Raw genomic sequence first — 115,343 nt, forward strand, 5'->3', positions numbered from 1 at the left:
AATCAGGAGGACCCACTGGCAATAGCAACGGCAAACCGCCAGCAATTTGAACTGCTTTCACATAGCCACAAGGAGTATAACTAATAGGTAAATGATACAACCTGGCTCCCGCATCTTCAATTTCGTTCGCTGCAATTCCAATAATCGGCCGCCTCAATACACATCACTCCTTTTTACTTTCCGACAATAATTGTACATAGTTTATCAGATATATATGTGAAAGGATAGTATAAATAGAAACAGTGCGATAGTTTTTCGCTATCACCATTTACTTACTTTTTAATAGGAAATAACTATTTCCATTTTACCTCAACTTTGCTCAATCAGTTACTTTTATGCTTAAAATACGTTGTTTTCTGAATTTTCCAAACAAAGAGTTATTGACAAGTGGAAAAACTGGTGGTAAAGTTATAAAAAACAAAGAACAGAAGAGTACCTTTATTTTTTCTAAAAGAGAGTCTTTGGTTGGTGGAAAAAGACAGAATGATAAAGCGAACCACATCTGGGAGTTAACTTTTTGAATGGACTAGTAGGAAAGTTCGGGGATGCCCGTTATAGCATGAGAAGTCTATGACTTCATGAGGTTATCGTTGTGAAGCGATAATAAAAAAAGGTGGAACCACGATTTTACGTCCTTTGGCTTAGTTGCCAAAGGACTTTTTTTGTTCAAGATCCTACTCCGTTTCCTTCTGAGATTTGAAGGAATACGATTGAACTGATGATGAACAATTCCAGCACCTACGGAAGAAATCTTAATTAGCAACTTTAATAAAAAGCTAAACATAAATTTAAATAAAACTAACGCACATAATCAGAACAAGTAACCATTGACCACTTCCTGACAGAGACTTTTTCATCTGCTGAGAGAAAAAGCTGGAAACCATTGATGAACACATCTGATTCAGTCATTTTCTGAATCAAGTAAGAAAATGCGGTACTTCTCCGTTATCAGAAAAGAATCTTTAGTGTATCTAAAGATTCCATGAGGTTAATCCTGCGAAGGATCAACAAATTGAGGTGGAACCACGATTCTTTCGTCCTCTTGGCATACTTGCCAAGGGGACTTTTTTTACACTTACAACAAATTAAAAATTGGAGGAAAAAATATGGACTACATTTTAGAAATCATGCCAGCTTTATTAGATGGCGCAATCATGACATTGAAAGTATTTATTTTTACACTGTTAGGCTCGATTCCGCTTGGGATCTTAGTTGCCTTTGCTTTGCAAACAAATTTCAAACCTTTAAATTTTCTAATCAATATCTATATTTGGTTAATGCGGGGAACACCATTATTATTACAACTTATTTTTGTTTTCTATGGTTTGCCATTGATTGGAATCGTTTTTGAACGCTATGATGCAGCCTTGTTTGCTTTCATTTTAAATTACGCAGCCTACTTTGCAGAAATTTTCCGAGGCGGTATTCAGTCAATTCCAGAAGGTCAATATGAAGCAGCGAAAGTGTTACGTTTAACACGATTTCAAACTGTCTCACGAATTATTCTACCTCAAGTAATCAAAGTCGTGTTACCATCTATCGGCAATGAAGTGATTAATTTAGTCAAAGATACTTCCTTGATTTATGTACTTGGTTTAGGAGATTTACTACGAGCGGGAAAAATTGCGATGAGTCGCGATGTCAGTTTACTACCTTTAGTTTTAGTTGGCATTATTTATCTTTTATTAACTGCAGTTTTGACTCTGGCTTCAAAAAAATTAGAAAAACACTATCAATATTATAAGTAAGCTTAGACAGCTCCTATACTTTTACTTTGAAACAGACTAATTATTACGACGAATCAATGAATTGATAACGATTGATATAAAATGACTGTAAAGAGCATTGTTGTTATGTATCATTTAATATTGAAAAGTAGATGATAGCGCGAGACAAAACGTTATTATCCGGCTTTATGAGTGAGCACTTTTAAATTTAGGAGGAAAATCATGTTACTAATTAAAAACTTGACCAAAAGCTTCGATGGTCGTCGAATCATCGATCAATTGAATTTAGAAATTAAAGATGGCGAGATTCTAACAATCGTAGGACCCTCAGGTGGTGGAAAAACAACTTTATTACGCTGTTTAGCGGGTCTAGAGACGATTGATTCTGGGGAACTCACAATGGATGGCGTACCATTTAATCCTGTTGAAATGGATAACGCCGATCAAGTGGTTGGTATTGTTTTTCAAGATTTCCAATTATTTCCTCACCTTTCCGTACTGGATAATGTCACTTTAGCACCTATTCTTGCTTTAAAACAAACGAAAGAAGCTAGTGAGGCAGAAGCTAGTGATCTGCTGACAAAATTTGGATTAGGCGGAAAAGAAACACTTTACCCATATCAATTATCAGGAGGTCAAAAGCAACGCGTTGCGCTTGCTCGGGCTCTTGCTATGAAACCTAAAGTTCTAGGCTATGATGAACCGACCAGTGCTCTTGATCCTGAACTTCGTCAACAAGTCGAGGAAGTAATCCTATCCTTAAAAGCTCAAGGTATGACCCAAATCGTGGTCACTCACGATATGAATTTTGCTGAAAATATTGCCGATAACTTACTCACAGTGACCCCTGTTCAGTAGAAAGGATATATTATGAAGAAAAAAAACTATCTTATACTAACCCTAGTGACTTTACTTGCTATTTTGTCGATCGCTGCCTGTGGTAGAAAAAAGACAGACACAGATCAATGGTCACGAATCAATTCTGAAAAACGTGTAATTGTTGGGTTAGATGATTCCTTTGTTCCAATGGGATTTCAAAACAAGTCGGGGGAAATCATTGGTTTTGATATCGATTTAGCTAAAGCAGTTTTTGATTTATATGATATCAACGTCGACTTCCAATCTATCGACTGGTCTATGAAAGAAAATGAATTACAAAACCAGACAATTGATCTGATTTGGAATGGTTATTCCAAAAGTAATGAACGAGAAGAAAAAGTGCTTTTCAGTGATGAATACATGAAAAATGAACAAGTTGTCGTCTCTTTAAAAAAGAATAACATCAATAACTTTTCAGATATGAAAGGTAAAGTTTTAGGTGCTCAAAACGGTTCCTCCGGTTATACAAGTTTTGAAGCACAACCTGAGATTTTGAAAAATTTTGTGAAAGACCAGAATGCTATTTTGTATGATGGCTTCAATGAAGCATTTATGGATTTAAAATCTGGTCGAATCGATGGCCTATTGATTGATCGTGTTTACGCAAATTATTATTTGTCTCATGAAGATAATTTAGCCGACTACTCCATTATTAGCGGTGGTTTTGATAGCGAAGCTTTTGCTGTTGGTTTACGAAAAACTGACAAAATGCTGGCAGAAAAAATTAACCTTGCCTTTGAAGATCTCAGAAAATCCGGAAAATTAGCTGCTATTTCTAAAGAGTGGTTTGGAGAAGATGTGACTAAATGAACGTTCACCTTTATAAAATAAGTTTAAAAAAACCGTTAGACTAATCTAACGGTTTTTTGACTGTTCTACTCACTTAAATATTTACTTGCTACATCAACCAAACGTTTAGTTTGATCCTGAATCGCTGCTTTTACTTCATCTGCTTTCAGCATATTTCCTTCTCCGTCAATTGAAGCACTTGTTCCATACGGATTACCACCCGCTGCAAAAGTTGATGGATTTACATACCCAGCAGGTACGATGATTGCACCCCAATGTTGCATTACAGTATAAATACCTTGGATCACTTGTTCTTGTCCACCATTTGGATTTTGTGCAGAAGAGAATGCTGTGACAAATTTATTTGCTAATTTACCTTGTGCCCAAAGTCCGCCTTGTAAATCAAAGAATTGTTTTAATTGGCTAGCCATAACACCAAAACGTGAAGGAGAAGAGAAAATATAAGCATCAGCCCATAATAAATCATCGCTAGTCACTTCTGGAATCTCTTTACTTGCTTCAACGTTTTTACGCCATGCTGGATTTGAATCGATTGCTACATCAGGTGCTAATTCATGAACTTTTCTTAAACGAACTTCTGCACCATTTGCTTCTGCTGCTTCTTTGGCCCATTTCACCATTTGTGTACCTGTTCCTGTTGAACTGTAGTATGCAATTAATAATTTTGTTGTCATGATTTTTTCCTCCAATAACTGTTGTTTTCTTATCTACATTCCAATACTAACAAAAAGTAAGTAAACTCGCAAGAGTTTTTACTTACTAAAAATAAGTTTTTTAAAAAAAACAACTCAACTGGCTCTTTTCTTCAATACAAAAAGACTGGAACATAGTTCCAGTCTCGTAGAATTTAGATATACGGTAGGAGCTAAAGCAACTCCTTCCTATTTCAAGAAGTTAAATTCCTTTGCTTCAATCTCTTTTTTAATTATAATTATTTTCTTTGCCATCCCAAACTGACATACCTTCTGAAACAGAAACAACATTATAACCATAATTTTCAAGAAAAGAACATGCGTGTTCTGAGCGTACACCATGTTGACAAATGACATAATGTGGCTGTTCTCGATCAATCTCTGACATCGCTTCAGGCAGTGTGGATAAAGGATAGTTCTTTGCTGTAACGATATGTCCTGCCATAAACTCATCCACTTCTCGAACATCAATGATTGAAACTGGTTCATTGACTGTTAATTCAATTAATTCTTTTAATTCCTTGATTGATACTCTTTTCATCTTATTACTATTCCTCCTGCGGCTTTTTCAACCATCTGACTACTATTATTGAATTCTAGAATCAGCAAATTCGCCTCATTAGCAAGTATACCACTGTTCATTTTAACCACAACTTATTTTGTCTTTTTTGTGAATTTTATTAAAAAAGGCTTACTTCAAGTATGCTTTGAAGTAAGCCTCATTTTCACTACTCTTGTATGCCATTTGCTGCTATCAAATTTTTATACCAATAGAATGATTGTTTTCTAAAACGATCCAGTGTGCCATTTCCTTCATCGTCCATATCAACATAAATAAAGCCATAACGTTTTTTCATTTCACCCGTTCCAGATGAAACTAAATCAATGCATCCCCAAGGTGTATAACCGATCAAATCTACCCCATCTAATTCAACCGCATCTTTCATCGCAGCCACATGCTTACTGAAATAATCAATACGATAATCGTCTTGAATCGTCCCATCAGCTTCTATTTGGTCTACAGCCCCAAATCCATTTTCTACAACAAATAAAGGGACATTATAACGATCATACAATTTACACAAAGAAATACGTAACCCTAAAGGATCTACAGCCCACCCCCAATCTGATTCTTGTAAATATGGGTTCTTTACTGCTGGCATTTGATTGCCACCTACATATTTTACTTCATCTGGATTAGAAGCAGATACAGTTGACATATAGTAACTAAAGCCAATATAATCAACCGTTCCTTCTCTGATGATTTCGTCATCCCCGGCTTCTTTTTGGATCACAATATTTTCTCGTTCAAATTCTTTTATTTTATGAGCTGGATAGTACCCCTTAACTTGGACATCCATGTAAAATTCTTGCTCACGATTAAATTGAATTGCTTCCATTACGTCATCTGGATTACAACTCATTGGATAGCTCGGGACATAAGCGACCATCATTCCTATTTGGAAATCGGGATTGATCTCATGGCCTATTTTAACTGCTTTGGCACTCGCCACAAATAGATGATGCACCGCTTGATACTTCGCTTGTTTATCATTTTTATGAATACCTATTTGAGTCCAGCTTCGTAAAAAATTGATTTCGTTAAAGGTCATCCAATACTTCACTTTATCTTTGTATCGTTTAAATAATGTTTCACAGAAAAATAGGAAGTAATCGATTACTTTTCTACTTGACCAACCATCAAGTTTATCAGCTAAATACATTGGAATATCAAAATGATTGATCGTGACAATCGGTTCAATTCCATAGCTCAACAGTTCATCAAAAACTTTGTCATAAAAAGCTAATCCTTCTTCATTGATCTCCCTTGTCCCTTTCGGACAAATTCTAGACCAAGCAATTGAAAGTCTAAAACATTTAAAGCCCATCTCTGCAAATAAAGCAATATCTTCCTTATAATGATGATAAAAATCAGTTGCTACATGACTTGGGTAATATTGATTAGGATCAACGTATCCAACAGCTCCTTCTGGTAAAGCATCTCCTCTATCACACGTTTCAATTTTACCGTCTTTCGTTTTATACGTAATCATTCTTGGTGTTGTATGACTGCCTCCTGTAATAGCATCTAAAGTACTCAGTTCTTTCCCACCTGAAAGATAACCTCCCTCATATTGATTGGCAGCTGTTGCTCCGCCCCATAAAAAATTATCTGGAAATACAGATTTACTCATTGATCATTGCTCCTTACTCTATTTTTTTAGATAATCTTATTAACCTAGCCTACTCAATTTCATTGCTGAAACAAACGATTCATCGGCAATTTATATTTTCGTTTGTCGCTTAAAATAGAAAAACCATAATATAGGAAACATGACCAACTAATCGTCATCTTTACTATATTATGGTTATGCCTGAAAAAATCAGTTACATTCCGTTGTATTTAATTATAGCACAAAAGAAAGCGCTGTCAATCGTTCATCTGAGAAAGTTTAGTAGATTCTATATAAAAACCGAGCAATTCTGAATAGAAACATTGCCCGGTTTAAACCTATATTTATCTGAAAATAGACCATTTCTTTACTTTTGATTTTTTCTATGCGCTTTCCATCTGTTAAGCAATGCATAAAACAATAGCAGCACCAATCCAATCGGTGTTAGTTTTTCGATTATACTACCTGTATTGGGAAATTTCTTTAGTTCGATGTGCGTTTGTTTTGGTTGTGCTAATTTTGTATCTGTTGTTGATTCTAGTTCTTTTAACGGCGGTGTGTGTGCATCGTTTCCACCGATTTGCCCATAGATCTCTACATCAGTAGCAGCATAGGCAAAATCTTGATAAAAACTAAGACAGCTTGCTAAGAGAATGATCATGATAATGTGACAACCATATTGTTTCATTGTCCATCACAGCCTTTTATTAAATTATGGTGTTACACCCAGTGTTGTACCGTCTTTTTGGATAGAGGTAAATTTCAAGGTTAGTGTATAGTTTTCTGCTGCTGCATTTTCATTAACATCTGTAGGTAAACTAGCCACTGTTGTTCCTGTGTAGTTGAATTTAGCAGAATTAGCATATGCTGAAGCTGCATCGGTGTCTATGTTCAAACGTCCATCTTTATTTGCTAAACGCATCCAAACAGGAGCACTTGTCAAATCAACCAATGCGTTACTTTCTACTAAATTAGTCGCAGCAGGAGTTGCAACTAACCCATCTCCCTTAGCGTTGATCGTTAATTTGTCAACATATTTAGGTGTGCCATCCATTTTATTCAATGTCACTGCAACACCGCGACCTGAATTATTCACAATACTGTAGTCTGCTGACTCAATATTTTTGTGTGCACTGGCTGTTGTTGTGTGAAACGCCGTTGCAGTATCAACAGTAACATTAATCCACTCATCTGAACCTTCTGGAATATTCGTATCGGGTTCTGTATTGTCCAATTTACCGATCATTCCATTGATGATCACATCTGCCGAGTTTTCTCCATCGATTGTTTCAGCTGAAACTAGTTGTGTCAATCCTGATACGCTTAGACCTAGCATCATTGCAGTAAGTAAAAAGTTTGTTTTTTTCATATTGTTTCTCCCTCTATGTGTAAGATGATTTATTTTTAACAGAAAATCTGTCAAATACCGCTATTAGTTGTTGATACGAATTGTAATTCCAGCTTGAACTTGGCCACGTTTTTGGTTTGTCTTTGAATCATAAATATCAAATGTTGCCGTTGCTGGATGATCTCCTTGAGTAAGTTTTTTTTCTAGTTTAGCTCCATTTATCTCATATCCAGGTTGGATTGCTCCGGAGGAATAGATTTGTTCTTTGTTACTATCCAATCGAATGACTACATTGATAGGATAGCCGTTTTCGATTGGATTTTGAATGTATAAACTACCTTCACTATCACTCGTTTCAAATACAGCTTCTGATTTTATGACCATATTGAATTTGCTAGCATCCACTGCTTTTTGTTCGGCCTCTTTGACTTCTTTATCACTCATTTTTTTAGCACCTTTTGTATCTGGTAAATAATCACCCGATACAACTTGGACAGGTTCTGTTTTAGTCGAAAAATAATAATATAAACCACCTACTGATACAGCTAACAAAAACAACAATAGTAAAATCAGCAGTCGTTTCTTTTTCTCTTCGTTTGTTGGGTTTGTTTTATCCATTGAATTCCTCTCATTCTCCATTTTTTTCAACCTTGAAAGTTATTTTATATATTGGAAATACCGCTTGCTTTGTCGGATTGAAATATTTCCCTTTGAGACTTAGATTTTTTTGTTCATTAGCCTTTAAAATACCGATCGATAAAGGTTTGTTTGACAATTCACTAGTCAAAAAGTGCGGCGCTTCTTGGTCATTGTCTACAAGCATCTGCAAAGCAAGTTCATTTTGCCCAAAACTTCCAGAAAGAGTATCTAATAGTAACAATTGATTGGCAGCTGAATTTTCCTTTGTTAGATTAGTGATAGATATTTTGGTGGCTATGTTTCCTTTGTTTATGATTGGATAGTCCGTTGAAGATACCTCACCTTCTTGTAAAGTACCCAAGTCTTTATTTTGAGTCTGAAAAGCCATCTCGATAGGAACTTCCACTTTGATAATTTCTGTTACTGTTTGAAATTCGGTTAGAGGTGTCATTGCTAAAATAACTTCTTCTCCAGACGCCCCAGTAACTCTCACACGCACGTAATACGTAACATCTCCGTCAAGTCCTTTTAACTTTGTTGTAAATTGTTGATTCTTATCACCTGAAAGAGTTGCAGTTTGTGATTTTGTTGCGTCAACTGGGAAATCTTTATTCTTACTGTATTCCACTTTGACTTGTTGGTAATTTCCGCCATAATAGGCTTTTTGACCTGGTAACGAAGATTCTTCCCCATTAGAATAATCTGTCCACCTTCCTGTATCACTTGCTAATTCACCATTGATGATGGCTGAAGTCGTTGTGACCTCTGCTGCGATATTTTTCAGCTGTGGCTTTGTCGTAAATCTGGTAGCCTCAGAAAAATCACTTTCTCCTGCTTGATTTGTGACGACCATTTGAGCCCAGTAATCTGTATTGGGGTTTAAATCATCTAATTTTACTCTATAGATGGAATTCAGTACGGTATTATCTTGATCATCAAAATTATTTAATGTAACAATATGTTTCGCTTTTCTTAAATCGTTTGTATCTTCTTTAGTGGTAAATAGAAAGAATTTTACTTCGGTCGCTTGACTCCCATTATTGATGGATGATCCATACAGCGAAACAGATGTAGCTGACTCGCCAGTAGCAATCAATCCTAATTGGTCTGGAACATCTATAAATTCACTAAAAACAATTTTTGATGCACTTCTTAAGGCAAGTATTTCTTGTCCAGAAAATGGATCTGGTGAACCTACAATATTTGTAAAGTTTGTTCCTTGAACGCTTAAATCCGACGCTTCTTTAAAAATCTCTTGTGTGGGAGTGGTGTTTGTTTTATTTGAAAATGTCTCGATTTTTTGTAAATAGTTACTTGAAAATGATAAGTTATTTATGCCATTAGCACCATTTAGTCCTAATGTTCCAATGCTGACCGCAGCAAAAGAGACTCGCTTTGCTTTATTCATCTGAATTGCAAATGTGCTAGAAGCAGAGGTTGTAAAAATCCAACTATTGGCAACATCTATTGAAATATCAGCATTTTCAGCAATCGTCATGCCGCCTTTAGCGTTGTAAAGATTGATTGGCATGGGTAATTTGAAGTCCACTTGAGCATTTTCTCGAAAATCGAAGACTACTGGCTGCGTTTGATTGGAAGCAAAAAATTGATTTCTTGTGCCACCTGTGGCTAGCGTCACTTTGTCTAGATTGAAAACAGCATTTTTTTCGACAATATAACTGGGTGCTAAAGTACCATATGTCATATTACTGTTTGTCTGGATATCAAGTTGCGCATCTTCTCTAACTACGATTTGGGATTTACCTGCATAGGGATTTGCGGAAGAGCTACTTGTAGACCAAATAAATGCATCTGTTCTATTAGAAGAATGTTGGATTGAGGTGTGACCACTTTGAATTTCTACGTAATTGGTTTCTGCCCATTCTTGGGAGTATGTATTCGTTCCTCTTTGATCGATCCTGTTTTGCCCCCGCATAATGACCGACCCGTTTATGTTATAGATCATTTGACCATTTGTTGAATAATAATCGACACCATCAAAAATAAATGTCATATTAGCCGCCGAGCCGCCTGATAAAAAACCGTAATAGCCAACTGCTCCTGTACCATCAGTATTACCAAACTGCGTATTCCGAATTTCTATTACTGCATTTGTTTGATTCGCATAAAAACCACTAGTAGCCGAAGCCCCTTTATTATATGTAATAATGTGATTGGCCCCATCAATGATCATACGATCTTTAAGCTGGTAACCAGCTGAGCCTAAGTCAATATTATTCGTTAAACGAAATTTCAACTTTTGACTGTCTTTTAAATAGCCAGTCAAGGTAGTCGCTGAATCAACTAACCAAAAGCCATCTGCATCTTGTATCGAAGCTGCTTTTACCATGTTTTTTTCGTTTAGAGTATAATTATCTTCATCTATTAATTCATTTATATCATTATTATCTGTTATTTTTTCAACTTCAGCTACTTCATCTTCTGTAATGAATTCTTGACTAGATGAAGAGTCACTATCATGTATTTCTGACGAATCAGATACTAATGTTTCTTCCGTCGTCTCGGCTGTTGACGAGTTTTCTTCAATAGTTTGATCTATTCCAAAGGCATAGGACCAATCAATCGGAAAAATAATTAGAATGATAAAACTTATAAATATCAAGTGAATATTTTTTTTCATACCAGTCCTCCCTTACTTCTTCAAAAAAATAGAATGAAATTATTCCTTGTATTTATTATTGTATTGTAATTTCCAGTTAATTTCAATTTAATAACACAAGTTTTTTATATTTTATATATTTATTTTATATTTTACAATAAATGATTTTTGACTTTATATAGCTTTACTGGTGTTTCAGCAGATTTGTTTTGTTTTTCACAAATATTAAGTTTTCTTAAAGTTCTTCAAAATATCTCTATTTTTTGATAGTTTATAACCAAAACGTGCACTTTTTATTGAAATTAAAAGCCAGGAACAACAAGAACGAAATAAAAATGGCATGCATTTTTATTTCGTTCTTTAACTTTTTTATTAGTTTGGATTATTTAGAAGTGAGTACTTCCATATAGCTTCCTGTTTTTTTCTTGATTTTCTGCTGTTCAACAATTAAAAATGTATCAAACATTTTTTGTAAAAAGAATCGATCATGTGAAACAACTAACATTGTTCCTTTAAAATTTTCAAGTAGTTCTTCTATTTCCTCTCTCGTCTCGATATCTAAATGATTGGTCGGTTCATCTAACACTAAAAAATTGACTTCATTATGCATCAGCTTAGCCAATTCTAAGCGAATTTTTTCACCACCACTTAAAAATCGAACTTGTTGCTTCACGTCATCACTATAGAATGAATACTTGGCTAGCACACGACGGCTTTCTTGTTCAACTAGAGAACAAGCTTCTCCAAATGATTGTAAGATCGTTTGGTTGGGCTTTTCATAATGAATAATTTGAGGTAAATACCCTATTTTAAGATTTGTTCCTTGCTTGATTTCCCCACTGTCGAACTCTTCTAAAGCTAGAGCAAGTTTTAACAGTGTACTTTTTCCTACTCCATTTTCTCCTATTATTGCTGAACGTTCTTGCCAAAATAAAGAAAATTCTGCTTTATCAAATAACGTGCAATCAGCATATTTTTTACTAACCTCATTAAATTGGAGAACTTCTTTACCAGAACGATTCGTTTCTTTAAATTTCTTTCCGATTTTTGCTGTTTCATCTTTAGGTTTAGAAATCATCTGAATCTTTTCTAAGCGTTTCTCAAGTTGCTTCGCTTTTTTAAAGAACTTTTCATTATCACCTTCGTGCCCCCATTGTCTGAAACGGCGAATCGCCAGTTTTATTTTTTGTATTTCTTTTTGCTGTTGCTCAAAATCTTTCCTTAGTTTTTCAAGCTGCTCTTCTTTTTGCCGCTTGTACGCAGAATAATTTCCTTTGTACTCTTGCACACGACTATCTTCTAGTTCTACGATTTTTTCTACCGTGTTATCTAAAAATAAGCGGTCGTGAGAAACTATCAAATAAGCAGTTTTTTCATGAGTCAAATAGCCCTCTAGCCAGGTAATTCTTTTCGCATCTAGATGATTAGTTGGTTCATCTAGTAGTACAAGCTCATTTTCTTGAAGTAGTATTCTGGCTAAGGCAACAATCGTCTGCTCACCACCGCTTAACTCTGAAAACTTTTTCTCCAATAAATGATTGATCATTAAACCATTGGCAATCATTTCCAATCTATTTTCCATTTCGTAGCCGCCAGCTTGTTGAAATTCTTCTTGTTGTTGACCGTAACGAGTTAACAACTTGTCTAAGTCACAGTCTGGAATTGCCATCTGCTCTTCCAATCGCGTTAATTGTTTTTGAATCGAGTTCAATAGTGTAAATGTCTCTAATAAATACTCCCTTACTTGTTGGAGACTTACTTTCGGCATTTGAGCCAAGTAACCGATACGACTGTTCTTTTGGCACGTGACTGTTCCCGAATCAACCGTTTCAAATCCTGCTATGATTTTCAATATTGTCGATTTGCCTGAGCCATTTGTACCAATTAAACCTATTTTTTCCCCTTTATTGATTTGTAAATTTAATTCTTCAAACAGTGGTTCTGCTCCATAATTTTTAGTTATTTTTTGTAACTGTACTAACATCTTTTCCTCTTTCTGCCATTCAGACAGATCCACAATAACCAACATCTTCATCGTATATATTAATTTTAAAATAATTTTGGCATGCACAAAAAAGCTGAACATCTTTCCCGTCCAACCTTCAAATATTTACTATTAGCTATGGATTTCAACTACTCTGATTTGAGTTTAGAAATCAGTTCACTAATTTCTTGTTATTTTATGACTGACTGTTTTTAAGTAAATAAGTCTGAATGGTCTGTTTTATTTAATTTTTTATCCCTTTTTAGACACACTTGTCCCTTGAGATAAAAAATTGGAAATAATAACATGACAAAACGCTAGGTACGCTATGATATATGAACAGCTTGCTGTTATTTTTGACATGTTGACCATTGTACTTATTCACCACCTTCGTCATTTCTTAGATATATTGTAGCATGATGATTAAAATTGCGCAAAGTGAGTTTATTTCTTTCCCCTTTGATAGTACTCTAATCGTTCGTTTAAAGTTCCTGTATGCAGCTCAAATAAATGATTATCAAAATCATAGAAGTAAATAGAATTGGCTTCCCCTATTACTCGCGGACGTCCATTTTTTATTTCTAATCCTAAAGATCGAATTTTATTTAAGTAACTGTTATATTCACTTTCTTCGATTTTAAAAGCAATGTGATTATATGTCTTTGATGGTAATGACTCACCTTGCATAATCGCAATCCAAAGATCGTCGATCAAGAAAAATTTTTCTTGCGCTATTGAAAACGTATCAGCTCCGCTTGAATATACTTCATTAGCATCAAATATCGTTTCAAAAAATAGAGCTGCTCTTTCTAAATCTTGAACGATAAAGGTTAGATGACTAATCATTTTTTCCCTCCTATTTTAGAATAAACTGAAGAGGCTAGAACACAACTCTACGAGTCATATCCTAGCCTCAAGAAATCCGAGCAGAAACAACTACTCACTTCTCAGAGTTAACTACTTCTGTGCAACCGTCTCTTATAGTTTAATTCGCTACAATATTCACCAATTTATCTGGAACAACTATAACTTTACGTATTGTCTTTCCATCAATAAAGGATTGGATTTCTTCAGTTGCTAAAGCTTTTTCTTCCAATTCATCTTTACTCAATCCGCGAGCAACATTCAGCTTCGCACGAACTTTTCCGTTAACTTGAAAAACTACTTCAACTTCATCTTCAACTAATGCTGATTCATCATAAGCTGGCCAAGGAGCATTTGTTAGACTTTCTTCATTCCCAAGAATTGTCCATAGTTCTTCACCAATATGTGGTGCGATAGGTGCTAATAATTGAACAAATCCTTCAATGTATTCATACGGTAAAACATCGACCTTATTGGCTTCATTCACAAAGACCATCAATTGAGAAATAGCTGTGTTAAAGTGTAAGTTCTCCATATCTTCTGTCACTTTTTTGACTGTTTGGTTATATACTTTCGTCAAACGTCCATCATTGATAGTTGTGATGCGGTCACGCATTTTATTATTTTCATCTACAATCAAGCGCCATACACGATCCAAGAATTTACGGCTACCTTCAAGCCCGTTTTCACTCCAAGCAATGGATGCATCAAGCGGACCCATGAACATTTCGTACATTCTTAATGTATCAGCACCATATTTTTCTACAACATCATCAGGATTTACAACATTCTTCAATGATTTACTCATTTTAGCTGGTGATTCCTCTAGCTGTTCTCCTGTTTCAATATTGACCCAGACTCCGTCACGTTTTTCTACCATATTTGTAGGAACCAATACACCGCGGCTGTCACGGAAACTTTGACCTAAGATCATTCCTTGATTATATAGTTTTTGATACGGCTCTTTCGTCGGTACAACACCAATATCATAAAGGAATTTATGCCAGAAACGAGCATACAACAAGTGGAGTACTGCGTGTTCTGCTCCACCAATATAAATATCTACAGGTAGCCAACGTTCTAGTTTTTTATAGTTGGCAATTTCATTTTTATTATGGGGATCGATATAACGTAAATGATACCACGAACTTCCTGCCCATTGTGGCATTGTATTCGTTTCACGTTTACCTTTTTTACCAGTTTCAGGGTCAACTACATTGATCCACTCCGTGATATTTGCAAGTGGTGATTCTCCTGTTCCGCTTGGTTTGATATCATCTGTTTTTGGCAATCTCAGCGGTAATTCAGATTCTGGAACAGTGGTTGTCGTACCATCTTCCCAATGAATCACAGGAATTGGTTCACCCCAGTAACGTTGACGAGAAAACAACCAATCACGTAAGCGATAGCTAACTTCTTTTTTACCGACTTGTTTTTCTTCTAACCATTCATTTATTTTAATGATTGCTTCTTCCTTGTTCAAACCATCTAAAAACTCAGAATTGATGTGTACGCCATCACCTGTGAATGCTGACTCTTCAACATTTCCACCTGCTAGGACTGGAATGATATCGATATTGAATGTTTTCGCAAATTCGTAATCACGCTCATCATGAGCTGGAACGGCCATTATTGCACCAGTTCCATAAGAAGCCAGTACATAATCAGCGATCCAAATCGGAATTTCAGCCCCGTTAACCGGGTTTACTGCGTAAGCCCCTGTAAAGACACCCGTTTTTTCTTTAGCTAAATCAGTTCGGTTCAAATCAGATTTTTTAGAAGCTGCATCAATGTATGCTTCTACAGCATCTTTTTGTTCTGGGGTAGTAATTTTTTTCACCAATTCTAATTCAGGTGCTAAAACCGTATAGGTTGCACCAAATAATGTATCTGGACGAGTCGTAAATACAGTAAATTCATCTTCCAATCCTGCAACTTTAAACGTAACATTTGCGCCTTCAGAACGACCGATCCAATTACGTTGCATATCCTTTATACTTTCAGGCCAATCCACTAACTCCAAATCATCTAGTAAGCGATCTGCATATGCTGTGATTTTCAGCATCCATTGACGCATTGGTTTTCTGACAACATCATAACCACCACGTTCGCTTTTCCCATCGATAACTTCTTCATTTGAAATCACTGTTCCAAGTTCCGGTACCCAGTTAACCGCTACTTCTGCTTCATATGCTAATCCATGTTCATATAATTTAGTAAAAATCCATTGCGTCCACTTATAATATTCTGGATCAGTCGTATTGATTTCACGATTCCAGTCATAGCTAAAACCCAATGAATTGATTTGACGCTTGAATGTTTCAATATTTTTTTTAGTAAATTCTGCTGGATCATTTCCCGTGTCTAAAGCGTATTGCTCTGCTGGTAAGCCAAATGCATCCCACCCCATTGGATGTAAAACGCTATATCCTTGACTTCTTTTCATACGAGACAAAATATCTGTTGCTGTATAGCCTTCTGGATGCCCAACATGTAGTCCTTGTCCTGATGGATATGGGAACATATCTAGAGCATAAAATTTTTCTTTGCTTGGATCATCATGGGTAGTAAAGCTATTGTGCTTAGCCCAATATTTTTGCCATTTCTTCTCAATTTTTTTGTGATCGTAACTCACGATTTTCTCCTCCTATTTAAGTAACTTATTATTGTGATGTTTAATGGTGATTCACTAGTAATGAAACTTCTCTCCCGTTGGTCGCCAAGTATTGTTCATCATCCTACTCTGGCTAAGCCAATCGTAGTGATTCACAACAAAAAGTCCTACAGGAAAAAGTTCCTATAGGACGTGTGATCGACAACGTGGTACCACCTAAATTTACTTGTAGAATTACAAGCCTCAGCGTTGTAACGGCCGCCGCCGATCTCACTTAGTAAAGTGGAGATAATCATTTCATGATTACCTGTTACTTATTCAGTAAAATAACTCCAAGGCGAGTTCGAAAGCTTCTGTGTGTATTTTCACCAACCATACACTCTCTAAAACATGGTTCTTTCTACTATTCCTTTTCACTGTTTATATTTCTATCATGTGCTATCATACTACCAAACATTACAGTCAATATCAATTGTTTTATTTAACTTTCAATTTTTGACCAATATAAATCATATCGCTAGATAGACCGTTCATTTGTTTGATTTTTTGAACACTTGATCCATATTTTTGCGAAAGTCCCCATAAAGTATCCCCACTTTTCACAGTATGTGAACCTGAGGTTTGATTGCCACCTTGATTACCAGCTGAACTTGTTGAGCCGGTTGAGCTCCCTTGGCCTTTTTTCACAACCAAACGTTGACCTGGATAAATAATATCTCCGCTCAGACTGTTCCACTGTCGTAGATTAGCGATACTTATACCATTCGCATTCGCAATCGACCAAAGTGAATCTCCTGATTTTACAGTGTAATAAGAATTTGAGGTACCTGTGTTTCCAGAACCTCCTGTATTTCCTGTTGAGCCGCCAGTGCTGCCTCCCGTGTTGCCTCCACCTGCATTACCGGAGCCTTTTTTCACGATCAGTTTTTGACCTGGATAAATAATATCTCCACTCAAGTTATTCCACTGACGTAAATTAGCAATACTTGTGCCGTTTGCATTCGCAATCGCCCAAAGTGAATCTCCTGATTTTACAGTGTAATAAGAATTTGAGGTACCTGTGTTTCCAGAACCTCCTGTATTTCCTGTTGAGCCACTGTTGTTACCGCCAGTGTTGCCTCCACCTGCATTGCCAGAGCCTTTTTTCACGATCAGTTTTTGACCTGGATAAATAATATCTCCACTCAAGTTATTCCACTGACGTAAATTAGCAATACTTATGCCGTTTGCATTCGCAATCGCCCAAAGTGAATCTCCTGATTTTACAGTGTAATAAGAATTTGAGGTGCCTGCATTTCCAGAACCTCCTGTATTTCCTGTTGAGCCACCGTTACCGCCAGTGTTGCCTCCACCTGCATTACCGGAGCCTTTTTTCACGATTAGTTTTTGACCAACATAAATGACGTCACTAGAAAGATTATTCCAGCTCTTAATATTTGCAATAGACGTGCCATATTTAGCCGATAATGCCCATAAACTATCTCCAGCTTTTACAGTATGAGTGACATTTCCTGTGCTTGTCCCACCACCGGTATTGCCGCCTGTATTTCCACCTGTGTTGCCGCTACCTGTATTTCCGCCGTTATTTCCACCGCCTCCTGATGAAGGAGTATCATACTGAGTTAAGTTGTATGTTGTAATTATATTATTCAATTTTGTATTATAACCAGGATCAGTTGCATAACGTCCTGTTAGCCAAGCAGTTGCATCCTTGTATGAATTTGTGTTGCTCTTCCAAGCACCTGAATAATAATATACACCTGCTTGAAATGAAGTATTCCTTAAAACGTAGGCGTTATCTCCAAATGATTCTGAGTAAGACGGATATTTTCTAAATGCGGCATTTACTTGAACCCATTGTCCGTTAAGAACTTCCCAAGTCTTCATTGTGACAGATTGTCCTTGATAGCTTCCCTTTATTCCAAATAAATTATGGTTTGGAGCTGCTGATAATGTACTTCTTCCCCAATCACTTTCAAGAATTGCTTGAGCCATCATTACAGATGCATATAAATCATTCGCTGCTGCAACTGAACGGGCATGTCCAGCTATTTCAGCAATAAAGGTGCTCGGACTGATGCTTCTAGATTGCGCGGAAAATGCTGAACGCATCGCAAGATCTGGTGTTTTTGATTCATCCACTTCATCTGTTGAAGAGTTTGTCGTTTCTTCTGTAGATTCAGTAGTTTCAGTATTTTGTGTTGTTTCTGATGTATTTAATTCTGATGATTCTTGTGTTTCAGACGTTCCTTCACTTGAAGATGTTTCAGATTCTGTTGTCTGAGTTTCTTGTGTCATCGAATCGTTTGAGTCAGTCGTCGTTGTTTGTGTTTGAACGGCTTCTGTATGTGTAATAGTATCTGAGTAGCTTACTTGTTCACTTGGTGTTTTATCTTCTGTTGCTTCAGCTATTTTTGGTGCAGCAATAGGTGCAGCAATTGACGATACAACAATCGCAGAACTAAGCACAGTGGTTCCTTTTTTTAGCTGATCATAAGCAAGCTTGTTCTGTTCGGCTTTCCTCCGCTCTTTTCTTGATGTTTTGTACTTCTCCATAATATATCCTCCGAATTTTCTAAAAAAGTATTCTTTGAATTATAGTATACCTTTTTTCAAAGAAAATAGAAATATTTTTTTATTTTCTTTCATTAATGATAAAATAAAAACGTAATTTTTTTCTTTCTTTTTAATTATACAAAGTACCTGCTTTATTTTTCGATAGGACTAGGTCTCAAGTCTGATTCGTCTCTTTACCTTAGGCTGATTTTTTGATTAAGCACTTGTTATTACTTCAAAAAAAAATTATAGTGGAGAAGAAGTAGCAAGACTGTAAAATGAAATGGGGGAAAAAAATGAATAAAGAGCACTTTTTAATTGAATTAAAGATCTATTTAAAACCTTTGACTGCTCAACAACAAGCTTTTATCTTAAACAAATATGAAACAATTTTCGAGGAACGCTCAGCTGCTGGGGAGACAGAAGAAGAAATTGCCAAAAGTTTAGGGAAACCTCGAGGAATCGCTGAAGAAATCTTACAAGAGTTTGATATCACTGTTCCTGAGAAAAAACTTGAGCGAGATGGTTGGCAAGAAATTCAACCAGTTGTAAATAATGAATACTACTATGAAGAGGTACCAGAACATCCATATGATGATACATATCATTCCTATGAACGCCCTCGTCACAGCGGCCTTACACGATTTTTCCAAATCGCAGGCGTTCTTTCATTTAATTTTCTTTTAATGTTTTGGCTTATTTTTGCTTTTACTATGGTTTTATTTTCTTGTTGGTTAGTAGCTGGTGTTTTCTTGTTTTCGCCGATTTTAGGGGGTATTTCAGTCTTTTCAGGCTTTAATGATGGTACAATATTCCAATTATTCGTCAGTGTTTTCCTTTCGGGTTCTGGAATCATCGGGCTATTGATTCTAACGCCGTTAACCAAGTTTTTCGGAAAAGCATTGAGACGTTATTTACAATGGAATATTCGAGTTTTAAGAGGAGAGATTTAATATGAAAAAGACAACTGCTTTTTTTCTGTCCATTGGTATTTTAGCTATGATTATCGGTGGAATTGGTAGTGCGGTCTATTTTAGACGTGCTGAAAAATCTATGACAGATACAAAAAAACAAGTATATGAAATAAAAAATAAAAAAAGTACAGAAGAAATTCATCTTGACCTTTCAGGCAATGCCAGTTTCTATATTTTAACTGAAAATTCAAATAAGGTCGTAATGAATACTCGTAGTTCTATCCCTGTTTCACTCACTAGTTCCTTAGATGTTACGGAAAAAAATAATGAACTCGTTATTTCAGCAAGCAGTGAAAAGAAAAGACAAGAAGTAGACGGATTAAAATTGGACCTCTTCGATCGAGGTTCTGCTGTAACCTTAACGATTCCATCTAATACAAAACGTTTAGTCTTAGATGGAAAAGCAAATGGATCTATCAATCTTTCAGATGTTAAAACAAAGGCTCTATCCATTGAGTTAAGTAATGCTGAAATAAACGTTAACAATATCAATACTGAAAATTTAGCAATTGAAACAACAAACGGTGACCTTAACGTTTATACTGATGTTCGTACTGACGAAGCGGCATTCAAAACCACGAATGGCGAGATTCAGATCAATGATTTCACAGCTTCTAATTGGTCTGCAATTAGTACATCTGGCGATATTTACTTAAATACTGTCAAAGGGACAGCCAAAATAGAAACAAGCAATGGTGACGTTCAGGCAACTCATCTTAAAGGTGAAGCCGAAGTCAAAAATACCAATGGCGACTTTTCACTGTATGGAACAGAAATCCCTAAGAAATTGTCAGTTGAATCTCAATTAGGAAGCATTCAACTTCATACAGAAGAAATTTTATATGACGTAACGATCAAAGCCAAAACCAAGTTAGGTGATAGTACGATTTTTGGTAAAGAACGGACTTCTTATAAACGAGGAAAAGGGACAAAATCGTTCGACCTGCGAACTAATTCTGGTGATATCTCAGTTGAAGGACCATCAGATTATGAAGATGGAGAAAATGATTAACTCTCTTTTGATTGCAAAGCCTATACAAAAACTTTACAGTTTTTGTATAGGCTTTTTAATTGATTCCCAGATGTGTTCTTCATTATTTGATGTTATAATAAGCTTTATCTAGTTTGGAAAGGATCTTTTATGAAAAATAAATTATATTATCAATTTGCAGGTAGCTGCTTCTTGGTTGTCTTTATGTTTTTGGGATATGTGGTACGTTTTTATCCAGACTGGTTAAAAAGTTTTGATCAAACGATCACAGCAATCGTAAGAACCCCATATCCTTCAGCAAATCAATTTTTTATTTGGTATACAAAGTTTGCTGATCCACTGACTGTAGGAATTATCACTTTGGCTATTGCTTTTGTACTATTCAAAGGAAAATATTATGCTGAAACGCTTTGGCTTTTGATCAATACTGGGTTAATCGCTGGTATCGCAAATCCATTGGTCAAGTTAGTCTTTATGCGCCCACGTCCAACTTTAAATCATTTAGTAACGGAACATAGTTACAGCTTTCCTAGCGGACATTCTACTGGGAGTGTACTTTTGTATGGAACAATTATTTTATTGTTGCCACAATTTATTAAACAAAAAGAACTTTGTTTAATTTTACAAATCTTCTTGGGCTTAGGTATTTTACTAATTGGTATCAGCAGGATCTATGCTGGTGTTCATTTCACAAGCGACGTTGTCGGAGGTTTTTGTTTTGGTTTAGCTTGGTTGTTGATGAGCTATCCAATTTATTTAGAAAAACGCTTTGTTTGGCGTTTTAAAAGTAAACAACTATAGAAAGAAGAAAAACAATGTCTAAATTTATATATACTGAAGATCCTAATAAACGATATCACTCATGGAATTATGCTTTGCGTCAGCAGTTCGGCGGAAAAATTTTTAAGGTACCTTTAGACGGAGGATTTGATTGTCCTAATCGTGACGGAACGGTGGCAAAGGGCGGTTGTACTTTTTGCAGTGTTTCAGGATCAGGAGATATGATTGTAGCCCCAAAAGATCCTTTACCCATTCAGTTTCAAAAAGAAGTGCACATGATGCATAAAAAATGGCCTCAAGTCAACCAGTATATTGTCTATTTTCAAAATTTCACTAATACACACGCACCTGTCGAAGTAATTCGACATCGTTTTGAACAGGTTCTTAATGAAAAAGGTGTCGTGGGTATTTCGATCGGAACACGGCCTGATTGTCTTCCAAATGATATCGTCGAGTATTTAGCCGAGCTTAATCAGCGGTACTACTTGTGGGTAGAATTAGGCTTGCAAACAACTTACGAAGACACTAGTAATACAATCAACAGAGCCCATGACTATCAAACTTATTTGGATGGTGTAGCGAAATTACGTAAACATGGCATTCGGGTCTGTACTCATCTGATCAATGGTTTACCTGGTGAAAGTTTAGATATGATGAGAGAAAATGTACGTCGAACGATCCTTGATTCTGATATCCAAGGAATTAAGTTACATCTACTGCATTTGATGACAAATACGCGGATGTTGAGAGATTATCATGAAGGACGTTTGCAGTTGATGACGCAAAAAAACTATGTCAACATCATTTGTGATCAGTTAGAAATGATCCCTCCTGAAATTGTGATCCATCGTTTGACTGGTGATGCTCCAACCGATACCTTAGTTGGTCCCATGTGGAGCTTAAAAAAATGGGAAGTACTGAATGCAATTGATGATGAAATGAAACGTCGAAATAGTGTTCAAGGAATATATAATGTACGCACGTCTAAGGAGGCTCTTATTTAATGCTACAAACTGCACTGCACTTCAGCCATACACTTTTAAAAGAAGTGATTCAAGTTGGTGATACCGTTATTGATGCTACAATGGGTAACGGTAATGACACTGCTTTCTTGGCAAATCTAGTTGGCTCAGAAGGTTTAGTCTATGCATTTGATATTCAAGAACAAGCCCTGCTAAACACTGAAAAAAAACTGATTGAGTTAGGATTAAGTAAACAAGTACGATTATTCCATCAAGGCCATGAAACGATTGAAATCGTTGTTCCTAAAGAAAAATCATTAAGTGCTGCTATTTTTAATCTGGGATACCTTCCCAAGAGTAATAAACAGATCATTACCAAGCCCGACACAACAAAAAGAGCTTTAGATTCACTACTGACTAGACTGTGCCCTAAAGGACGTATTGTTTTAGTTGTTTACTACGGGCATGCTGGTGGGGAAGCCGAATTAAAACTAGTACAAGAGTATTCTCAACAGTTGTCACAAGAAGAATATAGTGTATTAACTTATCAGTTTATTAATCAAAAAAACAACCCGCCAATTTTGTTTTGTATTGAGAAAAAGAGCTAGTATTAAGCAAAAGTGTACGTAAACCAAAATAAAGTATAAAATCTTTTTCTGAGGATTTTATACTTTATTTACTTATTTTTTCCATTTTTATAAGATAAAATTTATTATTCCATTATACTTTCAACATATAACCTCTTGAACGAACGGTCTTTATAAATTCACTATTCTTATCATCTGCCTTATCAATTTTTTTCCTTAAATGATACATCAGATTAGTTATCCGATATTGACGATTTTCAGTAGTATCTCCATAAATATGTTCTTGAAGTTTTTCATAGGTAAATGTCACACCAGGCTTTTGAAATAAAAGATCTAATAACTGAAATTCTAGTCTAGTTAAAGGTACTTCTACACTTCCATTAATCATTACACTAAGATTCTCTGGCACTAAATAAATTTTTGTGCTTTTCCTTTCATTCAGTTGTCCATCAAACATATTAACCTCATGATTATCTATAAAATAATGACTTCGTTGTAATGCATTTTTGATAATTAATTCTTTTTCCATTTTATTAGAATTTTTATTGATAACATAATCTGCTCCTAATTGTAAATAAACCAGTTTGTCCATTTCTTTTTCTATTGATGAGATAATCCAAATAAAGCTGGGCGATTTTTTTTTGATGATCATGATCAATTCACAAACTTCACCCAATTTGTTTTTTTCTTCTTCAACAATGATTATGCCTTCTAACCGATCTAACTCTTTAAGAAGCTCTACACGGCTCTTTAATAAAAATAGTTCAGAATATTCTTCTAAAAAGTCTGTCCTCATTTCTTTTTCCTCGAATCCCAAATAAATCAAGCCAATATTACTCATGCTTTTGTTCACACCTTATGTTTATTTTTGCATTAAAACCTACTCTGAGATTCAATTAGCATAAAATTAGATTGTTCTATTTCCGTTTTGTACGCTAAAGATAGTTTATGTGTTGGAGACAAAATTGTCACTCACAGCATTATGACTCCATCATATCTTATACAAAGTCACTGCAAACAAATAGTTTTTTCTAACGTTATCTATGACCTTTGTTTTTACGTTTTTTGTTCTTTTTACTTTTTTGTATCTGTAACTGTTTATCTTTGGCTTTTTTCTTTTTAAATAACAAAATAATACATAGCACAATAATCAAAATAATTAAAATACCAATTATCAAGTATATCCAATTACTATTCTTCTTAATACTTACATCTGACTTATTAAGTTTTTTAGCAACATCAGCTTTTATTTCAAAATCTTTTGTAAAATGCCATTTCTGATTCATAGAACTAGCATTCATATCTAAAGTATATTTACCCGCCTTTAATTCTTCTCCGGCCAAGGAAACTGGATAGGCAAATGAACTATTGGGCGCCATCTGCATTCCTTCTTTTTTAGATGAATACAGTATATCTTTTTTACCTTTTTTAGTAATTTTTGTATCAATAGATAATTGGTTCATATATTTCGGTTGTGTATTTTGAATGGTTGCATTAATAACATTTCTAGCATTTACTTGTCCTGGTTCAACGCCAGTAAGTTTCAATTCAGAACTAACTTTTTTCTCTGACTCCTGTAATACAATAGCCACAACATAAGCGTATTTATTTTCAATTGCTAGTCCTTGGGCCTTATCTTTTTCATCTTTTTTTTCTATTTCCTTTTCTTCTAGTGTAATGCCACCGGCTAAAATACCTTCAAATTTTTCTGCTGGCATTTGAACATTCAGCTCTAAATCCGTTGCACCTTTTGCAGGAATTTTAACTTCTTTTTTGGTAGATTTTACAATATCTTCAATAGTATATTTTATGGTTTTATCAACTTTTGTATTGGACTCTCCGTATTCAACCACCCCATTGATATTGGTTGTCGCTGTATGAATCGAGGGTTTTACAACAACCTCATTTTCGGTGTCATTTCGCATATGGACTTTTAGTACTTGTTTTTGATTAGGTGTCATGTTCAAATCAAAATAGGTATGAGCTTGGCTTTTTTGATTTTCTGGAAGTACGGGTTCAACACTGAATTTCAATTCAGATGCTTCTACTTTTGGGATCATACCAACTAAACTAATAAATACTATTAAATAACACAACCATTTTATTTTATGTTTAAACATTATTATTTTCCTCCTAATTTTGCATATGTATAATTTGATGAAAAGAAATAAAAGCTCACTTTTTGCTTTGTCTACTCCAACAACTTTAGCAACTGACTTCTAGTGAGAAAATCATCCGTCGTAAATTTTCTCACCAGTAGTCTTGTGTAGTATCGTTGCTTATAAAATGAATCTATTTGCTCTTATCTCTTATTCTAAATGTATTGATCTTATGTTTACTCTACTGTATTTTCTGGAATATCTGTTAATGTCCAAGTCAAAGTTGTTTTATAGGTATCTGCTTCTTTTACTGTAGCCCCTGGTACATCTAGCTTGATACTTTCTTTCATCGTCTGTTCATCTCCAAAACGATACACCCATGTACCGAAACCTTCACCTGTTGATGCGGCCATCACATTTTCTACAACACCTCCACCATCTGTTCCTAAGATAAATGTATTTTTCACTGTGCTTGGCGCTTTTGAAGAAGACACTGTCGCTGCTTCACCATTTAAGAAAGTGATTTGAGCTCCTGTTAATTCTTTATTGTTTTTTAATGATTTAAATTGACCATTTTGTTTTACACTAAGTGCCCAACCTTTTTCTCCACCACGTTTATCTGTTACTTGAGCATAATTTGGTACTGGATTTACTTCATCAATATTTCCATCTTTATCTTTTAAATATTGAGGTTTAGCAAAATACGTTTGATTTTTGTTGGAAATCAATTGTGTACCAAAGTCTAAAATTGAAGCATAGTCCAAACTTAATGGACCGTTTGTTCCTGGTTCTACTGGTTTATCTGGATTTGTTGGATCAACTGGAACAACTGGTTTTTCTGGATCTGGATTTGTTGGATCTGTTGGGTCTGTTGGTGAATCATCTTCGATAAATTTCACTTGTGCATCTGTATCGCGGTTGGCTGGTAATTCGCCTGGTGCAGCCATTGCTTGTGTAGAAAATAAGATTGTGCTGAATAGTAACACGCTTGCTGTTGTTGCTAATTTGATTGATTTCATTTTGTTATTCTCCTCTATCTGTTTCATTATATTTTATGAATTATTCTACTTCGGTTGTATTTCCTGGTACGTCTGTTAATGACCAGATTAATTTTGTTTCGTATTTTACAGCATCTTTCGGTGTTGTCCCTGGTACAGATAATGTGATTGCTTTATTTTTCTTCACTGTTTGACCATTTATTTCAACATCTTCAAGTGTTCCAAAACGGTCTACCCATGTGCCCGCACCAGCCCCTTTATCTGCGGTCATCACGTTGGTTGCAGTCCCCGGTACTAACGTCATATCAACAGTTTTTGGCGCTACCACATTAGTACTATTTGAAGCTGCTGTACCTTGCGTAAATTTAATTTGTGAACCTGTCAGCTCTTTGTTTAACGTTTGATCATTTTTGAATTGAGTATCTTGTTTAACTGTTAGTGTCCAACCATCGTTCGTTCCACGTTTATCAGAAATTTGTACATAGTTAGGTTTTGCGGAAGAGGGGTCAAAGTCTGAGAGATCTTCATTCCATAAATATTGTGGTTCTGCGTAGTACACTTCATCTTTGTTTGTAATTTTATTTTTTCCAAAGTCAATACTTGAAGCGAAATCTATACTTAAGGGTCCTTCTGTTCCCGGGTTAGGTTTATGATCAGGTGTTGTTGGATCCCAAGGTTTAACTGGGTTGTTTGGATCTGGATCATTTGGATCTACAGGATCTGTTGGATCTGTATCTGGAACAAACTCAACAATTCCTCCACTTTGATAGTTTCTTTCATAGTTACCTTCCGCAAATGCATTCACGCTTGAAACAGTCATTGAACCTAGAATCATCAATACTGCTGCCGATTTAAAATTTACATATTTCATTATACGTTCTCCTCTTTACTTTTTTTTCTATTTATAAGGACAATCAATACCGCAACCACTACGATCAAAATACCAATCAATCCAAAATAACGATTCTTCATTTCTCCTGTATTAGGAAGTGTTCTTCCCGCAGGTTTACTAGTTAACTGATTCACATTGGTTTCATCTTGAACATTCTCTATTGGTTTATCTGGATGAGGCATCTCTGTTGATTCTTCAACCAACAAGTCATCCGGATGAGACTCTTTTTCGGGATATTCATAAGAACCATAAAATCCAACTCCTGCGGGCGATTCATACTCCTGATGCTCAGCCGCTTTTACATGACTGTTTCCAATCATTAGAAAGAAGAACCCACATAGTAACCACAAAACAACTAAAAATTGGCTTTTTTTCATTTGATTCTTCTCCTATTCATGATTATTCGCTGGAACATCTTGCAACGTCCACTTTATGGAGCCTGAATATTTTTCAGCACGTGGTTGACCGGCTTTTATATCTAAAAACGGACCGTTTTCTGTTCCTACCCAATCAGCTGAAATATCCACACTCTGTTCATCAATCGTCTCTTTTTCAATAATCGGAATTGCATTACCTAATGTAAAAATATATTCCTGCTCTTGTTTTTTATAGTGCAGGCTATTTATTAATTCATGTCCAGAAGTGCTACTCAATTCTTTTAATAAAGTAGCCGTCATTGACCAATGTTCTCCCGTACCGCGATGATCCTCTACCATCAGAGCATCATCTTTTGATGCGATTGAATACGTTTTATCTTTTGCAGAGATTTTTAACGCTTCTCCAAAATCAAGTACTTTTGGAGCTGAAACAAAAACTAAGTCTCCTCTTTTTTCCATAATTTCAGTCTGAACTTCGTTTGAAGTTGGTCTGTTTTTATCATCTAATGCTGTCCCATTTCTAAAGTCTGCCCAAAAATTAGCTTTTGCTTTTATCAGTGTACCGTCAGGTGCTTCTTGTTTAACTGTGGCTTTATACTCTACATATATATTTTGATTGATAGGAACGATTTCTCCTTCTTTAGTAAAGTTGGCAGAATAAACAACTGTATTAGCAATAGGGCTATAAACCACCTTTCCGATTGAACTACCTGACTGATCTTTTAGTATTCCCTCTGTCATATTCTCCAAGTTAGGATCAAATGGTATATATCCTTGAAAACTTCGATAATTTGTATTGCTCAAACTATTAGGGTTTAGAATGGTTGTTCGATATACTAAAGTCTCTCCTTGAACTGCTTTATCGGCAATTGTGCCATCTTCATGAAAAACTTCTTCAGTTAGCTTAAAGTCTAATTTTTCACTAACAGGTATTTGTACTTCGGCACTAGCTGTCTCAGAATTTTGATTAGTAGCAGTAAATTGATTGATAATCGTTTGATCCACACCTGAAACAATTTTAGCTTTGTATTTTATTTCAATTTGCTTCTTAGCTGGAATATCATATAATCCTGCCGTAAATTTATGTGCCTCCTTATCATAAATCGATGGGTCAAGTATACTTTCTTTTCCATCGCTGTCTACTAAAATCAAAGACGAGGTGTCTAACTCTAATTCTTTAGGCAATACATCCGTCACATTCACCTGTTTCCAAACATCCATATCCCCTCTGTTCATTGCTACTAAACTAAAGGAAAGAGTATCGCCCACTCTATTTACACCGTCTGATGAATTCTCGTTTTTGTAATTTTTTTCTGCTGCTGGTAAAACAGGTGCGGGCTCTTCGATTGATAAATCTAGCGATCCCGTTCCAACCTCACCCGGATTTAAATAGACTTGATTCCACCTTAAAGCAAAAACTGGATGCCCCAATGGAAATTCATAATCTAAAGGTTGAATTGGATCCCAAATTTCATAAGGATTTTTATATCCTGTCATTGGGTTCAACCATTTTTGTCTGTCTATTCCTTTCCAATAACTAATTTTATATACTGCTCTACCACTTGATATACTAGTATCTGAATTTAAGTTCCCCACCTTATAATCTGTTGGACCTAAACTGCTGTTATAGCCCTTATTAGTGTAAAAATAAACTCGTGCGGGTAAAGAATCAACTGGCGTTTTAGTCGGTTCATTGAAGTACAATCCTGATTCACCAAATGAAAATAACCTAGAATTGGTGTGTGCTCCTCCTACATCCATGTGAGCCCCATAATTCAATGCATAATATTTCGCTTGTTGATTTTCATTATAATAACTTATATCATAACGAATTCTGCCTGTTCCTTTACTAATGACATAACCATGAACCCTTACAGGTTGATACGTAGTTTCAGCCCCAACTATCGCTGCTTTTTCAAAAAAACCATAGGACACAATTTCGTTTTCTTTCACATATTGCGAAATTATCCACGTATTAGTGCTATTAGAGCCAGTTGGATCATAGTTGTTACCACTTTTCGTTATCGCTCCATCTGGCTGATCCATTTCACCTATATCAAAATTAGCAGCACTTTCACTGACATTACTACGCGTATAATCAAAATCATAACCAAAAACACGTGTAGTTTCTTCTGCGGCTACTTGTTTTTTCACTCCAATCATCATAGGTGATAAGAGTGGCATTCTTGTATCTTGTCCTAATGCAGCGTACATATTTCCTGTTTTATTGAAACTTTCTGTACTATAAGTGTAGTTGTTGGCTTTACCTGCGTGCCCAAAAAACATATAGTAGTTTCTTTGCTGATTATCAAACGTCCCACCCGTTAACTTAACTGGCGTATTAACAGCAACTTGATTAAATGTCGTTAAATCCAAACCATCTGTATTTAACAGATTCCAATCGAAACTTGGTAACGTTACTTTTGGCTGAGCAATTTCCGCTGATTTTCCACTTGCTGGTTCTTTTGATATTTCTTCTTTAGAATCCATCTGATTCAGACCAAAACTATCTTTTTTATCAAAAGTACTTTCCGTTTTTAATTTTTGAACAATAATTTGTAATTCTTCATTTTCACCACCAGCTTGAACAGATATTCTTTGGTCGCCTACTTCTAAAAAGCGACCGGAAAATAAAATTTTTGTTATATTACCATTCTTTAACTTGAATGAGAGTTGATCTTTCTTAGAGTCAACTTCAATATTTTGAATTTTATCAATATTTTCTTGTTTAAATTTTTCCTCATCTAATTGAAAACTTTTTGGATAATGTAGTGTGAGAACATTTTCTTGTATATCATTTAATCCAATGGTGAAATCAGTCATATTTTCAACTTGAACTATCTTTTCAATTGTACTCAACTGTAATGTTTTCTCTTGAGCAGAAATTTTATCAGAAAAAAACATAATTATACTTCCTATTAAAACTATAAAAATAGACATAATAAAGAGTATGTAAGTATTGGGAAAAATTTCTCTTCTCCGCTTTGCGATCATAGACCCTCCTTTCTAGTTGATACACTGTTTGCCTTATTCTAGAGGACTTGGTGCACCGCATCCCTAAGACAAGACTTATTATATTGTCGCTACCCTTTTTTGTCATTTCAATTTTTTTTAAATAAATTCAAAAAAAATGGAAACAGGAATAAATTCTTTATAATACACTGTTTATTAAATTTATTTCTATTTTCAAAAAAAAAGTCAATTGTTTTATCTGTACTTTGACTATATAATCAAGTTCATTGGGGTATTTGAAGTATAGGTTACAAGAGGAGAGATCTTATGAAGCAATTTTTAAATAAAGAATATCAATCTAGGCTTGCTATTTTAAATTACCTTGAAATGCATCCTTTACAAAGCGCTTCATTTAAACAGCTATCTAGCGATTTGATGTTATCTACCTATGTAGTGAAAAAAGAAGTCAATCAATTAATTGAAGACTTTGATTTTTTTGAAATTTCTGATCTTAAGCTAATCATTGAAAATAAAACGATTCATTTTTATTCAACAGGTCAGGACTCATTATTAACACTCCAATGGTATTATTTAAAAGAATCAAAGTTATTTTTACTTCTAGATGCTCTTTTTAAAGATGATCAATTTTCATTTGAAGATTTTTCAACAAGTCAATATTTAAGTCTTTCAGCCACTTATTTATTGAAATCTGAACTTGACAAATTACTCGCATTGTATGATATAAGTATCGATTCTAATTTAGAATTTTTAGGAGAGGAAACCGCTATTCGTATTTTTCTTTTTGATGTCTATTTCTTCTCATTTAATAGCTTAGAATTTCCTTTTCCCAAGGAAATCGATGATTTAGCAGAACGCTTATTAAAAAAAATTAGTATTTTACATTCCGTAAAATTTGCCTATTCACAAAGAATAAAACTAAAATTTTTTCTAGCGATTATATTTCAAAGACTATATAATGGCAATACTATTTCTATGGAGGAAACCGCTGAGACAGAGGCTTCGTTAAGAATTTCATTGATAAAGGAGTGGTTCGCAACTTACACAACTTTAACCGCTAAAGAAATTTCTCAAGAAGTAGCCTTTATCTATTCTTTCTTAATTGCTGAACAAATGATCACAAATTATGATCCCAAAATAGTTCGAAATCATATAAAAAAAATTTGCCCAGAAGCCTTCCATTTAACAACTCTTTTTCTAAAAGAACTAAAAAAGAAATTTTCTATTTCTGAAGAGGCACCCTACTATTACAATTTACAAAATGGATTGCTGCAGGTTCACTATCGATTCCTTCGGTTTACCCATATAAATACTTCTTATTCATTCGAAGCTAATTTTATTTTTTTCAAAGAAAATTATCCGGATTTCTTTTTCTTTATTGAATCATTTATAAAAAAATATAAATTACATACGGGTTCAACCAGTACTCTTCAATATGACTACTTATTTTTACTAATCCAGCATATACCAATTACAATTATTAGCACTCCAGTCTATGTCTGTGTTGATTTTCTGTACGGAAAAGCTTATAACGAATTTATTATTGAAAATATTCAGTCATTCAAATTTCTTAATATCATTATAGAAAATTCAATTTCTAAAAAAACAGATCTCTATTTATCAGATATCAAATTAAAGAACTTACCCTGTGAGTTTATTATTTGGAAAAAGCCTCCTTTACCTTCTGATTGGGAGCATTTCGGTAATATCGTAGTAGAAATGAAAGAAAGGAAAACGAATATCAATGAAAAAAAAGAAACCAAAAAAGATTATTCTCACAACTACTCTTATCCATAGCGCTGTGTTAACTAGTCTACTAGTCGTTGTTGGTCCTCTAGATGTTATTGCAAATGGTGTAGCTCCAGTAAATCCACTTAATCCTGCTGTGACCATTCAACCAACATCTCCACCACCCGACACTTTTTCAAAACCTGAAAAAGAAAGCAACACACCTCAAACTACAACATCAAGTCCAAGTACAAACTCAAAGTCGAAAGTGCCTAAGCAACTTCCAAAAAAAGTAACTGACGCTCATATAAAAATGAAAAAGAAGAAGCCATCTAAATTAAGAAATGTGAACGAACTTTCTTCCTACCCATTGAGCAATGAAGGTGCAGTTTTGGAACAACGACTCCAAATTAGCGGTGGTTCAGTTGATTTTACAAAGAAGACTACACAAGTAGGGCAGACATTAGCTAAATTATCTGGGGTGCTTATTTATGGAAAAAAATACACAGCTTAAAAAAAGACCGAAAATCAATCAAATGATTTTCGGTCTTTGCTTTGTTTATTTCTTAATTCTATTACTTTTTACATTTATTCAAATACAAATTGATTATGATACAATTCTGAATAAAACCCTTCTTGTTTTAACAGTTCATGATGACTTCCTTCTTCAATCACTTCACCATTCCTTAAAACAACAATACGATCCGCATTCAAAATAGTTTTTAATCGATGCGCAATCACAAAGCTAGTTCTGCCTTTAATTGCTTCATCCATGGCTTTTTGAATTTTAGCCTCAGTTACGGTGTCTACATTACTAGTTGCTTCATCCAAAATCAATAGTGATGGGTTTGTGATGATCGTTCTAGCAATACTGATCAATTGTTTTTGCCCTGTACTGAAGATGTTATTTTCCTCAGTAATTTCAGTATCATACCCTTTTTCTTGTTCCATAATGAATTCGTGAATATTCGCTTGTTTAGCCGCTCCGATGATTTCTTCCTCAGTTGCTTCAGGTTTACCAAAAGCAATGTTAGCACGGATTGTTCCAGAAAATAAAACAGAATCTTGTAAAACGATACCAACATGGTTTCGTAGGCTACTTAATTCAATTTCTCGAATATCCGTTCCATCAAATCTCACTGAACCACTATTTACATCATAAAAACGATTCAGCAAGTTCATAATAGTTGTTTTCCCTGATCCTGTTGGCCCGACTAAAGCAACCATTTCACCTTTGCTTACATTAATTGAAACATCTTTTAAAATCGGCACTTCTGGATCATAACCAAAATTAACGTTGTTCAAGGAAACTGACTCGTTGATACCATCAATTTCTTTCCCATCTTTTGGATTGATTTCATCTGGTTCATCAAACATTTCATTTAAGCGACGTGCTCCTGTAATGGCTAACTGAATCATGCTATATCCTGAAGAAATCTGCATCAATGGTTGGTAATATTGTTGAGAATATTGAACAAATGTTACGACTAAACCTAAAGCCACTGTTTTTTCCAAATCACCATTCAATGCTAACCAACCACCAAAGAAAATCACAATGGCAGTATTAACAAGGGCCATTCCCTGCATCATAGGAAACAATAGTCCAGAGTAAACTTGACCTTTAAAGGTTGCTTTACGTACTGTTTCGTTATGTTCCAAGAACCCGTCGATTGTTTCTTCTTGCAGACCATTTGTGATGATCACACGTTGTCCACTAATTTTTTCATCCATATAACCATTTAACTTTCCAACTTCATCTTGTTGGATATCAACATATTTACGTGCTTTACTGATTACAACAACTGCAATCAAAATAGCAACTGGAGTAGAGGCAATTGTTGCCCAAGCTAGTTGAACATTTTGGCGGAACATCATAATCAAAATTCCAACAAATAACGCAATGTTTGTCATCACTTGCAATAATGCTTGATTCAAACTATTTTGGATATTGTCTAAATCACTGGTGAAACGGCTTAAAATTTCACCATCTTGATGAGAATCAAAGAAGCGAATTGTTAGTTTTTCTAATTTATTGAATAGTCCAATACGCATACGGTTTGTCGACTTTCCAACAACTTGAGTAAATAGAATACTATAGATGAAGTTTGCTGCACTTGTTAGAACATAAAAAATCAATAACTTCCAGATAATATCCATAAACTTACTCTTATCATCATTTCCTTGCGCCAACGCTCTTGTGTAATTTGCTAATTCTTGAACTGCTTCACCAATAAATTGCGGTGCTTTAACTTGTAAATACGTTGCAATGATGATCGTCACAAAAATAAACAAGAAGGAAAGTTTATAGCGTTTTAAATAATGAAAAAAGAATTTACTTGCTCTTATTAAATCAGTCATTATTTTCATCCTTTCCTTTTTGTGTTTCATAGATTTCTTGGTAGATTGGGTTTGTTTTGGCTAATTCTTCATGAGTACCTTCGCCCACTAATTGACCTTTGTCTAAAACTAAAATACGGTCAGCATGAACAACAGAAGAAATTTTCTGTGCAATCACGATCGTTGTTGTTTCTTTTAAATCATTATCCAATGCTTCTCTAACCAAGCGCTCTGAGCGAGCGTCCAAGGCGCTGGTACTATCATCCAAAATCAAAATTTTAGGATCTCCAATCACACCTCTTGAAATAGATAGTCGTTGTTTTTGTCCGCCTGAAAAATTATTGCTTCGTTCAGCAACTGGTGCTTCATATTGCAATGCTAACTTCTCGATGAACTCTTTTGCCTGAGCGATTTCGGTTGCATGAGCCATATCAGATTCATCAGCATCTCTTTTACCTTGACGTAAATTTTGTGAAATCGTACCTGAAAAGAGAATCGCTTTTTGTAAAACGAAGGACACTGCTTTACGTAAGCTGTGCTCATTTACATTCTTCAAGTCGACGCCGCCGATTTCCACTGTTCCTTCTGATGGATCGAATAAGCGAGGAATCAATTGTGCCAACGTTGACTTACCAGCACCTGTGGCTCCAACGACTCCAATCATTTCACCTGGTTTGATAGAAAATGAAATATCTTTCAATGTGTCAGTCTCATCCCCTGGATATCGAAAACTAACATGGTCAAAAACTACACTGCCATCTAAGTTTTGTTCCGGTACATCTTTATAAGTGAGTGCTGGAACAGTATCCATCACTTCTTTAATTCGTTTGATCGAAACAGCAGCACGAGAAGTCATCATCATCATCATTCCACCGATAATGATTGCCATCATGATTTGCATCAAATAGTTCATAAACGACGCAACACTACCAATAACAGTCGGATTATCTTTCACTAAATTACTAACAAGAAAAATCGACCCTACAACCGCTAGATTAGCCGCTAACATAAATGAAGGAATCATCACAGAAAAAAGTGTGCCCACAATCAAGTTATGCGTTGTCAGTTCTTCGCTAACTTTTGTGAAACGATTTAATTCATTTTTCTCTTGGACAAATGATTTGACTACGCGAATCCCTAAAAGATTCTCTTTTGCCAAACCATTCACTTTGTCAATCAACTTTTGAATAAGCATAAAATGTTTACCCATTTGAGAAAAAGATAGTGCCGTGATAATAAATACAGCAACAACTAGTAAAACAATCACCCACCACAACTGCGGCAATGTCATCATCGCTAGGATAAAGCTACCAATAAATAAAATCGGAATCCTGAACAACGACTGCAAGGCAATCATGATTACATTTTGAATTTGAGTAACATCATTCGTCAAGCGAACGACTAAATTTCCAGCTGAAAATTCTTCAATATTTCCAAATGAAAATGTTTGAATCTTACGAAATGTTGTTTCACGGATATCGGCACTCACACCTTGTGCGACTTTTGCAGAATAAATTGTATTGAACACACCCGCAATCAAGCCCAGACCTGCGATTCCAATTAAATACAAACCAAGTTCTTTCATTTGGCTCTTATCATCTTTAATAATTGCTTCTAAGACTTTTTGTAATAGTTTAGGCTGCCATAAAGCCGACATGACCATGACAACAACACTAATCAATGCTATGGTAACTTCCAGCTTGTACTTTTTGACATGCTCCATAATAATACTCACATAATCCCAACTTTCTTTGTAAAACTAGCCCTTACTTGATTCGTTGTGCAACTTTCAACGATCATTTAATGTTATTATGTGGTAATAGGCCTATGAAAGAGACACGTTCACCTTCATTGACTTCACAAACTTAACACTGTAAAATTAGGCTGCATAACAATTTACCATTTTTAGAAACGAAATTCAAGAAGTTAGCTTATATTTTTTGTATAAAAGGATGAGAAATTTGGAAGAAAAATTATCAAAAGAAAAAATCGTTCAAGCTGCTTTTCAATTATTGAGAGAAAATCCTGAACTAGAAAAATTATCCATGCGTAAAGTCGCTCAAAAACTTAACATCCAAGCACCAGCAATTTATTGGCATGTAGAAAATAAACAAGCATTGCTCCAAAGTATGGCAGAAGAGATAGAAAATCATTTTATAGCTCCTAAGCCTAAAGAAAATTGGAAAGAAACAATCTATGCCTACATGGAAAATTATTATGAATTGTATCTGCAATATCCATGTGCAATCGAAATCGAAATCCAAACAATTCCTTCTTACCCATCTAGACTAAGACATCTTGACGCGATCCTGGGTATTCTTAATGATGCTGGATTTTCCATTGAATTAAGTTACATGACGATCACCTCCTTACAGCACTTATTGTTTGGTATGCTAATGGATTCTTCAGAAGAGAAGAAGTTATACAATAAAGTCATGGCTGGTGATGATTACTTGAAAAAGCAAATTATCTTAATGAAACAATATGTTCAAGAACATGAGCTGAATAATATTAGCGAAAGTATTCAATATAGACAAAAGGAAAAGCAAAAAGATTTTTTCATGAAAACTTTGCGAGTATTTTTGAATGGTTTAGATACGTTTGTCTAATAGTAATACGCAAAAAAGCGTAGACATTTTTATTTGTCTACGCTTTTAAATTCTATTTTTTTAATGGCAACCATTGTAACACTCGTTGAATCCATGCATCCCAAAACACCCAATCATGATTACCAGGTCCCGTTTCAAATTTGTGCTCGATATTATGAGACGTCAGCGCATTGGACATTACTTTATTTCCATACAAAAGTAAATCCTCTTCTCCACAGCAAAGGAAGATACTTGGCGCAGCTTCTCCATTTACGACTAACTGATCAAGTAAAAACATTGGGTCGTTTATTGATCCTTGAACCTTTTCTAATGGACCAAAAATTCCTTCCCAGAAATTTCTTCCTTTAATTGCTAGTAAATCTTCTATCCTGTCAGCAAGGTTCACGGCACCTGATAAAGAGGCCACAGCCCCAAAGTTTCTTGGTTTAGCTAGCCCCAGTTTTAAAGCCCCATAGCCACCCATTGAAAGTCCTACTGCAAAGGTTTTTTCTCTTTTCGTTGTCAACTGCGGGAATAATTCATGACAAATATTTGGCAATTCCTCAGAAATAAACGTCCAGTAGTTCATTTCATACGTTGTATCAGTATACCACCCAAGATCTGTAGACGGCATAATCACAGCTAAACCTAAATCTGAGACATAACGTTCTATTGATGTTCGTCGTTCCCACACACTATGATTTCCACCCATTCCATGAAGTAAATACATCACAGGAACATCAGTATCGTTTCCTTTTGTTGCTGTACCAATTTTTTTCTCCGTTTTTTGTGGCAAAATAACATTCACAGATACTTCCATCTCTAATACATTTGAATAAATACTTGCTTGCAAAAAAGCCATCCAACATCCCTCATTTTCTGTTTTCTATTATTGTAGCATTAAATCAATTATTTTTTGACTAAATATAGAAATCAAAAAATACTCGTTCTTCTAAGAAGAACGAGCAGAGGAGGAGTTAAAAATGAAAATAGTTTACTTAGTTGTTTGCTTTTGGTATACCAATATCATACAAAGTAAGTATGAACTTTTTATGTCAAAACTTCGTATTCTATAGGCATTTTTTATAAAGAAATAAAACTCCTCTAGTTAGTCATTTTCTTTTTCACACTTACATTTAGAATCATTGCAAGAATGATCAAGCCAATGCCGACTACATATACATTATGAAGTCCAGCATACAACATGCCTCGTAACGGTTTGAGTAAATCTGCTGGAATCGTATTAGCTGTATGTGGATTAACCAGTTGATTCATCACATCAGAGTCAACTTTCAATGTACTTTTTGCTAATTCCGAAGTTGTTACTGCATTGATGATCACACCAAAGATCGAGACCATCAAGGTTTGCCCAATCGTTCTAGCTAATGTATTGAATGATGTTGCAACGCCCATTTCAGATGGATCTACACTACTTTGAGCTGTCACAGTTGTTGTGGTGATCGTAATCCCAAAACCAACGCCTAAAACAGATGAGATGGCGAAGAACCAAACAAATGAAATCGTTGCTGGAACTAATACTAGGAAGATACCCCCTAATAAAGTAATACTCAAACCAATCGTCAGTACTCTTTTCGTTGGATGTTTTTCCATTAAATTACTAGCAATGAACGAACCTACCATCCATAAAATGGACATTGGTGCTAAGACAAGTCCACCGATTCCTGCACTTTTTCCTAATACGCCTTGCATCCACATTGGGATATACACTTCTACCCCCATCAAAAATCCACTGATCAAAGCTGCTACAATATTGACGATTACAAACGTCGAGTTTTTAAACAGCATCAAATCAATAACTGGATCTTTCGCTCTTTTTTCCACAAAAATAAATCCAATAAAAAATAAAACAGATGCTCCTAAACATAGGAACACTTTTAAATCGAAACCGCCATCACCAATTAGTTGGAAACCTAATAATAGCGTTAATAAAACCAACATCAACTGAATACTACCCAAGATATCCATAGGTACTTTTTTCTGTTCTCTTTTTGGCTCCACCAAAAAGTAAGCAATCAAGCCCATTAAAACAATACCAATCGGTACATTAATAAAGAAAATCCAATGCCAACCTACAGTATCTACAATAAATCCACCTGCAAGTGGTCCAAAAATACTCGCAATTCCCCAAGCTGCACTATTCAAACCTAGCATTTTTGCACGTTTATCAATTGAATAAATATCTGCCAAGATCGTTAAAGCAACTGGCATGATAGCTCCTGCACCAATCCCTTGAATTGCCCGAGCAATGATCAATGTGATCATATTTTGAGCTAAACCACAAAGGGAAGAACCGATAATAAAAATAATGATTCCAATCATAAAAATTGGTTTACGTCCGATTTTATCTGCTAATTTCCCGTAAATCGGCGTTAACATGGCATTTGTTAATAAATAAATAGAAAATACCCAGTTCATAATTTCCATGCCATGCAATGATCCTACGATCGTTGGCATAGCTGTTGAGACGATCGTCCCTTCAATTGCAGTCATAAATGTTGCAACAAAAACACTGATCGTGACAAGTTTGACGTTTGTTTTTCTTTCCATGTATCTCCATCCTTTTAATTTTTTTAGTTTAATAAAGTTACTTATAAATTCATTTACAGAGGTTTATTGGTACTGTTGTGAGACTTTACGTTACTATCAGAGTTTTTAGGTTTGTTGTAATCTACTCATGACTAATTTTATGAATTGTTGGCTTTTATTTGTTGTTTGATTTATGGCATTTGGTGATTTCAATTACTTTGGTCGCTAACTTCTATTTGTTATTTAAGATTAAGGTGGTTGGTGTTTCACTAGTAAGGTGACTACGCTCCCTTTGGTCGCCTAGTACTGTTCATCATCCACTCTGGCGGAGCCAGTCGTGGTGATTCACAGCAAAACGGCGCCACTAATTTTCATTAGTAGCGCCGCCTCGTTTACTCCATCAAGCTTTTCTTGATTGCTTCAACTTTATCAGTCTGCTCCCAAGGTAGTTCAATGTCTGTACGACCAAAATGACCATATGCTGCCGTCTGTTTGTAAATCGGACGACGTAAGTCAAGCATTTCTATAATTCCTGCAGGACGCAGGTCAAAATTTTCACGAACAGCTGAAATCAATTTGCTTTCAGATACTTCACTTGTTCCAAAGGTATTGATAGAAATTGACACAGGTTGTGCTACACCAATTGCATAAGCTAGTTGAACTTCAACTTTTTCAGCTAAACCAGCTGCAACAATATTTTTTGCGATATATCTTGCGGCATAGCTTGCAGAACGATCGACTTTTGTGGCATCTTTACCAGAAAAAGCGCCGCCTCCGTGACGAGCGTATCCTCCGTAAGTATCTACGATGATTTTTCTGCCAGTCAATCCTGCATCCCCTTGAGGTCCACCAATTACAAAACGTCCTGTCGGATTAATAAAGTATTTTGTTTTTTCATCTAATAATTCGGCTGGGATCACTTCATCAATGACGAGTGCTTTCACGTCTTTTTGAATTTGTTCCAGCGTTGCTTCTTCATCATGTTGTGTGCTGATTACGACTGTATCTACACGTTGAGGTTTGCCATTTTCATCATATTCTACGGTCACTTGAGATTTTGCGTCTGGACGTAGATAAGGAAGCTTCTCCTCTTTACGCAGTTGCGTCAAACGACGAACGAGTTTATGACTTAATGAAATCGGTAATGGCATTAGTTCCGGTGTTTCATCAACCGCAAAACCAAACATCAAGCCTTGATCTCCAGCACCAATGTCATCTTTAGTATCTTTTTCACCACGTGTTTCTAATGCATCATCCACACCTTGTGCAATATCTGGTGATTGCTCATCAATTGCAACAAGAACTGCAACGGTATCGCCATCAAAGCCATATTTAGCACGTGTATAACCAATATCTTTCAATGTTTGTCGCACAACTTTTTGGATATCTACATAAGCAGTAGTAGAAATCTCTCCAAAAACTAAAACCAAACCTGTTGTTACACTTGTTTCACAAGCCACACGGGCTAGTGGATCTTGTTCTAAAATCGCATCTAATATTGCGTCACTCACTTGATCGGCAACTTTGTCCGGATGTCCTTCAGAAACAGATTCTGATGTAAATAAATGTCTCTCTGTCATAATGTATTCCCCCTAGTTATATTCGGTTACAAGGCATCTTTGTATAAAATATAGCACCCGCTTCGTCCCATTCAAAACGACTATTTCTTAGCTTGGCCTACTATTTTACAACAAATCCTTTCGGGAACTTGTAACGCTTTCTAGTATAACAGATTTCACAAGAAAAAACTTATTTTTTATTCTTTTCATTCAAAACGCCTTTATTACCATTACGGCTCTATGAGCATTTGTACAGAATAAAAACACCTACAAATCTAAAAAAAACGAAGGTGTTTTTCACTTTTATTAAAATCGCCGTACCGTATGTAAGGGTAATATTCTCATGTCTATAGTCCCAATAATTTCTTTTTCATCCACAAGTTGATAATAACGACTATCCGTCGCATAAGGACGATTATCACCTAAAACTAGATACTTTCCTTTAGGAATAGTCGGTTCACCAGTCAATCCTTTAAGCGTAAAATCTTCTGTAAACATCATACCCTCTTTTTCGAATTGATTTTTATAATCCGCGATAAAACGTTCTTCTTTTTCCTCTTCGTTGATGAATAATTGCCCATTTTTATAATACACGCTTTCTCCTGGACGGCCTATGATTCTTCTAACTGACTTATCCTTAGTATTAGGAACTCGGATATATACTAGATCAAACCGCTTAAGCTTAGCTAATTTATTGACGACAACGACATCATTATCTTCAAGTGTGTTACTCATTGAATAGCCTTCAACATTTGCAATAGAGAAGGTGAAAAGAGAGAATAAGTAAACAACTCCGAGTGTCACAAGTAAAGTCAATACTATCTCAAGAAAAAGAAACTTCATTTTTCTAAGTGCTTTTTTTTTCTTATTTATTTTCCTTTTTTTACGCTTTTTTGAAGATGTAGCTGTTTTCATAGCAGATCTCTTATTTACAGCTTTCTTTTGGGTATTTAGTCGCTTTTGAGTTGATTGTTTCTTTGCTTTTAAGTTCTCACTTTTTTTATGAGCCACTTTCTTCATAAAATCACCAGGTTATTTTTTATTTACCAACGCTTTTTCATTGATTTTAAAATAGCTGACAACCGCAGCTTGATTTTTTTTAACCGCTGCGAGATCCACTTCAAACTCATTTAAAAGACCTTCATTTTTAAAGAACTCATCTGTTTGAGAGGAGACATTGATTCCTAATTCTTTCATTGATTTATAGTACTTATTCAACACTTTTTGTCCTTGTTCGGTGTTTCTGATTGTTGCTTTGTAGATACCGTAACTTGATAGCTGACCTGCTAACAACTTAATATTTTTACCTGCTTTTACATCATTCTCTGTTGTTTTGGCCTCTTTCAGTTCGTTTTCAAGATTGTCTAATAGGTAATACCCTTGGATAACAGCTTGGGAGTCTTTCTGACTTAAATGCATAGATTGGTAATATAAAGAATATCCTGCAGTGAAAGCTGATAGTAGAAATAATACACTTAGAACAATTCCAAAAGTCCGATGCTTTTTGATTTTTTTTGTTAGCTCTCTGATTTTACGTCTTTTTTGCTTCTTCTTTTTCTTTTTGACTTTAGTTATTTTGACCTTTGTTAAAGCCTTATTGGTTTGAATCATCAGAAAAAAGGAGATCCCAGCAAACAATAATCCGATGCTTGCTAAGGACAATGAAACAATAAAAAACCAATCTAATATCGTCATGTCTTTACCTCCTTAAATTTAAAAGTTGAAGGGACTCGTTCAGCCTTATCTGAAAAATAGGAGAATCATGTTCTTGTCACAATCAGATTTTATGTTTTTTCCGAAAGACTAGCTCATGCCACCCATTATTTTTTAGGTTTTTTTTTCCTGGTTTGTTTTTTCTTTGCTTGTTTCTTTTTATTGATTGCCCTAATAACAAGGAAAATAACGATAGCTAGCGCAAGTACGCCGCCCACGATTCCTGCAATCAATTGCCAGTTAAATGTTTGAACATCCTCTAAGCTGGCATCTTGGTTATTGAATTTGTCTGCTTCTTCATCGGTAACTTTGAACTTTTCATCCCATTCCCATTTCTTTTCACCAGAAGTTACTAGAATTTTAGCGCGGTAATTTCCTGGAACCATTCGATCACCTTCCATACTTACTGGAAAATCAATCAATGAATTAGGGGCCATTCTCATTCCTGAACGTTTGGTTTCATACAAGACCTCACCACTGCCATCTTTCATGATTTGAACTTGTGTTGCCATATTTTCTAAATATGCTGGCTCAATGTTAGAGAAATTTACAAAGAAGGTATTTCTAAAATTATTCAATTCTGCATATACTTTATTTAATTCAAGATTAGCTTGAACTTCTTTGTCAGTTTCTGAAAGGATCATGCCGATGACGTAGGCATATTTATTGATAACGCCGGTCTTCTTTGGTTTTGATTTTTCATCTTTTTCGATTTTTTGAAGTTGGATACCGCCTGAGATCACACCATCGAATGATGCTTCTGGCATTGTAATTTCTATGTCGACATCCTGTTCGCCGTTTGCAGGTATTTTAACTGTTTCTGGTGCCTTAACGATATTTTCAAAATCATACTTTAATGATTTATCTTTTTTGATTGTTGTTGGACCATATTCAATCACTCCATTAGCATTCGTTTTCGTCCCGTTTAGTTTGACTGAAACGTCGATTTCTTCTGAAGCTAAATTTTTGATTTTGATTTTAACAGTTTGTGTTTGTCCAGGTGTCATCCTTAAATCAAAGTAACCGACCTCTTTACTTCTTTGATTATCCGGTTTGATTGTTTCATATGTAAATCCAGTTGCGTTGCCGCTACTGTTCTCCTGTGCATATGTCTTAATCGACATAAACATAGTTATAATGATGGTTGCTACTAAATATAATAGATGCTTTTTCTTCATCGCTATCCCTCTCTTTAAAAAGGCTGAGACAGAAATTTCCTTTCTGTCTCGCCATTTATTTGAACATGACTACTTAAAGTATGCTCTATCATTCAAGCTATTATTCAGTTTAAATTATAATACTTCAGCGATCGTCCAAGTGATTTCAGCTGTGTATTCGTCAGCTAATAAAACGTTTGTGTTTGGTACAGTTAATTTAACAGATTCTGCAGTAGTATCCGCAGTGCCGTCACCATATTGACCAAATTCAATGGTGTAAGTTCCGATTCCTTTAGAAGCTTCTTTGTTATCTAAAACTACTACTGATGAACCAGCACCTGTTCCAGCTGCATCAGCTGCTAATTGGAATCCGGCAACAGTTGTTGCTGGCCATTGTGCTGCTGGATCAGCAGATGTAATTACTGCATTTGAGTAATCGATCGTAGCTGATTTCAAGAAAGTTCCAGCATTTGCATTTGCTTCAAATTGTTTTGATAATTGTGCACTTACTTGGTATTTATGATTTGCAACACCACGTACGTCAGTAAATTGTACGAAATTACCACGAGTAACATCGCCATCAGCTGTTGTTACTGGGATTGCTGCTGCAAAGTATTCTGGATTTGAAGCAAAAGCTTTCACTTTATCTTCACCAAAGTTTAATTCAGTTACAGCATCAATACTGAATGAACCGCGATCTGGGTTAACGATGATCGGTTCTTTAGGATCTACAACTGGTTTTTCAGGATTTTCTGGGTCAGTGATGTCTTTAGGACCGTTATCTTCTGTGAATTTGATTTTACCGTTTGTTGGTAATGATTTTGCTTCAGCGTTAGCTGCAGCTGGGGCTGCTAAGCTTACTCCTAATAAAGTTAATAATGCTACTGAACATAATGTTTTTGTTTTCATGTGTGTTTCCTCCTAGTTTTTGTGTTTGTGTGTGTGTTTGTGTGTTTTTTTCTATTTATGGCAACTCGGCTAATACCCAAGTTAACACCGTAGTATAAGGTACCGGATCAACGATTGTTGTTCCTGGTATTGATAGTGAAACAGCTTTATTCAAATAGACGGGTTTATTGTCGAATACTGGATCAAGAACTGCTTGACCATCTTTATCAAGTCTGGGTTTCAGAGTATTCTTTTGGTTGCTCTGATTTTCAACAGATGCTCCAAAAGAAATCGTCCATGTTCCTCTCCCTTGACCAGTATTGGCTTGCGCCAAATTATATGAAGCGCCAATATTGTCTATATTGATGATTTCTTTTGATAATTGCGGAGCATCGCTAAGATCTTTTGCAGAGCTCACCCATGATTTATCTAGTGACAACATGGCTCCGTTTATCTCTCTGTGTTCAGTATCGTTGTTTATAAATTGCATTTCTTGACGTAATTGTAAGGTCCAACCTGTTGGTTTTTGCCTCAAATCTGTCACTTGAACAAAGTTTCCTCTAGGTTTGGTTGCGCCGAAGAAATTCTGTGCATTTCCATAGTAAATTTCGTCTTTATCAGAAATTTTATTCTGATAAAAATCCAGTTTCGGAACAAAGTCGATTCTCAAGTCTCCTTTAAGTTGCGGAGTTTCTCCAGGATCAACTATTTCTCCTGGTTTTTCTGGATCCACAATCTCTTGCGGATATTCCCCCGAGAATTTAATTTTCCCAGAACCGCTCAGTGATTCTGATTCTGCGAATACACTAGCACTGCTCAAAACTAATGAAGAAATTACGGCAACTGGTATAACGAGAAATTTAATCGTTTGCTTCAACTTTCTCATTTGTTATCCCGCCCTTCTTTCTCCTTCTTGCGTTTCCAGAAAAATAATAGTAAGCCGATAATAATCAAGGCTGCCCCACTGAATACAAGACTTGTTTTTACCATTTCACCAGTACTTGGGTAGCGCCCAACTGGTTTTATAGTCGCTTCAGAACTAGTTGATGGCTGAGTACTTGATGAAGGTTCCGTGGTGCTCGATGGCTCTGTAGAAGTACTTTCTTCGTAAAAGCTGATCACACCACTAGTCTGCACCTCTCCTCCATTATTAGCCGCTACATTCAGTGGGTTACTGATTACTAGCGTCAATACAAAAGCAAAGGAGAGTATTAAAAAGCTGATTTTTTTTCTCATGAGTTAAGAATCTCCTTTACTTTTATGGAGTATCGCCCAATTCCCAAAGGATCTCACCTTGATAAATTCCAAGGGTTTTCACATCGGCAGCAGACACTTCAAATTTAAATCCATCTCCAGATTCAGACCATGTATCACTAATGTTGTAAGTGGCACCTTCAATTCCGCCACCAACAACAGCATCTTGGACCATAATATCTTGGGCACCACCATTTAGTGTGATTTCTCGGTTTTTATACACATATTTTAGTGCCCCGTCCAATGTGTAGGCTGGGGTATCTGGTGTTGTACTTGTCATTGGTGTCGTCATTTTTGCAGTTAGTGACCAGCCTTTTTTATTGGCTCGGCTGTCTTTAACAACCAGATCAGCACCATGATGCTCAGCAGCATTCACTCGGGTCTTTTTCCCTTGATATTTTACACTGCCAAAATCAATTTCCGTTGGTGCAGATGCTAATTCTAAAACACCAAAAACAGTTCCACCAGGATTATCCACACCCAGTGATTCCGCTGAATAAGTCTCACGTTTGGCGTTAGGATCCTCAGCACCTTCAACAAATGGTGTTTCTCTTGGAGATTCACCAATTGCTTCGGCTTTATTTGTAATGATTGATCCTACCGCATTAGCCGCAACGGTTACTTTAAATGTAACCTTCGTTGCGTTACCAGTTGCTAAATTGCCAGCGTTAACGGTTAGCAAACGAGAATCAGCATCATACGTATAATCTGTTGGGCTCACCGCTATAACATCGTTGATTTTGACTTCTGCTGTTTCTGGGTCAAAGTCTAAGCCAGTAGGAAGCGTGTCTGTAATGACAACTTTTGCCCAATTTGTACTATAAGAGGCTGCTTTATTATTTTTAGCAATTAATGTATACGTCAAGATATCGCCGACTTGGGTCGTTTGTCCTCCAGAAGAAATCACTGATTTTTCCATAAGTGGTTTATCTGGTAAAACATCTTCTACTGTATATTTCGTTGCTGCCTTAAATGTTGCATCTCTATATTTCAGCTCAGTTGCTGGGTTGATATTCCCATTATCGTTATTGGTTGAAGGAGCTGCTGGAACAATAGCTTCTGTGACTTTACCTGCATTATCTTCTAAGAAGATCTGGACGACTTCACCTGCATTTAAGTAACGAGGCAAATTGTAAATCCAGGTTCCATCATCGTTGACTGTTCCTACTGATGTCTGACGTACACCATTGATATCAACATATATTTTGGCTTTAGCCTCAGCATCTTTACCGGCTAATTGTTTCATTGCATTGGTAACTTTATCTCCTGTAACAGTTGCAGGTTCAGGAGGTGTGACATCTAACACAGGAGTAACTGGATCTGTTTCAGAAATCCATGGTCCTCTGACCGCATGTGCTTTAATTTCTTTATTCGTGATATTGAATTTTGTGTCTGTCATTGTTGCGTAACCTTGAGCATCAGTAGAAACTGTATGTGTCTCGCCATAAGTGTCTGTAAAAGTCACTTTTGCTTGGCCAGCCCCCGCATAAACAGGTTGTAAAACAACATTACCGTCTTCGTCAAAAGTATCTGTTGGTGTCATCCCAATTTTCACTCTTGCTTTATAGGTTTTATCCGCGTCAGTTACAGGAACCCACTCAACTTCAGGATTGGCATTCATCCCCGCAATTCGACGATATTGAGTTGCTACAAACGTACCTAAACCTGGTTCTGTTGTCGTTACATTAGACGATCCACCATTTGCTTTGGCTGAAAATTTCTCAACTTTTGCATACGTCTGTTGGGAAGGTCCCATCAGTTCAGACCTTAACGTCCACAAGTCGATATCAGAGTCATTGATCGTTAAGATATTGCTAGCAACATTGGTAGTAGAAACAGCTGGGCTATTACTTGTAGTTCCAGTATTTTTGTTTCGAATATCAAAACCTTTTGGAGAATTCATCGTAAAGGTTCTATTCGAACCACCTGTTATATCAACAACAGGACTTGTTGTTGAACCAACGATATAAACACTCCCGCCAGGTTCTAAATTAAATGCTGTGTTATTCGCACTAAACTGCATAACTGAACCAGTTCCTCGACTAAGTAAGTTGACAGTTGCATCTCTTTTTACCGTTAAAGAAGAATCTGCATCATCAAATCTTATTGAGTTTCCTTGCATATTTGAGTTATAAACAGATCCCTCACCTATTGTCATAGCACGATAATGTTGAAAAACAGCTGGGTAGGAAGCACCTGTCGTTTCATTTTTTAAAGAAACCAAGGCATTTTTACCTACAGTAAATTCCATACTTTTACTTGTTGAGGCAGCATTCGTTGAGTTTTCTACGAACCATACTGCGGAATAGTTGGCATAAGTAACGGTTCCCCGCCACTGCGTCTTATCTTCTATAATCATTCCGCCAGCATAATAATTTTCTTCTGTCGTTGTCAAGTTCATATAGCCATAGGTTTGCACCATTGATTGATACGCTCGAATAAAACGACCCACACGATTCCCATTTACAGGTTCTGTCGTGATATTTCCTGTCCTAAACGTCCACCCAGCAACACTGGCAGTTCCACTGCTTCCGTTGACAAAAGCATAACGACCAGCAGAAGATAACCCATTATTTAGATTTTGCTGTGCAACCATATCATGAATGTGGAAAAATCCAATACCATCAGTGGGACTATTAATTTCAAAACTTCTAGCGTTAAGGTGCAAGCTGTGCCCAGCTCCGTCAATTTCAATTGACGTTCTTCTATTACTCATGGCTTGATTACCTGTATTTGAGATGTCAGCTTCCAATACTATTTTTGTTACAGTCGCATCATTGTATGCATCACGAAGATCTGCCCATGTACTGACGTATCTAACATTCACTTCAGGATTAAACCCGATTGCATCATTTGCAGCCTTATTAGCTAATTCCATTTCTTGTGTTGTAGGTCCCGGTTCACCATGATCACCAGGATAATTTCCAGTGAGAAATGGTTGTGCTGGAACTGAAAAGGTCGAAATGCTTTTTAAAGCATCATTCCTAGTAACTGTTGGGAAAATAAGTTTTTTTGAAGCTAATTCTTCCTTAAGAGAATTAGCTAAAACGATTTTCCCTTCAGTCTTTTGTTCCAATTGATTAACAAAAAATTTAATTTCTATTGGTTTACGACTATTCTTCGTATTAATTATTTTTAAAGAAGGATCAACTGTATCTTCTATTATGATGTCTTCAGCGTTTTCACTAGTGACATCCTTTGAAAGATTTTTTGCTGAAACTTCCTCAAATCCATCAAAAGAAAGTGTTAATTTTTCATCTTTTTCTCCATTAATCTTTACTATCACTGGAATTTTTCCATCTGAGTTTTCAGTATCTGTTTCAATAGAGTACTTTTCCACAGATGCTTTCAATGGTGTTACATTATACATGTTAACGACTGAAAAAATTCCAGCTAACAACACTACGCCTAAAAATAGGCAAGACTTTTTTCCGATTTTCATATATTTTCAACTCCTTCCTTAACATTTTTTTTGCACATCTGTCTTAAGAGAACGTACAATCTATTTCTATTTTTCTTGCCAATCGTTTAAATTTTTGATACATTCACAATGCAGGGGAAAATTAGCGCTCAATTTTTACAAGTCCATGGAGAATGGCTGTTCTCTATATGGACGTTAGTAAAAGAGCACTGATTTTCTCTATTTTGTTATGCTCAACAATTGGGTTGAAAAAGAGAAAACTTATTTTGTTTTCATCACCGTCATTGTCTTTATTCTTTAGATCAACCGCCATGACATTTCTATTTACTTCTCTAGTTAGACGATTCCATAAAGCACGCTTATACTGTTAACTTATAGCCTTTTGAACGAACCGTTTTAATATATTTGGGATGTGCAGCATCTTCTTCGATTTTTTGCCTTAAATGGAATATCAAATTTGATACACGATATTGTTTATCATTTCCTTCATTTTCCCAAACTTTTTTGTAAATTTCTTCATAAGAAACCGCTACGCCTTTTTTTGTCTGTAGAAATTCAATCGTTTTAAATTCTAACTTCGTTAAACTGATTTCTTCTTCGTTCAGCAAGACACTATGATTGCATGGACGTAATTGAATTTTTGGAGTCTCCGGTAGCTTTCCTAGCTGTTTTTCAGTATTCGGATGCGCTCGCTTATACCTATTGAATGCATTAATCATCAAAAGCTTACATTCTTCGGGATCACATTCTTGATCGATTATTCCGTCAACACCTAATTGCAAATAGACAATATGATTCATTTTATTGCTGCGTTGGGAAATCACCCAAATAAAAGTGTCTTGCTGCTTCTTTAGCAGAATAATCAGTTCGCAGATTACACCAATATTTTGTGAATCTTGTTCGTTGATTATGATTCCTCCATAACTTCCCATCTTTTCAGTAACTTCATTTTTATTGATTGGATATACATTTAATTGAATACTTTTTAATGAATCTATGTATTGTTGTTCATCTTTGTTGTCTAGCAAGACAAAACCTATGTTGTACATACAGTAGTTCCCCTTTATAAGTTTGTTATTGTACCAGTCACTCGCATTGATTTCTCGCTAACCACATCATTTCCATATCAAAAACGATATAAATACAATATAAAATTAACATATTTTTAAAACTAAAATAAGTTTAATCTATTTTATTTACCAAGTCCATATAATTATATTCTTTTATTTATCATGTTTTTGATAAATAACATAAATATTTGAGAATTATGTGAGCGATATATCCATTGTTATTATTTTTCTTGATGTTTGTATTGATTAACTATTAGTAAAAAGGTGATTTATAACAATTTTCAAACGCTTTCTCCATCTTTGTGAGAATCTGCTACAATAATTAGAAGGAACAAAGAATATGAATAGAGAACAGCAACCCTATACTATATTGAGAATTTTTATGAAGATAGAAAAATTATTACATACTGTCATCAACAAGTTCCCTTATCTGACGTACAAGTTACTGAAATAGCAATAATACTAAAAAAAGCGGCTAAGCATTCGATTCCTCAATCGAATAATTTTTGATGAGGATATAAAAAAAATACCAAGACAGTTGAATAATCGTCTTGGTATTTTTTGGATTTTCAAATAAATAATTTAAAAAATTACAAAATGAATGAATTTAAAAAGCGATAATATCTTATTATGCCAACGAAAGAGTTATATCTTGTCTATCTAACTTTTTCTTTGTTGGATATAATTGATTATTGTTCCTTACATTTTATGTACACTATGTGCACTTTGAATACCACCGCAAGCTTCTTTACATGCTTGGTTAATCAATCTAAATGAACTCTCAGTACTATTCAACCCACGTTTGTATTTGATTTCGTCGATTACTTCACATTTGTCATTTAATGCCTCTAGCCAAAAGTAGATTCCCTCTTTATAAGTATCTAGACCTTCCAACAAGATTTTAGTTGCTTCTTTTTCACCGTAAAATACTAAGTTTTTTCTAAAATTTTCTTCTTCTACAAAGAACCGATTAACATTACTACGGCAAAATAAATATGTATCTTTACCTCGTCTGTTAATGGCTTGACTACAGCTGTTCTCTTGTACTTCCTTAGAAATGGCATTAAAAATCTCATTGTAGACTTCAACTCGTTGCATTACTGACAAAATCATATCCGTATAACTAAACATAATGCTCTCTCCTCCCATAACTAAGCAGCTAAAACCGCTGACTTATGTTTATTATAGTATCTCTCAATCTCTTATATCAAGTAATATGCTATCAAATTGAAATTTTTTTGTCATTTTTTTCATTCCTATGTCTATTTTTTTTCTACTTTAAAATAAAAAAAAAGCCCATCTCCCAGTGTTTATAAGGAATTCAGCTCTTTCCATTAGTATATAATTTTTTTTTATAAGATTATTTTTCTGATTTTTTTATTATCCATTTTTTTCTAAGGTAAGAATTTTTACTTGGTAGAATCAACAAAAATATGGAAAAAATGGTTCATTAGAATTATACACATTATTAAGGTATATATGAAATAATAACACTCACCAACAATCTACTTACAAATTTAGGAGTTCTTTAGAAGTATAATAACAAATCAGCTTATTGACATCGGAGTATACTCCAATGTTAAGATGGTTTTGAGGTGATCGAAATGTCAAAGAGATGGACAATCAAAGAAATTGCTCAACAAGTTCATTTAAGTGAAGACACAATCAGATATTATGAGAAAGAAGAATTGATCCAACCACAAAGAGGGGAAAATAATTACCGCCTTTATGGAAAAAAAGAATTGGCCCGTTTAAAGTATATCTCTGTCATGAAATACGCTCACTTTTCTATAAAAGAGATGAAGGAGTTACTAAACTTATTCGATCAACCAGTTTCTTTAAAATGCAATAACCGAAGTCGGGAACTCATGGTGAACAAAATACATGATTTGGAGACGACCATTAAGCATTACCAATTAATCATTAACTCAATAAAATCTTTGCCCATTCCTGATACCTATGAAGAATGCGAGGCAAACTATGAGCAAATGACGAAAGAACTGGCAGAGTTCACAAACACTATCTTTGAAGACTTGTATCACTAAACTAATTATTTGGAGGCGTCACTAATGAATCTACTGATTATTTATGCTTACCCTAATACAACGGGCTATACTCATGCTATTTTAGAAACGATCCATCAAGGAACAGAACCGCAGAACACGGTTAAAATCATTGACCTTTACAAGGAAAATTTCGATCCAGTATTAGTTTTTAACGAAACAAAAAGGAGACGAGATATGCAATTTGACGATGAAACATCGGATTATCGTGAACAGATTTTATGGGCAGATCATATCATCTTCATATTTCCAATTTGGTGGGGCGGTATGCCAGCAATTTTAAAAGGATTTATTGATAAAGTCTTCAGCAAGGGGTTCGCTTATACTTATAAAGGACGTCTTCCAATTGGGCTTTTAAAAGAAACGTCCGCTTGGATCATTACAACCGAAGATTCACCTAAATGGTATAAAAAAATCTTTCAACAAGATTATGGTACCGTTTTGAAAAAGCAAGTATTAAATATGTCTGGTATCAAAAAAGTTAAGCATTTTTCATTGTCTTCCATGAAACATCTGAATGAAGAACAGCGAAAAAACTTTCTAAACAAATTGTTCAGATACAGTTCTAAATTAGGTGCTTAATTATTTATACTTAATTAGAAAAAGCGTAAAACGCTTTTTAGTGCCCTTTTATTTTTAAATGTAAAATAGGATAGGGTCTTCCTGCATCATCAAATTCAGTTCGAGCCTGTTCCTCAAATCCCATTGCTTGATAAAATGCTTTTGCAGGTTGATTTTGTTCATTGACATCAACAAATTGAATGTCATTTTCGGCAAGTAAGGTCATTATTATCCGTTTACCGTAACCTTTTCCAATAGATATTGGATCTAGAAAAAGCATTTCTAGTTTATTCCCATCTACGCCGGAAAAACCAATCATTTCACCATGATCCGTCCAAACTCTTACATCTAAATAGGGAAAATAGGTCGGCAATTCATTTTTTATCATTTCAAAATCTTCTATTCGTAAAAAATCATGTGTTTCTTTTACAGATCGTACCCAAATTTCTACCAATTTACCATACTCATCTTCTATTGCTTGATGATAATTCATTTGACTCTCCTCAAATTTTTTCATTTTGATTTTTATCATACCATATCTTAGCTTTTACATCGATTTCTTTGATAAAACTAGCTTTCCCATTCATGTACGATTTAATATCATAAGGAAATTTATTTGCTAATTCTAATTTTAATTGACTGTACTTTACTACTTCTAATGGATGGCTATTCATGAAATCCCTAAATATCAAATGACGTAAAATTTCCGCATTACCTTCTTGAAATACATGAAGATGATGGCTTCTTTTATCACCGCCTTTGGTGAAAAAGCGCCGCCCTAAAATGCCATTTTCCCCAAGACATTCGTATCCATTTTTTTGCAGTTCTTGATTAAAAGTATCCACTTTTTGAAGTTCTCTTACAACCATCAAAATATCGATCACAGGCTTTGCTTTACTCTTTCTTATCGCTGTACTGCCAATATGATTGACCGAGACTATCTGCGTTGTAAAAATCTTTTCTAATATCATTTTTTCCTGATCAAATTTCTCCACCCAATTTTCCTGGGATGTTATCACGTCTATTTTCCTAGTCATCTTCATCTACTCTCTTTTTTCACTTAGTTCATTGATTTGTTCTTGTAGCTCACTTAGCAATTCGATTTGTAGGTGCTGCATCTGTACTAAGTGTTGCCATTGGCTATTGATCAGATAATCCATTTTTTCATGTAATAAATTGACCTCTATTTCTGCTTTTAAATTTACCTTATAATCATTATTGGCCTGTTCCCGATCTCTCGATTCTTGGCGATTTTGACTCATCATGATAACTGGCGCCTGGATAGCAGCCAAACAAGATAGCGCTAGATTTAGCAGAATAAATGGATAACTATCAAATGGTTTTCCTAACAGTTGGGTCGAATTGATAATAATCCAAATAACCAATACTGCAATGAATAAGAAAATAAATGGCCAACTTCCGCCAAATTTGGCAATATTATCGGCTGTTTTCTGCCCTAACGTCAAATTTTTTTCCACGGTCGTATTCAAATTATTGGAGATGGTCTCATTATTTTTGATATTTTGAACAATCGTTTCATTCAACTTTTCCATCATTTGTGAATCACTTTTAATCATTGTTTTTATATAGTCTAAACGGTAATTTAGAAGCTCAGGGAAAAGAATAGCGGAATCTTCGGTTAAATCAGGATGTTTCTTTAAAATAAATTGCCGAATTTCTTCTTCGACATTTTTTAATAACATTTCATTACTATCAATATGTTTGCGATGTATATGCTTAACCACACTGCTTCACTCCTCTTTCATATTTGATACCCATACTCTTTATAATCTTATCATACAACGAGAGCACAATTTCAGATATTAATATGACTAAAAAAGCCTTTCTTTTTTGAAAGACTTTTTAGCGATTTTATTATTTGGCATCTTTATATACATTTTTTAATGTTAATGGTGCTGCAAACGTGTGGTAATTTAATCCTTTAACTTCTTCGTTTTGTAAAACTGATTGCTGATTTTGACTGATAATAATCATTCCTGCAGTATTTTCGATTCCTTCTTTTTCAGCAGCAATCAATGTCTCCCAACGTTTTTCTAGATCAGTCGCATATTTTTGTGAAGCTTCATCTAACAACGTATCATATTTTGCATTGGAATAATTCCGATCATTTCCCGTCCGCAGCATATTCAGTGTAGAAATCGGATCTTGGTAATCTGGTGTCCAGTAAATTAGGAACATATCATAATCACTTTCTCGACTTAAATTTAATGCCGTTTCAGTCGGTAAAGCCGTGACCTTGATTGTCAATCCAGAGAATAACTTTTCTAAACTGCCTTGAAGGCTTTCACCCATTTTTTTGTAAGAACCGTCATCCGTTACCATTAGATCAAGCGTAATTTTGTCGCCTAATTCTTTTTTTGCTAATGACCAATATTTCAATGCCTCTTCTTTATTATAGGTCATCAAATTGCCAGCTTCTTCTCTAAAATCCACACCTGTTTTAGGATTGCTTACAAAACCTTTTGTGATAGCTCCATATAATGGTTTCGATCCGTCTGCAATAATATTGTTGACTAAGTTCTCTTTATCAATACCTAGAGCCAAGGCTTTTCTTAGATTTTCATTTTTTAAAGGTGTATCTTTGTCTTTACGTTTTTGGTTCAAACGAATATAGTTCATCGTTGCTGTTGGGTAGGAATGATAATTGGGATTGCTTTGGTTTTGTTTTGCTAATTCTCCTGTAACTGTCGCTACATCCAATTGTCCATCTTCAAAAAGATTCATTGCCGTTGAGGATTCTTTAACTACTTCATAATGGATAGTATCTGATTTTACATTTTCTTGATCCCAGTATGTTTCATTTTTCTTTAGGTCCCAGCTTAAATCTGTTTGTTTCCAATTTGCTACAGTGAATGGCCCATTATAAACAACATTTTCACTCGATGTTCCATAATCTGTTCCCATTTTTTCAACGAATTTTTGATTTTGTGGAAAAAATGTTGGAAATGCAAGAACTGATGTAAAATATGGTTTTGCTTCTTTTAATTTTACTTCTAGAGTTTGATCATCAATTGCTTTAACACCAAGTTCATCAACTGTTTTTTTACCTTCTGAAATTTCTTCCGCATTCAAGATTGTATCTGCTACTAAGAAACTATAAACAAATCCATTTTTAGGATCAATCATTTTTTTCCAAGCATATTCAAAATTTGCTGCTGTTACAGGATCCCCATTACTCCATTTAGCATCATCTCTTAGCTTAATCGTATATGTTTTGCCATCTTCAGAAATTTCGGGCATCTCTTTTGCGGCTGCTGGAATCAGTTGATCTTTATCATCCAATGCATATAACCCTTCAAAAGAAGCAGTTTGGACGATTGCATCTGGAAAATCCAGCATAACTGATGTATCTAATGTAGTTAATTCTGACGCTGACATTAAATTCAATGGTTTTATCTCTTGCGACTGGTTTGCTTGTTTGCCATCAGAACATCCCGAAATGATGGTCATCGTCATTGCTAATCCAATGATTGATTTGATTGTTTTTTTCATACGTTTCTCCCCTATGTTTGTTTTATGTGCGTTCAACTAACATCCAAACGACTACCGCTGCTTCATCGCCTTCGTTATAGTTGATATGTCCTTCTCCTGCTTCAATCAGCTGAGCATCACCAGGTTTTCCCACCAAATCTTGCCCGTCTTCTAAAATTGTATGTGCTTCACCTGAAACAACATAAGAATATTCGTCTTGGTCATGCCTTGCAAATCCTTCTAGTGGTCTTTTTTCTCCTGGTTGTAAGACAACGACACCCATTTGGACATTTTCATTCGGTTGATTCTCTGCATCGAAAAAAATCGTCATTTCTTGTGGTAATGAGGGTTTGATGATCATTATTTATAGCAGCTCCTTTTTTATTGTTGATTTTATCTATTATTGCCTTAACCTTAAAATATGTCAATGATTTTTCGGAAAATTCTGACATTTGAGGTTGCTTTAATCTCTGGATTATCAGTAGCAATGATTGAGCGACATTCATAAAATTTGACATGCAATTTCGTGAATGCCACCCTATTTACAAAAATGAACGGTGTATCTTGTTTATTAATTCCAGTAACCTTGATGAACAGCAGCTGCTGCCTGTTCTATTTCTGGAAATGGCCCAATCACTTGGATATCTTTTTGACCATGACTTAATATTTCTTTTGAAGGCAAATCAAAAGTCGGATTTTGTTCATTGTCGCCAGTTAATTCCAGCAGTCGTTTTTCGGTCATTGCGTAGACAATCGTCCCAATATTTCCCCAGTAGATTGTTCCCGTACACATCGCACATGGTTCAGCAGTCGTATACAACGTACACTCCCACAAAAATTCTTTGCTATATATTTGTGAAGCTTTTGCCGCAAGTGTGGTCTCAGCATGTCCTGTACAAACATTTTCTGTAATTTCAATATTTTCTTGTTCTAAAAGAATCGTTCCTTCTTTGTCAGCCAACAATGCCCCAAAGGGTGTATTCCCATGCTCTCGGGCGTCTTGAGAAATTTTAACACAGCGCTTTAATAATTCAATATGCTGATTTTTCGTCATAATACCTTCCTTCTCTTTTCATATTTTCTAATTTAAAACAAAACGATGATTCAAGCTTTCTTTCATCACCTTATCAATACCAATTGCTTGTTTTAAATAAGTAGAAATATCACCGTATTGTCCTTCTACAGTATGGTAGAAATTATCCAAATAGCTACTATCTACATTTAAGGCAACATGCAGTGCTTCTAAATTAGCAGCTTCCAATTGAACTTTTTTCGCTTGTTCTAAAATCTGAGCATTTTCTTTCTTTCTCAATTCATTGGTTAATAGATAATCTGCATAAATTGCTTCTCTTGGTACACCCAATGTTTCTAACACTAATAACGCTGCAATTCCTGTACGATCTTTCCCTGCGAAACAATGGAATAAAATACTTTCTTGTTTTTGCAAAGCTAAGATTTCTTCAAAAAATTTGTTGTATCCTTTTTGAGAAGTTGTATTTAAAGCGATATCCGCATAAAGTTTTTCCATATATAAAGCTGATTTCTCGGGTGATCCGATTTTAACAAAATCTTCGATTGAAGCTCCTTCATCTTGGATATCCTCTAGAATATCAATATGGATATATTCTGCTTTAGGAACTGACATATCTGGTCTTTCTTCTACCTCGGCTTCACTTCTCAAATCAATGATCTTCCCTAAACGATAGTTTGTTTCTAAACGTTGCTCATCCTCTTTCGTTAAATTTGATAGCTCACCCGATCTTAAAAAAACGTCCTTTTTGATTTGTTTACCGTCTTTATTTTTGATACCACCGATATCACGGAAATTTGTAATAGTCACCATAATTTTTATCCCTATTCCTTCTTTTTGTTTTTATTATACACAAAATTCGATCAAAAATGTTTCTTTGATCGAATTTTGCATAAATGAAGTTAAATTAAAATAGTCGTTTACTGTTTCTAGCTTAATTACTTTTTATTTTTTTGTCCTGCTTCAACATAACTGAGATCATTTACTTTATCTAATGTATATTTTCCATCTTTATATTTCACCGTACAAACACTTGCGTTCTTTAAGCCACCTTCTGGGATTTTAAAGTCATCAAATAATGTATCTAGTAAGGCAGAAATACTCAATCCATGTGAAGCAATCAAAACATTACCTGATCCTTCATTTTTCATTTCTTTTTTAACAATATCATCTACGCTTGATTTAAGTCGCGTTGTGATCGTCTTGTAATCTTCAGCTGGCCAATTGATTTTAGCTTCTTCTACATTTTTAGCATCTAATTTTGCTACACTATTAGCGAATGATTCAGGTGTCATATTCTTCAAGAATTCTTCTAAAGTGATTCCTTGATCATCAGCAATGTCTTGCCACATAGTGTGGTTTAAATCACCTTCATAGGTTCCAAAGTTGAATTCTCTTAATCGCTCATCTGTAATTACCTTTAAATTAGATGACTTTTCATTTTCTTTTACGATTAGATTTGCTGTTTGAATTGCCCGTCCGCTATCACTACTATAGGCATTTTGAAAATCGATATCTTTTAACCCTATACCTGCTGCTGTTACTACTTCTTCACCAGCTTTAGTTAAGACTGCATCTGACCAACCTTGCACACGATCGGTTGTGTTTAACATTGTTTTTCCATGTCGAACAATATACAAAGTTAATTCTTCTGGTGTTTTTTTAGCAGCAGTTGATGCATCGTCTTTATTGGCATTGCCATTGCTGCATCCAGCCACTACTAAAGCTCCTAACATTAAAATCCCCAACAGTTTTACTATCTTTTTCATTCAATATCCTCCTTTTCTAAGCGTTCGTTAAATCTTCTCCATTTGTTGCAATGACTTTTTTATACCAGTCAAATGATTTTTTCTTCGAACGTTTTAAAGTCCCGTTTCCATCGTTGTCGCGATCGACGTAGATAAAGCCATAACGTTTTTTCATTTCGCCTGTTCCAGCAGAGACTAAATCGATACAGCCCCATGTTGTATAGCCTAGTAAATCTACCCCATCAAGCTCTACCGCATCTTTCATCGCTTGGATATGTGCTGCCAGATAGTCAATGCGATAATCATCGATCACGTTGCCGTTTTCGTCTGGTGTATCTACCGCTCCTAAGCCGTTTTCAACGATGAATAATGGTTTTTGATAACGCTCATATAGATCATTCATTGTTGTACGTAAACCTAGTGGATCGATTTGCCAGCCCCATTCACTTGCTTCTAAGTATGGGTTTTTCACTGAGGCAAAGATATTGCCAGCTGTTTTTTCGTTCACTGCTGGATCCGTTGATTGTACACGTGATGAATAGTAAGAGAATGAAATAAAGTCGACTGTGTGTGCTTTCAATAATTCTAAATCGCCGTCTTCAATTGGTAATTCAATGCCTTCACGTTCCAACTGTTTCAACGCATACGCTGGATATTCCCCACGAGATTGAACATCGATAAAGAAGAAATTCTCACGATCAGCTTTGCGAGCTGCCCAAACATCTTCTGGTTTACATGTATAGGCATAGTTTGTCCCAGCCGCTAACATACACCCTACTTGGTTTTCGGGATCGACTTCGTGGGCGATTTTGGTTGCGATCGCACTTGCCAATAATTCGTGATGTGCCGCTTGGTATTTGACTTGTTCTTTGTTTTCACCTTCTTCAAAGTAAAGTCCTGCGCCCATAAACGGTGCGTGTAAAATCATATTGATTTCATTGAATGTCAACCAATATTTTACCAAGCCTTTATAACGGTTAAAGATTACATTACATAAATTCTCATAAAACCCAACCATTTCACGACTGCGCCATGCGCCGTATTTTTCCACTAAGTGCATTGGACAATCAAAGTGAGTGATCGTTACAAGAGGCTCTATATTGTGTTTGCGGCATTCTTTGAACAAATCTTCATAGAACTTCAAGCCTTCTTCATTTGGCTCTGTTTCGTCTCCTAGAGGGAAAATACGACTCCATGCAATTGATAGGCGGTAAGTCTTAAAGCCCATTTCACCAAACAAGGCGATATCTTCTTTATAGCGATGGTACATGTCGATTGCATTTTGAGCCGGATAAAAATGGTCCTCATCAAACGCAAACATCTTTTTCTCACCTGTGATCACCGGAAAACGATCTGGTCCAACGGGTGCAAGATCTACGTTCGCTAAGCCACGTCCTCCTTCGTTATAGCCGCCTTCACATTGATTGGCTGCAGTTGCGCCGCCCCATAAAAAGTCTTTTCTAAATGCCATATTATCAAAATCCCTTTCTTTTACAAGCTTACAGCAAAACACTTAGTAAGCTTCACTGTAAGCTGATTCTTATCTATAATTTTTAAATTAATCCTGTAATTAATGTATCATTTGATGTTACTTCACGTTCTTGTGTTTCCACGATATCTAAGTAATCACTGGTATTAGTAACAATCACTGGTGTTTCTACACTATAGCCAGCAGCTTGGATTGCCTCAATATCAAAGGTAACTAAAACTTGTCCTTTTTTCACTTTATCACCTTGCGCTACTTTTCCTTCAAAACCATTCCCTTCTAACTGTACTGTGTCCATTCCGATATGAATTAATAATTCCATACCCTGATCTGATATCAAGCCGATTGCGTGTAGTGTTGGAAACAGGGTCATAACCGTTCCATCAAAGGGTGCTCTAACTATGCCTTCTGTCGGTTCAATCAAAACACCTTTACCTAAAGCACCTTGTGCAAATGCTTGATCACTTGCTTTACTTAATGGTAAAACACGTCCTTTAACTGGACTTAAAACTGCTTCTTTGATTGCTTTTTGAGCTTTTTTATTTTCAGTTACTTCTTCAACAGCCGTTTCATCTTTCCAGAAGAAGAACGTCAATACAAAACCGATAGCCATTGCGATAATGATTGCTACAAAAGAATGAATAACACCACTTGCATCATCACCATTGATAAAGTTTAAAACACCAAATATTCCTAAACCACCCATTGTATATGAAGTTACACCGTTGATCATCAAATAAAAACCACCGACTGCCGCTCCAATCATTGAAAAAATGAAAGGTGTTTTTTTAGGTAACGTAATACCATAAATTGCAGGTTCAGTTACTCCAAAAACTCCTGAAATAATTGCAGGTGGGCATAAAGCTTTCATCTTTTTATCTTTCAACTTGAAGAACATTGCCATAACGACTGCTGTTTGAGCAAAACTTGCTGCAAACGTAGCAACTAATACTTGACTGGCTCCTTCTTGGGTAATTTGCATGATTGCCAACGGTACAACACTCCAATGTAAACCAAAAATAACCAATACTTGCCAGAAGAAACCAAGGATGATCCCATACAACGCTGGTGAGAATCCCATCAAAGCTTGGAATCCAGCACTTAGTAAATCTGTTAACATACTAATGATTGGACCAATTACTAAGAAACCAACTGGTAACGCGATCAATAAAACAAAAAATGGTACCAAGAAAGTTTGAACAACTTCAGGAATTAGTCTCTTCGAGATTTTTTGAATTTGCGCTGCAAAAGCAACGATGAATATAATCGGTACAACACTACTTGTATAACCAGCACCAACCCATGGAATACCTAAAAACGTATCATAAGCAGGTAATCCTAATAAACTATAAGGCGCCGCTGCTCCCGCCCCAGCAGTTTTTTCAAACGCTGCTTGTAAGGCACTACCTTGTACCGTAGGGTAACAAAGAGCTGCCCCAATAACGATTCCTACCATTGGGTTTAAATTGAATTTTCTAGCTGCTGTGTAGCCTAAAATCACTGGCATGAAATAGAATATTGCATCCCCAATACCATTTAGCATTGTATAGGTTCCAGAAGTAGCTGAATATAATTTCAAGAAAACAAGTAAAGCATTTAGACCTTTTACCATTCCAGCTGCAGCCAGCGCTCCTAAGAATGGTTGGAAACATCCACTTAAAATATCAATCAAGCGATTGAACAGGTTTCCTCCTGACGATTCTTGTTCTGCATCGGCTGAAATTCCTGCAATACTTACAACTTCTTCATAAACGGCAGGTACATGATTTCCGATCACGACTTGATATTGTCCGCCACTTTTCATTACAGTCACAACGCCATCCATATTTTTCAGTACATCATCATTTGCTTTTGATTCATCTTTCAATTTAAAACGTAGGCGCGTAATACAATGTGTCAAGCTATTGATATTTTCTTTTCCACCTACATTTTTGACAATTTTCTCTGCTAAGTCATGATATTTTCCCATTTTTTGTTCCTCCAAAGTTTCGTTTTTTTCAATACATTACTTTTGAAGGTTTAGCCAACTTAATGTCACTATCCAAGGGTCTTACAATACGGTTATAGATTTTCTATCCACCTTTCCTTTGACTTTTAATCTATACTAAGACTCAATAATCTTGCTAGCTATTAGTCTGTACTACTCGCGCAATATGAATGATCAAATACATCTTCTCTTCTTTAGAGACAGTATAATGATAATTATTCGTTAAAAATTCAGAAATTTTATTCACACAATTGTATGCATTACGATACTTCTTTTTGATTACTTCATATAATTCTCCATCATCTTCATCATGAAGTTCTTTATGATTTAATAAACGATAAGCAAAAAATTTTAAATGAGTACTGAATCGATAAAAATAAACGGAGTCTTCATTAAAAGTAATTTTAAAGTGGTATTTAACGATATTCGTAATTTCCTGCATAATTTTTGTTAATTCATAAACATTACCAACCTCTTCATCCATTTCAGCATTAACTAGATGTAATGCAATAAATCCAGCTTCATCTTCTGGTAATTGTACATTGAATTTCTCCTTGACCATCTCTAAGGCTTTATCTCCAATAAAATATTCATCTGAAAAAAAGCGCTTGATGTCCCACAATAAAAAATTTTTCACTTCAATACCTTGTCTCATACGCTCCAGCGCAGTATGAAGATGGTCCGTTAAGGAAATAAAAATCGTATCATTTAACTTTCTACCTAGTTTCGTCTTAGCATACTTGATGATTTCATCAGATAACTGCATTACCTCTAAAGGTAGCTCTCCTAACAGTTCTTGGAATTTTAAAGAGGTATCTTGATTAGCTAAACGAAATATTTGATCAATCTGTTCTTCTGGAATAAAGTCCCCAATCTTTTTTTTAAATGCAATACCACGTCCCATCACAATTTGTTCCTGTTCATTTACATCCAACGTAATCACAACATTATTATTCAAAATTTTTTGAATAACCATTTTTTCGCTCCCTTCTTCACGTCTAACTCCTTTAATTGTAAAAAAGAAAAACCCAACCTTTCCAAAAAAGAAGAATCTCCTCCTCATTGGAAAAATTAGGTTTAGCTTGTATTTAAACAATCACTATCCATTTATTTATTTGTTGTGTACAAGCATAGAATACCTTATTATAATAAGGTTGTCAACGTTTTCATAAAAATGTTTTATAATAAATAAAAAAAACATTCAGCAACAAGCAAAATGTTTTGAATACATGACCCGTACGGGAATCGAACCCGTGATACCGCCGTGAAAGGGCGGTGTCTTAACCGCTTGACCAACGGGCCTTTTAAAATTATGGGCCTAAATGGACTCGAACCATCGACCTCACGCTTATCAGGCGTGCGCTCTAACCAGCTGAGCTATAGGCCCTTAAAGAAAAAAAGCGGGTGACGAGAATCGAACTCGCGACAACAGCTTGGAAGGCTGTGGTTTTACCACTAAACTACACCCGCATGTTTCTTCTTTCAAATGGCGCAAGACAGAATCGAACTGCCGACACACGGAGCTTCAATCCGTTGCTCTACCAACTGAGCTACTGCGCCAAAAACAATAAAACGGTCTGGACGGGACTCGAACCCGCGACCTCCTGCGTGACAGGCAGGCATTCTAACCAGCTGAACTACCAAACCAAGGTAAAAGTATTACATCACTATTTCACTTACACTTTTAAATGATTTAAAAGTAATTGCGGGGGCAGGATTTGAACCTACGACCTTCGGGTTATGAGCCCGACGAGCTACCTGACTGCTCCACCCCGCGATAATATCTACAAGTCATCTTATAGAAAAAAGTAACATTGTTCCTTTGCAGGAACTTTGTAAGGAGGATAAGGGATTCGAACCCTTGCACGGTTTTACCCGCCTGACGGTTTTCAAGACCGTTCCCTTCAGCCGGACTTGGGTAATCCTCCGGTATAAATATTAGAAACATGACCCGTACGGGAATCGAACCCGTGATACCGCCGTGAAAGGGCGGTGTCTTAACCGCTTGACCAACGGGCCGCTATGAAACGGAGAAGGAGGGATTTGAACCCTCGCGCCGGTTTCCCGACCTACACCCTTAGCAGGGGCGCCTCTTCAGCCACTTGAGTACTTCCCCAAGAAAATAAATTTAAAAAATGGGCCTAAATGGACTCGAACCATCGACCTCACGCTTATCAGGCGTGCGCTCTAACCAGCTGAGCTATAGGCCCATAAAGCGGGTGACGAGAATCGAACTCGCGACAACAGCTTGGAAGGCTGTGGTTTTACCACTAAACTACACCCGCAAAACTTTTAAAACGGTCTGGACGGGACTCGAACCCGCGACCTCCTGCGTGACAGGCAGGCATTCTAACCAGCTGAACTACCAAACCAATAATAAATGTATTGCATCACTTGTATTACTTTCGTTTTTAAAATAATTTTCAAAAACAATTGCGGGGGCAGGATTTGAACCTACGACCTTCGGGTTATGAGCCCGACGAGCTACCTGACTGCTCCACCCCGCGATAATATCTATAAGTCATCTTATAGAAAAAAGTAACATTGTTCCTTTGCAGGAACTTTGTAAGGAGGATAAGGGATTCGAACCCTTGCACGGTTTTACCCGCCTGACGGTTTTCAAGACCGTTCCCTTCAGCCGGACTTGGGTAATCCTCCGAAATATAATAGTACATCAGCAAAATGTCACTACAATGGACCTTGTAGGACTCGAACCTACGACCGGACGGTTATGAGCCGTCTGCTCTAACCAACTGAGCTAAAGGTCCTTGGCTCTTAAAAAGGAATCGCGGCGAAGGGGATCGAACCCCCGACCTCCCGGGTATGAACCGGACGCTCTAGCCAGCTGAGCTACACCGCGAAAATAATAAAGTACTAATGGAGCCTAGCGGGATCGAACCGCTGACCTCCTGCGTGCAAAGCAGGCGCTCTCCCATCTGAGCTAAGGCCCCACAAAATAAATCGGGAAGACAGGATTCGAACCTGCGACCCCTTGGTCCCAAACCAAGTGCTCTACCAAGCTGAGCTACTTCCCGTATTTACAAATGCACCCAAAGGGAGTCGAACCCCTAACCTCTTGATTCGTAGTCAAGCACTCTATCCAGTTGAGCTATGGGTGCTACATTTCTATGCCGAGGACCGGAATCGAACCGGTACGGTGATCACTCACCGCAGGATTTTAAGTCCTGTGCGTCTGCCAGTTCCGCCACCCCGGCGAAAGAACAAGCTAAGCGGAAAACGGGGTTCGAACCCGCGACCCCCACCTTGGCAAGGTGGTGCTCTACCACTGAGCTATTTCCGCAGTCTGGATGCCGGCTAAAGGATTTGAACCCTCGACCCTCTGATTACAAATCAGATGCTCTACCAACTGAGCTAAGCCGGCGTTATCATCGCCTAGTTTTGAAAACGAGACTAAAAATGCGGGTGAAGGGACTTGAACCCCCACGCCGTAAGGCGCTAGATCCTAAATCTAGTGCGTCTGCCAATTCCGCCACACCCGCAAAATATTCCTATGAGCCGTGCAGGGCTCGAACCTGCGACCCTCTGATTAAAAGTCAGATGCTCTACCAACTGAGCTAACGGCTCAAAAAATGGAGGTTGACGGGATCGAACCGCCGACCCCCTGCTTGTAAGGCAGGTGCTCTCCCAGCTGAGCTAAACCTCCAAGACAACACTTTAGCGTGGCGACGTCCTACTCTCACAAAGGGAAACCCTTCACTACAATCGGCGCTAAGAAGCTTAACTTCTGTGTTCGGCATGGGAACAGGTGTATCCTTCTCGCTATCGCCACCACACTGGGTGTTGTTGCTATTCAATTGAGTGATTATTCACTCAAAACTGGATTGAAGTAAGGTAATCAAACAGTCCGAAAAACTTTTTTATTTCGTTTCTTTGGTTAAGTCCTCGACCGATTAGTATTGGTCCGCTCCGTACATCACTGCACTTCCACTTCCAACCTATCTACCTCATCATCTCTGAGGGGTCTTACTTTCTTAAAGAAATGGGAAATCTCATCTTGAGGTGGGCTTCACACTTAGATGCTTTCAGCGTTTATCCCTTCCCTACATAGCTACCCAGCAATGCCCTTGGCAGAACAACTGGTACACCAGCGGTAAGTCCATCCCGGTCCTCTCGTACTAAGGACAGCTCCTCTCAAATTTCCAACGCCCGCGACGGATAGGGACCGAACTGTCTCACGACGTTCTGAACCCAGCTCGCGTGCCGCTTTAATGGGCGAACAGCCCAACCCTTGGGACCGACTACAGCCCCAGGATGCGACGAGCCGACATCGAGGTGCCAAACCTCCCCGTCGATGTGGACTCTTGGGGGAGATAAGCCTGTTATCCCCAGGGTAGCTTTTATCCGTTGAGCGATGGCCCTTCCATGCGGAACCACCGGATCACTAAGCCCGACTTTCGTCCCTGCTCGACTTGTAAGTCTCGCAGTCAAGCTCCCTTCTGCCTTTACACTCTGCGAATGATTTCCAACCATTCTGAGGGAACCTTTGGGCGCCTCCGTTACTCTTTAGGAGGCGACCGCCCCAGTCAAACTGCCCACCTGACACTGTCTCCCACCACGATAAGTGGTGCGGGTTAGAGGGTTCATAACACAAGGGTAGTATCCCACCAGCGCCTCCACCGAAACTAGCGTTCCGGGTTCATCGGCTCCTACCTATCCTGTACATGTGGTACAAACACTCAATATCAAGCTACAGTAAAGCTCCATGGGGTCTTTCCGTCCTGTCGCGGGTAACCTGCATCTTCACAGGTACTAAAATTTCACCGAGTCTCTCGTTGAGACAGTGCCCAAATCGTTACGCCTTTCGTGCGGGTCGGAACTTACCCGACAAGGAATTTCGCTACCTTAGGACCGTTATAGTTACGGCCGCCGTTTACTGGGGCTTCAATTCTGAGCTTCGCCGAAGCTAACCCATCCTCTTAACCTTCCAGCACCGGGCAGGCGTCAGCCCCTATACTTCATCTTTCGATTTTGCAGAGACCTGTGTTTTTGATAAACAGTCGCTTGGGCCTATTCACTGCGGCTGACCGAAGTCAGCACCCCTTCTCCCGAAGTTACGGGGTCATTTTGCCGAGTTCCTTAACGAGAGTTCGCTCGCTCACCTTAGGATACTCTCCTCGACTACCTGTGTCGGTTTACGGTACGGGCAGTTGTTTTCTCACTAGAAGCTTTTCTTGACAGTGTGACATCAGGAACTTCGGTACTATTATTTCCCTCCCCATCACAGCTTGTCCGTATAGAGTAAAGCATTTGACTCTACTCAAGACTTACTGCTTGGACATGCACTTCCAGTCGCATGCATTCCTTAGCCTCCTGCGTCCCTCCATTGCTCAAACAAAAACAACTGGTACAGGAATATCAACCTGTTGTCCATCGCCTACGCCTATCGGCCTCGGCTTAGGTCCCGACTAACCCTGGGCGGACGAGCCTTCCCCAGGAAACCTTAGTCATACGGTGGACGGGATTCTCACCCGTCTTTCGCTACTCATACCGGCATTCTCACTTCTAAGCGCTCCAGCCGTCCTCACGATCGACCTTCAACGCCCTTAGAACGCTCTCCTACCATCACACCAGAGGTGTGATCCACAGCTTCGGTAATATGTTTAGCCCCGGTACATTTTCGGCGCAGGGTCACTCGACTAGTGAGCTATTACGCACTCTTTAAATGATGGCTGCTTCTGAGCCAACATCCTAGTTGTCTGTGCAACCCCACATCCTTTTCCACTTAACATATATTTTGGGACCTTAGCTGGTGGTCTGGGCTGTTTCCCTTTCGACTACGGATCTTATCACTCGCAGTCTGACTGCCGAATATGAATGAATGGCATTCGGAGTTTATCTGAATTCGGTAACCCGAGATGGGCCCCTAGTCCAAACAGTGCTCTACCTCCATCATTCTTAACTTCGACGCTAGCCCTAAAGCTATTTCGGAGAGAACCAGCTATCTCCAAGTTCGTTTGGAATTTCTCCGCTACCCACAGCTCATCCCCGCACTTTTCAACGTACGTGGGTTCGGTCCTCCAGTGCGTTTTACCACACCTTCAACCTGGCCATGGGTAGATCACATGGTTTCGGGTCTACGACTACATACTCATTCGCCCTATTCAGACTCGCTTTCGCTGCGGCTCCGGCTCTTCACCTTAACCTCGCATGCAATCGTAACTCGCCGGTTCATTCTACAAAAGGCACGCCATTACCCATTAACGGGCTTTGACTTGTTGTAGGCACACGGTTTCAGGATCTATTTCACTCCCCTTCCGGGGTGCTTTTCACCTTTCCCTCACGGTACTGGTTCACTATCGGTCATTAGGGAGTATTTAGCCTTGCGGGATGGTCCCCGCGGATTCCGACGGAATTTCTCGTGTTCCGCCGTACTCAGGATCCTCCTAGGTGTTGCCAACATTTCGTCTACGGGGCTATTACCCACTTTGGCGAACCTTTCCAGGTTCTTCGACTATCTTGACAGACTACCACAACGGAGTCCTACAACCCCAACAAGCAAGCTTGTTGGTTTGGGCTCTTCCCGTTTCGCTCGCCGCTACTCAGGGAATCGAATTTTCTTTCTCTTCCTGCAGGTACTAAGATGTTTCAGTTCTCTGCGTCTACCTCTATCCAGCTATGTATTCACTGAATAGTAACATCCTATAAAAGATGTTGGGTTTCCCCATTCGGAAATCTCTGGATCATAGCTCACTTACAGCTCCCCAAAGCATATCGGTGTTAGTCCCGTCCTTCATCGGCTCCTAATGCCAAGGCATCCACCGTGCGCCCTTATTCACTTAACCTTATGACCTTACGGTCAGTTTGTTTGGTTCGTTTCTCTAGCGATAGAGGCGTCACCAATAAAATAAGCTTCGAACAGTTAATTAACTCTTCAACGCGGTGTTCTCGGTTTGTTTTGATTACTTTTTTTACTTCAATATCCAGTTTTCAATGAACAATTCGTTTGAGAGAAACATATAATAAGAAAAAAATCAAATGATCTTTTCTATTTATAAGAGTAAACCTCTCAAAACTGAACAAAGTATCGACGAATGTGTAAGTTTCCGTAATATTCCTTAGAAAGGAGGTGATCCAGCCGCACCTTCCGATACGGCTACCTTGTTACGACTTCACCCCAATCATCTATCCCACCTTAGGCGGCTGGCTCCACAAGGGTTACCTCACCGACTTCGGGTGTTACAAACTTTCGTGGTGTGACGGGCGGTGTGTACAAGGCCCGGGAACGTATTCACCGCGGCGTGCTGATCCGCGATTACTAGCGATTCCGGCTTCATGTAGGCGAGTTGCAGCCTACAATCCGAACTGAGAGAAGCTTTAAGAGATTTGCATGACCTCGCGGCCTAGCGACTCGTTGTACTTCCCATTGTAGCACGTGTGTAGCCCAGGTCATAAGGGGCATGATGATTTGACGTCATCCCCACCTTCCTCCGGTTTGTCACCGGCAGTCTCGCTAGAGTGCCCAACTGAATGATGGCAACTAACAATAAGGGTTGCGCTCGTTGCGGGACTTAACCCAACATCTCACGACACGAGCTGACGACAACCATGCACCACCTGTCACTTTGCCCCCGAAGGGGAAGCTCTATCTCTAGAGTGGTCAAAGGATGTCAAGACCTGGTAAGGTTCTTCGCGTTGCTTCGAATTAAACCACATGCTCCACCGCTTGTGCGGGCCCCCGTCAATTCCTTTGAGTTTCAACCTTGCGGTCGTACTCCCCAGGCGGAGTGCTTAATGCGTTAGCTGCAGCACTGAAGGGCGGAAACCCTCCAACACTTAGCACTCATCGTTTACGGCGTGGACTACCAGGGTATCTAATCCTGTTTGCTCCCCACGCTTTCGAGCCTCAGCGTCAGTTACAGACCAGAGAGTCGCCTTCGCCACTGGTGTTCCTCCATATATCTACGCATTTCACCGCTACACATGGAATTCCACTCTCCTCTTCTGCACTCAAGTCTCCCAGTTTCCAATGACCCTCCCCGGTTGAGCCGGGGGCTTTCACATCAGACTTAAGAAACCGCCTGCGCTCGCTTTACGCCCAATAAATCCGGACAACGCTTGCCACCTACGTATTACCGCGGCTGCTGGCACGTAGTTAGCCGTGGCTTTCTGGTTAGATACCGTCAAGGTAAGAGCAGTTACTCTCCTACTTGTTCTTCTCTAACAACAGAGTTTTACGATCCGAAAACCTTCTTCACTCACGCGGCGTTGCTCGGTCAGACTTTCGTCCATTGCCGAAGATTCCCTACTGCTGCCTCCCGTAGGAGTCTGGGCCGTGTCTCAGTCCCAGTGTGGCCGATCACCCTCTCAGGTCGGCTATGCATCATGGCCTTGGTGAGCCGTTACCTCACCAACTAGCTAATGCACCGCGGGTCCATCCATCAGTGACACCCGAAAGCGTCTTTCAAATCAACACCATGCGGTGTCGACTGTTATGCGGTATTAGCACCTGTTTCCAAGTGTTATCCCCCTCTGATGGGTAGGTTACCCACGTGTTACTCACCCGTCCGCCACTCCTCTTTTCAAATGAGTGCAAGCACTCGGTAGAAAAGAAGCGTTCGACTTGCATGTATTAGGCACGCCGCCAGCGTTCGTCCTGAGCCAGGATCAAACTCTCATAATAAAAGTTGAACACAATCCGAAGATTGTTAAGCTCATTTGTTTGCTAGCATATTGCTTCGCTTTGTTAAAAATTGTTGTTTGTTTTTACCGTTGTAAAAACAACCTACACATTTGGTTCGTCTTACTTTGTTCAGTTTTCAAAGGTCTACTGTGTTACCTCGCAGCAACTTTTATATCATATCAAATCTTCGATTTGATGTCAACACTTTTTTTAAAAAAGTTTCAAAGTTTTTTTCTGCTTGATGTTATCGAATGTTTCGCGACAACTTCATTAGTTTACCAGGTTGATTGTTATTTGTCAACAACTTTCTCCCTAGTTTTTCAAGTTTTTTTAGAACTTGAAACGTTATTTTATTTTCGTCCGTTGTTGTTGCTTTTCGCAGCAACTTCACCATCTTATCAAGAAGTTTGTTATTTGTCAATAACTATTTCACTGATTTGAAAAGTTTTTTTCGAACTAGGAATGTTATGTTATTCCTTTCGCTCAGCATATTACATCAGTGCCTTGCGACAAGATATAATATACCAAGTTTCTGGGCTTAGGTCAACTAAAATTTGCACTTTTTTCGAACTTTTTTTCGTTACCGATTGTTTTATTACTTTTGTTCTTTATTGTTCGTTTTTTAAGCTTTAAACAGCTGAATCTAGTTATTTCTTTAGACTATTTTTCAGAAAATAAAAAAGAGTAGATTATCAATAAATAATCTACTCTTTCGAGTTTTACCTCATCGTTGGAAATAATAGTACATCGCGAATTGATTGGGCGTCTGTTAAAAGCATAACCAGGCGGTCAATACCTATCCCTAATCCACCGGTTGGCGGTAATCCATATTCTAAAGCTTCAATGAAGTCTTCATCTACACCATGCGCTTCATCATTTCCCTGTTCACGTTCTTTTTCTTGATCTTCAAAGCGTTCACGTTGATCTATTGGGTCATTCAACTCCGTAAATGCATTAGCAAATTCTTTTCCTACTATAAATAGCTCGAAGCGATCGGTAAAACGACCATCGTCTGGATTTTTTTTCGCTAAAGGTGATACTTCTACTGGATGTCCATAAACAAACGTTGGCTGTTGAAGCGTTTCTTCAACGAAAGTTTCAAAGAATTCATTTAAAATATGACCAACTGACATATTATTATTGATTTCTACATGATGTTCTTTCGCAAAAGTACGTGCCTCTTCCACAGTCATTTCCTGCCAAAAATCGACACCCGTTTGTTCTTTGATTGCATCTACCATGTGGACACGTCTAAATTCTGATCCTAAATCAACTTCTTGTCCATCATAAGTGATGGTTGTCGTTCCTAGAACTTTTTCCGCAGCATTACGGATAATTCCCTCTGTTAGGTCCATCACATCTTTATAATCCGTATACGCAGTGTATGCTTCTAGCATAGTGAATTCAGGATTATGTGTTGTATCGATCCCTTCATTGCGGAATACCCGACCGATTTCATAAACTTTTTCCATACCTCCGACAATCAAACGTTTCAAATGCAATTCTAAGGCAATACGCAAGTATAAATCCATATCTAATGCATTGTGGTGCGTAATAAACGGACGTGCAGCAGCTCCGCCGGCATCATTGTGTAAAACAGGCGTCTCAACTTCTACATAGCCGTTACTATCAAGATAGCGGCGAATCTCACTAATAATCTGGCTGCGTTTCATGAAACGATCGAAACTATCTTTATTACTAATCAAATCTAAATAGCGTTGACGGTAACGTTGTTCGATATTTGTTAGTCCATGATATTTATCCGGTAATGGACGTAATGCTTTTGTTAATAAAACTATTGTTTTTGCTTTAACTGTCACTTCACCTGTATCAGTTTTCATGATTTGTCCGGTTACACCAAAGAAATCGCCTAGATCAGCATGTTTAAATAGTTCATATGCTTCATCCCCAACTTGATCTTTGCGTACGTAGATTTGAAGTTGTCCTTCACGATCTTGTAAATGAGCAAATCCCGCTTTACCTTTACCACGTTTTGTCATCATACGACCAGCAATACTCGCTGATAAATTCATTTCATTTAACTCTTCTTTTGAGTGTTGATCAAATTGTTCATGTAATTCTTTAGAATTATGTGTTCGGTCAAAACGCTTTCCGAAAGGATCGATCCCTTCTTCACGTAAATTTTCCATTTTTTCACGACGCACAAGCATTTGATCGTTTAGATCTTCTAGGTGCGCTTGTTGTTCATCTGCCACTGTATTTCCTCCATTCTGAAATCACATACCCTTATAATGCCACATTGAAACAAAAAAAAGCAAGCCGAATTTCTGTTTCAGCCTGCTTTTTTTATTAGATTGTTTCGATTGCTTCTTTTTCTGCATGCTTTTCTGCTTTTTCTTCAAATGCTTCCAACAAATCAATCATCGCTTGTTGCGTCTCTGCTTGATTGATTGCGACCTTCACTTTAGCAGCACGTGGAATACCTTTTAAATAATAGGCAGCATGTTGACGGAATTCTCTAGTAGCTATTTTTTCACCTTTTAAATCAACTAAACGTTGTAGATGCACTTTAGCTGTTTCGATTTTTTCGCTTGGTGTTGGTTCTGGGATTAATTCTCCTGTCTCAAGATACTGCTTTGTACGTTGGATCATCCAGGGATTCCCTAAAGCAGCTCTACCGATCATCACACCATCTGCACCAACATATTCCAACATACGTTTGGCATCTTCCGGTGTACGCACATCCCCATTTCCCATGAAAGGGATCGTTAAATGTTGTTTGACTTCTTTTAAAACATCCCAATTTGCTTGTCCTTCGTACATTTGAACTCTAGTACGACCATGCATAGCAATTGCTGAGGCTCCTGCTTTTTCAGCAGCCAACGCATTTTCAACAGCGAACAAGTGCTCTTCATCCCAACCAGTTCTCATTTTTACCGTGACCGGCAAATCTATAGCAGAAGAAACAGCATCGACCATTTCATATACTTTATTCGGATCTAAAAGCCATTTAGCTCCTGCTTCTGCTTTAATGACTTTATTGACTGGACACCCCATATTGATATCGATGATTGCCGCTTTAGTGTTTTCTTCTACAAATTTTGCCGCTTCAACTAGGGTCTCTTTATCGCCACCAAAAATTTGCACACTTAATGGATATTCTCGATCATCTATATAAAGCATATCTAACGTTTTTTTGTTTCTTTGCTGAATTCCTTTGTCACTGATCATTTCACAGACGACCAGTCCTGCACCAAATTCTTTAACAGTCATACGAAAAGCGGCATTACTAATACCAGCCATCGGCGCTACTACAACGCGATTCGGAATTTCAATATTGCCTATTTTCCACATAACGCACCTCTCCTATTTTTCACGCGTATTTTTGATTGCTTCATCTCGCGGCTCAATTAGATCATCTTCACTGTACTGGTATTTGTTTCCACAAAATTGACAAACCGCTTCTGCACCATGATCTTCATCGATCATCGCATTGATTTCGTCTAATCCAACAGCGATGATCGCTGTACCAAATTTTTCTTTAGAGCAGTTACACTTAAATTGAACTGGCATTTTTTCTAGAATTTCAATTTCATCTTTACCCAGCAAACGCTCTAAAATCCCTTCTGGCGATTCTCCTTCATCGATCAAACGAGAAATCATCGGTACTTCCTGTAAACGTTGTTCGATAAAGTCAATCGTTTTTTCATCTGCTCCTGGCATCACTTGGATCATGAATCCACCCGCAGCTTTGACACTTTCATCTGTATCAACTAAAACGCTCAAACCGATTGCTGATGGAATTTGTTCTGAGACTGCCATAAAATAGGTAAAGTCTTCACCGATTTCACCAGAAACGATTGGAGTTTGTCCTGAAAAAGTTTCTTTCAAGCCTAAATCTTTGATTACAGTAAAAATCCCGTCAGTTCCAACAGCGCCGCGAACATCGATTTTTCCACTTTCATTCAATGTTAAACTGACATGAGGATTTTTTATGTATCCTTTAGTATTACCACTACCGTCACTATCAACCACAATCCCTCCTGCCGGTCCATTACCTTGGACTTTTACAGTTAGTTTGTCATCACCTTTTAATGTAGCACCTAATAATAACGCACCAACCATCGTTCTACCTAATGCTGCAGTTGATGAACTCCATGTGTCATGTCGTTTTTGTGCTTCTGATATTGTATTGGTTGCGCAAACTGCATAAGCGCGAATCGATCCTTCATAACATAATGCTTTGACTAAGTAATCTTCCATTTTTATTTTCCTCTTCTCGCTTGCTACTTTTTCTGACTCATTATCAGATAATACTAGGATTTAGCTATTTTTTCAACTAAATAATTTTAAGTTAGTGAAAAAAGCAAGTTGCACCTAGTATTTAGAATTAGTAGGTACAGCTTACTTTTTTCAGAGTAATAGACAATCGACAACGAACCGTATTTTTTATTTATCGCCCGTTTGATACGTAGGAAAGTATGCTCTTAAACCCAAATATAATACGACCGTACAAACCAATACTACATAAAAGGCTTTGACTGTCAGTGAGTACATATAGATGGAATACAAGCAACTAGCTAATGGAATCCCGATATATTGCACCACTGGGGTCTTCCAATTTTTCCTGACCGTGATCCAAATTATACGCAATGGTAAAAATAGAATACCGAAAAATATTAGACTTAAAATTATACTAAATCCTTTTTTCATATGATACATATTTCTCTCCCCCTTTTCTTCCTCCTCTGTGATGTGATACCACTCAAACTGCAGGACATTTTCTACTAAACGCAATGAGATCTGGTCCGGCTGACTTTTTCCCAGTTCCCACTTTGAGATTGTTTGGCGCGTGACATACACTCTGTCAGCCAACTGTTGTTGGGTCAACCCTCGCTCAATTCTTTTCTCACGCATCATTTCGCCTAAAGTCACTTTACTCTCTCCTTTAAATTTAGTCTTTACTCCTCCTAAAATACAGCAATGCTTTGCGTTGCGCACGCAACTAGTAAAAAAATCTCTGTCAAACCCACTAAATGAGTTTAACAGAGATTTCATATTTCTATTTGTAACGATCGTCAAAGTTATTACGGTCATATTCAGAATCATTTTTGCGTTCATCATCAGATTTAACTTCTGATTGAACTTTTTCTTCTGTTTTTTCGCTATCCGCTTTTACTTCTTCCGCTTCGTCATGTAGTTCTTTTTTTGCTTCTTCAAAGTCTTGTTTTTCTTCAGCTTGTCTTTGCGCATCTTTTTCTTCTAATGCACGTTTTGCTTCTTCAAACGTTTGTGCTTTTTCACTAGGGAATTGGCTATCAATAACGTCTTGAGGCATAACGCCTTCTTCGAACAATGACTTGATACTGCGAGCATCCAATGTTTCGTACTCTAATAGTTTTTCAGCAATCAGTTTGTGTTGTGCACGGTGTGACTCGATGATTTCACGTGCCTTATCGTGCGCTTCCATCAAGATACGACGTACTTCTTGATCGATTTCAAAAGCAACTTGTTCTGAATAAGCTTTTGTTTGACCATAGTCACGTCCAACGAAGACTTGGTGGTTTCCTTCGTATTGAACAGGACCTAATTTGTCGCTCATTCCATATTCTGTTACCATGCTACGAGCAATGCCCGTTGCTTGTTCAAAGTCATTAGATGCACCTGTTGATTGAACATCGAAAATAATTTCTTCCGCTGTACGTCCACCAAGTAATCCGACGATTTGTTCAAACATGTCTTCTTTAGTCATTAAGAATTGATCTTCTTTTGGTAAAGCGATCATGTAACCACCAGCACGTCCACGAGGGATAATCGTTACTTTATGAACGATACGAGCACGGCTTAATACTAACCCAACAATTGTATGTCCAGCTTCATGGTAAGCAACCATTTCGCGTTCTTTTTTGTTGATGACACGATCTTTTTTCGCAGGTCCTGCAATTACGCGATCTTCTGCTTCATCCACATCGGATGCATCGATTTTCTTTTTATTACGACGAGCAGCAACTAGCGCCGCTTCGTTCAATACGTTTTCTAAATCAGCACCAGCAAAACCTGGTGTTTGTTGTGCTACGACTTTTAAATCAACATCGTCAGCCAACGGTTTGTTACGAGCATGAACTTTAAGGATCGCTTCACGACCTTTTACATCAGGACGACCAACTAAAATTTGACGGTCAAAACGGCCTGGACGTAATAACGCTGGATCTAACACATCTGAACGGTTTGTTGCAGCCACGACGATAACGCCTTCGTTCCCATCAAACCCATCCATTTCAACAAGCAATTGGTTTAAGGTTTGTTCACGTTCATCGTGTCCGCCACCCATACCAGCACCACGTTGACGACCAACTGCATCGATCTCATCGATGAAGATGATTGCTGGTGCATTTTTCTTCGCTGTTTCAAATAGATCACGGACACGGCTTGCACCGACACCGACAAACATCTCAACAAAGTCTGAACCTGAGATAGAGTAGAACGGCACGCCTGCTTCACCGGCAACGGCTTTAGCAAGTAATGTTTTACCAGTCCCTGGAGGTCCCTCTAACAGAACACCAGCTGGAATACGAGCACCTAACTCAACAAATCGGCGAGGATCTTTTAAGAACTCAACCACTTCTACTAGTTCTTGTTTTTCTTCTTCGGCTCCTGCTACATCAGAGAAGCGTACACGGTTTGCTTTTTTGTCTGCTTCTTTGGCTTTTGATTTGCCAAAGTTCATAACACGACCGCCACCGCCGCCACCGCCGCCTTGTTGTCCCATCATCATATAGAATAAGAAGATGAACAATACGATCGGTAAGAAACTAAATAAGATAGAAAGCCAAGCACCGCTTGATGATTGTTCTTTCACTGTAAGTTTGACATTATTGTCTTTGGCCATATCTTGGATACCTGATAATGTAATATCACTAGGCAAGACAATCGTGGTAAATGCTTTTGTAGAAACTTCTGTTGACCCCCATAAAGAAAGACCACCAGTGTTTTTGATTTCTTGTTTTTCTTTATACTGACCTGTGATTTTATACACACCATTAGTTGGTTGGATTGTCAGTTCTTTCACTTTACCTTCTTCTAACTGAGTGCTGAAGGTTGAGTATTCGATATCTGGTGACTGGGGATTGTTATTTCCAAAGATGAAATAAACAACCATGACCATCGCCAAAATCAGTAATACATAATAAAGGCCATTTTTCATGCCGTTATTCTTTTTATTCATGCCTGTCCTCCTTTGATTACTGCGCGTAATTTAATTTTACGGTTTATTTTTTATCAATTCTGACCATTCCATTGTAACATAACTAAATCCAAGAGAGATATTAATTTGATTCGTAGATTTCAGGCTTCAATACACCTACATAAGGAAGATTTCGGTAAGCTTCTGCGTAGTCTAAACCGTATCCTACAACGAATTCATTTGGTACATCGAAACCAACATAGTCTGCAACAATATCAACTACACGACCTTCTGGTTTATCTAACAACGTGACAATTTTCACAGAAGCTGCTTTTCTGTATTTAAAAAGATCAACGAGATAAGCCAACGTGCGCCCGCTATCGATGATATCTTCTACGATCAAGATATCACGTCCTTCAACATTTGTATCCAAATCTTTAATGATCTTCACTTCACCCGATGATACTGTTGCATTTCCATAACTAGACACAGCCATAAAATCCATTTCTAAATGAGTATCAATGCAACGTGTGATATCCGCCATGAACGGTACTGCACCTTTCAAAATGCCGATCACTAAAGGATTTTTATCCTTATAATCTTCTGTTAGTTGTTTTCCAAGTTCAACTGATTTTTCAAGAATTTGTTCTTTCGTGATCAAAACTTGTTTAATATCGTTCTCTAACATATTGCTCTCCTTTTTCCTTTAAGGTCCGATGTCCCTTGCTTCTATGCGAATAAATTCGCAAGAGCAACGGCTCTCCTTCTCCTTTGAGGTTTTTAGTTATTATTTTATGTTATTTTGCTTCTTTGAATAAAAGTAATTTTTGCTCTTTACTCTTTTATTTTATAAAGGAGCCTGTAGAGTATTTTATCAGTTTCTTTAGGAATACTCAAATATGAATTTACAATTCTTGGAACCCAAATAATCTCGTCTTCCGCAGAAAGAACAACCCACGCTTGTTCCCTAATTGAATTAGGTATTTTCCCATCAATAAAAAAACGATTTAACCTCTTGTTCAAGCTGGGGGTAAGCAAAATTCTATCTCCATTTTGACGATGACGAATCGTTAATGGCAACGTCATCTGTCCACTTACAAGCAAAGAAAACTCTGACCAATCTCTTACTGTTTCTGGCAGTTCAAGATTCTCTTGTACTTTTTCTAGACCCAACCATTCATTATCAGAAAGAAAAACATGGTCATTTACATCTAAATAAAAGGTTTTTGCCTCATAAGATGATTGTCTTTTTTTCAAATGAAACTGATTATATTCTTTAACAACTTGCCAACCTTGCGCAATATCCATGGATAGCTGAGGAGTTGATTGATCAATCATATTTAGTAATTGTTTAATCTGCAACTGACTGATTGCTACGCCTTCTGGTATTATTGTTCGCTGAAATAGGTTCATCAAGAAAAAGGTTTGTACGCTTCTTTCTTCTTGTTTCAACTCAGATAATTGAATTCTCCAGCCTTCTGTTGTTTTTTCCACCCATCGATTATATTTCGGCTCTAGAACTGACTGAATAAGTTCATCAGCTAAGGTGATCTGCTCGCTAAAACCCGCCATATGTTCCAAAAACTTTGGGTTTTCTTTTTTTAAAAGTGGAATAACTTGATGCCTCACACGATTTCGCATATAAGCATCACTCTGATTAGTATAATCATCAAAATACACAATTTCTAATTGTTCAGCAAACTTTTCCAATTCTTCTTTGGAAAAAATTAAGAACGGACGAATCAATCTCCCTGTTCCAAATGACTGTTTGTCTCTAATTCCTACTAAATTAGAAAAGGCACTTCCTCTTGTAAGTTTCATCAAAATCGTTTCAGCCTGATCGTCACTGTGGTGTGCCGTCAAAAGAATAGGGACGTCATCTTGCTCCATTATTTCAGAAAAAAAATCATAACGGAATTTGCGGGCACGCGCTTCGGTATTCTGGAATTTATCTGCTTCTGACCACACTTTACTGTAATAAGGTATTCCTAATTCTTCACAATAACTTTTCAAATAACTTGCTTCAGTTACTGATTCTGCACGTAATCGATGATCGATATGGGCTACTATTAATTTTAAATTATCTCTTTTAGCCGCAGTCTGCATCAACTCCAACAATACCATTGAATCGACGCCACCGGAAATGGCCAATAAAACTTTTTGGTTTGGCAGCCAATAGTCATTTCTTTTACAATGATCGTAAAATGTTTGAAACATCTACTCACCTCTTTGTACCTTAGTTTAAAGATTCTCATAAAAAATGGCACCAAACATAAAAGCCGAGCTTTCGCTCAGCTTCAATTATTTATTCGTTGGTTAGTTACGACGTCCGCCGCGTCCACCACGTTTACCTTCAGTATTACGTTTTAACGAAGTTAAACGATCATCACTATCTTTTAAAAATGAACTCATCAATGAATCAAAATCTTGTTTTGAATTCATCGGTTGTGCTCTTGTAAATTGTTTTTTAGGTGCTGGACGAGCTCCGCGATCTCTATTCCCTTGATGCTCATTGTTATCACGACGTTGATATTCACGTTTCGGTTCTGCCGCTTGTTCTTGTGCTTTACGGATCGACAAACCGACTTTACCATCATCACCGACTGATGTGACTTTGACTGTTACTTCATCTCCTACAGTCAATACATCATGGATGTCTTTAACAAATCCATTTGATACTTCACTAATGTGAACCAACCCTGTTTTTCCTTCACCTAAATCGATAAAGGCACCAAAATTAGTGATACCAGACACTTTTCCTGGCAACTTCGCTCCTACTTCAATTGACATAAAAAAAATGTTCCTCCTATTATTTACCCTATTATATCTGCAGTCATTCGCCTGATGATTTCTCAGTTGAATCAGACTGTGATTGACTTCCTTCTGATGATTTCTGCTCATTACCGGAGCTAGTCGTTCCGCCTAACTCTGGAATGGTATAGATTTGTTCGCCTTCTTTAGAGAAATAGTAACGACTACGCGCCAACTTAGCCACATAAGCGTCATCTCTTAAAAGAGAAACATCTTGTTCTAAACGATTTAGCTTCTTATCTGCTTCTGCTGATTCAGCTACAGCTTCAGCTTGTTGTACTTTAAAGGCGTTCAACTGCTGATAGTCTTTCACTAACTGGATCCCCGAAACAATAAAAATCACAAACGCCACGAGAAAAACAACTGCCAGACGTCGGCGCCTGAAAATCAACTGCTTTTGCTGTTTCTGAAATTCGGCATACTGTTCTTTCGTATACTCGTTATCTAACGCAGCAACTTTTTCCATGTCTTTTTTCTTTTTGCCCATGTTTTCCGCTCCACTCGTTTTTTGGTTTGTCTGTCTTATTATACCAACATCTAAGAAGCTTGTCTAATCTAAATTGTCACTATTTTCGACTCTTTTCTCCGAAATAATCTGATACATCTTTTCTGCATCTTCTTTTTTCGTTGAATCGCGAAGCTCAAGTACTTCGATTTCTAGAATTTTATTTCCAAATTGAATTTTGATCTGATCCCCAATTTTTACATTACTAGATGACTTTGCTAAAATACCGTTGATTTGGATACGGCCTTTATCTGCAACTTCTTTTGCTACAGGTCTTCTTTTTATGATACGTGAAACTTTTAAAAACTTATCTAAACGCATGTATTTTACCTCTTCATTCTTAATATTTTAGCTCCATACGGTAATGTCAGCCATTCCCGAATTGTAAATAACTGTATTTTAATAATAGTAAATATAAATGTTGCAGCCCCAATCAATACACCAACAATTGCAATAACTAATGCTTGCCCACGATGTTCAACGACGCCTAATAAAAGCGCAATAACACCTTGATAACAGAGTAACACAATTCCCATCGTTCCTAAACTAAGAATTAGTTTCTTAAAGAAATGATTTTCTATAATGTAACAATTGATTTCTTTTTTCGAAAAAAGGATCAACAAAAGCAAAGTAGCCAGTAAACCTGCAACCGTTGAAACACTTGCACCAAGTGTTCCCCAGTTGTATGTCAAAAAACTTGTCAAAAAAAGCTTAATCAATAAACCGATTCCAGCTGAAAACATTGATGTAAAAAATTGATTTCGACTTTGAAAAATACTTTGGTAAGCTTGGATAACCGCCATAAAAGCAATTGAACAAACATAAACACCTAAGACACCATTTCCTTTATAATCTTTAAATAAAGCAAAATTGATATATGGCAATAGCAACGCTAGACCGATTGAAGCAGCTGCAGCAATTGTTGTCGTCAAGCGTAAAAAGACCTTAGCAGCTTGCAAGAAGCGGCCTTTTTCTTTGCCTATAAAATATTTCGTCAATGCAGGCAGAAAACTTGAACTTAATGCCAATGCAACAACTAAACCTAATTGAACTAAAGGCTGACCACGGTCATAGATTCCCTTATCGATTTTTGCTGCTGAATCGCTGATCCCTGCTGCAACTAAGGAATTCTTAACAAAGAAAGAATCGATCAATTGAAAGAGGATCAAAAATGCGCTATATAAAGATACAATCCCGCCTTCTACTACTAAACGACCAAATAATTTTCCCGAACCTTTTTCAACTTTCCACTGAGTAAGATACGCTGAACTTCCTACGCGGATTTTCCGATCGTAATACCAAAGAATTCCCGCAGCAACAATACCACCCAATAAAGCACCGCCCATAGCAATCGTTCCTGTTTGATAGACAGACCACCCAAATCGGCTGAAAGAATACGCCGCAATCAAAATCACGCCAACGCGAACAATCTGTTCCATTACTTGAGAAACCGCACTAGGTATCATCAGCAAGTGCCCTTGAAAATTCCCACGGTAAAAAGATAGTATAGGAACTAATATGAATGTAAAAGAAACGACTTGAATCAAAGAAGCTAATCGATAGTCCCCCATCATAAAGGCAATTTCATGACTCCCAAAAAAGAAAAACGCCCAACACACCCCTGCAATCATAAAGACAAAGGGAAAGAGTTGTTGTAACACTTTCTTTTGTCCACTAATATCAAGTTGTTCTGCTACTATTTTTGAAATAAACTGTGGCAATCCTGATAACGCTAAGGTCATCGCAATACCATATATTGGATAAACTTGCTGGTAAACATAGAATCCTTCATCACCAACCAAGTTTTGAAAAGGCACCCGATAGACTGCACTTAGCACTTTAGCAATAAATGATGCGACAGTTAAAATAGCTGCACCTTGCATCATTGACCGCATTTCTTTGTGTGCCATTGGTTGACCTCCTATTTTAAAAGCGTAACAGGCTCATTCAGCTCTGACTGGAAAATAGGATAAATTGACTGTGACGCTTTTTGTCACAGTCAATTTTTATCTTTTTCCCAAAGAGTTAGCCTGTGAAGCTAGATAAGTTTAAAAGCGTAACGGGCTTGATAACCTCGACTGAAAAATAGCGAAAAATCGATTGAGGTGCTTTTCACCCCACTCTATGTTCATCTTTTTCCAAAAAGGCTAGCCCATGAATCTAGATAAGTCCAAAAGCTGAATGAGCTTACTCAGCTCTGACAGAAAAATCGATTGAGGTGTTTTCACTTCACTCTTCCTCAACAACTGTCGTTTTATACTTTTCCTGTCTTAAAGCCGTAGTAAATGATGCTACTTCTTGTAGCCAAGCAGCTTCTTTCATATCTTTGGGTATTTTTAAACGAACTGACATTTTTTCATTCTCTACAGCAAGGTCTGCTTTTAGTTGAGTCTGAGACAGTGCCTCAAATAGTTGCTCTACGCTATACGTTTTTGTACCGATTTTACTTAAAGTAAATGTGATTTCTTGTTGTCTTTTACGGATTGTTTCCAGTAACGCACGATCACCGTCCATTTTGATTTGACCCGTCGTCAATAAATGAGCCACTTCATCTGGGTATTCACCAAATCGATCAAGTAGATCTGCTTCTAGTTCATCATACATGTCCATGTTTTCTAACTGACGAATTCGTTTATAAATCTCAATTTTTTGGCGTTCGTCTGAAATATAGCTTGTTGGTAAGTATGCATCAATACCCAAGTCGATCTCAACAGATGTTTTTTGATCTTGAATATTTTTCCCTTGTTTGCGGGCAACGGCTTCTGAGAGCATTTGCGAGTACATATCAAATCCAACCGAATCGATAAACCCATGCTGTTGGGCACCTAATAAGTTTCCTGCTCCACGAATCGACAAATCTCTCATGGCAATTTTAAAACCTGATCCTAACTCAGTGAAGTCTTTGATTGCTTCTAAACGCTTTTCACTAACTTCATTCAAAATCTTTTGCTGTTCATACATAAAATAAGCATACGCAACACGATTACTTCGGCCAACCCGACCACGTAATTGATACAAAGTCGACAATCCCATATAATCAGCATTTTCCACAAATAAGGTATTTGCATTTGGAATATCTACACCCGTTTCAATGATTGTTGTTGTAACTAAGACATCATATTGCCGTTCAATAAAGTCAAATAAGGTATTTTCTAATTGAACTTCAGTCATCTGACCATGGGCGTATGCAATTCTAGCATCTGGAACCAAAGCTTGGATTTCTTCAACTTTTTGTTCGATCGTGTCCACCCGATTATAGAGATAAAAAACTTGACCATCCCGAGCCATCTCTCTTTCGATTGCTTCTCTAATAGCCCCTGGATTGTTTTCCATAACGTATGTTTGGATTGGATAACGATTTTCTGGCGGTGTCTCAATAACCGAAAGATCACGGACTCCAAGCATTGACATATGCAACGTTCTTGGAATTGGCGTTGCTGTTAACGTTAAGACATCGACCTGTGCACGAAGTTGTTTCAAACGTTCTTTATGTTTCACACCAAAACGTTGTTCTTCATCAATTACTAATAAACCTAAATCACTAAAATTCACATCTTGAGAAAGTAACCGATGAGTGCCTACTACAATGTCTACTTGACCATGTTTGATTTTTTCGATGGTTTCACTTTGTTGTTTTTTCGTTCTAAACCGGCTCAATAGGCCTACTTCTACAGGGAAACCCTCGAAACGATCTAGCATTGTTTCATAATGTTGCTGAGCTAAAATAGTAGTAGGAACTAAAAAAGCGACTTGTTTATTGTTATTGATTGCTTTAAACGCAGCGCGCAAAGCGACTTCTGTTTTTCCATAGCCTACATCACCGACTAATAAGCGATCCATTGGTCGTGTTTTTTCCATATCATGTTTGATCTCAGCTGTACTTCGTAACTGATCATCTGTTTCACTATAGGGAAAGGCATCTTCAAATTCCTTTTGATATGCATCATCTGGCGGAAAAGCGTAGCCTTGTTCTGATTCTCTTGAAGCATAGAGTTGAATCAAGTCGTCCGCAATATCTTCAATTTTAGAAGACACTTTACGCTTAGTTTTACTCCATTCACTGCCGCCTAATTTATTGACTTTAGGTGATTTTGCCTCAGACGCTACGAATTTCTGAATTAAGTTCAGCTGAGTAACAGGAATAAATAACTTATCGTCGTTTTGATATAAAATCGTAATGTAATCTTGATGAACACCGTCAACTTCTAGGGTCTGCATACCAATATATTTACCGATTCCGTGATTTGCATGAACAACGTAATCTCCATTTTTCAGATCGCTATAACTTTTTAATCGTTCTGCATTGGAAACAGTTTGACGTCTTGCTCTTTTTTTCGTTGTAGTATGAAAAATTTCTTTTTCTGTGATCGCAACGATTTTTTCGGCTGGTAATTCAAAGCCAGACTGCAATGAACCTTCGACAATTTGAATTTTTCCTTCTATTAAATTATCAGCAGAAGCTGTCACACTTGAAATATCAAAATCACGAAACAACTCTTCAACTTTTTGACTGCGTTCTTTCGTGGGTACAAAAACCACAACTGTCTGGTCTTGTTTTTGCCAGCGATCCATTTCCGTTTTTAATAATGGCATTTGACCGAAAAACTGCTGCATTGAACGATACTGAAAATTATGCACTGCTTGAAAACGGAGATTCCCCATTCCTTTTTGGAATAATGAAAAAAATGTTGTTGCGAATATCATTTTCCGTACTTGTTCATGGAATTCCAAGCCGAATGTTTGCTCTGGAAAGACTCGCATTTCTTCTAATTTGAGAACTTGCCACTCATTTTCTTCACGAATAATTTCACGCTCAGCTTCTAAAATACGCGCATAATCGTCAATAAAAACTAAACTATCCTTAGTCAAATAATCAAGTAAAGTCGTTTTTGTTTCATATAGAAAATCTGTGTAGTAATGAGCTGTATCGGTAGGGATTCCTTGACTCCACGACGTCGATAACTGGCCAAAGTAATCTTGAAGAAACTCTTTTTCGGTTGCATCTTTAGCAACTGCCATTCTTTTAGCTAGCGCCTTAGTTAATTGCTTTTCACCATAAATCAAATCTTCTTTGGAAAAAACGAGATCCGTCATTGGCGAAAGCGTCACAGATTCAATAGCACCGACAGAACGTTGGGTGTCAGCTTCAAAATAACGTAGTGAATCAATTTCAATATCAAATAATTCTGCTCTGACTGGATATTCAGCATTTAACGGATATACATCGACGATACTTCCACGAATACTAAAATCACCGGGCTTGCCAACTAATGACTGCCGTTCGTATCCCATTAAAACTAATTGCTGTGCTAAAGTATCTGGTTCAATTTCTCCGCCAATCTCCCAGTAAAGCTGCGCTTGTTGCCATGTTTGTTTGCTTGGTAAATATTTTCTCAGCCCTGCTACAGGAACTACAATGATTCCTGCTTGATCGGTCAAAAGAAAATTAAGTGTTGCTACTCTTTCAGCTCTCGCTTCTGGCGAAGAAAAAGCCATTTCTGCAGATAGCACTTCATCAACAGGAAAGAGATAAACTTCTTCATCTGATAAAATATTGCGAAAATCTTCAACTAACTGGTTTCCATAATAAAGATTTGGGACAGCCACGACGATTTTTTTGTTTTTTTCTTTATAGCCACTAGTCATGACCAGTGTTTTAGCAGATCCGGCTAACCCTGTGATCAACTGCCGTGTATTTCCTGTTAGTTGTTTTTGCCAATTTTGGGCTAGTTCACTTGCACCAATTCGTTCAATGATGTTCACAACAGGGGCCTCCTTTTATACTTTCTAATTTGTTTACTTCCCATTAAATTGATTCATCGCGTCAACAAATGTATGCCCTTCACAAGCATATATTGCAGCATCTGCAGCACTTTTCACTGCTAGTAAAATCTCTTCATGTTTTTCTTTAGGGAAACCAGTCAACACATGATGAACAACCGTATTACTGCCAACTGGTCGGCCAATACCTATCTTGATTCTTGGAAATACATTTGTTCCTAAGTGCGCTATCAAGCTCTTCATGCCATTATGCCCGCCAGCGCTCCCTTTCCCACGTAAACGAATCTTGCCAATTTCTAAATCTAGATCATCATAAATAACAATCAGTTCTGAGTCTTCTACCCCATAATATGTCATTAATGGTCCCACTGAACGTCCAGACTCATTCATAAATGTAAGTGGTTTGACCAACATGATTTTTTCTGTTCCTATAAAAAATTCAGCGATATCCGCTTCAAATTGACTTTTCTTGAATGTTGCATTATAACGATGAGCGATTTCATCTACAGTGATAAAACCGATATTATGTTTTGTCTCTTGGTATTTGCTTCCTGGATTGCCTAATCCAACGATCATTTTCATCTATTTATAGTCTCCTTAAGTAAGAGGTGCTCTTTTACCACCATTTATTCATTCTCCAACACAAAATATCTGGGCAGGAGAATCCCTTGCCCAGTTTTTTTATAATTATACCATAAAACAAGCAAGTGCCGACTTATTTAAATTCTTAAAAAAACTGTAAGCTTCAATTAATCGTTTCAAAAGGAAAAAAATTGCTTAAATCACAAATAGTGAAATACCGCACATGAAAGAGTTTTCTTATGAAACACCTCCGAAAACTGTATCAATATATAAAACAAAAAACGTGACAAATCTCACAAACGATGGTATTATCATTGTGATAAAACAATTAACTGAAAGGAATGATACACATGACTGCAGCAGTTGGAAATAAAGACCACCAAAAAGTTATTTTAGTTGGAGATGGCGCTGTCGGATCTAGTTATGCTTTTGCCTTAGTTACTCAAAATATTGCCCAAGAAGTTGGTATTATTGATATAGATACAAAGAAAACCGAAGGAGATGCTGCTGACCTATCTCATGCGCTAGCTTTTACTTCACCTAAAAAGATTTATGCAGCTACGTATGATGACTGTCACGATGCTGATCTTGTCGTATTAACAGCCGGTGCTGCTCAAAAACCTGGTGAAACTAGAATTGATTTGGTTCACAAAAACTTGAAAATTAACAAACAAATCGTTACCGCTATCGTTGATTCTGGTTTTAATGGTATTTTCTTAGTCGCGGCTAATCCAGTTGATATTTTAACTTATTCTACATGGAAATTTTCAGGATTTCCAAAGGAACGCGTTATTGGCTCTGGAACTTCATTAGATTCTGCTCGTTTTCGTCAAGCAATCGCAGAATTAGTTGATGTGGATGCCCGTAATGTTCATGCTTATATTTTGGGAGAACACGGCGACACTGAATTTCCAGTGTGGTCTCATGCTAATGTTGCTGGCTTACAAATTTATGAATGGGTTAAAAATAACCCCGATGTTGATGAAGAAGCGATGGTCAACTTATTCTTCAATGTAAGAGATGCAGCTTATTCAATCATCGAGAAAAAAGGTGCAACATTCTACGGAATCGCTGCTGCCTTAGCTCGAATTACCAAAGCGATTTTAGATGATGAAGATTCCGTCTTCCCACTATCTGTTTACTTGGATGGTGAATACGGACAAAATGATATCTTTATTGGCGCACCTGCTGTGATCAATCGTCAAGGAATCAAGCAAGTTATTGAAATTCCGTTAACAGATTCTGAGATGGATCGGATGAACGCTTCTGCTAATGCTTTGAAAGAAGTCATTAAATCAGCATTTGAGAAATTTGAAGCTGAAAATAATTAATAAAAAAGGAATCATGGCTTTTCAGCTTTGATTCCTTTTTCTATAGTTTATAAAGAATCGTTTATTGACTCTTTATATAAAATATTCTTTTGTGTTAAGGCTTCCTTGATTTGTTCGAGCCTTTCTTCATTTTCACACCGAATCGTATGTAGGTGGATTCCTCCAGTCAGCTCAGATAATAAAAATGCACGACTTTTTTCATAAGCCTTTATAAATTCTTTTATCTCTTGTTCTGTACGGATATGCAAGCCGCCAGTCAGCTCACCATAAATTGGATGTTCTACCACGACATCTATGATTTCTCCACCCAATGATACAATCGTCAATAACTCATCTTCTGTTTGATCAGGTGTATGCTGACAGGCAATTTTTCTGATGATCCCTTGTTTATCTTTTTCAGTTTCAAGCAAATAACCTCTGGCTGTTGCAATTATTTCATACCCAGCTGCTCGCAGGAGCGCCACATCTCCAACCACTATCTGACGACTGACCTTGAACTCTTTTGCAAAACGGCTAGCACTCATTGGTTTTTCTGTTGCTTCTAGTTTGAGCAAAATGGCTTCCCGTCTTTTTACACCATCCATTCAACTTCCTCCTAACTTCTTAGTCCATTTGCTTTTGCTGAAATTGTTTTGAAATATCCATGATGCCTTGATAGGTTTCTTTTATTACTTCTTTATACACATCGTTATTGACATAACCCTCGATTTTTGTTAATACTTCTTGTTCTCTTGCAACATCTAAAATTGGTTGATCGGATGTCTTTTTAATCTCAACGATTGCCTCAACTATATTCATCCGTTCTTCTAATAAGCTAACGATTTGTTTGTCTATTGTATTGATTTTATCTCGCTGGATCGTGAGTGCTGAACGTTTGTCATCCAATTCGATTTCTTTGATGATTTTCGCTGGATTTCCGCCGATCACACAATTATCTGGAAATGATTTTGTTACAACTGCCCCCGCCGCCACTACGACATTATCACCTAAAGTCACGCCAGGAGTGATCACAACTCCGCCACCAAGCCAAACATTATCACCAATAGTAATTGGTTTGCCATATTCCAAGCCGCTATTTCGTTTAACTGGATGTAAAGGATGTGTCGCAGCATACAATTGAACATTTGGTCCAAACATACAGTTATCCCCGATCGTAATCGGACATATATCTAGAAAAATACTGTTGAAATTTGCATAGAAATTTTTTCCAACATGAATATTAAACCCATAATCAAAACTGATTGATGGTTCAATGTAACTACCTGTTCCGGTCGTACCAAATGTTTCTTCTACTAATTGACGGCGGACTTGTTCATCTTCTTCTCTGTTAATCAATTTCATCTGCTCTCTAGCAAATTTTCGAGCTGTTACTAATTCTGGATCTGCTGCAAAATAAAGTTCACCATCAATCATTTTTTGTCGTTCTGATTTTATTTTTTCCATATTAAAGCTCCTTTATCGAAATAGTTTCAAAGATTTTCGTTGCATCTTCTTTAACAAAATAAGCTGCTCGGTTTAATTGAATCGGTGTTTGATTGATCACTAAAATGTTTGCAGTCTCTGCTGCATAATGAATCAAATCGCAAAACGGATGAACTTGAAAACTCGTTCCCACGATGACGATTAATTCTGTATTGACAATAGCTTCAATTGAAGTTTCGATTACCCGCTCGTCCAACCCTTCCTCATATAAAACGATATTAGGACGAAGTTGCCCGCCACATGAATCATGGCGATCAGAGTTCAAGTAAGTCTTTGCTGGAATTTTTTGTCCACATTTTCTACAATAGCACTCATATAAACTTCCATGGAAATCCACTAAATTCTGACTTCCAGCTTGTGAATGTAAGCCATCGATATTTTGAGAAATGGTCCAAGTGTCCTTGGTCTTTTCAAGTTCTGATATTTTCAAGTGAATGCTATTCGGTTTAGCACAGGGATGATACAAGGTTTGTATAAATGAATAAAATTTTTCTGGTTCTTCTACTAGACATGTCCGGCTCAGCAAATACTCTGGTCGCTCAATTCCATGATAAATCCCTGATAAAGAACGATAATCAGGTACACCAGAAGCAGTCGAAACCCCTGCACCTGTTAAAAAGACGACGTTTTTAGCCTCTTCAATCAATTTTACAGCTTTTTGTCCATCCGTTGTTTGCATCATCTCAACTCCTAGTAGTTTTATTATAGCCTAAATACAGGTTAGATAGAAAACATATTCGCATAAAATCTCAAAGAAGTGTTTTATTTTTGTTAATCATCATTCTTCTAACAAATAAAATGATTTCCAACAAAATCAAGGAAGAAACAGTGAAAAATGTCGGGTTTTTCACTGTCTTTTCATGACAAACAAAAGAGAACGTGATAGAATACTTAATGTATAAAAGTGAGGTGAAACTTCGTGGTAGCATTTATTATTTATTGGGCAGCTATTTTAATCTGCATCGCTTGGGGCATTTTAAGTTTATGGTTTTCGATCTATTATCTTTCACGTAAAGAAAATGGAAATTTATGGGCTTTTGCATTCTTTAACGTTCTTGCAGGTATTGTTTTAGCAATTGTTTTAGTTATTTACAAAACGTGGGACTTCGATATCCTAACGTACTCAAGCTTGATTTACACAATTTTAGCTTCATATGGCGTATTAACAGTCTTACAAGCTATTTTAGGCCGCGAACCAAAAGAAGCTGCAAAAGCTTAATTTTATTAATTGAGTATCAAAAAGCACTGAAAAGAAGTCTTTTCAGTGCTTTTTCTATCTTATTTTTCCAACTGCTTGATTGCATTCTTTATTTCCACAAGCACTTCTTCCTCCGGCTCTTTTTCCAACAACTCATTTAAAACAGTAAGCCATTTTTCTGCTTCTTTATTCCCTAGTTTCCCGATTGCCCAAGCTGCAGTTCCCCTAATTACTGGTCGAACGTCTTCTGTGGCACAAACTAAAATTTCAGGTAAAGCACTTCGATCCCCAAGATTTGCCAAGGCAATCAAGGCATTTCTTTGAAGCGGTTTTTTCCCTCGCCAAGAACCCGACAAGTGTCCAAACTGAGATTTAAATTCTTTATTCGACATGCTTAACATTGGCTTTAACTTAGGATACACGGTATCAACCTCTGGTTCCATTTCTTTATGAAAGTGAAAGTCTTTCCCTCTATTGTAAGGACAAACTAGCTGACAAATATCGCATCCATAGATAACATTATGCATTTTTTTTCGATATTCTTCCGGCATCATATCTTTCGTTTGAGTTTGATAGGATAAACATTTCTTGGCATTCATACTGCCATTCCCTAAAAGTGCTTGTGTAGGACACGCTGTAACGCAACGCGTACACTCACCACAGCCAAAAGGAATAGGTTCATCTACTTCAAAATCGATATTTGTAACAATCTCACCTAGATAAACAAAAGAACCAAACTCTTCTGTAATCAACAATCCATTTCTTCCGATAAATCCTAGACCAGCCCGTTGTGCAACAGCAACATCCACTAATTCTCCAGTATCTACTTGAGGCGCAAAACGCCAGCTTTCCGTTTCTTCTAGATCTTGGGCCTGCGACTGAATAAAATCGATCAACTTACCTAACCGATCACGCAAAACATCATGGTAATCAATTCCCCAAGAAGCTCGAGCAAACATCCCTCTTTTTTCATCTCTAGGAACTTTTCCATCTATTTTAGTCGGGTAGGCTAAGGCAATAGAAATAATCGTTTTGGGATTTTCAAAAGTTTTTTCTGGATAAATCCGTTCCTCGATCACTTGATGCTCAAAACCAGAATTAAACCCACGTTCTCTTTGTTCTTTCAAGGAATCTTCTAATTCATAGAATGGTTCAGCTGAAGCAAAACCAATTTTATCGATACCTAACCGTTTACTCTCTGCTATGATTTTTTGTTTTAATGTCATGCCATATACTCCTCATCTTAAACGCTGAATGAAAAACCGAAGATAGAATTTTCACCTCATCAATCAGACTATTTTATTATAATCTACTCATTAAAACCTTGTCTCCTTTTTGCTCTTACGTTCATACTACTATTTTCCATAAAATAAAAAAAATTTCAATATTTCTCCAATCTCATCGTAGCTATCTCCCGTTAAATTGACATTTACATATTAATTTTAACGAAAATATATCTTTTTTTAAATATTATTTTAATATTAAACACATTTTTATGATAGAATGGTTTGTGATAATGTTCTTTTATTGTCATTACACACTTTATTATGAATACGGAGGAAATACATATGAAAAACAGAACTACTTTATCATTACATAAGAAAGCATCAATCCACACACTCATGCTTCTTGCTCTTTTAGCCCCGACTTTTCTCTCGTCGTCTTTTGTTTTTGCCGAAGATACTACACCCACAGCTGAACAAACCAATACGTCTCAGTCACCAGAAAGTAGCGAAACAGCCGAAACAACGATTGAATCTTCTACAACTTTAGAAAGCATTATCCCAGAAAAATCCAGCTCTAATGCAGCTGACAACGAAACCACAGTGGCAACGACTGAATCTACAACTGCACAAGAAGACGTAACAACTATGATGGCTCCCAGAATAGATACTATCACTATTGCAGATCCAATTTTAAAACAAGCGATTCTTTCAACGCTAGGTTTGCCTGTAAACAGTGAGTTAACAGCAACAGATATGGAACGTTTGACTAATCTTTCCATTAATTCTGCACAGCTAAGTAGCTTTTCAGGATTGGAACATGCTACAAACTTAAGCTCCATCTATATTAATACAAATAATAATATAACTGATTTTAGCCCTTTAGAACAACTCTCTTCTTTAACATATGTGACACTGCAAACCAAAAGCTTAACTAGTGCCAACTTCCCTGATTTAAGCAAAAGCACTGGTCTGCTCAATCTTGGTTTAGGTTCTACTAGCATCGATAACGATATATTACCTAAAATTGCTCAGTTAACATCATTGTCACGTATTTATATGGATTCTAATGTGAATATTACAACAATTGAGCCTTTAAAAGTACTTCCTAAGCTAAAATCACTTTCTGTTCAATTTTGCGGGATCACAGATTTTACTGTTATCAACGAGTTCCCTGCTCTTAATGATTTAGCTGCATTTGGACAAAATACAGGACGAAATGATCTACCAACAACAATTGGCCGTTCTTCTTTAAATTATGATTTTGACAAAGAAACAGTATATATTCCTTTTTCGATGATGCCAAATCGAATGACGAACTTCGATGGGCATATTCCGCCGTTTACAACGTCTAATTCTGCTAGTAATACTTATTTTGATTTTAACGGTACTCAATTATCTGCAAATCGGTTACAAATCACCGATTTAGGAATCACCGTTTTAAATGTAACAGAAGATGAGTTTAAAAATCTATCTAGTTTTAAATACAATGCACGTTTAAATAATCTAGCAGATTCATATGCTAAGCCTGAAGGGTTTACTTTTTATGCCATTTCTGCTGGAACTTATTTGCACCAATTCAATGTCGTTGACGATGGACAACCTGTAACGATTCATTACCGAGATTCTAACGGAAATGAACTGTTGCCTACCGAAACGCGGTCAGGATTAGTCGGTCAATCATTTGACATTTCAGCTCCAACAATTCCTGAATATACATTACAAGAAACAATAGGGGCGTCTTCTGGTAACTTCTCTGATCAAGAACAGACAGTAACATTTATTTACAAAAAAACACCTGCACCAATCATTGTACTGACCGGCAAGGTGATCGTACATTATGTAGATACTAATGATAAAACAATCAAAGACGATTTTGTCTTGACTGGCACAGTTGGCGATTCTTTCAAGACTGAGAAACCAGTAATCAAGGGCTTTACTTTTAAAGAAGTAAACGGGGCAACCACTGGTTCATTCTCCGAACAGGACCAAGAAGTGACGTATATTTTCACAAAAAATAACGATAAAACAGAACCTTCTACGTCCACCGATTCAACTGAAACTACTGGAACAACGACCTCTACTGTTGAAAAAACAACAACAGAGAAATCAACAACAAATTCCACAAACCAAGTACCAAGTAATTTGAGTAGTAACAGCCAAGTACCAAAAACATCTACCCGCGCTAATCTATCTGGTAAAAAGAAATTCCCTGCTACAGGTGACCAAACAACCTTTATCTGGTTATTCCTTGGACTTGTTCTAATCGGGTTTGTAAACTATCAATATATTTTAAAAAAAGTAAAACAAGAGAAATAAATTTTTATTAATCAAAACTAATTTTTTTCAAAATGAACTGATCTTTTAGAGGTCGGTTCATTTTGGATTACTCTTATATTTTTCATAGGTTGGTGAACTCAAAGCTGTTGCTGAATCGACTTGATCGACACCATCAATCATAACACCCAACAAGATAAGCTTATATGCTCTAACCTTTCATTATGAATCTCTAGTTCAATCAGATAAAATAATTAGGAAAGCAATTTTTTTGATTATAATCTCAGCTTTTGCAATAAAACGACTGTCTAAAAATAACTCACTCATTTCCGTTAAAAGGAGCACTAACTACGACTTTCCCTCTCATATGACCTGTTTCAACATCTATTGAAGCTTTTTTCAAGTTCGCCGCATTGATCCCAGTTGTATACGCTTTTCCTACAGGAGCTTCTATCTTACCAGAATCTGCCAGTTGAGCAATCAAAGTAAGTGCTTCTCCTTGTGTATTGATTTGATAATCAAAGTCAGTTTTAGCAAACACATACTCCCAATCAAAGCTAACGGACTTATTTTTCAAATAACTAATATCCAGCACTTCATCCAAACCGACAATTGTTCCTATGTGACCGAAAGGACTAATCAGTTCAGCCGTCATTTCATAATACGGAATAATATTGAATAAAACTGCTACATAATCAACAGTTTCAACACCAAACTTTTCTAAGCTTTGTTTAAGATCTTGATGATAATCGATAGGATAATCTACCCTCATCTTTTTTAACCAGTCAAAATTTATTGGACTAGAAGTAGCGTATACGATCATTCCAGCCCAATGTGCAAGTTGATTTAAAATCGATCCTACACCGCCTGCTCCATTAATTACCAAAATCGTTTTTCCTTGATTCGCATTTTCTTTCGGAATTAGACCGAATTTTTCAAACAATAGTTCAAAAGCTGTCAGCGATGTTAGCGGTAATGCCGCTGCTTGTTCATCACTTAAATTACTAGGAGCCAATGCTACAATTCCTTCATTTACTAATTGGAATTCTTGATTACTCCCAGCTCTTTTGGTTGTCCCAGCATAAAAAACACGATCCCCAACAATAAATTTTTTAGTCTCTTTACCAACAGCTACAACCTCCCCAACACAATCAAATCCTAAAACTTGTAGTTGGCTTTGTTTCTTTGTCCTTTTTCTTAATTTTGTATCTATAGGATTTATTGAGGTCGCTTTGACTTTTACAAGAATATCTTGCGGTTCAAGTGTCGGGATCGTCTTCCATCCATCTACAAAACTAGCTGTATTTTCAATAGGTAATCCTTCAAAAAAGCCGACCGCCTTCATTTTTTGCCTTCCATTCATCGTTATTTCCTCCCGTTACTTTTACTAATAGTATGGACTCAATCATTTGATATTGATATTTATTTGTCTTAGATACAAAAAAGAAGCTAAGATAGTTGACCTTCGCTTCTTTTTTATATTGTGTTTTTTATTGCTTAATTTAACCCCTTACTCTTCGATCTTTCTTTTTTTGAAAAACGCTAATGCGCTAGCTGCAACTGCCATTAGTCCAAAACTTGCCATTGCGTTTGCTTGTTCACCTGTTTTAGGTAATTTTTTACTCGAATAGTAGGTTTTATTTCCATTATTTACTGTATTATTCCCTAAATCATTTGCTACACCAACAATACTAGGTTGACTAGTATCAGTAGCAGGTTCTTTCGGTGCAGGTATATATGGCAATTCGAATTGATCCGCAGTCTTTTTATAAACAAACGTCACGTCATTTGTACCATCACCAAATGTTCCTGACACTGCTTGGCCAACAGTTCTAGCAAATGTAACTGCTTCATTGTTGGTAGAAACATATTCATAACCTTCAATCACTGGCGGCTCAGCAGTCCAAGTCGCTTTGTACAATCCATTCAATGATGTATCTGCTTGATTCATGATCAAACGACCCTCTTCATCTACTGCTGATACAACAACAACTAAACGTAAATTATTCATCGCAGTTCGCAAAGCACTCACTGCTGCATCTGCCTCAGCATTAGTCAGTGCATTATCAAATGCATCTGTCGCTTGTTTCAGTGCAGTTTCAAAATCTGCTTTATCTCCATCTGAAGCTACTTTTGCGCCTTCTAATTGACCCGCTTCTAATAAAATATCTACTAAATGGCCTCTATGAACTAACCCATTGCCGTCATGGATTGCAGTAATAATCGCATCTGCTGCCGCAACTATTCGATCTCTATTATTAACTGCTAAATCTGGAACAATTTTTCCATTTACATCAACGACTTCAGCCAAAATAATTTTTCCGTCATCCATTGATTTTTGAATACTAGCTTTTTTAGCAGCTACAGATGCTGGTGTATAAATATCCTTAAAGTCATCTGTATTATTTATGAGCTGAGTTGCTTCATCAATTGCCATTATTAAGTTTCTTGCAAAACTTAATTCAACTTCTGCTTTAACTAAACCAGTTATTCTTGCATCAATATCAGCTATTGCAGCGTCAAGTTGCTCATCTGTTACTCCTTCTTCACCCAATAACGCTGTTGCTCCAGCCATTGCAGCTCTTAACGGAATTGTTGTTTCAGCCATGTAAGTGCCTTCATCAAGTATCGTTTGTGCATTAGCGATTTTCTCTCTCACAGCTTGCTTTTTTTCTTCGCTTGCAGTTATAGCAGGCAGCTCCTCTGAAGGCGTTGTTGGAACCTCAGGTGTTCCTTCAGATATCGGCATTTCAGCCGTTTCTCCGACCGTAGTCTCTACCTGTTCTTCTGGCTGAGGCAGTTCAGGTGCAACTGATTCTTTTTGAGTTTCTTCTGTTGTGTTTGAAGCAGCAGCTTCTTCAGCATTGTGAGGTCCAACTTGCTCACTATTTTCAGTTGATTCAGCAGTTATTGCAAAAGCAGAAATAGGTGCTGCTAACATTTGAGTACTGATCAGTGAAGCTAAAACAATCCCTTTTAATGATTTTTTCATTCTAGTTCCCTCTTTCAAATTATTTTAAAAAGAATGTTGGATTCCATTCTTGAATTTAAGCATATCACAGCCTCAGTAAAGAAATTCTCATGTATTTCGTCAACCAGCAAACTTTATGAGATTTTTGTAATCATTTCCTCACTTTTCTGCAAACCAAATTGTAAGCCCTATCTTTTGAATACAGCAGTACTATCGTATTTTTCTAAGCCAAATACTCTCTTTCAATTTCTTTTTTGCTAAATCAAGCTCTAAAAAAAGACAACTATCTTTATCAAATCTTTTTTCTCACTATATTAAGAAACTCTTATGGTATCTTGCACTAGATGAAAGTTATCTATACAATAAAATAAAAACACATGTTACTGGGCTTTGCAAACTAGATTCTCGTATCCTTTGCTTAGCTTTTACAATAAGGAGATTACATAATATGCTTGAAACAGCCCATAAAAAAATTACTCTGCTGATTGATGAAATGGAAAAAGTTATTCTAGGGAAACGTGATGTACTTCAGTTAACTGTGACTGCTTTCTTAGCTGGCGGACATGTTTTATTTGAAGACATCCCTGGAGTTGGGAAAACCATGATGGTTAAAACTTTGGCTAAAGCAACTCATGGTCAATTTAACAGGATTCAGTTTACCCCCGATTTACTACCTAGTGATATTTTAGGTGTTTCGGTTTACAACACTGCGTCTCAAATGTTTGAGTTTCATCATGGGCCTGTTTTTACAACAGTTCTATTAGCGGATGAAATCAATCGAACGACGCCAAGGACCCAAGCCGCTTTATTAGAAGCAATGTCGGAAAAACATGTAACGATCGATAACCATACTTATCCTTTAGATAATCACTTCTTTGTCTTAGCAACACAAAATCCACTTGAATACGAAGGAACTTATCCATTACCTGAAGCTCAGCTAGACCGCTTTTTATTCAAGCTTAACATTGGTTATCCTGAATTTACAGATGAATTGAATCTACTATTGAATCAAACCGGGAATGAATTGGACCTCGTCCAGCAAATTTTAGTCTCGTCTGAAGTCAGTCAGTTAAAAAGAATTGTTGATGAGATTTATGTTGATTCAGCTGTTGCTAGGTACGCATTACAATTGGTTCACGCGACTCGGAATCACGATGGGCTCGCACTCGGAATCAGTCCTAGAGGATCGCTTTCATTTATCCGAGCAGCTAAAGCGTTTGCCTTGACTGAAGGAAGAAATTACGTCACACCTTACGATTTACAGCAAATTTTGCCAGCAACATTCGGACATCGGCTTTTATTAAAAGGCGGACATACGGCATCCTCTGAGCAATTACAAGAAATTTTGGAACAAATCCTCAAGCGTGTACCCGTTCCAGTTAGGAAATAGCTATGAAACGATATATGGTTAATAACCTCATACGCGCTCTGAGTATCTTAATTTTTTTTATTGCTGTTTTTCTATACACAATTACATTTAACAACCCAACAGGCTGGCTTTTATTTTTCTTTTTAACATTTTTATTCATTTGGGATGCCGTTACAATGAGTCTATCATTAAAAAAAATCCAGATTCAGTCGACGGAACTTTCATTCTACGAAGCCGATCGACCAAATAAAATTAAGCTAGAAATTTTTCGTCACCGCCCAACATTGCTTAAAATCCCTATACTAATGATTGTTTTCAAAAATCAATCATCGACCAAAATACCATACTTATCACGTTATTCTGGGCAACGTCAGGAACTGATTCTGGAGTGGACTCCTACACAAAGAGGCGTTTTTCATCAATTGTCATTCGATCTCATAAGCTCCGACTTGTTTCAAATTTTTTCTAAGCATTCTAAATCAATGGTAACAGGTCCATTTGTGATCATGCCTGCACTACAATGGGATTTAGCTGAACAGATTTACCAGCATTTGCTGCATTCTAACCCTAATTTTACTAGCTTTTTCGGGGAACAAACCTTTTCGATTCGGAATTTCCGTAACTATCAAAGGGGAGACTCCTTTCATTCAGTTGATTGGAAGCAGTCTGGAAAAAGGAATGAGTTGATCGTTAAAGAATATGAGCATGAAGCTGAAACAGATCTTCATTTCTTATTTTATGGTTTGTCTAACGAAAACTTTGAAGAACTGCTCTCTATTTATTATTCATTTATTCGTTTTGTTGAAAGTAAGCTGTCTTTTCAGCAGACAATTCTAGCTGATGTCCCTAATTCTATCCAGAGAGAACATCTATTTTCGGCAATGACTCCGCTGTTAGAAGAATGTCTTTTACCAAATTTTACTAATAAAAAACTAGTGATTTTCGCTACGAGCAAAACAAATCAATTTACAGAGCAACTGACTTCTTTAAAAAAGAAAAATGATGTCTTTTTAATCACATTTGAGGGGGAAGATCTCTGTCTAGATTGGCAAGATCAAGTCAGCTCTATCCGTAAAGGGGGGCTTACTCTTGAAAAATAGGATAAAAGAAAAGTGGCCTTTTGCTGTCCTGAGTTTTTTGATACTCGTAACTGCTAGCTTACCTTTTTTAAAGGTCTATGAGTTAGATCAGTCGAATACGCTGTTTTTCGTCGGGATGCTCGCTCTGATTTGCTGTCTAACAGTACTCATTAAAAGGCATATAATCATTTTTCCACTGTATATTCTTAGTTATTTATTCATACTTTACTACTATTTTCCAGCTGATCGATTATTTGGCATTTCTTGGTTCAGCAGTTTTATTCAGAAAATGTTGCATAGCTATCCTAAAATGCTAAGTGGAGAAATCAATTATTTACCTGATTTTTTTGCATTACCTATTATTTTGTTTTTATTGATCATCTTAAACGTTTTGTTCATTCGTTATGAGCGTTGGAAAATGGGGTACACGCTACTCGTTAGTTACCTACTCATGCTAGCAGTTTTTAATCACTTAAATTTAGGTATCCAAGTAATTTCAATAACAGGTTTTGCTATTCTTTTTTATGGATTGAAGCACTTCCCATCAGCAATCACTAAAAAAGAAAAGAAGGCGTTATTTTTATCAATCGGGTTCATTTTATTTTTAGCAGCCGCGGGCTCATATTTGTTCCCTATGATATTTCCTCAGACTCAGAACTTTTTATTTACTGAAACTGCGCCTATTCGTAATTATATGAATCGTCAAGGCGTTTATCATCAAATCGCAGACTACGGTTCAAATACTGCATCTAGATCAGGTTTTAGTGAAAATGATGCACAATTAGGCGGTCCAATTTCAGACGATCAAACCATTCTTTTCACTGCCAAACAATCATATGGTCATTATTGGCGAGTGGAAACTAAAAATTATTTTTCTGGAAAAGGATGGAAAAATACTTCTGAAGCGGTTACAGTTCCCGAGGATCAACCACTGATCATTTCAACAAATCCCGAATATCAAGGTACTTTAGGTGTTGAAACTACGATCACTTTATCATTCTCCAAATCCAAAGAATATTTGCCTTACCCTTATGGCGATATTTCGATTCCGTTTAACGAGATTGGTCGAACAGAACAAATCAAAGAAAAAGAACATATCAAACTTTTAGCTGCACCAGAAACAATCAAGTTCACTTGGAAGAAGCCTGGTTTTACACAAGAAGAATTACAACAAGTACCTTATGTGTTTTCCGAAGATGTTCAAATGACTCAAGTTCCTATGACTACACCAGAACGTGTTAAGAATTTAGCTGTTTCATTAACGGAAAATCAAGAATCACTTTTAGGCAAAGTCAAAGCTATCGAACATTATCTAAAACAAGATGGCCATTATCGCTATTCAAAGATCGATACACCTTTTACACCCCAAAATGAAGATTATGTCGATTATTTTCTTTTTGAGTCAAAGATAGGCTATTGTGATAATTTCTCCAGCTCAATGATCCTCTTGCTTCGTTCGATTGGAATCCCCAGTCGTTGGGCAAAAGGCTTTGCTTCTGGGAACGTCACGAATAATCAAAGCTCGGAATATCAAGAATATACTATTAAAAATAGTGATGCTCACTCTTGGCCAGAAGTATATTTTCAAGGATATGGATGGATTCCTTTTGAACCAACACCTGGTTTTACAAATACTATTAGTCAGTCTACAGTGACTAGTAGTCCTACCTCAGAAAGTAACTCTGAAAATAGTAGTGCTGAGTCAACGGTTCCGACTGAAACAAAAAAAACGACCGAAACTACTTCAAATAATACAGAAAGCTCAGCAAAAGAAGATACCAAAAATAGAAAATTGACTAAGTTGCTTCCAATTTTCCGTAATATGGCACTTGCTCTACTATTTGTATTATTAACCATTTGTGCTTTCTTATTGAAAAAATACTTTTTCTTGCTTTGTTTTAGTCTCTATTTAAGCGTTCACCCTAATCAGTTCACTAATGCCTATAGTATAATGTTACGCAAAGTAGAGCGAATTTTATATCGGCAAACAAACGAACCTTTAACGATTTATGCGAAACGATTTGAGAATGAGTACCCACAGTTCCATGGTAGCTTTATTCAATTAACAGAATTATATGAGCAAACTTTATACGGCGGTATGCCTCCTAAAAAAGCTGATTATGCTGGATTATTGACACATATGGCGCGTTTGTTAACACATTTAAAAAATAGCACACGTGATAAAAAAGAGCCGAGACAAAACTAAAAATTAGTTTTGTCTCGGACTTTTTTATTGACCAAACCATTGGTTGAATCGGTAGGTATGAAACGGCTGTTCACAAGCATTCCCAAACGCTAAATGCATTTCTCCTTTGCCTAAATCAAATACCATCGAGGCTAATGATTTGGATAATGGATGTTCTGGTGATGGATGATTACAAACACTTTTAGGAAAATTACGATGGTTAGCTAAAAACTGTTTGCCTATCTCTGCATCGATAATACCATAATTTTCACTTACGATCGCTTCCATCGCTTCAAAACGGGAATGAGATGTCTTAGAACCACCTTCTTCAGGTTCTTCTAACGCAATGCTATTATGATTTGCATGGATCATTACATCTGCTGGCTCATGTGCATAAATTTTATTTGGAAAACACTCAAAACTTGCGATTCCTTCATTAGCATGAGATAAACTAAATTGATTTGGTACTGCGTGAGGAATGCTGTAAAGATAATCTCGTGCTTCTGTGAGGCTTTTCTTGTTAATCAGTTCTCTAATTATTCCAGCTGTAGGCACACCATTTTGACGCTGACCATTATCGATATATGTCCACATAACTGCTAAGCCATAATTATTCATCCCCATATAAGCTGGGATACCCGGATGACTATAAATCAGTGATTCAAAATCAGATGCATGATCCACATGATGTACAACACAGTCCACTTCCGATCGATACTCATCAAGACGTTCATCATTTGTTTGACCGCAAATCACAGAACCATCAAAAGTGGCATTTCCTGCAGCTGCAAATGACGTACATTTATCACTAATCAATTCATCAAAGAACGATCGTTCATATACTGTATATAGATATAAAATCTCTTCAAAAGCCACACCACTCCCTTGGGCAACACCTCGCATTTCAGCAACCACATCTGGCGCAAATCTTTCAGTGTACTCAAGATATGTTTGAGCCTTTTCCAACCATTTCATAATAATTTCAGTTGGATCGTTATAAAATAATTTTTGACTAGATAAGTTTGTTTCAATCTGCATTTTTAACACTTCGCCGATTTTGACCCCTCGTTCAAAGGGTGAACCTGTTACTTCTATATAGCGATGAATCATTTAATCCCACCTTCTCTATTTTTCGTCACTATTCAACGGATGTCCACTTGTAATCATATTCCGGACCAGATGGCAATATACCTTTAATTTTTGGATTACGTAAGTGTGCTTCAGCTTTTTGGTATACTGGGCAAACACCCATCGTATCCATCAAAATAGTTTCTGCTTCCAGTAAATCATTCCAACGAGCCTTTGGATCACCTGCATTTGTTGTGGCCGAAGCTTTCAAATATTTATCAAATTCTTTGTTAGCATATTTACCACTATTGTTGATATTATCTGATGCAAATAATTCTAGGAACACACTAGGATCGTTGTATTCTGCACCCCATCCCACTAAAATCATGTCAAAATCGCCTTTATTCCCACGTTCTAAACGAACGGAAAGCGGTACTGACGAAACTTCAACTGTCACGCCTTTTAAGGTTCCTTGAATTGCACCTTGCATGTATTCTACCACTTTTTTTGCAGAATCGGCATCTGAAGAAAGTAAGTTGATTTTAAGCGTGTCGATCCCTAATTCGTTTTTGGCTTTTGCCCAATATTCTTTGGCTTTTTCCGGATCATATTTTAAATGGTTACCAGAATCTTTCACAAAATCAGCTTCAGTTTCAGGGTTAAATGACATATTTTTCGGTACTAAACCTGTTGCTGCAATGGATCCATCTCCTAAGACTTGTGTTACTAGAGTCTGACGATCTAAAGCATAGGAAATAGCTTTTCTAAGATTTTCATTTTGGAATTCTTTTTTTGCTTGATTATATTCCACATACGTTGCATTTGACATATCTTGAGAGAAAAATGCGGGATCATCTACCATTTGCTGAGCCAGTTCACCAGTCACAACAATATCATCTGTTTGACCATCTTGGAATAGATTTAATGCCGTCGCATCCTCTTTTACTACATCAAAATGGATTTTTTCCATCGTAACATGTTCTTGATCCCAATACTTCTCATTTTTTAAGTAGGTCCATTTGGTATCTGTCCCTGCCCCATCAAAGTCGCTTAATACAAACGGGCCATTATAAACCATATGTTCGCTTGAACTAGCGTATTTGGCCCCATTATCGCTAATTGTTTTTTCATTTTGCGGAAAAAATGGCGGCAGAGATAATAAGGATTCCATGTATGGCACTGGTGACTCTAATGTTACTTCTAATTCATGGTCATTCAATGCTTTTATACCTAGTTCTTTTGCTGGTGTCTGCCCATCCATGATTGCTTGATAATTTTTGATTGATTCAAACAAATAAGCAACTTCTGAAGCAGTTTTAGGTTCAACGGTTCGTTTCCAACCGTATACATAATCATTTGCAACAACAGGATCTCCGTTGGACCATACAGCATTCTCACGTAATTTAAAGGTATAAGTCAAACCATCTTCACTGACTTTAGGTAGCTCAGCGGCACCTGCTGGGATTAGTTTACCGTTTTTGTCTGCACGGAATAACCCTTCCCCTGTATTTTTCAGCACACCCCAACCAACAACATCGTTTGTAACAGATGCATCGATCGATGGAATTTCTTGTTTTGCCACGACTGAAAATGTTTGTTCGCTATTTGTTGATTTTTGACCTGTTTCGTTCGCTTTTTCTTTACTAGAGCCACATCCGCTAAGTAAAACAATACAGCTTGCCGCAGCTAGTAAATACCCTAATTTTGTATTTCTCATTTAGTCCCCTCCTACATGATTAAACGTTATTTTCAAAAAATGTAACTCTCATTATCATACCATAAAAATAAGCGTTTTCTCATCATGTTCCTATGATTCTTTTACCAAATTTTATTTTTATAGTTAAATTTCTAAGAAAATCTAACACTTCAAAATTTCTTGCATCCTCTACAAACTTATGTAAAAATGAATTACTTGATTCTATAAGGATATAAAAGGAGTTACTTATGAAAAAATTAGCCATCATCGGCGGTGGGATCATTGGTTTGACCTTAGCCAACTATATTGATTTAGAAAAATATAGTGTAACGATTTACGATAATCCAGTTGGACAAGCAACAAAAGCAAGCGCTGGGATTATTTCCCCTTGGCTTTCTAAACGTCGTAATAAAAAGTGGTATCAACTAGCAAAAGATGGAGCGGCATTTTATCCTAAATTAGTACGGGATTTTTCTTTGCCTACAAGTGTTTATCAGCAAACTGGTACCCTGATTCTCAGAAAAGACGGTGAACTTAATTCTTTGATGCAACTAGCCATAGAAAGAAAACAAGATGCACCTGAAATCGGAGATATTCAATTATTGACTGCAGAACAAGTCACAGAAAAGTTGCCTTTATTAAAAGCACAACCTGCCTTATTTATCACAGGGGGTGGGAAATTAGATGGTGCTAGCTACTTAGAAACATTAAGACAACGTGCACTATTAAAAATGATCACCATAAAAACAGATACAGTCAATCTCAGCCGAAGTTCTGATCACTGGATCGTTCAAACGGCTGCTGCAACTGAACAATTCGATGCAGTTGCACTTTGTAGCGGACCAGGCTTACCTTCCTTGTTAGACTCTCTTGGCTATACGACTGATATTCGTCCCCAAAAAGGACAATTACTGGCTTTTGAAACACCCTTTAAAGAAAGTGGCAATTGGCCGGTTGCGATGTTGGATGGAGAAAGTGATTTGATTCCTTTTGAAGCTGGACAGATTCTTGTTGGTGCAACGCATGAGAATGACGGAGGTTTTGATTTAACCCCCACAAAAGAAGCCTTTTCTCTACTGAAGCAAAAAACAGTTCCTTATCTAGCACCATCGAACTTTTTTGAAAGTTATCCAGCTGTTTACCGTGTTGGAACACGTGCCTATACATCAGATTTCGCACCATTTTTCAATTATTTGCCAGACGCTCCTAGCGCAGTCGTTGCCAGTGGATTAGGTTCTTCTGGTTTAACCACTGGTCCATATATCGGCTTCCTATTAGCTAATTATTTCAATACAGCCCAAAGTGATTGGCAACACTATCAAAAACCGATTGAAACATATCTATCGAATTAAATTGGAAAAATATGAGGCTAGGACATAACGCTGCGAGTCATGTCCTAGCCTCATACTTATTATGATAATTTTTTTGCTTCAACGACAAAATCTTTCATTTCTCGGAACAGTACTTCTTTGATTTCTTTCAATTCTCGTTTGAGCATTTTTTTCTCACTCACTAATTGTTGACCATTTACCCAAACTGCCTCCACATTGCCGGCATTAGCTGAGTAGACAATTGCAGCGTATGGATCAAAAATCGGGAACATATTTGCAGAATCCGTTTCGATTAATGTCAGATCCGCCTTCTTTCCGATTTCAATTGAGCCTACTTGATCCACCAAACCTAACGTCTCAGCACCCCCTATTGTTGCCAGACGGACAATATCTTTTGCAGGAAAAAGTGCGCGATCCTGATTATACGTTTTATGCATATTAGCAAACAAACGCATCTGGCTAAATAAGTCTAAAGTGTTGCCACTACTTGGTCCATCAGTTCCTAGACCTACAACAATATTTTTTTCGAGCATTTGTTTGACAGGAGCTACCCCTTTTGCTGATTTTGTATTCGCTCCGATACAGTGTGCAACACGTGCTCTCCCTGTCGAAGAAGCAATGATTTCCAAATCTTTTTCAGTTGCCAAAATGCAATGAGCTAAAATAAAGTCACGGTCAAAATATCCTAATGTTTGTAAAAATTCTATCGGTGTTTGATTATATTTTTCTTGAAACTCAGTCACTTCATAGGTCATCTCAGATACATGCATCGTAATTGGTGCATTATATTTTTCGCTGAGCGTCACGATCTTTTTTAGTATTTCTGGATTATTTGTGTTAGGTGCATGAGGTGCAATGATCGGTGTTATCAACGGATCATTCTGCCACGCTTCCAGAAACGTTTCACAATAGTTGAAGCCACCAGATGGCGTTGGACTGTCACAAGTTGGCATATCAATGATTGTCTCTCCAACAAGTGCTCTGATTCCCATTTCTTTACAACTTTTAGCTACCTCATCTTCAAAATAGTACATATCACAAAATGTCGTTACACCACTCAACAACATTTCACCAATTGCATAGTCGCTACTAGCTTTCACTAATTCTTTTGTCATATATTGTTCTAAAGGAAATAAAAACTTACGGAGTCGATCTGGCACATCATCCCCTAATGAACGAAATGGAATCATTCCTACATGTGTATGGGTATTGATCAGACCAGGAATCAGTATACCGTTCCTCCCATCGATTACTTTGTCTGCATGGATAGTCGTTGAAACAAGCTCAGAGCCATGACCAATTTTAGAAATCACCGAGCCTTCAACCAATACAAATCCATTTTTTATTTCCGAAAAATGCTCATCCATTGCAAGTATGTGAACATTTTTAATGAGTGTCTTCATTCAACAAAACTCCATCTTCCGGGAAAATCAATGGATAAAATTCTTGTGTTTTCGTATCCATCATGCCCCTATCTGTCACCTTGATTGCAGGTGACACAGGCAAAGATAATGTAGAAAAAGACATGATTTCATTCATGTTTTTGTAGCCCAACGCTTGCATACTTGCGCGAACTTTTTGTAAGTCGCTGCCTAGTTCTTCAATTGGTGCTTGGGACAGGATTCCGCCGATAGGCAAAGGACATTTCCCTGTTATTTCGCCCTTTGAAACAACAATATAACCGCCTTGGATCGTGATTAATTCATTTTGCGCGGTCACAATATCTTCTACATTATTACCCATCACCATTACATTGTGATGATCGTGCGCCCAAGTAGTTGCGATTGCGCCTTTTTCAGTGATTGGTTTATCCATTAGTGATATGGAAATATTGCCATTTTTACCGTATCTTTCCATTACAATCAATAAAGCGCAGTTAGCTTCTTGCCATTGTAAAATCCCATCTTTCACGGGAATTTCTTTCGTGATCCGCTCGGTGAATGTTCCTACTTCTTGTTTTTGGATCACATTACAGCGAACACTTTCTTTATCTGTTGCCACTTTGATTACTAGGTCAGCAACTGTAAGTGGTTTGCAATGAACAGATTTTTTGTACTCAGTTGGAAATGACTCCACCAGAGAAGGATATTTTATTTCTGCTCCTTGTTCATAAACTTTTTTACCTGATTTATAAACAGCCTCAAACGTAAACTCTTCCAAATCATTTAATAAAATGAAATCTGCCGTACGACCTGGCGCAATTTCTCCACGATCATGTAATCCCATCCGTCTTGCTGGTGTGTAAGTCGTCATGTAAATCGCTTTTTCGATCGGTAAACCTGCTTTTACTGCCTTTTTCAAGTTCTCATTCAAATGACCATGGAGCAAATCATCCGCCATTACATCATCAGTAATGATACTAGCATATTCATAAAATTCATTTTCTATAATAACTTGCATATTTTCAGGTGTGATCGATTTATTTTGGAATTGGATAAAAACGCCTGCTTCGATTTTTTCTTTTAACGATTCTGGAAACTGATGTGTATGATCCGATGTAATGCCGCTAAATAAAAAAGCAGCCAACTCTTCATCGTATATTTTAGGACAATGTCCTTCTAAAGGCATCGTTGGTCGTTCTTTTTTACATAAATCGATAATTTTTCGAATCAACGACTCTGGTTCATACGCAATTCCCTTGAAGTTCATCGCTTCACCTAAACAAATAATCTTAGGATGCTTCAATAACTCTGCCACTTCAGCAAGTCCGATGATACCACCAGTCGTTTCTAATTCTGGTGTAGTCGAAGGAACAGAGGAAGGAATCGCATGGAAAATATCCAGCTCTGTTTCAGCTTTCATAAATTCCTTTAATCCTTCTAAACCGAAGACATTCGCCATCTCATGTGCATCTGCCACAACCGTTGTTACCCCATAACGTAATACCGCTTTTGAAAAAATCGTCGGTGTCGTCATTGAGCTTTCAATGTGCATATGGGCATCAATCAAGCCGGGAATCATATATTGATTCTCGGCTTTGATGATTGTGTTAGGCGTCAAGTGATCCAGCTCTGTGTTACTGATGTAGTAAAATTTCCCATCTTTAATAGAGACATTTTTTTTGATAAAAGATTGTGTTGCCGTTTGGAAAACCCAAACATCTTGAATGATCATATCTACTTTCATACTTATCGCCTTTCTTGCTTTTTTATTGGTTCATTGTGCGATTCCATTGGTCGATCCAATTAGATAAATTGTCATTAATAAACGAAAAATCAACTGTTTTTGCCCGATCTGCTACTTTACCGTATGTCTTATTTTCTGCTTGTTTTTCATCAAGTGTTACTTTACTGTTGGTTGGTCCTTCATTCAATGAAACGGCTTTTGTTTTTTGTGACGCTTCACTGATACGATCGTTAACGAATGAATAGGCTAATTTCTTATTTTTGGAATTTTTCGGTATGTTGATCGTATTGAAGTTTGCATATGTTCCACTTTCAGGAACAACATACGTTGCATCTTTAGAAGCACCTTGAATGATATCAACAGCAAAATCAGCCACAACCGCAACTTCGATTTCACCTGATTGGAACATATTAGCAAGGTCTGATGATTTTGAATAGGTCTTAACCACATTTGTTTTTAACTCTTTCATTGCGTCAAAGGCCGCTTTGCCTTTATCAGTTGTGATATCAACACCTACATGATCACTGGCAATGTATAGCATCAGTGGGCCTGCTGTTGTCGAAATGTCTGGAACAGAGATTTTCCCTTTAAGGTCAGATGACCATAAATCATCCCAGCTCGTGATTTCTTTGCCGACTTTTTCTTTGTTATAAACGACACCTACACTATTAACTGCAATTGGAATACCTGCTCCACTTTCGTAAACTTCTTTTGCTCCAGCTGTTAAGTCTTTAATGTTTGGTACTTCTTTTTCAGTTATTTTTTCAAAGAGACCTTCTTTGTCACCTTGTGTTGCATTGGCTTGTGCTAATTCGATTACATCGATTCCAGCATTGGGATTATTCAATAATTTTGTGTAACGATCTGCGCTATTTCCTACTTCTAAGGTCACTTTTGCATCGTTTGATTTTTCAAAAGGGGCAATAATATCTTTTTTTACAATATCTTCACTTAAGCCAAAGGTAGAAACAACGAGTGCTTTACTACCACTTTTACTTTCTTCTTTCTTATTCGCTTCGCTATTGCCACAAGCTGCCATTAATAAAACTGCTGTTGCTAAAACACCGATCATTAGTTTCTTTTTCATTCTATTTATTCTCCTTCATCTTATCGATTATTTTTCTAAAACAACTAGTTTATCTGCTGGAAAAACTAAATTGACCGTATCTCCTGTTTCGTAAATCTGTTCACTCGTTCCATTAACTAACAACTTTCCAAGTGGTGTTGTTACTTCATATTGATAGCTTTTCCCTAAGAAAGTTCTAATACGAACGGTTCCTTCAAGTGAGTTTTGCGTTGTTGCTTCCACAATTTCAATGTCTTCTGGACGAATCGTCGCAACCGTTTCGGTTACTTCTGGCTGTGGATTAGTCGTTGTGAATAACTGACCATTTTCACTTTCATATTGGCCTTCCACATTTCTTGTCACAGCAAAGAAATTTTCAAATCCGATAAAATGTGCCACGAATTTGGTTTTTGGCAAACGGTAGATTCTCTCTGGTGAATCGTATTGTTCAATCACACCGTTATTCATGATTGCGACCTTATCTGAAATAGAAAAACATTCTTCTTGATCGTGGGTCACAAATACTGTTGTGATACCTAATTGTTGTTGAATACGTTTGATTTCAATTCGCATCGCTACTCTTAATTTTGCATCTAAATTACTTAAAGGTTCGTCTAATAATAATAATTTAGGTTCAATGATCAAGGCACGAGCTAAGGCTACACGCTGTCTTTGTCCACCAGAAAGTTGCTTGGGATAACGGTCTCCAAGATTTTCTAAACCACAAACTTCCAGCATTTTTTCGACTTTTTCTTTAGTATTTTCTTTCGTTTCTTTTCTTAATTTCAGTCCAAATGCAACATTTTCAGCAATCGTCAAATGTGGAAATAATGCATAGCTTTGAAATACCATACCAAAATTTCGTTTATGCACAGGTACTTTCGTCAAATCATCTTTATCTAGCTCAAATGTGCCATCGTTTGGTTTAATCAAGCCTGCAATCACTCGAAGTGTAGTTGTTTTCCCACATCCACTTGGACCAAGCAGTGAAACCAATTCACCTTTTTCCATCGAAATGCTTAAATCTTTTAATATATCCTGTTTGCCATCATAGCTGACACGTATTTTTTTTAAATCAACAAAAGTCAAAGTTTTCTCCTCTTTCTACCTATAAGTCCAAAAGCTGCGATTGCTCGCTCTTTTATTTATGCAATGGAAGCTAACCCCAATGTTTTTTCAATCAAAAACATCAAGCCCATTGTAAGTAACATCAACATTACTGAAATGGCTGAAACAGTTGGATCATAATTGTATTCCATATAGCTAAGTAAAGAAGTTGGTAACATTGTCACACCTGGTCCAGACAAAAACATTGAAACAGGAACATTATTAAATGAATTCACAAATGCCAACATAAATGCGGCAAAAATACCTGAAGATACATTAGGCAAGACAATTTGAATAAAAGCTCGACTTTTCGTACAACCTAATGTCCAGGCTACTTCTTCCATCGAATAATCCAGCTGTTCCATGCTTGAACCAACTACTCGAATAATATAAGGTAAGCTGATCAGAAAATGTCCGATCAATAATCCTTGAAAAATCGGTAAGCCTAATTTGATGACAATATATTGAAATAATGTGTACCCAACAACAATCCCTGGAATCACAGTCGGTGATAAAAAGAAGCTTTTAATAAAGTTTCTTCCTCTAACTGAATAACGCGCCAAGGCATACGATGCTGGAATACCAACGATCAGTGCTAAAACAGTCGCTAGTACACCGATAATCAAACTTAATTTAAAACTGCTCATAAAGGTATCTGACTGCAACGCTTTGGCATACCAATCTAGTGTAAATCCTTTGATCGGAAACTGAATCGCGGCGGCTGTCCCAAAAGAGGTGATAACAATCAGGCAAAGTGGTAAGAATAAAAATAAAAATACTAGGATTGCAATCAACGACATCCCTTTTTGTTTACGCATTGTTTGCTTCTCTCCTATCAACTTTTTTGGCTACTACATCTAGACCCTTCATAACAATCAACGTTACAACAATCATGATCAAGGCTAAAACACTTGCTGCATTCCATTCTCCTAATGTATTGGCTTTTTGATATAGGAAGGTCGACATCATCATTTTCTGATTTCCACCTAGCAATTGCGGTGTTGTATAGGCTGTCAGTGTCCCTGTAAAAACCAAGATACTCCCAACAATCGTTCCGGGAATAGAAAGCGGCAAAACCACTTTCCGAAAAGCTGTGAACGGACTTGCCCCCAACGTTTCAGCAGCTTCCAGCATTTCCCCTTCGATATTCTCCATAACGCCCACAAGTGTCATGATCATCGTTGGTAAAAAAAGATAAACAGAGCCAATAATAATAGCAAATTCTGTATATAGTAAGTTTAGCGGCTGATCAAGCAAGCCTGTTTTCATCAATAATGTATTGATCACACCTGTTTTCCCTAGAATATTGATCCAAGCAAAACTACGAATAACTGAATTAGTCAACAGCGGAAACAAGGTCATCGCCATTAAAATCCCACGCCATTTTTTACTGACCCCAGCGATGTAGTAAGCTGTTGGGATTCCGAGTAAAATCGAAATAAACGTAACGATCAACGAAACCCTGATCGTGCGCCAAAAGATCGACATGTTATATTCGTCTTTAAAAAAATCGAGGTAGTTGCTCACTGTTACCCCTTGATCTGAGAAAATAGTTGGTAAAATACTTGTAACCAAAGGAATCATCAAGAAAAATAATAATAAAACCATTCCAGGTGCTACGATAAAATACGGAACATTCTTGTTCATTTGTACACTCCTCGTTCGTTTTTCCACTGATTCAGTATACTCATTTTCCCTTCGAATTTCAATATGTTTTTTCAATTCTCTTTATTTAATATTCGTCTATTGATCGTCATTAGCATTTTAGACATACAAAAAAAATGGTTTTTACATAAATAACGAACTTTAAGCACTTTTCGCTATCCAAACCATTTTTTCTTTTTTTTTAGTTATTTCTTTCTGGAAAGAGTAATTTTGACTGTAATAAATAGGATTCTTGATATTTTAACGTTAGCTCTTTTAAAAATGGCAATACTTCATCTTGATCTAGAGAAAAATTTTTGATCAATTCTTCATATTTTTCCCGTTCGATTTCTGTTGCTTTGGTTTTAAAGTACCCCCAAACATGTTGATAAGCATTTACGCTATTCCCTTTTTTGCTTGGCTTAGCTAATGCATGTTGAAGGTAGCTGCGAAATGCTCGCTCCTTTTCTTCCCCCCATCCATTCGTCGCAAATAGTTTTCTGATTGCTTTATAATCTGGTTGAGATTTTGATAAAATCAAATACTTGAGTGATGCCCAC

General features: G+C 37.0%; 91 protein-coding genes, 25 tRNA genes, 3 rRNA genes, 1 riboswitch and 2 other annotated features (2 of these 122 running past the window's edge). Of the genes, 20 read left to right on the top strand and 99 right to left on the bottom strand.

Annotated features, from left to right (window positions below; all coding sequences use genetic code 11):
* Positions 1-157: the beginning of a gamma-glutamyl-gamma-aminobutyrate hydrolase family protein gene (locus AC4BB5_RS15260; protein WP_490456946.1), read on the bottom strand. Its footprint begins 566 nt before the window's first position; 157 of the gene's 723 nt are visible here — the first part of the coding sequence; it begins with the start codon at positions 155-157; its stop codon lies beyond the left edge, outside the window.
* A 254-nt stretch (positions 158-411) separates the two neighbouring features.
* Positions 412-640: a binding site (T-box leader), on the top strand.
* A gap of 466 nt (positions 641-1,106) precedes the next feature.
* Here AC4BB5_RS15260 and AC4BB5_RS15265 point away from each other — a divergent pair.
* The 3 genes from AC4BB5_RS15265 to AC4BB5_RS15275 all read left to right on the top strand — a co-directional run bounded on the left by AC4BB5_RS15265 (position 1,107) and on the right by AC4BB5_RS15275 (position 3,416).
* Complete coding sequence (locus AC4BB5_RS15265; RefSeq protein WP_490456947.1) at positions 1,107-1,748, top strand: amino acid ABC transporter permease; 642 nt, start codon at positions 1,107-1,109, stop codon at positions 1,746-1,748.
* Positions 1,749-1,949: 201 nt separating this feature from the next.
* Positions 1,950-2,585 carry an amino acid ABC transporter ATP-binding protein gene (locus AC4BB5_RS15270; RefSeq protein ID WP_490456948.1) on the top strand — a complete coding sequence of 212 codons (636 nt, stop codon included), beginning with the start codon at positions 1,950-1,952 and terminating at the stop codon, positions 2,583-2,585.
* Between the two features lie 12 nt (positions 2,586-2,597).
* Positions 2,598-3,416: an amino acid ABC transporter substrate-binding protein gene (locus tag AC4BB5_RS15275; RefSeq protein ID WP_490456949.1), complete on the top strand. Its 819-nt coding sequence runs from the start codon at positions 2,598-2,600 to the stop codon at positions 3,414-3,416.
* A gap of 65 nt (positions 3,417-3,481) precedes the next feature.
* Here the strand turns inward: AC4BB5_RS15275 and wrbA are convergent, their stop codons facing one another.
* The 11 genes from wrbA to AC4BB5_RS15330 all read right to left on the bottom strand — a co-directional run bounded on the left by wrbA (position 3,482) and on the right by AC4BB5_RS15330 (position 18,907).
* The gene (gene wrbA / locus AC4BB5_RS15280; protein ID WP_490456950.1) at positions 3,482-4,090 is read right to left on the bottom strand and encodes an NAD(P)H:quinone oxidoreductase type IV; all 609 of its coding nucleotides are present in this window, start codon (positions 4,088-4,090) and stop codon (positions 3,482-3,484) included.
* Between the two features lie 247 nt (positions 4,091-4,337).
* Complete coding sequence (locus AC4BB5_RS15285) at positions 4,338-4,649, bottom strand: rhodanese-like domain-containing protein (RefSeq protein WP_490456951.1); 312 nt, start codon at positions 4,647-4,649, stop codon at positions 4,338-4,340.
* A gap of 187 nt (positions 4,650-4,836) precedes the next feature.
* The gene (locus AC4BB5_RS15290) at positions 4,837-6,303 is read right to left on the bottom strand and encodes a glycoside hydrolase family 1 protein (protein ID WP_490456952.1); all 1,467 of its coding nucleotides are present in this window, start codon (positions 6,301-6,303) and stop codon (positions 4,837-4,839) included.
* Between the two features lie 346 nt (positions 6,304-6,649).
* Positions 6,650-6,970, bottom strand: coding sequence for a hypothetical protein (locus AC4BB5_RS15295; RefSeq protein WP_490456953.1), 321 nt, complete (start codon positions 6,968-6,970; stop codon positions 6,650-6,652).
* 24 nt (positions 6,971-6,994) lie between these two features.
* A complete protein-coding gene (locus AC4BB5_RS15300; RefSeq protein ID WP_490456954.1) occupies positions 6,995-7,651 on the bottom strand; it encodes a hypothetical protein in 657 nt (218 codons plus the stop codon).
* A gap of 63 nt (positions 7,652-7,714) precedes the next feature.
* Complete coding sequence (locus AC4BB5_RS15305) at positions 7,715-8,248, bottom strand: hypothetical protein (RefSeq protein ID WP_490456955.1); 534 nt, start codon at positions 8,246-8,248, stop codon at positions 7,715-7,717.
* A gap of 10 nt (positions 8,249-8,258) precedes the next feature.
* Entirely contained in the window at positions 8,259-10,910 is a 2,652-nt protein-coding gene (locus AC4BB5_RS15310) for a fibronectin type III domain-containing protein (RefSeq protein ID WP_490456956.1), read from the bottom strand.
* 361 nt (positions 10,911-11,271) lie between these two features.
* Complete coding sequence (abc-f, locus tag AC4BB5_RS15315; protein WP_490456957.1) at positions 11,272-12,873, bottom strand: ribosomal protection-like ABC-F family protein; 1,602 nt, start codon at positions 12,871-12,873, stop codon at positions 11,272-11,274.
* Positions 12,874-13,317: 444 nt separating this feature from the next.
* Positions 13,318-13,719, bottom strand: a complete 402-nt coding sequence (gene fosX, locus AC4BB5_RS15320) for a FosX/FosE/FosI family fosfomycin resistance hydrolase (RefSeq protein WP_490456958.1) — start codon at positions 13,717-13,719, stop codon at positions 13,318-13,320.
* Positions 13,720-13,858: 139 nt separating this feature from the next.
* Entirely contained in the window at positions 13,859-16,372 is a 2,514-nt protein-coding gene (gene leuS, locus AC4BB5_RS15325; RefSeq protein ID WP_490456959.1) for a leucine--tRNA ligase, read from the bottom strand.
* A gap of 162 nt (positions 16,373-16,534) precedes the next feature.
* Positions 16,535-16,777: a binding site (T-box leader), on the bottom strand.
* Positions 16,778-16,828: 51 nt separating this feature from the next.
* Positions 16,829-18,907: a LysM peptidoglycan-binding domain-containing protein gene (locus AC4BB5_RS15330; protein ID WP_490456960.1), complete on the bottom strand. Its 2,079-nt coding sequence runs from the start codon at positions 18,905-18,907 to the stop codon at positions 16,829-16,831.
* A 296-nt stretch (positions 18,908-19,203) separates the two neighbouring features.
* On the opposite strand from AC4BB5_RS15330, the gene AC4BB5_RS15335 reads away from it, so the two are divergent.
* From AC4BB5_RS15335 to mnmM, 5 genes are all read left to right on the top strand, one after another.
* Positions 19,204-19,860 (top strand): DUF1700 domain-containing protein, encoded by a 657-nt coding sequence (locus tag AC4BB5_RS15335; RefSeq protein WP_490456961.1) that lies wholly within the window; start codon positions 19,204-19,206, stop codon positions 19,858-19,860.
* 1 nt (position 19,861) lies between these two features.
* Positions 19,862-20,893, top strand: coding sequence for a DUF4097 family beta strand repeat-containing protein (locus AC4BB5_RS15340; protein WP_490456962.1), 1,032 nt, complete (start codon positions 19,862-19,864; stop codon positions 20,891-20,893).
* Between the two features lie 129 nt (positions 20,894-21,022).
* Positions 21,023-21,673: a phosphatase PAP2 family protein gene (locus AC4BB5_RS15345; RefSeq protein ID WP_490456963.1), complete on the top strand. Its 651-nt coding sequence runs from the start codon at positions 21,023-21,025 to the stop codon at positions 21,671-21,673.
* A gap of 14 nt (positions 21,674-21,687) precedes the next feature.
* A complete protein-coding gene (mnmL, locus tag AC4BB5_RS15350) occupies positions 21,688-22,656 on the top strand; it encodes a tRNA modification radical SAM protein MnmL/YtqA (RefSeq protein ID WP_490456964.1) in 969 nt (322 codons plus the stop codon).
* A complete protein-coding gene (gene mnmM, locus AC4BB5_RS15355) occupies positions 22,656-23,222 on the top strand; it encodes a tRNA 5-(aminomethyl)-2-thiouridylate-methyltransferase MnmM (RefSeq protein WP_490456965.1) in 567 nt (188 codons plus the stop codon). The genes mnmL and mnmM overlap by 1 nt, the downstream gene beginning before the upstream one ends.
* Before the next feature lie 112 nt (positions 23,223-23,334).
* Here the strand turns inward: mnmM and AC4BB5_RS15360 are convergent, their stop codons facing one another.
* The 6 genes from AC4BB5_RS15360 to AC4BB5_RS15385 form a co-directional block, all read right to left on the bottom strand.
* Positions 23,335-24,042 (bottom strand): winged helix-turn-helix domain-containing protein, encoded by a 708-nt coding sequence (locus AC4BB5_RS15360; protein WP_490456966.1) that lies wholly within the window; start codon positions 24,040-24,042, stop codon positions 23,335-23,337.
* Positions 24,043-24,238: 196 nt separating this feature from the next.
* The gene (locus tag AC4BB5_RS15365; protein ID WP_490456967.1) at positions 24,239-25,321 is read right to left on the bottom strand and encodes a WxLIP family cell surface protein; all 1,083 of its coding nucleotides are present in this window, start codon (positions 25,319-25,321) and stop codon (positions 24,239-24,241) included.
* 215 nt (positions 25,322-25,536) lie between these two features.
* On the bottom strand, positions 25,537-26,319 hold the full coding sequence (locus tag AC4BB5_RS15370; protein ID WP_490456968.1) for a WxL domain-containing protein: 783 nt from the start codon (positions 26,317-26,319) through the stop codon (positions 25,537-25,539).
* 40 nt (positions 26,320-26,359) lie between these two features.
* Complete coding sequence (locus AC4BB5_RS15375) at positions 26,360-27,169, bottom strand: WxL domain-containing protein (protein ID WP_490456969.1); 810 nt, start codon at positions 27,167-27,169, stop codon at positions 26,360-26,362.
* Positions 27,169-27,567: an EF2685/EF0750 family sortase-dependent surface protein gene (locus AC4BB5_RS15380; RefSeq protein WP_490456970.1), complete on the bottom strand. Its 399-nt coding sequence runs from the start codon at positions 27,565-27,567 to the stop codon at positions 27,169-27,171. The genes AC4BB5_RS15375 and AC4BB5_RS15380 overlap by 1 nt, the downstream gene beginning before the upstream one ends.
* Before the next feature lie 12 nt (positions 27,568-27,579).
* Positions 27,580-30,471, bottom strand: coding sequence for a WxL domain-containing protein (locus tag AC4BB5_RS15385; RefSeq protein ID WP_490456971.1), 2,892 nt, complete (start codon positions 30,469-30,471; stop codon positions 27,580-27,582).
* Between the two features lie 375 nt (positions 30,472-30,846).
* Between AC4BB5_RS15385 and AC4BB5_RS15390 the strand changes: the two genes are divergently transcribed.
* Positions 30,847-32,334, top strand: a complete 1,488-nt coding sequence (locus AC4BB5_RS15390) for a helix-turn-helix domain-containing protein (RefSeq protein WP_490456972.1) — start codon at positions 30,847-30,849, stop codon at positions 32,332-32,334.
* A complete protein-coding gene (locus tag AC4BB5_RS15395) occupies positions 32,282-32,779 on the top strand; it encodes a hypothetical protein (protein ID WP_490456973.1) in 498 nt (165 codons plus the stop codon). Before AC4BB5_RS15390 ends, AC4BB5_RS15395 begins: the two co-directional genes overlap by 53 nt.
* Positions 32,780-32,853: 74 nt before the next feature.
* On the opposite strand, the gene AC4BB5_RS15400 is transcribed toward AC4BB5_RS15395, so the two are convergent.
* On the bottom strand, positions 32,854-34,623 hold the full coding sequence (locus AC4BB5_RS15400; RefSeq protein ID WP_490456974.1) for an ABC transporter ATP-binding protein: 1,770 nt from the start codon (positions 34,621-34,623) through the stop codon (positions 32,854-32,856).
* On the bottom strand, positions 34,616-36,325 hold the full coding sequence (locus tag AC4BB5_RS15405) for an ABC transporter ATP-binding protein (protein WP_490456975.1): 1,710 nt from the start codon (positions 36,323-36,325) through the stop codon (positions 34,616-34,618). The genes AC4BB5_RS15400 and AC4BB5_RS15405 overlap by 8 nt, the downstream gene beginning before the upstream one ends.
* Before the next feature lie 238 nt (positions 36,326-36,563).
* Here AC4BB5_RS15405 and AC4BB5_RS15410 point away from each other — a divergent pair, with 238 nt between their 5' ends.
* Positions 36,564-37,211, top strand: coding sequence for a TetR/AcrR family transcriptional regulator C-terminal domain-containing protein (locus tag AC4BB5_RS15410; protein WP_490456976.1), 648 nt, complete (start codon positions 36,564-36,566; stop codon positions 37,209-37,211).
* Between the two features lie 52 nt (positions 37,212-37,263).
* Here the strand turns inward: AC4BB5_RS15410 and AC4BB5_RS15415 are convergent, their stop codons facing one another.
* The 12 genes from AC4BB5_RS15415 to AC4BB5_RS15470 form a co-directional block, all read right to left on the bottom strand.
* A complete protein-coding gene (locus AC4BB5_RS15415) occupies positions 37,264-38,052 on the bottom strand; it encodes an alpha/beta hydrolase (protein ID WP_490456977.1) in 789 nt (262 codons plus the stop codon).
* A 242-nt stretch (positions 38,053-38,294) separates the two neighbouring features.
* Positions 38,295-39,758 (bottom strand): MDR family MFS transporter, encoded by a 1,464-nt coding sequence (locus AC4BB5_RS15420; RefSeq protein WP_490456978.1) that lies wholly within the window; start codon positions 39,756-39,758, stop codon positions 38,295-38,297.
* A gap of 371 nt (positions 39,759-40,129) precedes the next feature.
* On the bottom strand, positions 40,130-41,317 hold the full coding sequence (gene metK, locus AC4BB5_RS15425; protein ID WP_490456979.1) for a methionine adenosyltransferase: 1,188 nt from the start codon (positions 41,315-41,317) through the stop codon (positions 40,130-40,132).
* A riboswitch (SMK box riboswitch) is annotated at positions 41,315-41,456 on the bottom strand. Its footprint overlaps the gene before it by 3 nt.
* 146 nt (positions 41,457-41,602) lie before the next feature.
* Positions 41,603-42,316, bottom strand: a complete 714-nt coding sequence (lepB, locus tag AC4BB5_RS15430) for a signal peptidase I (protein WP_490456980.1) — start codon at positions 42,314-42,316, stop codon at positions 41,603-41,605.
* A 12-nt stretch (positions 42,317-42,328) separates the two neighbouring features.
* Positions 42,329-42,991, bottom strand: coding sequence for a hypothetical protein (locus tag AC4BB5_RS15435; RefSeq protein ID WP_490456981.1), 663 nt, complete (start codon positions 42,989-42,991; stop codon positions 42,329-42,331).
* Positions 42,992-43,116: 125 nt separating this feature from the next.
* Positions 43,117-44,187, bottom strand: a complete 1,071-nt coding sequence (locus AC4BB5_RS15440; protein WP_490456982.1) for a WxLIP family cell surface protein — start codon at positions 44,185-44,187, stop codon at positions 43,117-43,119.
* A 114-nt stretch (positions 44,188-44,301) separates the two neighbouring features.
* Positions 44,302-45,075: a WxL domain-containing protein gene (locus AC4BB5_RS15445; RefSeq protein ID WP_490456983.1), complete on the bottom strand. Its 774-nt coding sequence runs from the start codon at positions 45,073-45,075 to the stop codon at positions 44,302-44,304.
* Between the two features lie 55 nt (positions 45,076-45,130).
* The gene (locus AC4BB5_RS15450) at positions 45,131-45,940 is read right to left on the bottom strand and encodes a WxL domain-containing protein (protein ID WP_490456984.1); all 810 of its coding nucleotides are present in this window, start codon (positions 45,938-45,940) and stop codon (positions 45,131-45,133) included.
* Positions 45,937-46,290 carry an LPXTG cell wall anchor domain-containing protein gene (locus AC4BB5_RS15455; RefSeq protein WP_490456985.1) on the bottom strand — a complete coding sequence of 118 codons (354 nt, stop codon included), beginning with the start codon at positions 46,288-46,290 and terminating at the stop codon, positions 45,937-45,939. The genes AC4BB5_RS15450 and AC4BB5_RS15455 overlap by 4 nt, the downstream gene beginning before the upstream one ends.
* A gap of 22 nt (positions 46,291-46,312) precedes the next feature.
* Complete coding sequence (locus AC4BB5_RS15460) at positions 46,313-49,750, bottom strand: pectate lyase-like adhesive domain-containing protein (RefSeq protein WP_490456986.1); 3,438 nt, start codon at positions 49,748-49,750, stop codon at positions 46,313-46,315.
* Positions 49,751-50,088: 338 nt separating this feature from the next.
* On the bottom strand, positions 50,089-50,778 hold the full coding sequence (locus AC4BB5_RS15465) for a winged helix-turn-helix domain-containing protein (RefSeq protein ID WP_490456987.1): 690 nt from the start codon (positions 50,776-50,778) through the stop codon (positions 50,089-50,091).
* Between the two features lie 720 nt (positions 50,779-51,498).
* Complete coding sequence (locus AC4BB5_RS15470; RefSeq protein WP_490456988.1) at positions 51,499-51,930, bottom strand: hypothetical protein; 432 nt, start codon at positions 51,928-51,930, stop codon at positions 51,499-51,501.
* Positions 51,931-52,403: 473 nt separating this feature from the next.
* Between AC4BB5_RS15470 and AC4BB5_RS15475 the strand changes: the two genes are divergently transcribed.
* Together AC4BB5_RS15475 and AC4BB5_RS15480 are read left to right on the top strand one after the other, a co-directional pair.
* Complete coding sequence (locus AC4BB5_RS15475) at positions 52,404-52,844, top strand: MerR family transcriptional regulator (protein WP_490456989.1); 441 nt, start codon at positions 52,404-52,406, stop codon at positions 52,842-52,844.
* A gap of 24 nt (positions 52,845-52,868) precedes the next feature.
* Positions 52,869-53,444, top strand: coding sequence for an NAD(P)H-dependent oxidoreductase (locus AC4BB5_RS15480; RefSeq protein ID WP_490456990.1), 576 nt, complete (start codon positions 52,869-52,871; stop codon positions 53,442-53,444).
* Positions 53,445-53,481: 37 nt separating this feature from the next.
* Here AC4BB5_RS15480 and AC4BB5_RS15485 read toward each other — a convergent pair whose 3' ends face one another.
* The 52 genes from AC4BB5_RS15485 to pth form a co-directional block, all read right to left on the bottom strand.
* The gene (locus tag AC4BB5_RS15485; protein WP_490456991.1) at positions 53,482-53,916 is read right to left on the bottom strand and encodes a GNAT family N-acetyltransferase; all 435 of its coding nucleotides are present in this window, start codon (positions 53,914-53,916) and stop codon (positions 53,482-53,484) included.
* A 10-nt stretch (positions 53,917-53,926) separates the two neighbouring features.
* On the bottom strand, positions 53,927-54,466 hold the full coding sequence (locus AC4BB5_RS15490; protein WP_490456992.1) for a GrpB family protein: 540 nt from the start codon (positions 54,464-54,466) through the stop codon (positions 53,927-53,929).
* Positions 54,467-55,126: a DUF1003 domain-containing protein gene (locus AC4BB5_RS15495; protein ID WP_490459083.1), complete on the bottom strand. Its 660-nt coding sequence runs from the start codon at positions 55,124-55,126 to the stop codon at positions 54,467-54,469.
* Between the two features lie 172 nt (positions 55,127-55,298).
* Positions 55,299-56,936, bottom strand: coding sequence for a peptide ABC transporter substrate-binding protein (locus AC4BB5_RS15500; protein WP_490456993.1), 1,638 nt, complete (start codon positions 56,934-56,936; stop codon positions 55,299-55,301).
* 22 nt (positions 56,937-56,958) lie between these two features.
* A complete protein-coding gene (locus tag AC4BB5_RS15505) occupies positions 56,959-57,276 on the bottom strand; it encodes a cupin domain-containing protein (protein ID WP_490456994.1) in 318 nt (105 codons plus the stop codon).
* Between the two features lie 210 nt (positions 57,277-57,486).
* Entirely contained in the window at positions 57,487-57,969 is a 483-nt protein-coding gene (locus tag AC4BB5_RS15510; protein ID WP_490456995.1) for a nucleoside deaminase, read from the bottom strand.
* Positions 57,970-57,996: 27 nt separating this feature from the next.
* Positions 57,997-58,758 (bottom strand): tyrosine-protein phosphatase, encoded by a 762-nt coding sequence (locus AC4BB5_RS15515; protein WP_490456996.1) that lies wholly within the window; start codon positions 58,756-58,758, stop codon positions 57,997-57,999.
* A 125-nt stretch (positions 58,759-58,883) separates the two neighbouring features.
* Positions 58,884-59,714 (bottom strand): histidine phosphatase family protein, encoded by an 831-nt coding sequence (locus AC4BB5_RS15520; protein ID WP_490456997.1) that lies wholly within the window; start codon positions 59,712-59,714, stop codon positions 58,884-58,886.
* 16 nt (positions 59,715-59,730) lie between these two features.
* Positions 59,731-61,164 (bottom strand): 6-phospho-beta-glucosidase, encoded by a 1,434-nt coding sequence (locus tag AC4BB5_RS15525; protein WP_490456998.1) that lies wholly within the window; start codon positions 61,162-61,164, stop codon positions 59,731-59,733.
* Positions 61,165-61,246: 82 nt separating this feature from the next.
* Positions 61,247-63,148, bottom strand: a complete 1,902-nt coding sequence (locus AC4BB5_RS15530; protein WP_490456999.1) for a beta-glucoside-specific PTS transporter subunit IIABC — start codon at positions 63,146-63,148, stop codon at positions 61,247-61,249.
* Between the two features lie 154 nt (positions 63,149-63,302).
* Complete coding sequence (gene licT, locus AC4BB5_RS15535; RefSeq protein WP_490457000.1) at positions 63,303-64,142, bottom strand: BglG family transcription antiterminator LicT; 840 nt, start codon at positions 64,140-64,142, stop codon at positions 63,303-63,305.
* 254 nt (positions 64,143-64,396) lie between these two features.
* A tRNA-Glu gene (locus AC4BB5_RS15540) sits at positions 64,397-64,468 on the bottom strand.
* Positions 64,469-64,479: 11 nt separating this feature from the next.
* Positions 64,480-64,553 (bottom strand) — tRNA-Ile (locus AC4BB5_RS15545).
* A 12-nt stretch (positions 64,554-64,565) separates the two neighbouring features.
* Positions 64,566-64,636, bottom strand: a tRNA-Gly gene (locus AC4BB5_RS15550).
* Positions 64,637-64,653: 17 nt separating this feature from the next.
* A tRNA-Phe gene (locus tag AC4BB5_RS15555) sits at positions 64,654-64,726 on the bottom strand.
* A gap of 13 nt (positions 64,727-64,739) precedes the next feature.
* Positions 64,740-64,813: transfer RNA gene (locus AC4BB5_RS15560), tRNA-Asp, on the bottom strand.
* Between the two features lie 56 nt (positions 64,814-64,869).
* Positions 64,870-64,943 (bottom strand) — tRNA-Met (locus tag AC4BB5_RS15565).
* A 61-nt stretch (positions 64,944-65,004) separates the two neighbouring features.
* Positions 65,005-65,094: transfer RNA gene (locus AC4BB5_RS15570), tRNA-Ser, on the bottom strand.
* A gap of 19 nt (positions 65,095-65,113) precedes the next feature.
* Positions 65,114-65,185 (bottom strand) — tRNA-Glu (locus AC4BB5_RS15575).
* A 9-nt stretch (positions 65,186-65,194) separates the two neighbouring features.
* A tRNA-Ser gene (locus AC4BB5_RS15580) sits at positions 65,195-65,282 on the bottom strand.
* A gap of 20 nt (positions 65,283-65,302) precedes the next feature.
* Positions 65,303-65,376, bottom strand: a tRNA-Ile gene (locus AC4BB5_RS15585).
* A 4-nt stretch (positions 65,377-65,380) separates the two neighbouring features.
* A tRNA-Gly gene (locus tag AC4BB5_RS15590) sits at positions 65,381-65,451 on the bottom strand.
* Positions 65,452-65,464: 13 nt separating this feature from the next.
* A tRNA-Asp gene (locus tag AC4BB5_RS15595) sits at positions 65,465-65,538 on the bottom strand.
* 61 nt (positions 65,539-65,599) lie between these two features.
* Positions 65,600-65,673 (bottom strand) — tRNA-Met (locus AC4BB5_RS15600).
* Positions 65,674-65,734: 61 nt separating this feature from the next.
* Positions 65,735-65,824: transfer RNA gene (locus AC4BB5_RS15605), tRNA-Ser, on the bottom strand.
* A gap of 36 nt (positions 65,825-65,860) precedes the next feature.
* A tRNA-Ile gene (locus AC4BB5_RS15610) sits at positions 65,861-65,934 on the bottom strand.
* Between the two features lie 18 nt (positions 65,935-65,952).
* Positions 65,953-66,026 (bottom strand) — tRNA-Met (locus tag AC4BB5_RS15615).
* Between the two features lie 18 nt (positions 66,027-66,044).
* Positions 66,045-66,117: transfer RNA gene (locus tag AC4BB5_RS15620), tRNA-Ala, on the bottom strand.
* Between the two features lie 10 nt (positions 66,118-66,127).
* Positions 66,128-66,201 (bottom strand) — tRNA-Pro (locus AC4BB5_RS15625).
* Between the two features lie 10 nt (positions 66,202-66,211).
* Positions 66,212-66,285: transfer RNA gene (locus tag AC4BB5_RS15630), tRNA-Arg, on the bottom strand.
* A 10-nt stretch (positions 66,286-66,295) separates the two neighbouring features.
* A tRNA-Leu gene (locus AC4BB5_RS15635) sits at positions 66,296-66,381 on the bottom strand.
* A gap of 14 nt (positions 66,382-66,395) precedes the next feature.
* A tRNA-Gly gene (locus AC4BB5_RS15640) sits at positions 66,396-66,467 on the bottom strand.
* Positions 66,468-66,475: 8 nt separating this feature from the next.
* Positions 66,476-66,548, bottom strand: a tRNA-Thr gene (locus AC4BB5_RS15645).
* 36 nt (positions 66,549-66,584) lie between these two features.
* Positions 66,585-66,666: transfer RNA gene (locus AC4BB5_RS15650), tRNA-Leu, on the bottom strand.
* A 12-nt stretch (positions 66,667-66,678) separates the two neighbouring features.
* Positions 66,679-66,751: transfer RNA gene (locus AC4BB5_RS15655), tRNA-Lys, on the bottom strand.
* A gap of 6 nt (positions 66,752-66,757) precedes the next feature.
* Positions 66,758-66,830 (bottom strand) — tRNA-Val (locus tag AC4BB5_RS15660).
* A 14-nt stretch (positions 66,831-66,844) separates the two neighbouring features.
* Positions 66,845-66,960, bottom strand: a 5S ribosomal RNA gene (gene rrf, locus AC4BB5_RS15665).
* 97 nt (positions 66,961-67,057) lie between these two features.
* Positions 67,058-69,969, bottom strand: a 23S ribosomal RNA gene (locus AC4BB5_RS15670).
* A 277-nt stretch (positions 69,970-70,246) separates the two neighbouring features.
* Positions 70,247-71,807, bottom strand: a 16S ribosomal RNA gene (locus AC4BB5_RS15675).
* The 16S, 23S and 5S rRNA genes sit together here with 25 tRNA genes alongside, the layout of an rRNA operon.
* A gap of 719 nt (positions 71,808-72,526) precedes the next feature.
* Complete coding sequence (lysS, locus tag AC4BB5_RS15680) at positions 72,527-74,023, bottom strand: lysine--tRNA ligase (RefSeq protein ID WP_490457001.1); 1,497 nt, start codon at positions 74,021-74,023, stop codon at positions 72,527-72,529.
* Between the two features lie 94 nt (positions 74,024-74,117).
* Positions 74,118-75,122 (bottom strand): tRNA dihydrouridine synthase DusB, encoded by a 1,005-nt coding sequence (gene dusB / locus AC4BB5_RS15685; RefSeq protein WP_490457002.1) that lies wholly within the window; start codon positions 75,120-75,122, stop codon positions 74,118-74,120.
* 12 nt (positions 75,123-75,134) lie between these two features.
* Complete coding sequence (gene hslO / locus AC4BB5_RS15690) at positions 75,135-76,031, bottom strand: Hsp33 family molecular chaperone HslO (protein WP_490457003.1); 897 nt, start codon at positions 76,029-76,031, stop codon at positions 75,135-75,137.
* Between the two features lie 186 nt (positions 76,032-76,217).
* Entirely contained in the window at positions 76,218-76,703 is a 486-nt protein-coding gene (locus AC4BB5_RS15695; RefSeq protein ID WP_490457004.1) for a helix-turn-helix transcriptional regulator, read from the bottom strand.
* A 127-nt stretch (positions 76,704-76,830) separates the two neighbouring features.
* A complete protein-coding gene (gene ftsH, locus AC4BB5_RS15700; protein ID WP_490457005.1) occupies positions 76,831-78,993 on the bottom strand; it encodes an ATP-dependent zinc metalloprotease FtsH in 2,163 nt (720 codons plus the stop codon).
* A 100-nt stretch (positions 78,994-79,093) separates the two neighbouring features.
* On the bottom strand, positions 79,094-79,639 hold the full coding sequence (hpt, locus tag AC4BB5_RS15705; protein ID WP_490457006.1) for a hypoxanthine phosphoribosyltransferase: 546 nt from the start codon (positions 79,637-79,639) through the stop codon (positions 79,094-79,096).
* Positions 79,640-79,785: 146 nt separating this feature from the next.
* Positions 79,786-81,168 (bottom strand): tRNA lysidine(34) synthetase TilS, encoded by a 1,383-nt coding sequence (gene tilS / locus AC4BB5_RS15710; RefSeq protein WP_490457007.1) that lies wholly within the window; start codon positions 81,166-81,168, stop codon positions 79,786-79,788.
* Positions 81,169-81,267: 99 nt separating this feature from the next.
* A complete protein-coding gene (locus AC4BB5_RS15715; protein ID WP_010762496.1) occupies positions 81,268-81,741 on the bottom strand; it encodes a S1 domain-containing RNA-binding protein in 474 nt (157 codons plus the stop codon).
* A gap of 43 nt (positions 81,742-81,784) precedes the next feature.
* Positions 81,785-82,249 carry an FtsB family cell division protein gene (locus AC4BB5_RS15720; protein ID WP_490457008.1) on the bottom strand — a complete coding sequence of 155 codons (465 nt, stop codon included), beginning with the start codon at positions 82,247-82,249 and terminating at the stop codon, positions 81,785-81,787.
* A gap of 63 nt (positions 82,250-82,312) precedes the next feature.
* Entirely contained in the window at positions 82,313-82,588 is a 276-nt protein-coding gene (locus AC4BB5_RS15725; RefSeq protein ID WP_088270005.1) for an RNA-binding S4 domain-containing protein, read from the bottom strand.
* Between the two features lie 5 nt (positions 82,589-82,593).
* Entirely contained in the window at positions 82,594-84,177 is a 1,584-nt protein-coding gene (locus AC4BB5_RS15730; protein WP_490457009.1) for a putative polysaccharide biosynthesis protein, read from the bottom strand.
* A gap of 319 nt (positions 84,178-84,496) precedes the next feature.
* The gene (gene mfd / locus AC4BB5_RS15735) at positions 84,497-88,030 is read right to left on the bottom strand and encodes a transcription-repair coupling factor (protein ID WP_490457010.1); all 3,534 of its coding nucleotides are present in this window, start codon (positions 88,028-88,030) and stop codon (positions 84,497-84,499) included.
* A 33-nt stretch (positions 88,031-88,063) separates the two neighbouring features.
* Positions 88,064-88,630 (bottom strand): aminoacyl-tRNA hydrolase, encoded by a 567-nt coding sequence (pth, locus tag AC4BB5_RS15740; RefSeq protein ID WP_490457011.1) that lies wholly within the window; start codon positions 88,628-88,630, stop codon positions 88,064-88,066.
* Positions 88,631-88,980: 350 nt separating this feature from the next.
* On the opposite strand from pth, the gene AC4BB5_RS15745 reads away from it, so the two are divergent.
* Entirely contained in the window at positions 88,981-89,961 is a 981-nt protein-coding gene (locus AC4BB5_RS15745) for an L-lactate dehydrogenase (protein WP_490457012.1), read from the top strand.
* 47 nt (positions 89,962-90,008) lie between these two features.
* Here the strand turns inward: AC4BB5_RS15745 and AC4BB5_RS15750 are convergent, their stop codons facing one another.
* Genes AC4BB5_RS15750 through AC4BB5_RS15760 form a run of 3 tightly spaced genes read right to left on the bottom strand, consistent with a single transcriptional unit; the run spans position 90,009 to position 92,122 of the window.
* Positions 90,009-90,545 carry a transcription repressor NadR gene (locus AC4BB5_RS15750; RefSeq protein WP_490457013.1) on the bottom strand — a complete coding sequence of 179 codons (537 nt, stop codon included), beginning with the start codon at positions 90,543-90,545 and terminating at the stop codon, positions 90,009-90,011.
* 19 nt (positions 90,546-90,564) lie between these two features.
* Positions 90,565-91,404, bottom strand: coding sequence for a chorismate mutase (locus AC4BB5_RS15755; RefSeq protein ID WP_490457014.1), 840 nt, complete (start codon positions 91,402-91,404; stop codon positions 90,565-90,567).
* Between the two features lies 1 nt (position 91,405).
* Entirely contained in the window at positions 91,406-92,122 is a 717-nt protein-coding gene (locus tag AC4BB5_RS15760; protein ID WP_490459084.1) for an NAD-dependent protein deacylase, read from the bottom strand.
* Positions 92,123-92,362: 240 nt separating this feature from the next.
* Between AC4BB5_RS15760 and AC4BB5_RS15765 the strand changes: the two genes are divergently transcribed.
* A complete protein-coding gene (locus AC4BB5_RS15765; RefSeq protein WP_490457015.1) occupies positions 92,363-92,662 on the top strand; it encodes a hypothetical protein in 300 nt (99 codons plus the stop codon).
* A 59-nt stretch (positions 92,663-92,721) separates the two neighbouring features.
* Here AC4BB5_RS15765 and queG read toward each other — a convergent pair whose 3' ends face one another.
* A complete protein-coding gene (gene queG, locus AC4BB5_RS15770; protein ID WP_490457016.1) occupies positions 92,722-93,867 on the bottom strand; it encodes a tRNA epoxyqueuosine(34) reductase QueG in 1,146 nt (381 codons plus the stop codon).
* Between the two features lie 342 nt (positions 93,868-94,209).
* On the opposite strand from queG, the gene AC4BB5_RS15775 reads away from it, so the two are divergent.
* Entirely contained in the window at positions 94,210-96,183 is a 1,974-nt protein-coding gene (locus AC4BB5_RS15775) for a MucBP domain-containing protein (RefSeq protein ID WP_490457017.1), read from the top strand.
* A gap of 277 nt (positions 96,184-96,460) precedes the next feature.
* Here the strand turns inward: AC4BB5_RS15775 and AC4BB5_RS15780 are convergent, their stop codons facing one another.
* Together AC4BB5_RS15780 and AC4BB5_RS15785 are read right to left on the bottom strand one after the other, a co-directional pair.
* Positions 96,461-97,504: a zinc-binding alcohol dehydrogenase family protein gene (locus AC4BB5_RS15780; protein ID WP_490457018.1), complete on the bottom strand. Its 1,044-nt coding sequence runs from the start codon at positions 97,502-97,504 to the stop codon at positions 96,461-96,463.
* A gap of 147 nt (positions 97,505-97,651) precedes the next feature.
* Positions 97,652-99,133, bottom strand: a complete 1,482-nt coding sequence (locus tag AC4BB5_RS15785; protein WP_490457019.1) for a MucBP domain-containing protein — start codon at positions 99,131-99,133, stop codon at positions 97,652-97,654.
* Positions 99,134-99,560: 427 nt separating this feature from the next.
* Here AC4BB5_RS15785 and AC4BB5_RS15790 point away from each other — a divergent pair, with 427 nt between their 5' ends.
* From AC4BB5_RS15790 to AC4BB5_RS15800, 3 genes are all read left to right on the top strand, one after another.
* On the top strand, positions 99,561-100,502 hold the full coding sequence (locus tag AC4BB5_RS15790; RefSeq protein WP_490457020.1) for an AAA family ATPase: 942 nt from the start codon (positions 99,561-99,563) through the stop codon (positions 100,500-100,502).
* Positions 100,503-100,657: 155 nt separating this feature from the next.
* Positions 100,658-101,581 (top strand): DUF58 domain-containing protein, encoded by a 924-nt coding sequence (locus tag AC4BB5_RS15795; protein WP_490457021.1) that lies wholly within the window; start codon positions 100,658-100,660, stop codon positions 101,579-101,581.
* On the top strand, positions 101,571-103,766 hold the full coding sequence (locus tag AC4BB5_RS15800) for a transglutaminase TgpA family protein (protein WP_490457022.1): 2,196 nt from the start codon (positions 101,571-101,573) through the stop codon (positions 103,764-103,766). Before AC4BB5_RS15795 ends, AC4BB5_RS15800 begins: the two co-directional genes overlap by 11 nt.
* Positions 103,767-103,790: 24 nt before the next feature.
* On the opposite strand, the gene AC4BB5_RS15805 is transcribed toward AC4BB5_RS15800, so the two are convergent.
* Together AC4BB5_RS15805 and AC4BB5_RS15810 are read right to left on the bottom strand one after the other, a co-directional pair.
* Complete coding sequence (locus AC4BB5_RS15805; protein ID WP_490457023.1) at positions 103,791-104,855, bottom strand: C45 family autoproteolytic acyltransferase/hydrolase; 1,065 nt, start codon at positions 104,853-104,855, stop codon at positions 103,791-103,793.
* Between the two features lie 28 nt (positions 104,856-104,883).
* Complete coding sequence (locus AC4BB5_RS15810; protein ID WP_490457024.1) at positions 104,884-106,530, bottom strand: peptide ABC transporter substrate-binding protein; 1,647 nt, start codon at positions 106,528-106,530, stop codon at positions 104,884-104,886.
* A 227-nt stretch (positions 106,531-106,757) separates the two neighbouring features.
* On the opposite strand from AC4BB5_RS15810, the gene AC4BB5_RS15815 reads away from it, so the two are divergent.
* Entirely contained in the window at positions 106,758-107,861 is a 1,104-nt protein-coding gene (locus tag AC4BB5_RS15815; RefSeq protein WP_490457025.1) for an NAD(P)/FAD-dependent oxidoreductase, read from the top strand.
* A gap of 59 nt (positions 107,862-107,920) precedes the next feature.
* Here the strand turns inward: AC4BB5_RS15815 and AC4BB5_RS15820 are convergent, their stop codons facing one another.
* The 7 genes from AC4BB5_RS15820 to AC4BB5_RS15850 form a co-directional block, all read right to left on the bottom strand.
* Positions 107,921-109,243 (bottom strand): amidohydrolase, encoded by a 1,323-nt coding sequence (locus tag AC4BB5_RS15820; RefSeq protein ID WP_490457026.1) that lies wholly within the window; start codon positions 109,241-109,243, stop codon positions 107,921-107,923.
* Entirely contained in the window at positions 109,227-110,966 is a 1,740-nt protein-coding gene (locus AC4BB5_RS15825) for an adenine deaminase C-terminal domain-containing protein (protein ID WP_490457027.1), read from the bottom strand. The genes AC4BB5_RS15820 and AC4BB5_RS15825 overlap by 17 nt, the downstream gene beginning before the upstream one ends.
* 22 nt (positions 110,967-110,988) lie before the next feature.
* Entirely contained in the window at positions 110,989-112,053 is a 1,065-nt protein-coding gene (locus AC4BB5_RS15830; RefSeq protein WP_490457028.1) for an ABC transporter substrate-binding protein, read from the bottom strand.
* Between the two features lie 27 nt (positions 112,054-112,080).
* Entirely contained in the window at positions 112,081-113,121 is a 1,041-nt protein-coding gene (locus tag AC4BB5_RS15835; protein ID WP_490457029.1) for an ABC transporter ATP-binding protein, read from the bottom strand.
* 56 nt (positions 113,122-113,177) lie between these two features.
* Positions 113,178-113,957 (bottom strand): ABC transporter permease, encoded by a 780-nt coding sequence (locus AC4BB5_RS15840; RefSeq protein WP_490457030.1) that lies wholly within the window; start codon positions 113,955-113,957, stop codon positions 113,178-113,180.
* The gene (locus AC4BB5_RS15845; RefSeq protein WP_490457031.1) at positions 113,950-114,786 is read right to left on the bottom strand and encodes an ABC transporter permease; all 837 of its coding nucleotides are present in this window, start codon (positions 114,784-114,786) and stop codon (positions 113,950-113,952) included. Before AC4BB5_RS15845 ends, AC4BB5_RS15840 begins: the two co-directional genes overlap by 8 nt.
* A gap of 199 nt (positions 114,787-114,985) precedes the next feature.
* Positions 114,986-115,343, bottom strand: the 3' portion of a protein-coding gene (locus AC4BB5_RS15850) for a YbgA family protein (protein ID WP_490457032.1). Its footprint extends 29 nt past the window's final position; the window shows 358 of its 387 coding nt (coding positions 30-387); its start codon lies off the right edge, out of view; the stop codon is at positions 114,986-114,988.

This window comes from Enterococcus sp. AMC1252 (genome assembly GCF_058216515.1).

Excerpts from the sequence above, each read along its gene's own strand:
- AC4BB5_RS15265 (WP_490456947.1), top strand. The coding sequence starts at position 1,107 with ATGGACTACATTTTAGAAATCATGCCAGCTTTATTAGATGGCGCAATC.
- AC4BB5_RS15270 (WP_490456948.1), top strand. The coding sequence starts at position 1,950 with ATGTTACTAATTAAAAACTTGACCAAAAGCTTCGATGGTCGTCGAATC.
- AC4BB5_RS15275 (WP_490456949.1), top strand. The coding sequence starts at position 2,598 with ATGAAGAAAAAAAACTATCTTATACTAACCCTAGTGACTTTACTTGCT.
- wrbA (WP_490456950.1), bottom strand. The coding sequence starts at position 4,090 with ATGACAACAAAATTATTAATTGCATACTACAGTTCAACAGGAACAGGT.
- AC4BB5_RS15285 (WP_490456951.1), bottom strand. The coding sequence starts at position 4,649 with ATGAAAAGAGTATCAATCAAGGAATTAAAAGAATTAATTGAATTAACA.
- AC4BB5_RS15290 (WP_490456952.1), bottom strand. The coding sequence starts at position 6,303 with ATGAGTAAATCTGTATTTCCAGATAATTTTTTATGGGGCGGAGCAACA.
- AC4BB5_RS15295 (WP_490456953.1), bottom strand. The coding sequence starts at position 6,970 with ATGAAACAATATGGTTGTCACATTATCATGATCATTCTCTTAGCAAGC.
- AC4BB5_RS15300 (WP_490456954.1), bottom strand. The coding sequence starts at position 7,651 with ATGAAAAAAACAAACTTTTTACTTACTGCAATGATGCTAGGTCTAAGC.
- AC4BB5_RS15305 (WP_490456955.1), bottom strand. The coding sequence starts at position 8,248 with ATGGATAAAACAAACCCAACAAACGAAGAGAAAAAGAAACGACTGCTG.
- AC4BB5_RS15310 (WP_490456956.1), bottom strand. The coding sequence starts at position 10,910 with ATGAAAAAAAATATTCACTTGATATTTATAAGTTTTATCATTCTAATT.
- abc-f (WP_490456957.1), bottom strand. The coding sequence starts at position 12,873 with ATGTTAGTACAGTTACAAAAAATAACTAAAAATTATGGAGCAGAACCA.
- fosX (WP_490456958.1), bottom strand. The coding sequence starts at position 13,719 with ATGATTAGTCATCTAACCTTTATCGTTCAAGATTTAGAAAGAGCAGCT.
- AC4BB5_RS15330 (WP_490456960.1), bottom strand. The coding sequence starts at position 18,907 with ATGGAGAAGTACAAAACATCAAGAAAAGAGCGGAGGAAAGCCGAACAG.
- AC4BB5_RS15335 (WP_490456961.1), top strand. The coding sequence starts at position 19,204 with ATGAATAAAGAGCACTTTTTAATTGAATTAAAGATCTATTTAAAACCT.
- AC4BB5_RS15340 (WP_490456962.1), top strand. The coding sequence starts at position 19,862 with ATGAAAAAGACAACTGCTTTTTTTCTGTCCATTGGTATTTTAGCTATG.
- AC4BB5_RS15345 (WP_490456963.1), top strand. The coding sequence starts at position 21,023 with ATGAAAAATAAATTATATTATCAATTTGCAGGTAGCTGCTTCTTGGTT.
- mnmL (WP_490456964.1), top strand. The coding sequence starts at position 21,688 with ATGTCTAAATTTATATATACTGAAGATCCTAATAAACGATATCACTCA.
- mnmM (WP_490456965.1), top strand. The coding sequence starts at position 22,656 with ATGCTACAAACTGCACTGCACTTCAGCCATACACTTTTAAAAGAAGTG.
- AC4BB5_RS15360 (WP_490456966.1), bottom strand. The coding sequence starts at position 24,042 with ATGAGTAATATTGGCTTGATTTATTTGGGATTCGAGGAAAAAGAAATG.
- AC4BB5_RS15365 (WP_490456967.1), bottom strand. The coding sequence starts at position 25,321 with ATGTTTAAACATAAAATAAAATGGTTGTGTTATTTAATAGTATTTATT.
- AC4BB5_RS15370 (WP_490456968.1), bottom strand. The coding sequence starts at position 26,319 with ATGAAATCAATCAAATTAGCAACAACAGCAAGCGTGTTACTATTCAGC.
- AC4BB5_RS15375 (WP_490456969.1), bottom strand. The coding sequence starts at position 27,169 with ATGAAATATGTAAATTTTAAATCGGCAGCAGTATTGATGATTCTAGGT.
- AC4BB5_RS15380 (WP_490456970.1), bottom strand. The coding sequence starts at position 27,567 with ATGAAAAAAAGCCAATTTTTAGTTGTTTTGTGGTTACTATGTGGGTTC.
- AC4BB5_RS15385 (WP_490456971.1), bottom strand. The coding sequence starts at position 30,471 with ATGTTTTTTTCTGATAAAATTTCTGCTCAAGAGAAAACATTACAGTTG.
- AC4BB5_RS15390 (WP_490456972.1), top strand. The coding sequence starts at position 30,847 with ATGAAGCAATTTTTAAATAAAGAATATCAATCTAGGCTTGCTATTTTA.
- AC4BB5_RS15395 (WP_490456973.1), top strand. The coding sequence starts at position 32,282 with ATGAAAAAAAAGAAACCAAAAAAGATTATTCTCACAACTACTCTTATC.
- AC4BB5_RS15400 (WP_490456974.1), bottom strand. The coding sequence starts at position 34,623 with ATGACTGATTTAATAAGAGCAAGTAAATTCTTTTTTCATTATTTAAAA.
- AC4BB5_RS15405 (WP_490456975.1), bottom strand. The coding sequence starts at position 36,325 with ATGGAGCATGTCAAAAAGTACAAGCTGGAAGTTACCATAGCATTGATT.
- AC4BB5_RS15415 (WP_490456977.1), bottom strand. The coding sequence starts at position 38,052 with ATGGCTTTTTTGCAAGCAAGTATTTATTCAAATGTATTAGAGATGGAA.
- AC4BB5_RS15420 (WP_490456978.1), bottom strand. The coding sequence starts at position 39,758 with ATGGAAAGAAAAACAAACGTCAAACTTGTCACGATCAGTGTTTTTGTT.
- metK (WP_490456979.1), bottom strand. The coding sequence starts at position 41,317 with ATGACAGAGAGACATTTATTTACATCAGAATCTGTTTCTGAAGGACAT.
- lepB (WP_490456980.1), bottom strand. The coding sequence starts at position 42,316 with ATGAAGAAAGTGGCTCATAAAAAAAGTGAGAACTTAAAAGCAAAGAAA.
- AC4BB5_RS15435 (WP_490456981.1), bottom strand. The coding sequence starts at position 42,991 with ATGACGATATTAGATTGGTTTTTTATTGTTTCATTGTCCTTAGCAAGC.
- AC4BB5_RS15440 (WP_490456982.1), bottom strand. The coding sequence starts at position 44,187 with ATGAAGAAAAAGCATCTATTATATTTAGTAGCAACCATCATTATAACT.
- AC4BB5_RS15445 (WP_490456983.1), bottom strand. The coding sequence starts at position 45,075 with ATGAAAACAAAAACATTATGTTCAGTAGCATTATTAACTTTATTAGGA.
- AC4BB5_RS15450 (WP_490456984.1), bottom strand. The coding sequence starts at position 45,940 with ATGAGAAAGTTGAAGCAAACGATTAAATTTCTCGTTATACCAGTTGCC.
- AC4BB5_RS15455 (WP_490456985.1), bottom strand. The coding sequence starts at position 46,290 with ATGAGAAAAAAAATCAGCTTTTTAATACTCTCCTTTGCTTTTGTATTG.
- AC4BB5_RS15460 (WP_490456986.1), bottom strand. The coding sequence starts at position 49,750 with ATGAAAATCGGAAAAAAGTCTTGCCTATTTTTAGGCGTAGTGTTGTTA.
- AC4BB5_RS15465 (WP_490456987.1), bottom strand. The coding sequence starts at position 50,778 with ATGTACAACATAGGTTTTGTCTTGCTAGACAACAAAGATGAACAACAA.
- AC4BB5_RS15470 (WP_490456988.1), bottom strand. The coding sequence starts at position 51,930 with ATGTTTAGTTATACGGATATGATTTTGTCAGTAATGCAACGAGTTGAA.
- AC4BB5_RS15475 (WP_490456989.1), top strand. The coding sequence starts at position 52,404 with ATGTCAAAGAGATGGACAATCAAAGAAATTGCTCAACAAGTTCATTTA.
- AC4BB5_RS15480 (WP_490456990.1), top strand. The coding sequence starts at position 52,869 with ATGAATCTACTGATTATTTATGCTTACCCTAATACAACGGGCTATACT.
- AC4BB5_RS15485 (WP_490456991.1), bottom strand. The coding sequence starts at position 53,916 with ATGAATTATCATCAAGCAATAGAAGATGAGTATGGTAAATTGGTAGAA.
- AC4BB5_RS15490 (WP_490456992.1), bottom strand. The coding sequence starts at position 54,466 with ATGAAGATGACTAGGAAAATAGACGTGATAACATCCCAGGAAAATTGG.
- AC4BB5_RS15495 (WP_490459083.1), bottom strand. The coding sequence starts at position 55,126 with ATGTTATTAAAAAATGTCGAAGAAGAAATTCGGCAATTTATTTTAAAG.
- AC4BB5_RS15500 (WP_490456993.1), bottom strand. The coding sequence starts at position 56,936 with ATGAAAAAAACAATCAAATCAATCATTGGATTAGCAATGACGATGACC.
- AC4BB5_RS15505 (WP_490456994.1), bottom strand. The coding sequence starts at position 57,276 with ATGATCATCAAACCCTCATTACCACAAGAAATGACGATTTTTTTCGAT.
- AC4BB5_RS15510 (WP_490456995.1), bottom strand. The coding sequence starts at position 57,969 with ATGACGAAAAATCAGCATATTGAATTATTAAAGCGCTGTGTTAAAATT.
- AC4BB5_RS15515 (WP_490456996.1), bottom strand. The coding sequence starts at position 58,758 with ATGGTGACTATTACAAATTTCCGTGATATCGGTGGTATCAAAAATAAA.
- AC4BB5_RS15520 (WP_490456997.1), bottom strand. The coding sequence starts at position 59,714 with ATGAAAAAGATAGTAAAACTGTTGGGGATTTTAATGTTAGGAGCTTTA.
- AC4BB5_RS15525 (WP_490456998.1), bottom strand. The coding sequence starts at position 61,164 with ATGGCATTTAGAAAAGACTTTTTATGGGGCGGCGCAACTGCAGCCAAT.
- AC4BB5_RS15530 (WP_490456999.1), bottom strand. The coding sequence starts at position 63,148 with ATGGGAAAATATCATGACTTAGCAGAGAAAATTGTCAAAAATGTAGGT.
- licT (WP_490457000.1), bottom strand. The coding sequence starts at position 64,142 with ATGGTTATTCAAAAAATTTTGAATAATAATGTTGTGATTACGTTGGAT.
- dusB (WP_490457002.1), bottom strand. The coding sequence starts at position 75,122 with ATGTGGAAAATAGGCAATATTGAAATTCCGAATCGCGTTGTAGTAGCG.
- hslO (WP_490457003.1), bottom strand. The coding sequence starts at position 76,031 with ATGGAAGATTACTTAGTCAAAGCATTATGTTATGAAGGATCGATTCGC.
- ftsH (WP_490457005.1), bottom strand. The coding sequence starts at position 78,993 with ATGAATAAAAAGAATAACGGCATGAAAAATGGCCTTTATTATGTATTA.
- hpt (WP_490457006.1), bottom strand. The coding sequence starts at position 79,639 with ATGTTAGAGAACGATATTAAACAAGTTTTGATCACGAAAGAACAAATT.
- tilS (WP_490457007.1), bottom strand. The coding sequence starts at position 81,168 with ATGTTTCAAACATTTTACGATCATTGTAAAAGAAATGACTATTGGCTG.
- AC4BB5_RS15715 (WP_010762496.1), bottom strand. The coding sequence starts at position 81,741 with ATGTCAATTGAAGTAGGAGCGAAGTTGCCAGGAAAAGTGTCTGGTATC.
- AC4BB5_RS15720 (WP_490457008.1), bottom strand. The coding sequence starts at position 82,249 with ATGGGCAAAAAGAAAAAAGACATGGAAAAAGTTGCTGCGTTAGATAAC.
- AC4BB5_RS15725 (WP_088270005.1), bottom strand. The coding sequence starts at position 82,588 with ATGCGTTTAGATAAGTTTTTAAAAGTTTCACGTATCATAAAAAGAAGA.
- AC4BB5_RS15730 (WP_490457009.1), bottom strand. The coding sequence starts at position 84,177 with ATGGCACACAAAGAAATGCGGTCAATGATGCAAGGTGCAGCTATTTTA.
- pth (WP_490457011.1), bottom strand. The coding sequence starts at position 88,630 with ATGAAAATGATCGTTGGATTAGGCAATCCAGGAAGCAAATACCAAGAG.
- AC4BB5_RS15745 (WP_490457012.1), top strand. The coding sequence starts at position 88,981 with ATGACTGCAGCAGTTGGAAATAAAGACCACCAAAAAGTTATTTTAGTT.
- AC4BB5_RS15750 (WP_490457013.1), bottom strand. The coding sequence starts at position 90,545 with ATGGATGGTGTAAAAAGACGGGAAGCCATTTTGCTCAAACTAGAAGCA.
- AC4BB5_RS15755 (WP_490457014.1), bottom strand. The coding sequence starts at position 91,404 with ATGGAAAAAATAAAATCAGAACGACAAAAAATGATTGATGGTGAACTT.
- AC4BB5_RS15760 (WP_490459084.1), bottom strand. The coding sequence starts at position 92,122 with ATGCAAACAACGGATGGACAAAAAGCTGTAAAATTGATTGAAGAGGCT.
- queG (WP_490457016.1), bottom strand. The coding sequence starts at position 93,867 with ATGACATTAAAACAAAAAATCATAGCAGAGAGTAAACGGTTAGGTATC.
- AC4BB5_RS15775 (WP_490457017.1), top strand. The coding sequence starts at position 94,210 with ATGAAAAACAGAACTACTTTATCATTACATAAGAAAGCATCAATCCAC.
- AC4BB5_RS15780 (WP_490457018.1), bottom strand. The coding sequence starts at position 97,504 with ATGAATGGAAGGCAAAAAATGAAGGCGGTCGGCTTTTTTGAAGGATTA.
- AC4BB5_RS15785 (WP_490457019.1), bottom strand. The coding sequence starts at position 99,133 with ATGAAAAAATCATTAAAAGGGATTGTTTTAGCTTCACTGATCAGTACT.
- AC4BB5_RS15790 (WP_490457020.1), top strand. The coding sequence starts at position 99,561 with ATGCTTGAAACAGCCCATAAAAAAATTACTCTGCTGATTGATGAAATG.
- AC4BB5_RS15795 (WP_490457021.1), top strand. The coding sequence starts at position 100,658 with ATGAGTCTATCATTAAAAAAAATCCAGATTCAGTCGACGGAACTTTCA.
- AC4BB5_RS15805 (WP_490457023.1), bottom strand. The coding sequence starts at position 104,855 with ATGATTCATCGCTATATAGAAGTAACAGGTTCACCCTTTGAACGAGGG.
- AC4BB5_RS15810 (WP_490457024.1), bottom strand. The coding sequence starts at position 106,530 with ATGAGAAATACAAAATTAGGGTATTTACTAGCTGCGGCAAGCTGTATT.
- AC4BB5_RS15815 (WP_490457025.1), top strand. The coding sequence starts at position 106,758 with ATGAAAAAATTAGCCATCATCGGCGGTGGGATCATTGGTTTGACCTTA.
- AC4BB5_RS15820 (WP_490457026.1), bottom strand. The coding sequence starts at position 109,243 with ATGAAGACACTCATTAAAAATGTTCACATACTTGCAATGGATGAGCAT.
- AC4BB5_RS15825 (WP_490457027.1), bottom strand. The coding sequence starts at position 110,966 with ATGAAAGTAGATATGATCATTCAAGATGTTTGGGTTTTCCAAACGGCA.
- AC4BB5_RS15830 (WP_490457028.1), bottom strand. The coding sequence starts at position 112,053 with ATGAAAAAGAAACTAATGATCGGTGTTTTAGCAACAGCAGTTTTATTA.
- AC4BB5_RS15840 (WP_490457030.1), bottom strand. The coding sequence starts at position 113,957 with ATGCGTAAACAAAAAGGGATGTCGTTGATTGCAATCCTAGTATTTTTA.
- AC4BB5_RS15845 (WP_490457031.1), bottom strand. The coding sequence starts at position 114,786 with ATGAACAAGAATGTTCCGTATTTTATCGTAGCACCTGGAATGGTTTTA.